Here is a 101,313-nt window from a genome sequence, read left to right as displayed (position 1 = left end):
GAAGCTCCGGCTCCGACTGATGCTGTTTTTGGTGGTACCGACTCTGATCCTATCATCATCAAGCCTAAAATGTGATTCATTTCGATTATCAATTTTAGTCTAAGAGCATTAATATGTAGTACAATTAACTTACCATGCTCTTAATATTTCTGTTTACTTTTTTTCTACCTCAACAAACTATCGATCCGTATGAATCGATATCTGATCAGGCTTATACTTACGTCCAAAATATAGAGTCTGACACCGAAAGTGAGTTGAGTTTTTGGGGATTGAATGAACTCTATAGCTCTAATTGTTCTATTAATAAAATCGTCAGCAGAATTATCTCACAATCAAGTTCTGTTAAACTTCGAAAGATATTTCTTGACAATGAATGTTCTTCAATAGAAAACAAAGATTCTTTGAAGATAGAGCGACTTAAGACTTATACTCTCGAAACAGGGTCTTTTGCTAATCTTATCAATTATCTTTCACTTTCTTTACCTCAAAAAGATCTTGATGATTTCCACACTAAATTTAACGATAGGTGGCTTCGGAATTTATCATCAAATGAGATTGATCTTCTGAATGCAGTGAAAAACAAAGAATCGATTTCAATTGATGAAATTGATTCCGGATACAGAGTTTTTGTTTTGTACTCTCTCTTGTTTAGTGAAAATGTATATTCTTATTTTGATTCAGAAGAATTTTCTTTGATTCTCACAGAATTAAACATCGAGAAGGATAGTAATTATTCTGAGCTCAAAAAATCTTTTTTGTACTTTAATCTACTCAAAGCAGCATATGATACTAACAGATATCAATTTATTACCGATATATTCGATAAAATAATTGATTCAAATCTATATCCCCACTCGGAAAAAAAGTAGGTGTTTTTAGTGGATTAGACTATGCACTAAGTGTTACAGGGAGTTATTCAGAATCACTTTATCTACAACGTAATATTTTAATACCGCTTGCCTCCCATTATAAACTAAAAGACAGAGTTGATTACACATTAGTACAACAAAGCGCTAATCTTTACAACATTGGGAAGTATAATGATGCTAAAGAAATTTTAGAAGGTTTATATAATGACCCTAATTCCAGCATTCCTAATTCACAATTGTACAATAACTTGTCACTTTGTTATAAACAATTGGGGCAAAAGAATAAATACACTTCTTTTTTACTGGAAGCGATTCAAGAGCTTGAAAAAAATCAAACTCAAAATTCTGCCTATTACACTTTAAAGCTAGGTCTATATAGAAACTTGTTTGTTTATTATAATTCGATAGGGGATTCTGCAAATGCAATTTCTTATATAAACTTAGCGAAAGATCTAGCTGAACAACAAGCTGATAAAAATGAGTTGTCAGCAATTTATATATATCTTGGAGACTATTATTGGAAAAACTTTAAAAATACTACAAAAACGCTGAGACAGTATTCCAAAGCCGAATCATTATTAGAGAATATTGATGATTATGAGAGAAAATTAGATCTTCTAAAGAATAAAAGTTCTCTGTTTGTTGAAATAGACTCTTTAGAAGCAGCTATGTCTTCTATCTTGCAAATCAGAACACTTGCTTCTCAATATTCAAATACTCCTTCTCCAGCTTACATCGAATCTCTAATCCTGGAAGGAGAAGTTGCAAACCTCCAAAATGATTTATTAAAACTTCAGTCTGTTTTAAGCGCTTTAAAAAATCATACTTTCGAACATCTTTCATTTGAAGTTCTGATAAGATATCACAACCTGCATGCTACGTTGATGCATAAGAAAAACCAAAATAGGGAAGCTTACACATACCTGAAACCAAATCTGGACCAAATAATTGAGCGTGCAAAAGGAAGTGTGGACACACAAACAGGCTTTTGGACCGTTGAAAAGGAATATTTAGATGCTTTTGAATTGATGATCTCAATTCTCAATGAACTTAACTATAAAGAAGAATCTGTTGCATACTTAGATAAACTTAAAACCATTAATGATGCATCGCTTTATAATAATCCTTTATTAAAAGCATCCAAACTTACTGAGAAAGAACTAGCAGAGGATAAAAAATTAACTGCACAGATTCAGTCGTTACGGAATGATTATCTAAGCGCAGATGAGAATATGAAATCTGCGTTGAAAACTGAAATCGACAAACTTTCAGCACAACAACAGTTACTTACTAATAAAGTTGCTTTCTCGCAAACAGAAGAAAGTATACCTATTTGGAAGGTTCAACAACAGATGAACAAGAATGAGATCATTCTTCACTATACAGAATTAAATGAAAAGCTTTATGTAAACTCGATATCAAAGAAAAGCATTGATCTCGCTGTATTAGAAATATCAGAGCAAGTTGGTGAATTACTTAATAGCACTGCTAATGAATTGGCTTCCGGGAATACATCTTTAAAAACACTTTATAATGTTTACCAAGTTTTAGGCTTGGATAAAATTCCCGATTTCATAGATCATATTACAGTTATTCCAGACAATGAGTTATACCGAATTCCTTTAGAAGTATTGCCGACCAAGAAGCCCAATACCTCTTACAGTTATGGGAGTTCTCATTATATGATTGAGGATTTCAATTTCAAATACTTTACTTCGCTTCAGGACTACTTGGAAAACAATAGAAATACAAGCGGTAGTCTAAGCACTGATTTTTCAGCTTTTGCTATTTCCTATTTCGATGATTTTCAGGAAAAATTACCCTCTTTACCCTTTGCTACTCAAGAAGCACGAGAAATACAACGGGTGCTCACTTCTTTTAAAGATAAACAGGTTTTCTCAGGAAATGGGGCTACTGAACAAGCCTTTCAAAATCAGCTTAATTCATCTAAAATTTTACATGTAGCAACACATAGTGAAGTTTCGGCCAGAGATCCTTTGTTTTCGACGATTTATCTGAAATCAGCACAGTCAAATGGTACAGAAGGTAATGCTCTTTATGCTTATGAATTATTTGATAATCAGCTGAGCAATGACCTTATTATGCTCAACTCATGTAGTTCAGGTACGGGTAATTATCTACAGGGTACCGGAATTATGGGTATAAGTCGTGCACTTCGTTATGCAGGTGCCAAAAGTCTTGCCTTGAATTTGTGGGAAGTCAATGATAAAATTGCATCAGAATTTGCCACTAGTTTCTATTCCCACTTAAATGAAGGTTTTTCTAAGAGTGAAGCAATGAGATTAGCAAAGATCGATCAAATTAAAACAGGTAGTGCTGACCCTCATTATTGGGGAGCTTATACATTGATTGGTAATTCTAATCCGGTTATAAAAAAACCAGCAAGCTCACAGTTTATATTACCTTTCTTAATAACTGTGGGCTTACTGGCAGGTTATAAAGTCAGAAAAAAGTCTTCTGTTTAAGTTTGGTTTTTTAAACCTAGTCGTCCATTGAGTTGAGAGCATTGATATAGCTCTTTGCGATACGGCTGTAATCACGATCTAAATCATAAGTGTATTGAAAAGCAGTTTTCGCTTCATCCAATTGATCTAACTGAAAATATGAATTCGCTAAAAGCCAATATCCTTTTTCAAGAATACTTTCAGAAATTCCTTCTTGCTCAGTAGCGATTTTAAAATTAGATGCTGCTTCTTCATACTCTCCTAAATTGTATTGAATTGAACCAAGAGTAATAGAAAACTCAGCTATCAAGGCCGGGTCTTCTTCTGTATCCAGTTCAGTAGTTAAAAGATCTTTTGCTTCCTGAGTACTTCCATCAGCAGCAAGTTGAACAGCTTTTTTAATAACCTCGTTAGACACACTCACAGAGACTCCGCCTCCGCTCCTTACAATATCCAACCCGATTTCATCAATTGGTGATATTGGGTCTGCATTATTGGCTGAGTAATTCATTACTCCAAGCACACCTACGAAAATCACAACTGCTGCTGCTGTAACATAACTAGCATACTTTCTGATTTGTTTTGCAACTCCAGGAGTTTTGCTTTCTCTCTTCTCTTCAATTATTGATTTCAGATTGGCAACACTTTTCATGTAGTCTAAGTAATAACCATCTTGAATTAGCTCTACCCATAAGTTGTCTATTTCTTCTTCGGATAGCCGTCCGTTGAGGTAAAGATCTATCTTTCTCTCTAGATCTTTGTTTAAATTATTTTGAATCATCGTTATTTACCTTTTAAATGCTTTCACAAACAGTTTGTATTCCAAAACCGATCATTTTAGCATGGTTTTGTACCATTTTTGGGAAAGATCTCTTTTTTTAAATCTTTCTGTTCGCTAACAAGAGCATCTAAACTGTTAATTGTTACACTCATTGCCTTAATAAAACATTAGAAAATATTAAGAAATAAAACGCTATTTAAATCCTTTTTCAAAAAATTGTTTTATCCTTACAGAACATAAGTTTAAAGCTGATAAAATCCCTACCATGATTTCAAACAAAATCTCTTTCTTTCTATTTATAACAGTAGTGTTACTAAGCTCCTGTTCAAAAGAGTCTGACACCATGTCTATTACCGGGACTATCGATTATACCGGAAACGCTCAGATCTCTATATCTGAGCAACCTTTGCATTACAAGTACTCCCCCAAAAAAATATATAGTATTTCCCCTGAACAGAATGGAGCCTTTGAAATCAATGTCCCGATACATACAACTAAGAATCTTATTCTTTCCATTGATGATAATTCCTTTTCATTAATTCCGGATGCTAGTGACGAGCTTAAGCTTTTGATATCTCGCTCTTCATTTCCTTTAGATATAGATATTGAGTCTAAATTTTTAAAAGACTATGAAGCTTATCAGACCTACTTGAATGAAATTGAGGGATTAGATAAGCGGATTGAGAAAGAGATGAATAATTTTAAAGCAGGATTAGAAAATTCTGCCTTAGAATTAAGCGCTCAAAAAATTCAGATTGCTGAGAAAAACCTTTCCGGAACTGCTTTTGAATATTTTATTAAAAAGGCTAAAGGTGAGTTAATAGTAAACAAGATCAAATCGGTAGAATACAGGCTTGGACAAAACGGTTTCGATGCCGGTTCGGAAAGAGCAGAAATTCTTGAACAAGCTAAAGCTGATAACTTTTTTACCTTTGAGTCATTACAAGCACAGCGCGCCGGAATTCGGGATGTGACTCATTATTATGCGCGCACTTTCGGAATTTATGATAGTGTAAATCAGGCATACGGAAAAGATCTCGCTGAATATGATATAAAAAGGCTTGCCTATGAAGAACTGAATGAAAAGCGCATGGAAGTAATCGATTACATAGAAGACCGAAAAGCCCAAGCATACGCAAAGATGTTTTTAGTAGCAGAGCGAATTGGAGAAATTGAGATTTCAAAAGCCGAATCTGGTTACCGATCTTATCTTGATGAGTACTCAGAATTTGAAGAATACACTAACTTTTTAACGTACTTCTATAACGAAATTAAATCCGTTTCTCCGGGCGAACCTGCAAAACTGTTTTCTCTTAAAGATGAACAGGGAAACACACATACTTTAGAAGATTATAAAGGTAAATATGTATTACTGGATTTTTGGGCGGGTTGGTGTCAGCCTTGCTTGGATGAATTTCCCGTGATGAGAGATATTTATAACGATTTCAGCAGAGAAGATTTTGAAATTATAGGTATTTCTACTGAAATTAATGAAGATGTATGGCGTTCAGATATTGAAAAATTCGAAAATCCCTGGCCTCAACTTTATGGCGGTAATGGTTTTGATCAGGAAACATTTAAAGCGTATAAAGGCGGTGGAATTCCATTCTATATTCTTATAGATCCAGACGGAAACATTGCCCGATATAATGATATCAGAGCAACATTCAATTTAAGAGAAGTATTAAACAACCTTATTGATGAATAAATCTATTTATAAATTTCAGTTCTTAGTATTAGTAGCAGCACTTTTTATCAACTCTTGTAGCTCTGAAGAACCTGCTGAAAAAAACCTTTCATTTACTGATAAACAACTCGGACAAATGTTGGTTGTAGGTTTTCGAGGAACAGAAATTAACTCTGAAAGCCCAATTGTTCGGGATATAAAAGAAAGAAATTTAGGAGGGGTCATTCTATATAGTTACGACTACCTAACAAAATCCTATAATAGAAATATTGAATCTCCTGATCAGCTCTTACAACTCAATAGTGCTTTGGTTGGGTATTCTATAAATCCACCCTTTATTTCTGTAGAACATGATGGAAGCGAACACTCAGCATTGCACAATTTATATCCTTCTATGGAAAACATTTTTGAGCAAAACTCTTTTTCAGATACGCTCAAAGTAATAAATAATTCCAGGCGATTTGCTCAGGAATTTATGGTTGTTGGAATAAATACAAACTTACATCCAAGATTGGATCTGAAAACTAAAGAATCATCTGATGCAGCATTGATTTCTTCCGACCCACAAAAAGTCACTGAAATCTCTAACTTGATTTTGGATGAATACGATACCGAAAAATTGTTAAGCGTTCCTAAATACTTCCCGGGCTATAGTATTGATTATAATCCAACTGATTCAACAGACAATATATCTTTATCCTGGTCTGAAGATTTTCTGACTCCGTACAAAAACCTGCTTGAACAACGAACCATCAGAGCAATCCAGATTTCTCATGCTACCAATGCAAATATCGATTCTGTCTGGCCCGGCACTTTCTCTCACTCAACTGTTTCAGGTTTACTACGTGATTCTCTTGGGTTTGAAGGAGTTGTTTTCTCTGATGACCTTCAAAAAACCATCATCACCTCAAATTATGATTTGGAAACCTCGATTCTACAATCAATTAATGCAGGGGTAGATGTTTTGGTATTTGGAAATAATTTTAAATACGATGAAGATATAGCAAAGAAAGCTATTGCCATCATTCAAAAATTATTAAAAGAAGGAAAGATCAAACCTGAAACCATAGAAGCTGCTCTGTCAAGAATTGACCAACTTAAACAAGATGTAATTGCAGAGCTCTGTACATGTCTGACTACATAGAAAGAACAGCACACTTTGTTCAAAACCAACTTGAGGGAGAAGGTTCAGGTCATGATTGGTGGCATATTTTAAGAGTGTGGAATATGTCAAAAAGGTTAGCTTCAGAAGCAACCGATCCTGTTTCAACTCTTGTAATTGAACTCGCCGCATTGTTGCATGACATAGCAGATCACAAGTTCCATGATGGGGACATAACTGTTGGGCCAAAAGTAGCTTCTGAATGGCTGTACTCCATTAAGGTTGATAAAGAAGTCATTGATCATGTATCTGATATCATCAAGGACCTTTCGTTTAAAGGAGCTGAAGTTGCTACTCCAATGAAATCTATGGAAGGCAAGATCGTTCAGGATGCCGATCGTTTGGATGCCATTGGAGCCATCGGAATTGCCCGGGCCTTTGCTTATGGCGGATATAAATCCCGTGAATTGTATAATCCGAATATAGAACCTGTTTCGCATATCAGTTTTGAAGCATACAGAAAAGACGATGGCCACACCATCAACCATTTCTATGAAAAGCTTTTTCTCCTGAAAGACCGAATGAATACCGAATCCGCCAAGAAAATAGCTGAAAAGCGACATACTTTTATGGAAGAATATGTAGATCGCTTCTTACAAGAATGGGATGGAGATCAATAAGATCTCTTTTGAAATTATCCCATCGAATTTATTTTATCAGTGTAAGTCTTTTGCTCGCTTTCTGTCCAAGTGCTTCCAGAGTATAGAAATATACACCTGATGAAAAGCCTGTTGCATTCCAGCTTACATTGAAATTGCCCGCTGAACTATTTTCATCAACAAGGATTGATACCAGCCTTCCGGTAATATCGTACACTTTGATCGAAACTCTTCCCGGTTTATCTAAGGCATAATTTATCGTTGTTACCGGATTAAAAGGATTTGGGTAATTCTGACTTAGAGAAATATTTTTGGGAAGTTCATCAAATAACTTTTCTTCATTGCTTACTGAAACATCCAAATTTGATTGTCCCGGTGTTCCATGTGAGCTTGAAGCAGCCCAATTTTCGCCTAATGAATTATCAAATCCGGGATTGGTTAAAGAAAGAGTTGCCCCCATCCCATCTGCTTCAACCGGCCAGGGAGCTTTATCATTGTACGTGAGTTCATCAACAATCGCTCCGTTTGAATCAAACAATCGAATTAACTCTCCATCACCGGATAAGCCAAAATCCATATCCCCAATTTTGTTTTGAACATCAGGAAAGAGTTCTCTGAACAGTGAATCATTTCTGGTAAGTACTAAATAACTATCTGCAGCAAGAATAGTCCCGGACGAAAAAGTAAATTTATGCTCATCATCAGAATCAGAAAAATACCATCCTGAAATATCAATACTTTGGTCTGAGTTGTTATAAAACTCCACCCAATCTTCCGGATCAAAATCATCTGCTGATCTGTAATTGATCTCATTTATCACAACACCTGTTGAGCTGATCTCATTTCTCCTGAAGTGAGCGGTCAGCGAAGTATTTGCTGTGATAGAAACAGCTTTCGACTTTTCCGAACTATTCAGGGCCCCACTCCATCCAATAAACGTATATCCCGGATTTGCTACAGCTTTCACATTAGCCGGAACAGAATTATAAATAAGCCCATATTCCAGTTCGTCGGATCGTATTCCTTCTATAAAAACCTGTCCTGCTTCGGCCGGCTCTACCAGAGTTTCCAAGCTGTTCAGTCTTGTCAGATCAAAGTGATCCATTAAATACATCTTTGCATAATCTTTTCTTTCACTGATGAACTCCTCTATCACACCAAGATGTTTTTCCCAATCCATATTACTACCGAGTCGGAATGATTTAGTCCATCTATCCATATGACGAGGAATCTCGGATTGGATTAAGTTTGCCGTACTGTCAATAAAAGTCATCATTCTTGATGACTCAAAAGTAGTATGAATATGCATACTATAGCGCTGGATGAACTTATTTTTGAACTCCTGATTTTTGAGTAAGTTTCTAAATAGAAAAGTAGCCCACGTAGGATTTTCATAATTAGTCCCAGACGTAGTTGTGAGTTTGTGCAACATATTGGTATCATAAGTACCTCTTGAGTGGCTTCCCATCGACATGTCCACATCATATAAAAGCCATTTCCATTTTCCATCAGGGGTCTGAGGTCTCCAGAAAATGATATTGTTTGCCGGCCAGTCTCCGTTTGCCCAATAGATCTGTGCAATTTGATAGTCAATGTACTGATCGATATCCATTTGCTCTGATACCCAATCATAATTTTCGGGTAGGCTGATGTCGTTGTTACCAATAAAATCGATCATTGTATCATAATGATCTGAACTGCCTTCTTTAACATTTGCACTCCCGGAAAGTATATCTAACTCGTTCTCATCAAAGCCATAATTGGATTCAATGAAATCTTCATTCTGCTTTTCTCTGAGCATATGAATTCCCCAATAATCGCCGTTTATGAATACAGCTACCGGCTTAAAAGCCTGATATCCCAGATCCATTCGATCTCTTACCATTGATTGGGTCGCTGCATTTCTAACCATAGCCCGGTACCAATCTTGTCCACCACTTCTGAGTGCAAGCCGATCGAAGGAAGTAATCGGCTTATCTTCGAAAACCTGATACTCGAGTTTGGAAGTTCCGTATTTGCTTCGGAAATAAATGTCCAGCGACTTTTGATCGTACAGCCTCGTACACCCACCACCGATCTTTATTCCTGCATTTACTGCAAATCCTTGCTCGCGATTTTTCTCAAAAAGCTCTAGTCTTGCAGGTCGTTCCCAATCCTGATTCCAGTTCCTTGGTGAGCTTCTGCAATATCCCGGAATACCATTGGTTCCCTCCACATAAATACCACGTTCGTCAGAAAACAAGTTATCAGGATCTGTAGTGACTGAGAATACAGGAAGCTCTGTTCCTTCGTCTAAAAAATAAGTCCGATACACTAGGTTGGTATCCAGAAAATCGGGTGAAAAAGTCGCAACTCTTAAGACCTTGGTTTCGTAAATCACCAGCGAATCCTGCCAAACAGGATCTGTGGTATCAGGGACCGAACCATCAAGCGTGTAATAAGCTTTTAAGGTATCAGGGAATGTCTGGATCGTTATTTTTAAAGAATCGTTATAGAATCCACTAGCCGGATCTATCGTAACAGTCTGAGCATTTATAATTTGAACATTGAAAAGAACTATAAGCCAAACAATAAGTTTGGTGAAGAGGTCAGTTTTATTTCTCATTGATGATTACCTTGCGAAGGTCCCTAATAATTTCTGCTGATCAGTTATTTATTCATTAAATATATAAAACAAATGTATACAAACGACTTCTATATACAAGGCTTTACATCTGCCAAGAAAACTATCCATGAATTAATAGACAGTATTGATGATCAAACTTTTAATACTCCGCCTGCTGAAGGTAAATGGTGTATTGGAGAAATTATCAGTCACCTCATCAAAACAAATACAGAATATCTGGCTGTACTTGAGAATAAAATTCTTGGTGATACTTCAGGACTTAAAAAAGGAAGTGGCCCATATAAACACCCGTTTCACTTGCGTTGGTTTATAAAAATTGTAAGTCCTGAATATAAAAAAGCAATGCCTACCATTCCCCCATTTGAACCTAAAGAAATAAAAGACCTGGATAAATCTGAGTTGCTTTCAGAGTTTGATGCTATTCAGGATAGATATTTAAAACTCCTTGATAAAGCGAGTAAAAACAACCTTCATCTTGGAAAGATCAAAGTGGGCAATCCTATTTATCCTATTATCAAAATGAGTTTGAGTGCCTGCTTTGCTGTAAATGAAGCTCATCAAAGAAGACACTTTCAGCAGATTGAAGAAATTTTAGCTCAATCCTAATTCAATTTTTTCCTTCTTTTAGTTAAATCTCTAGCATTATGATGTATCATCAAAATATGTATCATATTATTATTTATAATTTTATATATGATACGGTAATTGCCTTCAACTAATTCTCGAATATCTTCTCTCTCCAGCTCTCTTACCAATTTACCTGAGTTAATAAAATTAGGGTCTCTGAGTATTTTGGTTCTGCTTACAATTTTTTCTATTTGTAGCTGTGCATATCTCTTAGAATCTAATGCAATGTATTCAAATACTTCTTTAAGATCTTCCTTGGCATCTTTAAGCCATCTTATCTGAACCATTCCTTCATTTCTTGTTCTACTTCTTTTTCAGAAATAATATCTCCTGACTCAGATTTTTCAATCCTCTTTTCGAGTTTATCTATGAATACTAATCGATCAATCAATTCATCAATTGATAACTCATCCGGAAACTGATCTATATGTGCTTTAAGCTTTGCTTTTGTAATCATTTGTGAGAGTCCTGTTGTTACTCTTTACGATTAATATCTATAATCACCCATTCATTTCAAAAAGTTCTTTAACCTGACTTATTTCTCTTTTTCTCCGGATATTTGTCGTAGGGAAACAGAAAAAGTCCGTATGGCTCATGACCTTTTTTTCCTGCATCCTGATGGTGACGTTGATGAGCTCTACGCACTAATTTCATAAACCAGTTATCACTTTTAAAAGGCATAAACCTTTTATGTGTGAATAAGTCATGGATTATGAAATAAAGTAAACCATATAATGCAATCCCTGCCCCTATTCCAAAAGCGGGTGAAGTAAACATGGTATCCGCTCCTACTATTATCAGCCACATAGAAATCCCCGCAAAAACGAATGAGAAAATATCGTTCATCTCAAATAGCCCGTGATCAGGGGTATGATGAGATTCATGAATCCTCCAAAGTACGCCATGGAATAGCCACCGGTGCACACAATAGGAAACAATTTCCATTCCTGTAAAGCCCAATAAAATGTAAGCTATCAATATCATCTAAAGCATTTAAAGTTTCTTATCTCTAAGAAAGAGATTTTTGAAAAATATCATTCAAAAACTGAAAAATTTATCGGAAATAATTTTGGGTCGAATGTATTTATACATATAATGCACATATATTAAATATGTAAATAAATCCCTCAATGAGAAGCATAGAAGTACAAAAAGATACGGATACCCGCTCAAGAACAGGTCGACTTGAATTAGCCCGAAAAATGGAAACGGGATTCCCCTCTCCGGCTTCAGATCATCTGGAAAAAGCCTTGAATCTCGAGGAGCTTGTTGTGTTCAGACCGTCCGCCACTTTTTATGTTCGAGCTCAGGGAAATGCAATGCAACGCTCGGGAATACATGATAAAGATATACTGATCGTGGATCGGTCAATTACTCCCCGTCATGGAAATATCATTGTTACTTCCATTGATGAAGAACCCTCCATCCGGAGATTTGCTAAACAAGGCTCCCGCATATTTTTAGTTTCTGATGATACAAGCTTACAACCTATTCCTATCACCAAAGAAACAGCGTGGACTATTTGGGGAGTGGTTACACATGTAATCCATCGATTCAGATTGGAGGAAGGATAAAATAGATATGAATATCGATCCTTATAATTTACCTACTGCTTATGCAATGATAGATTGCAATAACTTTTATGCTTCTTGTGAGCGTGTGTTTGATCCAACTCTTAATGACAAACCCATTGCTATTCTATCAAACAATGATGGTTGTGTAATTGCTCGTTCAGAAGAAGCTAAAGAGGCCGGAGTTGAAATGGGAGCTCCGGAGTTTAAATCCAGAAAGTTATTCAAAGAAAAAGGAGTAGTTGTTCGTTCATCAAATTATGCTCTTTACGGAGATATGTCTGACAGAGTAATGGATGTTTTAGATCAACTTTCACATAATATTGAAGTGTATAGTATTGATGAAGCTTTTGCCAGAGTTTCTACCAATATTTTCGACGACCTTAACGAATACGGAGCTTATATAAAAGAAACCATACAACAATGGACCGGCTTACCGGTATCCGTAGGAATTGCACCAAGCAAAACATTAGCAAAAGTTGCAAACAGTATCGCTAAAAGAAATCCATTATTTGATGGCGTACTTGCTCTTTCCAATCAGGATGAAACGGATCAGCATCTAAAAGATCTGCCTGTCCAGAAAATTTGGGGCATTGGCAGTGGAATGACTATCCGCCTGCACCGTCACGGCATCGAAAATGCATTTCAATTAAAGAATACTGTACAGAACCGAAAGTGGGTGCGAAAAAATCTGCATGTAACCGGTCTACGAACCGTACTGGAATTAAATGGAATGCCATGTATAAAAATGGGTGAAGCTCTGGATAAGCGAAAGGGTATCTTGACTTCCAGGATGTTTGGAACTCCGATATATGAATTAGACCACTTGCAGGAAGCTATTTCAACATACGCATCCCGGGCAGCTGAAAAACTTCGTTCCCAAAATTCGGTAGCTTCTTTATTAAGAATTATGCTGATTGGAGATAAATATTCGAATCTAAAAGGACAGTATAAATATTCTGCAGGCACTTCTTTGAAAGTCCCCACTGCAAACACGCCTACATTGATCAGATTAGCAAAAGGATTGGTGAATCATGTGTACATGGAAAACACCAAGTATAAAAAAGCGGCAGTGATGTTAACCGGAATTGTGCCAAACAGTGAAGTCCAAATGGATCTTTTTGATCCTCATTTATATACCCAACAACAATTCAGGCTCATGGAATGTTTGGATGAGATCAACTCAAAATTTGGAAGAAATAAAGCTGCTTTTGCCTCAACCGGGTTGCATAAAGAGAAAGAACATCGCAACAAATGGTTGATGAATCAAAACTACCTCAGCAACAGATACACTACACGCTGGAGTGAACTAATGGTGGTAAAAGCAAAATAACAGATCACTTATTTCCAGTAAGATCTTTGAACAACGTCTCCCTGTGTTATTCTGTCAACCACACTCATTCCGTCGGTAACTTCTCCAAAAATGGTATAACGGCCATTTAAGTGCGGAGCCCAAACATGCATAAAGAAATATTGGCTTCCTTCTGTATCCGGACCTGAACTTGCAATCCCTGCTTTACCTCTGAAATAATGAGCGGCACTTGCTTCGGTTGGTACTGTATAATCCGGACCTCCAAAACCTAATCCGGTTTCAACGTCTCCTCCCTGAATAACAAAGTTTGGAACAACTCTATGAAATGCGACACCATTATAATGACCATTGGTAATCAAACTATCCATTCCGGAAATTGTAGCTGGTGCGGTTAACACATCAACAGTAATTTCTATATCTCCCTTTCTTGTTTCCAAGACCCAGACAGGGTTTGGTCCCAAATCGGCCAGTCGGTCCCAATCAGGCTTTCTGAATCTTACAGGAGCCAAAGAATCTTCTATGAAAGACCATTCCTGTGCTATTAAACTTTGCTTTAGGTCATGTCCCGCATTCTCATAAAACTGAGTGATCATGACTTCCGATTCTTCTTCAAATCTGTTTTTTAGTATCGAAGTAACTGATCGGAAAATATCTATATCATCAACTACAGATCTATCATTTAAAAGAGCTATTAACTTCTCAAAGTCTTCTTCAGTTACTACGTTTTCATCTGAATGCAAGGCTTGCATTGTAAATGCTCTCTCTCCTTTTTCCAATGCTGTAAACAAAATGTTATGTACTTGCTCTATCCTCTCTTCGGTTTTGATTTGTTCATCCAAATTTGCCCAAAGAGTATTCATTTCACTTAAAAGAAAACTGTAGAGTAATCCTTGTGAAGTATCTATATCGGCAACTAAATAGTCAAAAACTTCAGCTTCGCTCCAAACCTTTTTTAGTGCAGAATATCTAAGCCCCTGCAAGTATGGATCTTCAGTTCCAATAGGCAGTAGATCATCAATATATTTTTCAGGGTTTACTGAAGCATTGAAACCGGCAAGTCTTACATGAGGTTCAACAGCAACATTCAGCGCTGTAGCATTTAATAATGAGTTATTGATTTCTTTAGCAAACTCTTCTTTTGCGGCTATTACCCGCAGAGCCTGGATAACAACATTAGGATTTCTGTGTTGAACAAAAGCATTCAGAGCTACCGGAGCGTATGAATCATTTTCTTCATTTCTTCCAATACTCTGAATAATTTCAATAGCCAATTGAGCATCCATCAAAACATAATCCTTATCGATAAAATGATGAAACACTAAACCTGAGTGATCTTTCATTAACAGTGCTGCTATATAGCGGTCTGGACCTATTTCATCAGGATAATAATTCTCCCAAAGTTCTATCAATTTGTCTAATGCATTAGGAGTCAACCCCTGTTTTTCCTGATCATTTCTTGTTCTGTAAAATCCGTACAAATAAGCCTGAGCTGCTTTACTGTTAGTTGTGGACAGCGCTCTTTCTATGATCTGAATTTGCTGTTCTTCAGTTGCTTCTATATTTCCTGTTAAACGACCAATGGCGTAAGCAAGTTGAAATTCCATGTTCTGATTTGGTGGTACATCTTCTTCTAAAAGCAATTCTAGCGAGCGACTATTTCCCAACTCTCCTAAAGCCGAAACCAAACCTATGTTGGAAGCATTGCTTGCTATAAAAAGCTCGTTTAACCTCTCTTGTTGTTCTTCAGAAAGTTCCTTCAACCAAAGAGATGACCATGCTTCTTTGGTATTGGTTTTTGATGCCAGATCTATTAATGCATCAATATCACTAACCGGTGTATTTATCAATGCTTGCCAAGCTTGTACACGAACTCTTTCATCTTTATGTGAAGTGAATTCCATTAAAGCCTGACCATCTCGTGCGTAAACTGCTTCATAGAGATCCGGATATTCTTGAGTAAGCAGTCGACCGGCTTCTTTCTTAGCAGGGTCACAAGCAAACAGTAAAAAGGTTAATACAAAGACTGAAATAATTTTATACATGAATCACACACATTTTTTATTGACACTGATTAAAGAACTTCGTTTATTGCACATACTTTACACATTAAGTAATATCATGCTATGGATAATGCACATTTAACGAGAAAACAACAGGAATTTTTTAATTACATCGTGGAATATAAAAAAGAATACGATGTATGGCCGACCTACAGAGAAATTGCTGAGCATTTTGATTATCGATCGCCAAATAGTGTTACCCAAAACATTCAGGCTTTACTTAAAAAAGGATTTCTGATTAAGCGGAATGATGAAGAGTACGATCTTCCCAAAGAGAAGAAAAAGAATTTGCTGGAAGATTATGACGATCAGGATGGAATTCCAATTCGCGGTCTTATTGCCGCCGGTTATTTACAAGAAGCCGTTGAAGCAGATCTCGGAAAGATCACATTGTCATCCCTATTTCCGAACTTAGATCAACTATTTGCGCTCCGCGTTTCGGGGTTTAGTATGAAAGACGTTGATATTTATGATGGAGATCTGGTAGTGCTTATGGACACCGACGTTAAAAACGGTGATATCGGTGCAGTTCTCTATAACGGAGAAACCAGCTTAAAAAAGATCTATTGGGGTAGTAATGGACTGCGATTAGAAGCTGCAAATGAAAGTTATGACGATATTATCGTTGAGCCGGATGTTTTTGAAGAAGTCCGAATCATAGGTAAATATATCGGACATATTAATCGCCAAGGGTTTCAGAGAGCAACTTCAAAAGTAGCTTAAAAAATTACTTAAGCTACTTTTTTCTTCTGTAATGTCCATCAAATACCGTATTCCAGGTTTTTCCGTCGTCTGTGGACTGTTCCCAAAGTTGTCTTACATGATCATCAGTGAGATGAAAAAAAGTAAGTTTGTTTAACAGCGGGATTCCGCCCTGCCCAACTCCTTCACCGGAATACTCCAAAGCTTTTCTTTCTTTATTATAGGTACCTGAAAACTCTATCGGAATTCCATTAGCCCCAATCCATTTCTGATGCCACTTCTGATCTAAGATACTGTAATAGTTCAGGCTTTTACCTCCTAACCCTCTGGCGTTTGTCCAGTTTTCAAGCAACGCACAGTTATTCGAAGCCAGTTCTATCTTAGAACTTCCAACTACCTGATCATTGGGGTTTTTTACTTCCCATTCGCCAACCCAAAAATCAAATTGACGATGTTCCTCTGAAGAACAAGGAGCTTGTTGTGTTAAAGCTACTGATGAATAGAAACCTAAAAATAAAAGCAGAAATAATTTTCTCATTTGAATCCTCAACTAAGGTTTATGTCTACATATAATTTAGTAAACCGTAACCTGAGAAATAATTGGAAGCGAATAAATCCTATCGGATTTAAAAACTTTAAAGCGTATTTATTTAGAATCTTGAAACTTCTTTTGATACAGCGAAGGGGTTAAACCTGTATGCCTTTTAAAAGCCAGACTAAAAGTAGTTTTATTATTAAATCCTGACTCTTTTGCAATGCCATACATATTTAATTCATCAGTCTTGTTTAGAAGTAACGCTTGGGATTCCTTGATACGATATTCATTTACAAATGCAGAAAAAGTAGTTTCCAATTCATCATTAATAACCTGAGATACATGATGCTTTGATTCACCTACAGCATTTGCCAGATCTTTTAATTTTAAATTACTTTTAAGGAACAATTTATCGTTCTCCATTAGCTTGATAAGTTGTTCTTTAAGTTTTTCAGCTGTGGAATGTGTCAAACCCGAGTTTGAATATTTTCCCCTCTCAGTATGGGATTCAATATCACCTTCCAATACTTCCGGGGAGATGAATCCAAAGTATCCAATTGCATAAATGAATACACTCATTGCCACAGAAATTGCATAATCATAAGCTAAATTATAGCTGAATATATAAACCATGATGTAGTACGAGGCGAAACTAACTGTAAAACCAATAAAAGAGTATCTGAGTATGGTTAACCACCGACCTGCGCTCTCCTTTACATTGCTAAGATCCTTCTCAGATATCAGTTTGAAACCTAAAATCGTGTAAATCCCCAAATGTAACGTCATTACTATCGGCAGTACATTTGCTATATTAAGGAATACGGTTTGTACAAACTCATTGTCGAAAAGAAATATCTGCCGATTTAAAAGCATTTCGATTTTTGTACTCCCGTCTAATACATAATACGGGACTAGTATAATTAGATGGAAAACAAACGGAAGAGCATGAATCAGGCCTTTTCTATCAAGATCGCGGCTATTGATAAAAGATCTTATGTACAGATAAAAAAGTGGGCCGAAAAGAAAAGGAAAGGCAGAAGAAATTCTATTGACGTGTGGAAATTCAAACCTGAAATTAGTCCAGAAAGCAACATAATCTATCAGTGTAATCGAGAATAAGAGAACCAGAATATTCAGTAAGATCTCAGGTTGTGAATTTCTTTTGATAAAGAAAACCACGGACAAGAATATTCCTTGTGCCGAAGCCAGCATAAAAAAAATCGACCAGCTATCTAATGATATTTCCGGTACCACTAGTGTTTAAGAAGATTTTTTTACGGTCATAAATTTACCATTAGCATCTTTACGGGCCTCATGAAGTTGAGAATCTTTGATCCAAGCTCTCCCACCATCATGCTGTAATCTTTTGGTATTTTTATATTTGAAAGCCTGTTTGTGTAATGAAGGTAACTTGCTCATTGCCATAAAAGTTTTGTTTTAGAATCCGAATCAATTTAACAGTTCAAAATATAAAGAACAGTTAGTTTTTTGCTTTGTTTTATGAGAACAATCGCTTATCTTTGTAAGCTCTAAAATAATCCAAAAAAGAAATTAAATACCCATGTACGCTATAGTAGAAATCGGCGGGCATCAATACAAAGTAGCTGAGAACGATGTTCTTTTTGTTGACAAGCAAAATGTAGATTCAGATTCTGTTACTTTTGACAATGTTCTTTTACTAAAAGATGATAAAGGCGCTGTTAAAGTTGGGAAGCCTGTAGTTGATGGAGCTTCTGTAACAGCAACTATTCTTGACACCGTTAAATCTGATAAAGTTCTTGTTTTCAAGAAGAAAAGAAGAAAAGGTTATCAGAAATTGAACGGACACCGACAAGTAATGTCTCAAATTCAAATTGAGTCTATTTCTGCATCTGGAAGTACAAAAAAGACTGCTAAGAAAGCAGCTCCTAAAAAAGAAGAAACTAAAACTGAAGTAAAAGCTGAAAAAGCTACTTCAGATCTATCATCGCTAACCGTTGCTGAGCTTAAGAAAATGGCCTCTGAAAAGGGACTAACTGGATATTCCAGTATGAAGAAAGCTGAGCTTATCGAAGCGTTAAGTTAATTTTAATTCCTAATATCTAAGTACAATGGCACATAAGAAAGGTCAAGGTTCTACTAGAAACGGACGAGATTCAGAAAGTAAACGATTAGGCGTAAAGAAATTTGGTGGCGAATTTGTTCGCTCAGGAAATATCATTATGCGTCAAAGAGGAACCAAGTTTCACCCGGGCTTAAATGTTAAGCGTGGTGGAGATGATACTCTTTTTGCTGTAGCTGATGGTCACGTAAATTTCTCCATCAAATCAGGTGGCAGAAAGTTTATCAATGTTGAGCCTTTAAGCTGAACAAGCTGAGAAAAAATTTAAGCCTCGTACATATTTTGTGCGAGGCTTTTTTTATATCTTTGATTTATGAACGAGATTACAATTCCCGGAACTGAGTTAATACCAAAGTCAATCTACTGTATCGGTAGGAATTATATTGAACACGCTAAAGAGCTCAACAATCCGGTACCTTCTTCACCCTTGGTTTTTATAAAACCTCAAAGCGCTCTTTGTTTTGATGGTTCTGAAATTATAATTCCCGAACAAAGCTCTGATGTTCATCACGAAGTAGAAATTGTCGTAGCTATTTCAAAAAGAGGGAAAGACATCCCTGAAAATGATGCACACAACTTCATTGAAGGCATTGGTGTTGGCATTGATTTTACAGCCAGAGATATTCAACAGAGAGCTAAAGAATCAGGGCATCCATGGAGTGTAGCAAAGGGATTTGACACTTTTGCACCGGTAAGTCGTTTTATACATGCTACAGAATTTGAAGATCTTGGAAACATAAATCTTGATCTTTCAGTTAACGGAGTAAACAGACAATCCGGTAACTCTTCTCAGATGATCTTTTCCATAAACTATCTTATTTCTTATCTGTCTTCAATTTTTACGTTATATCCCGGAGACCTCATTTTTACAGGAACCCCTAGCGGTGTTTCCCGTGTAATTTCCGGAGATCAAATTTCAGCAACATTGGGAGAAAAATTAGTAACTCTTTCAGTTTCGGTTAAGTAGTTTTGAAATATTTATCTCTTCTTTTTTTTCTTTTTGCTTGTCCATTAAACCTGATTTCACAGGATTCCACTTATCTGTGGCCAACGAACTCAGGCAAATTTTTAAGCTCTACTTTTGGTGAAACACGATCTGCGCATTTCCATGCGGGACTAGATATAAAAACCTGGGGACGAGAAGGCTATAAAGTATTTGCATCGAAAGATGGCTTTCTAGATAAACTTCTTATTACTAATAAAGGGTACGGAAAGGCTATTTATATCAAGCACCATGATGGCAGCTATACTGTTTATGCACATCTTCAACGGTTCAACGAACAATTTCAAGGAATCGCTGATTCTATTCGGGTAAATGAACTCAATTACTCATATACGTTTGAACAATCATTTGAAGACCAAAGAATTAAAGTAAAGAAAGGAGATATTATCGGATATACAGGCTCAACCGGTATTGGGCCACCACACCTTCACTTTGAGATCAGAAATAATTTAAATCAGCCAATAAATCCCCTCTTATCAAATCTAGCCGTTAAGGATACTGTCACCCCTGTTTTCTCATCAATACTTATTGAACCGTTAACAGTAAAGAGTTCAGTATCAGGTTCCTTTTTTCCACAAGAAGTACATCCCATTAATATTATAAATGACACAACATACTTTGACACTGTTTTTGTAGATGGAGATTTCGGGCTTTCTGCAAACGTATATGATCAAGCAAATTCAGTAAATAATAAGTATGCAGTGTACGAGCTAATGCTGATACTTGAAGGCCGCACCCTTTATCATGAAAAGTTAGATCGTTTTGATTTTGCTAAAGCCTACAATATGTTTGTGAATAGAATTCCAGCAGTTAATAGTGGAAAAAGAGATTTCCAGAGACTTTTTGGACAACAAAAATTCGGGCATCCTTTCTTATTTGAAGAATCACAATTTTCAGCCACTGAGCAAGGTAGATTTGAAGTAGTTGCGAGAGATTATTACGGTAATCAAAGTGTTGCAGTAATTCCTGTTGTAAAAGAAACTCGTACTGATCTCAGATATTCCCACAAAAACTTTAACAAGCATTGGACTAATAATTGGATAATCCGGAATGACACTTTAAATCTGGATCTTAGAAAACCTGACCAATGGATAACTTGGGATTCCACTGCTTCCCAAAAGATTGTCACTCTTGAAGATCCTAATTTTACGATATCCAGATTAAGTTCAGATAAGCACTATTCATTGACTTCTCCGGATTATGAAATTAAGGTTGAGATAGATTCAAAGACATTCTTTGAGACTCTAAGCTTGCTTCAGGATGTACAGTATATAAATGATACCCTGTCCATACAAATCGGTGTACCCGAACTAGTTAACAGGAAAAACCTTTTTGTTCAGGTACAATTACCAACAATTATGCAGGGAATGGATCATTTAAACTTATATCAATTCAGAAAAGGTGAAGAGCCAAGCTTTATTGATTCCTGGGTATCCGGAACCACATTAAACGCCGAAATCCCATCATTGGGCAATTTCATTGTTTTAAATGACTCTCTCCCTCCTGTGATCAGGGAACCTGAATTAGTAACACTTGGTAATGGGATGCAAACCTATACCGTTAAAACAGATGATAATCTTTCCGGTATCGATTTCGAATCCGCTTTATTTAAAATAAATGGCATTCGGGGGATTCCTGAATATGATTATGAAAATAATTCTTTCACATTCTATCTTCCTGAGTTCTATTTAGAACCAGAGAATAAAATCTATCTGAAAGTATCAGACAAAGCAGGAAACTTTACCGATAAAAGCTTCCTGCATCATATCAAATAATGGCAATACAGCTTATCTCAACTAAAACACTTTTTGGAAGTGTTTGAACTGCCACCGTTTCTCTTGCAGGTGGATCATTTTTAAAATAGCTGCCATAAACTTCATTTACTTCTCCAAAATCGTTCATATCATCCAAAAAGATTGAACATTTTAATACTTTCGAGAAATCAGAACCGGCTTCTTCAAGAACAGCACTTAAGTTTTTCATGACTTGTTTTGCCTGATCTGCAGCATTGTCGCCAACTATTTGCATGCTTTCAGGATCCAGTGGTATTTGACCTGAACAATATAAAATCCCATTATGCTCAATAGCTTGACTATATGGACCTATTGCAGCCGGAGCTAAGGTTGTTGAAACTACTTTTTTCATAAGTATCCGTTGTTTGTTTTTTATAATTTAAATACGCCTTCTTTTTGCGGAAAGCGCTTTATATAGTTATTTTGTTAACTTATTAAACCATTTGAAATCAACCAACATCAATTTTACACTGATATGAAAAAGAATTTATTCAGACTTTTTTCTTTCGCAGTTTTGGCGATCATAATTATTAGCTGCGGCGGAGAGTCCAACCCATTGATTAAAGAGGCCAAAGATGGCATTAAAGCACAAAACTATGATGCGGCACTAGTATCATTGGAGCAAGCTTTAGTTCAAGATTCTGCAAATGCAGATGCCTACTACTACAAAGGTGTTGTATACTCTGAAATGGCTCAAAACAATCCAAATATTTCAGGCCGAAAGGATAGCTACTCAAAAATGAGAGAGAATTTGCTTACTGCTAAAAGTATGTATGAGACTCAGGGAATTCAAAGTGTAGAATCTGTTGAAACACAAATCCTGATTGACAGAAAATGGAGTGAAGAGCATAACTTAGGTGTTAAATATGCCACGGGTGATTCTACTTTAGCCCCTACTGATAATCCACTGGATACAGCTGAAGATCATCTTGAAAATGCTGTTGTTATTAACCCTGATAGCCTTCTTTCTTTCGAAGTACTTGCTGAGGTTTATAGACTAAACTCAAATACTGAAAAGGGTATTCAAATTTACGAAGACCTTATAACCATGAAAGATGAGCCTGAAGCATATGATTATGACAGATTAGGCGCTCTGTATCTTAGCTTGGAGCAATACAATAAAGCGAAGGAGATTTTAATTGACGGAGTAGATCTATTCCCCGATTCTGTTTCTTTAGTTCAGAAATTAGCTGATTCTTATATGAAACTAGGAGAAAATCAGGAATCGATTGAGGTGATAGAATCTTTGATTGAAAGAGATCCTAATAATCCTCAGTACCATTTAGTATTAGGAACTCAGGTTTATATTATGGCCAGTGAAATCACCGACGATATTTCCAGTAAGTACGATGAAATATTTAACTTGGAAAGAGAGCAACGCAACTTAAGTGGAAATGCAAAAAAAGCGAACCAGGATAAAGTTTCATCTCTTCGTGCTTCAATTGAAGATCAAAGCCAACGTGCTGACCAATTAATTGATCGTGCTGTTCAAGAATTACAGAAAGTAATAGAAGTAAAACCGGATAATTCAAATGCATATAATACTTTAGGTATTATCTACCAAAATAAAGCGGCTGCATTATTTGATAAAAGAAATGCTACTGCTGACAATGATGAAGCTGCCAAGATTGATAATCAAGCTAAAGAAAACTTAAGAGAGGCAATGAAGAATTATGAAAAGGCCACTGAAATTGAGCCTGATAACCAAAGCTATTGGAGATCTTTATTTCAGGTTTATACTTCTTTAGGGATGAATGAAAAAGCTGAAGCCGCTATGGAAAAAGCAGGAATGTAATTCCTTTTTTTAAAAATCATATTCTTATGAAAAATCTAATTATTACCCGATATGCAATTGTTTCAATTGCTATCGGGTTTTTTCTTTCTTGTAGCAGTTCAAAATTTTCGGCTGATAAGCTGATCGATGACGGAAACTACGAACAAGCCTTAGTTGAAATTTCTACTGAGATTGATAAAAATCCATCTCCTTATCTCTACTTTCAGAAAGGCAAAATACATGGCTTGATAGCTTCCGATGCTTCCGTTTCAGAAAGAGCTTACAGCTATGCAGAAATGAATAGTTCCTTTGATTCTATTTCAGTTTTTCAAACTTCTTCCGACCAAGATTGGCAAGCTGAAGCCGATAGTTTATCCAATCATTATTGGAATTTAGAGCATCAGAATGGATTAAAAGCCTACGAAGAAGATTCTCAAGAATCAGTATTAAAGGCAATCAATCATTTTAAAAACGCAGTGTCTATAGATCCAAATGCAATTGAAAGTTACAAATCGTTATCAATTGCACAATATAATAACGGAAACATTGATAACGCTTTAGAAAGTTTAAAAGCTGCTGAAATACTTCCTAATGCCACTCCTGATGTATTTGAAAGTTTAGGTTTTCTATATCTCGAAAAAGGAGATCCGGAACAGTCTATTATTTACTATAAAAAAGCGGATCAGGACCCTCTAAAAAATAAAAATATCGCTTTTGGATTGGTGAATGCATATATCAGTCAGGGAAAAACATATGAAGCTATTTCGTTTTTGGATCAACTTGTTAACGAGTTTCCCAATGACGCCAAGCTCCATAATGTTTATGGCACCCAGCTCTATGAACAAGTTTCCGACTTATTCTCAAATTTAAAGTCCGCTTACTCGGTTAACGATACTTCAACAACTGCAACGTTGAGTGTAGAAATTGAAGGAGTTTCGGAAAATGCTGAAAATGAACTCATTAAAGCATACCAAATGGCTAGCTCTAATCTTGAATTTGTAGAAAGTTTGGCTGTTTTCTATAATAATATGTCAGGAAATTATTTTTCAATATATCAGACTGCTTTCCAGGATGACAAAGTCGCTATAGAAGCCAAAGCGCTGTCTCTGACTGATTTTGCTATTACATACTATGAAAAATTACAAGAGTTAAATTCGAATAGTAATTATTCGGAAAAAATCGAAAATCTGAAAAAACTTAAAGAAAGTTGGACAAACCAATAATGCGTTTCAATACCAAAACAATTCATGCCGGACAACAGAATGAAGAAACTTCCGGAGCTGTTATGCCCCCGATTTTTCAAACTTCTACTTACGCACAATCAGCCCCAAATGTACATAAGGGTTATGATTATGCTCGAGTTGGAAACCCGACTAGAACTGCCTTAGAAAAAATGATCGCTGGTTTGGAAGGAACCGAGTCTTGTGCTTGTTTTGCAAGTGGTGTAGCTGCAATGGACGCTTTAATGAAAATGTTTCGTCCGGGAGATCATATAATTGCTTCCGATGACTTATATGGAGGCTCATACAGACTATTTACTTCGGTTTTCCAGCCTTATGGTATTGAATTTTCATTCATAGACATGACAGATCTGGATCTGGTTAAACAAACTGTCAAACCAAACACAAAGCTGTTTTGGATTGAAACTCCTACGAATCCACTTCTAAGGGTTGTAGACATTGAAAAACTATCTGCAATGGCTCATGAAAACAACGCTCTATCTGTTGTTGATAATACTTTTGCATCCCCTTATTTACAACGTCCTGCTGAACTTGGAGCAGATGCTGTACTTCATTCAGCAACCAAGTATTTGGGTGGGCATTCTGATGTTATACATGGAGCTGTTGCTACTTCAAATAAAGAGATTCTGGAAAACTTGTTGTTTCAGGTAAAATCTTCCGGTGCAGTGCCCGGACCGATGGATTGTTATTTAGTTTTAAGAGGCATTAAAACGTTGGCAGTACGTGTTGAGAGAGCTGTATCAAACGCAAAAAAAGTAGCCGATTTCTTAAACGATCATCCGGAAGTAAGTGAAGTTCATTATCCCGGATTAACTTCTCATCCACAACATGAACTTGCTAAGAAACAAATGGATGACTTTGGGGGAATGGTCTCATTTTCTCTGAAAGATGACTCTATTGAAGCTGCAACTAAGTTCATGGCCAGTACTAAGTTTTTTACGCTTGCTGAAAGTTTAGGAGGGGTTGAATCGTTGATCAGCCACCCTGCTTCTATGACACATGGTTCTATTCCAAAAGAACATCGCGAAAAAGCAGGTCTCAAGGATTCACTTATCAGATTATCTGTTGGTATTGAAGATGCTGAAGACTTAATTCAAGATTTAAAACAAGCTTTTTAAAAGAAATTTCTTTTCAATTTTTGTAACTTCTAAGTGCTGAAAAAGCGCTTACAGAATTTTTAATTTTTATAAAATATTTATCATGCGAGACGTAGTAATTGTTGAAGCAAAAAGAACTCCAATTGGATCTTTTGGAGGAAGTTTAGCCTCTTTCACAGCTCCCGAGCTAGGGAGTACTGCAATTCTGGAACTGCTTAAATCATCAGGGATTTCAGCTGATCAAGTTCAGGAAGTAGTAATGGGGAATGTACTTACTGCCGGTATTGGTCAGGCCCCTGCAAGACAAGCCGCATTAAAAGCAGGTCTTTCCCAAAAAACTCCGAGTACAACCGTAAATAAAGTTTGTGCTTCCGGAATGAAAGCTATTATGATCGCAGCTGACCAGATACGTCTAGGAGATGCTGATGTTGTTGTTGCCGGCGGTATGGAAAGCATGACGAACGTTCCTTACTACCTTCCTAAGCACCGGTATGGTTCTAAATATGGACATGTTCAGACTGAAGATGGAATTCTTAAAGACGGACTTTGGGATGTATATAACGACTTTGCGATGGGTAACGCAGCTGAAATTTGTGCTAAAGAGTGCAAGATCAGCAGAGAAGAGCAAGATGAATTTGCAATTGAATCGTATAAAAGAGCACAAGACGCTCAAGAAAAAGGTTATTTCGATAATGAATTAATCAAAGTTAAAGTTACTGACCGTAAAGGCAATGTAACTATTGTTGATAAAGATGAAGAAGTAGCCAGAGTAAATTTTGACAAGATTCCTAACCTTCGCCCTGTCTTTGATAAGGAAGGAACTGTAACGGCTGCAAATGCATCAAGTATAAATGATGGAGCTGCTGCAGTCCTTGTTATGAGTGCTGAGAAAGCAAAAGAATTAGGGATTAAACCAATTGCCAAAATATTAAGTCACGGAAGTGCTGCTAAAGCACCTGAGTGGTTCACTACTGCTCCATCTGATGCAATCCCTATCGCACTAAAAAAAGCTAACTTATCAATAGATAAGATCGATCTTTTTGAGATCAATGAAGCTTTTTCTGTAGTGTCTATTGCCAACAACCAAATTCTGGAATTAGATCCTGAAAAAGTAAACATCCACGGAGGAGCCGTAAGTATTGGCCATCCTATTGGATGCTCCGGAGCCAGAATAGTTGTTACACTTTTACATGCTCTGAAAAGAACCGGTGGAAAATACGGTTGTGCAGGTATTTGTAATGGTGGCGGTGGCGCTTCTGCCCTCGTTGTTGAAATGCTTTAATTAAAAAAGGAGTGAAAACTCCTTTTTTTGTTTGACATTATAATCCAACAAACATATTATTGTGTCAGATTTTAATTAAACCCAACAGATACCGTAATACAGCTACAACTTATTCAACCAGTAACGAATAATTATTACTATCAGGGCGACCTGCTTCCCATTAAAGTCTAAATTCTATTATTACTATTTCGAACAGCTACTATTTATTCGCCTCGTGCGTTAATTAATTTTATCAGACCTATTATATAGTAATTAATGAAGATCAAGCATCTGCTTTTTTATGGGCTGTTCGTTTTCATTTGCTCAGATTCTCTAATCGCTCAAAGAGTAAATGTGACTGTAGAAACAGACTCTTTTACAGACTATGAGTTGGTAAATGATTCGGACAGGATTTTTCCTCCTTATCAATTACTGGTCCCTGTAGTTAATGGAGAGCCTGCTTTTAAAATATTGGAGCAAAGCATTGTTGAAATTGACCGTTCGCTCTCCGAAAGTGAGATAAGCGCTGCGTTTATTTCATCAAATGAAGTTAATGTGATCGAAACAGCAGGGATCGGAATCTACAAAGGACACAAAAAGGCACAGATACTGTTTCATCGAGTTAGATACACACCCAAATCTCTACTGATCACAAAAAAACTTAAAGTAAGAGTGTATAAAAATGATGGAGACAGAGTTTTCTCTTCGAAGAAAAAAGTTCTTTCGGATTCTCCCCTGTCATCAGGAACCTGGTATAAGATCCCTGTCAGAGACAATAATATTTATAAACTCGATTTCAATTATCTCAGTGATCTTGGCATTAATGTTGGGAGTATAGATCCAAGGAATATCCAGATTTGGGGCACAAATGGTTTCCCTCTTCCCGAGCTTAGCGGTGCTTCCCGTCCTTCTTTAGCTCAAATTCCGATTATAGTTGAAGGAGAAAATGATGGCTCTTTCGATTCAAATGATCGGGTAATTTTTTATGGAAATAGTCCACATCAAGTTTTAAGAAACCAGGATAAATTTGTGCATAATCTGCACCCATATTCTGATGTTAAATATATTTTCCTAACTGTCACGAATGGTAACGGGTTAAGATTATCCCCCTCAAATAATGGTTTGAATCCTACTTCAACAGTAAATTCTTTTACAGATTTTCTATGGAAGGATGAGGAACTAACAAAACCGGAAGATAAATTTAAATCAGGTCGGTATTGGTTAGGTCAATCCATTCCATCAACTCAAAGTAATGTTCCAGTATCAATTTTCAGGGATACTCTAGTTGGAGTTTCAAGTCCTTTAAATATAAATGTTACAGCCAGATTATACGCTCGTTCTGAGGCGTTGATTACATTTGATACCGACCTGAATAATGTAGACGTAGCTCAGAATAATGTATTTAGTTTGTCCGCCACCAGTTCCTCAAGAGGATATAACGGAAGTGAAGGTCCTGCGGCTTCTCCGTATAATATCAATGAAGACATAACCATCTCTGTGAATGATGGAATTCTTGATCTAACAACTTCAGTTACTCACAGGCAACAAAATAGTATAGCCTTTGTTGATTGGGTTAGATTAACTTTTGAACGTTCTTTAACTGCTGAATCAAATCGTCTGTTATTCTATACAATTAACGATACACTACCACCGGAGCAAGTCACCTTTCGACTTAACGGATTTAGTACGTCCCCATATATATTGGATGTTACTGATCCTTCTGCCCCTTCCCTGCTTCAATATTCAACTTCCGGAAATAATATTGATGTAAACTATTTCCAAAATAGTGGTCGCACAATAATAGCTCAGTCAGTTTTCCCAACTCCCGGCCCGGGCGAAAGAATTGTAAATCAAAATCTCACAGGAATAATTAACTATCCCGATTATATAGTTGTTACTTCCGAGGACTTAAAAAACGAAGCACTTGAGCTCGCAAACTATAGAGATCAACAAGGATTAAGTCCCCTTCTTGTAACTCAATCAGAAATTTTCAACGAATTTTCAGGGGGAACCAAAGACCCAACGGCTATCAGAGATTATGTGAAATTTCTTTGGGAAAGAGCAATATCAGCCGGCGAGACAGAACCTCAATACTTGCTGCTTTTTGGAGATACCACATACGACACTAAAGATATCATCGAAAACGCACTCACGAATCATGTGCTTACATATCAAAGCCAACAATCAACGGTAAGAGCAACAGGAAGCGGAGGAGGCACCTTTGGTACTGATGATTTCTTTGGCTATCTGGATGACAATGAGGGTGATATAGGGAGCGGAAATACTGAGAATAGTTTTTTAATGGATATAGGGATTGGCAGAATAACTGCCCAAAGCTCTACCGAAGCATCAAACTTTATAGATAAGATCAAGAGATACGAAGCACAAACCAATGCAGGTGAATGGCAAAACCTATTCACTTTTGCGGCTGATGATGATTTCCCAGATCAAAATAGAAACAGAGATATACATACTATCAATGCAGATGTATCTGCTGAAATGATGGCTTTGAATGAGCCGGGTATACGCCTTAATAAGATCTATGAATTTTCATATCCGGCTGAGATTACTGGAGCCGGTCGACAAATACCTGAAGCCACTGAAGATTTTCTCAGAGCAGTAAACAATGGAACATTGGTGCTTAATTATTCCGGTCATGGAAACGAACAAACTCTTTCAGACGAAGAACTCTTCTTATCAGAATACATAACCGGTTTTACTAATACTGATAAGCTATGTGTTCTTGTAACCGCTACATGCCAGTTTGGAAGATATGATGATACTAGCGATCAGTCTGGTGCAGAACGCTTTGTAAGTGCAAATAATGGAGGTGGAATTGCTTCTTTCACAACTACCAGAGTTGTGTACACTAATTCTTCAGTCAGTTCCAATAACAATTTTGGTTTGAATCTGGCTCTTTCTCAAAGGATGTCAGAAAGAAAGCCTGATGGCACTCCTAAGAGACTGGGAGATATTATGAGAGAAACGAAAAATTCAATTGTTGGAAGTGGTACTTCCAGAGTTGGATCATCTACTAATAACAAGAAATTTGTATTACTTGGTGACCCTGCTACAATTTTCAAGTTGCCTTCACAAAAAGCAGTTGTTACTTCCATAAACGGCATTGATGTATTGAATCAAGATACTACCGTTACTCTTCGTGCTTTAGATCAGGTAACATTATCAGGAATAATACAAACAAGCAGTGGTCAAATAGACAACTCATATACCGGTGAATTGGTTTTATCCATCTTTGATGCTCGCAGAAAGGTCAGTTTACCTGAGCGTGAATGGAATTGTGTTCTTAATGGAGATTGCACATACAATGTTGAAACAGATTTACTGTTTAAAGGAAAAGTATCTGTTCAACACGGTGTCTTTGACCAAACATTTATTGTACCGAAGGACATAAGTACCTCTTCAGAAAACGGAAGAGTTGTTTTATATGCCAAAGGATCGAATCAATATGCCGGCGGAGCTTATACAGATCTTGCTTTCGAAGGCGTAAATCCTGAAGCAGTTAATGATGGTACAGGGCCATCTATGAATATATATTTGAACGACGAAAAGTTTGTCAATGGAAATTTAGTCAGCGATTCACCAAAACTAATCGTTGAGTTACAGGATAATTCAGGAATAAATACTACAGGAACAGGAGTTGGACATGAAATAATTGCTACTATCGATACAAAACCTACACAAACATTTATCCTCAATGAATTTTATGAGGGAAATTTAAATGATTTCAGTGGAGGACGTATCGAGTATCCTCTGGACCAATTACCTGAGGGTAGTTATACGCTGAAAGTTCGAGCTTGGGATGTACATAATAATCCAAATGAAAAAGAAATCTTTTTCGAGGTAGCTCCCAAAAACGAACTATCGATTCGGAATATCTACAATTATCCGAATCCGATGAATTCAAGAACACAATTTACATTCGAACATAATCAGCCGGGTAATCCGTTAGATGTATCTATTAAAATATATACGCTAAGCGGAAAACCTGTACATCATATCAAGCAAGAATCACTTATTACATCAAATTCTTATGCCAATATTTCATGGAATGGCCGTGACAGGGATAATGATCGCCTGGGCAACGGTACTTATATTTATGTGCTTCGGGTTGCAGCAGAAACCCCGGAAGGAAAACAATCAATCGAAAAAATCGAAAAGCTCGTAATCATTAGATAACGAGCATTAAAAATCATTTTAATACGTTATATTTATCAAAATTTAAGAGATATATGAACAGGACATTTTTATTACTTGCGGCTTTATTTTTAATGTTATCGCCGAAAGTTGATGCACAAGTTGGTATTACAGGCGTTCCCTTTTTGCAAATCGAAGCTGATTCCAGAGGTGCCGGGATGGGAAATACCGGAGTTGCACTTGCTGACAATGCAGCTGCTTTATTTTGGAATCCCGCCGGGCTTGCTTACCAAAGAGATAACCAAGCTAGTTTTACTCACTCAAATTGGCTTGCTAATTTTGGTGTGAGTGATCTATTCTATGACTACCTGGTTGTGAAACAATATGTAGAAGGGATTGGAACCATTGGGGGACATATCACTTTTCTTAATCTTGGAGAACAATTAAATACAACTGCCGGTGGTGAGGAAGGTGCCAGATTCAACAGTTATGAATTTGCGATTGGTTTATCCTACGGTACAGAACTAAGCAAAAACTTTGCCCTTGGTGGTGGTGCTAGACTAATATACTCCAGTTTGGCAAGTGGAATTGAAGTTGACGGCCAAAAGATCAATCCCGGATCAAGTGTTGGGGTAGATATTGCGGCTCTTTATAAATCAAATCCATTCGATTTTGGATCATCAGACGCAATTGCCAGTTTTGGAGTGAACCTAACCAATCTAGGCCCCGGAATTCAATATTCTGATAATGCTCAAAAAGATCCACTTCCAACTGTACTTCGTTTTGGACCGGCAATAAACTTTGGTTTGGATGAAGATCGCGTAAATGAATTAACTGTTGCTGTAGATATTACCAAGATCATGGCCAGACAAGAGGCATTTGAAGTTCAAAGTGGTGATTCAACTGTATTTGAGTTTCGTGCAGTAAATCCATTGAGAGCTCTTGTTGAGTCATGGAGTACCTATCGTCCTTTAGACCCGAATACCGGTACACGTACAAACGTAAGTCTGATCGAGCAGTTTATGATCGGGGCAGGATTAGAATACTGGTACAATAAACAATTTGCCATCCGCGGAGGCTACTATTATGAGTCTCCGGATAATGGTGACAGAGAATTTATTACTTTCGGAGCAGGATTGAGATACAATCAATTTGGTGTTGATTTCAGTTATATAAAAACACTTGAATCTCAAAGCCCTCTGGCAAACACATTACGCTTTAGTATCCTTCTGAACTATTAAAATACATGCCGGTTTCTAATTTTTTCCTTAAAAAGAGCGTGTTAATTGTAAGCATGCTCTTTTTGTTTTCTTTACAGGCCTCAGCCCAGAAAATAATCCCTCAAAAAAGCCATGCAATTTCTATGGTTGATGAGGTTGTCTATTCTGTACCCACAACCGGCACTCTTGATGTAGTTGCAATTATGGTTGAATTCCAGCCTGATGAAAATGAACTAACTTCTGGAACCGGCGTTTTTGATGGAGGACTTCCCTATCTGGAAAATGAACCTACAAATATTGATCCCCTTCCTCATAACAGATCTTATTTTGAAGCTCACCTCGAATTTGCTAAAAATTATTTTGAGCAATCTTCCGATGATCAACTTACTCTCAACTACAGAGTGCTTCCCGAAGTGTACCGCCTTGATAAGGAAATGAAAGACTATTCCCCTACGGGAAAAACCTTTACCAATGAAAAATTAGCACAGTTTATCGTTGATTCCTGGACTAAAGTTGAAGAAAATGGTGGTTTTGACGCTACCGGACTTGATCCTGATAACACTGCTTTTGTGATCTTCCATGCCGGAATTGGCAGAGATATAGAATTAGTTGGAACGAGTCTTGATATCACTCCTCAGGACATCCCATCTATAACGCTGAAAAAGAATGACCTGGCTAATCTTTTAGATCAACCATCTTTTGATGGCATTCCGGTAAACAACGGAGCTTTCAGAGTTACTAATTCTTTAATAATTCCAAGGACTGAATCCCGCCGAGGGTTAGATATTCAGGATAATGAATTTGTATTTCCACTTTCGATAAATGGTTTACTATGCGCTTCAATAGGTAGTCATCTGGGACTTCCTGATCTTTTTAACACAGAAACCGGTGATTCAGGCATTGGTCGTTTTGGCTTGATGGATGGAGCCAGTTTCTTTGCATATCAAGGGCTTTTTCCTCCGGAACCTTCGGCTTGGGAAAAAATATTTTTAGGCTGGACAACTCCCTTCGAAATCACAACCCAAACTGCAGGCGAGATTTCACTTACTGCATCCAGCTCAAACGACATAAATAACATTGCCAAGTTCAATCTCTCATCCTCTGAATATTTCCTTCTGGAAAACCGATACAGAGATATCGGAAATGACGGAGTTACTTTAACCATTCGAAAGAATGACGGGACTGAAGTTCAACAAACTTTCACCAATGATAATGACACATTTGTTTTTCAAGGTTCTGATTTTGATGATCTATTTGAGCAAGGCGTACTTATTGATGTAAGTGATTTTGATTGGGGCTTACCGGGAGGTTTAGATGTTGGACCTGACGACAATGAAGGAACCGCTGATGACCGTGAATTAAATGGTGGAATTTTAATCTGGCATATTGACGAATCTGTAATCAATAAAAAAATGTCTCAAAACTCAGGAGTAAACAGTAATCCTGATCGCAGAGGTATTGATCTTGAAGAAGCTGAAGGTTCACAAGATATAGGGAAACCGATTGATGGTGCTTTAGATAATAGTGCTGCATTTGGAATTCCATTCGATTTTTGGTGGAGTGGTAATAACTTCACCGTTATCAGCCAAGGCAACCAGATTTCCCTTTATGAAAATCAGTTTACACCGCAAACATTCCCGAATACAGACAGTAATTCCGGAGGGAAAACGTTTGTTCGGTTTTTTGAATTCTCAGATAACTTACCAACGGCTACCTTCAAAATTGAAAAATTCACCGATTCAGGCTTTGGATATTCAGAGGTTTTGTCAATTCCGGTAAATGAAGATAATTTTTATACCGAATCAAATTTATATCAGGACTTCTACCCTCTTTCGATCGGGTTGCACACTTCAGGAGCCGATAGTTTTATCGTAATTCCCAAAAAAGAAGATCTTTCTGCTGTACAGATCACCGATCCTTTTAATATTGTCCACACAATTAACTCGGCAAGTAATCAGCAACCTTTGCTAAACGATAATTTTATAACTGCTCTAAACCCAATTACGGCACCTGATTTTTCAATCACTGCGTTTGAATGGAATTCAGGAACAGAAACTTTTGATCAACTTTGGCAAGTAGATACTACTGCAAATAACGCTTTTATAAGTTCTCAAAATGGAGACTCCCTGTTTCTGGACTTTACTGAAATTGCTCTTAATCCTGTTGATGGAACTAATTTTCCGAAGCAATCTAATGCGGCGTTCCGATCAGAAATATTCAACAACAGCTTTGCATCAATTAATACACAAAATGTGAATTTTGAAGGAAGTAACATTCTTGACTTCCTTTCGGCTTCCACAAACCGATTATACTCCGGTGTTATCAAGGGAGAGTCTGAAAATGTGTATTACATTTTTGAGGATGATGCTTTTATTCTTGCAGATTCATCTAAAACCGATCCATTTCTAACAGTCTTTTCAGAATATGCTTCCGAGTGGCCCGCTATAAGCAAGGATTTTGAAATTATAAGAGTGGATAAAGCAAATAGCCTAATAACAGGTTATAATCGAAATGGTGCTATTCTGAATAATATGCCCATTGACTCACCGGAAAATGTACGATTTATCGGAACCCCTCTTTTAGCCGACATTACAGGCGATAATGTTCAGGATATCATAGTAGTAGCACAAGATGAGTATTCTCTCAATATTTTTGGCTATGAAAAAAACGGTACGCCTATTGAAGGATTTCCTCTTTTTGTTGGAGAAGTTAAAGATCAGAACTTCCAACCTATCCACCCTTCTTTTGTGGGAAATACTCTGTATGCAGTAAGTCATGTTGGAGATATAAAAGCCTGGAGATTTGATAATTTCACTACTTCAGAATGGCCTTCCCGATATGGTAAAAACCCTTTTAATAAAGTTTCTGCTGAAATTAATTCTGATGTCTCGGGGCCGAATGCCAACTCATTTTCAGTATTGAACAAAAATGAAACTTATAACTGGCCAAATCCTGCTGACGAAGAAACAAATTTAAGATTCCAGACTGAACAAGCCGGAGAAGTTGAAATCCATATCATTACTCAAAGTGGAAGATTGGTTTATAAAAATACATTTCAGGTAAATGGTGGAACGCCTGAAGAAGTCTCCATCAATACTTCGGCATGGGGAAGCGGGGCTTATTTTGCACTTGTGAAAGCGACAGTAAATGGTAAGTCAGAATCTAAACTCGTTAAAATAGCGGTGGCTCATTGATGAAAAAGGTTCTGTCTATATTGATCTTGTTCTTTTCTCTCGGGATTAACTCTGTTTATTCTCAAACCAGTCCACTTTATTACGATTATTCTCATAACCATTTGGAATGGTTTACTATTGAGGGAGAACATTTCCTTATTCATTTTCAGGAAGGAAATAGTCGCTCAGCAAAAGTCACAGCTCGTATTGCAGAGGAAATCTATAAGCCGATCACAGAACTCTACCAATACGAACCGGATCAAAAAGTGAGCATTGTACTTAAAGACAGAGATGATTATTCGAATGGTGCTGCCTATTTCTTTGACAATAAAATTGATATATGGTTACCCGCATTAGACACGCCTCTCCGTGGAACTCATAATTGGCTTCGAAACGTAATTACACATGAGTTTACTCACATTGTTCAAATACAAAAAGCTATAAAGGGGAAGAGAAAATATCCTATCTCTTACATCCAGTGGCTTAGTTATGAAGATGTACGCAGACCCGATGTTCTGTATGGTTTTCCTAATGGGATCGCCACTCTTCCATTCGCATCTATCAATGTTCCTGCTTGGTTAGCAGAAGGAACGGCACAATACCAACGTGAAGGACTATTCTATGAAACCTGGGATTCTCACCGAGATATGATCCTCAGAACCAGAATTCTGACGGATACTTATTTCAGCTTAGAAGAAATGGGGACCTTTTCATCAAAAACCAGTATTGAAAGAGAAACCGTCTATAATCAGGGCTTTGCTTTTGTAATCTACTTGGTTGACAGATTTGGAGAAGAAGTCGTAAGAGAAATATCAGCAGCATTAGCACAAAGAGGAGTTTATGATGTTGCTGAAGCTATTGAAATTGCAACCGGCAATCCCGGAAAGTCCGTATTTGAAGACTGGATTCAGGAACGAAAAGAATTCTACGGCAATGCAGTAAGTGAGATAAACGAAACCAAAAGTGAATATGTAGAAAAGGATGGTTTCTTCAATTTTTACCCAAAAATATCTCCGGATGGAAATTCGATCGCTTATCTCTCTAATAAAGGAAGAGATTTCGGTCTGGCTTCACTGTACTTAAAAGACAAAAATGGTACCAAGGAAATTGCTCAGGTTTCAAATCAACTTTTTGATGAGCACCAGCAACATACCTCTGCTACTGAGAAGCCTTTAATTACTTTTCTCGCCACATCTTATTCTTTTTCGCCAGATGGAAAAAACATAGCTTACTCTGTTAACAAAGCTACCAGATACGGTGAATCATATCGTGACATCTTCATCTATGATCTGGAAAAGGAGGAACACACCAAGCTTACCAACGGAGCCAGAATAGAATCTCCCTCGTGGAGTCCCGATGGCTCACGAATAGTAGCAATTAAGTACCATAAAGGAACTCAAAATCTGGTCATTTTAAATCCGGAAACTAAAGAAATTCAGGATTTAACCAACTACAAGAATGGAGAAACTCTATACACTCCCGTTTGGTCTCCTGATGGAAAAAACATCTATTTTGCATACGCAGATAGAGGTAATCGCTCCATTTTCGCTTATGATATCGCCTCTGAAACTATTGCACCGATCGTAGAAGATAATTTTGCTGATAGCCGTGACCCAATGATTTCTGATGACGGCAAGTATCTATTTTATTCCGGTGATGAAGATGGGATCTTTAATATTTACAGGCTCACTTTAAAAACAGGAAATAAAACACAACTAACTAATGTGTTGGGTGGAGCTTTTATGCCATTTGCAGATAGCAATGGTGATCTGTTTTATTCAGAATATGAGTCTGATGGTTACAAGATCAAAAAAATCAGCATAGATAGTAGTAACAAGGAATACGTTTCCTACAATCCTAGTTTTAAAGATCTGGATGCTGACACTTATTATGATTCGGACACATTCTCTCAGTTGAATAATTTTAATGATAACGACCTTTCAGAGTTTAACGCATCAGAAAATGCAATTGCAGATACCGGATCTTATGCTTTTGAAATAAACACTGTGGGAGGAGAAAACGACTACACTTACCGGGAATACGAAGACACTTTTACCGACTTCTCTTTCTTCCCTATAATCAGATTTGATAATTATACGAAGCTAAATGGAAGTAATGGCTCTCTCATTAAAAATGGAAAATTTGGTAAGCTTGGAGAGAACTTACTTCGGGATGTAAAACCCGGTGCCTATTTTGCCTCTCGTGATGTGCTAGACAAATTAAGTATTTTTGGTGGGGCAATGCTTGGTGTCGGCTCTCTTCCTGCCGAAAGCATCGGAGGATTTTTTAAACCAAACCGACTTTTTGAATTAGACAGAGATCTTTTTCTGATCGCCGAATACCGCGGGCTCCCTTTTATAAAAAGAAGTTGGTCCCCTACTGTTTCTCTTGAATTGTATAATCTTCGCCGAAACGTAAAAGATGGCTTACAAATTGAAGAATTTCCTTGTACATCATGTGCTCAGAAAGACACTGTAAATGTTGATATAGCTTATCAGATCTGGGAGGCAAATTTGTATTTCAGAAGTAAACTTAGCCGACGATCTTTGCTCGAACTTGGAATTGGTTACAGTCCTTATAGGGTTGAAACGGACAATTTTTATTCTAATGAATTACAATCCTTTATCACCGGATCTTCATCAGAATATTTCAAAGGAACTACTTTATCTGCTTCTTACACGGTCGACTATTACGAATTTACTACGGATGCTGATATCGCTCCTACCGGTCTGAAAGGTTACTTACGATACCAATATCAACCCGGAAAATTATTGGAAGAATATGATATTGAAGATGGTTCATTGATTCCAATATTCAAGACTTCAAAGAATCATTCTACTGAATTTCATGTGCGATATGGGTTCAAGCTTCCTTCCGGTCAGGCTCTTCAAGCCAGAGCTAGAGGTTTTGCTTATTTCAATAACCCGAATGATTCTTTTTACACCGATTACATCGGAGGGTTTCTTGGAATGAGAAGCTATCCTTATTTTGCTTTGGGTGGAGACAGAACCGCCTTTACAAGCCTTTCTTATTTTCTTCCAATTTTCAAAAAGATCACGAAACAAGCAGGCCCTTATACTTTTGATAAACTTTATGCCAGAGTGTTCTTTGAAGCTGGGAATGCATGGAATTCACCTTTTGGAACAAGTAATTCGCTCAAAACAGGTATTGGTACTGAACTCAGATTAGCAATGAACGGATATTACTTATTTCCCCTCAAGTTTTTTGTAAGTGCTTCATATGGATTCAATGAATTTCAACTGACACTCCCTGATGAATTTGTAACAGGAACAGGAAATAACTCCGTTACTTATGGACGTGAGCTCCTGTTCCATTTTGGATTAACTTTTGATTTTGAATTGCTATGAAAAATCTGGTTTTAATATTAGTTATTTCTGCCCTGTTCACCGGTGTTAACTTCGCACAGTTGAAATCTGATCTGGCGGGTAATATTATAAAAGTTGAAGATCTTCCTGCTGAAAGAGATTTGTCTATCAATGATTTTTCATTTCAGCAAAGTTCAAATGGATTTATAAATGCACAGCAGACAGTTCCCGGAGTTGCATTCTTATCTTCGGCAATCTTACCTGGTTCAGCTCAGGCTGCAAATGGAAAATGGGCACGTGCAGGAGTCTATCTTGCAGTTGAGGCTTTTAGCATTTTCTATTACATAAATCGAAATAATGTAGCCAAAGATCAAGAGCGAGCTTACGAAGCATTCACTCATCAAGAATGGAGTGTGGTTGCATATTCTCAATGGCTTATTGGCTACTATGACAACAACGGGTTATCGCATGACAAGTTGGATCAACTTCGAACGATGGTTGGTGGATTGGATCCGGACTTTTCAGATACACGAAACGACTGGAACAGAGTAAATATAAATCTCTTACAGGAAATTGAAAGAGAAACCGATCTGGTTTGCGGTACCTGTGGTAGTGGTGATTTTTCTCATGTTCTTCCGGCATATGGTTCTCAACAATACTATGAATTGATAAGCAAGTACTATCAATTTGAAGGTGGATGGTCTGATTTTTATGCTGAAAATGTAGCAGTGAATAACCCAAATTATAATTATCTGTACGATAATAAAGGCGATCTTGCATCTCCATTATTTTTACTCGGTGCAGAACGAGCCGACCGTTTTAACAATAATTATCGTCGCGCAGGGAACATTTTGAATCTATTAGTGATAAACCATGTAGTTTCAGCCTTTGACGCACTCTTTTCTGTAAAACTGAAAAACGCCCAAGTACAAGCTTCGGCAAATATGATGCGACCTGATTCATTTTCACTAACCTTACACTTTTAACATCGTCTGTAATGCCGTACTTTTCGAATATGCTCAAACGGATATTCACAAGTAAAAAATTCTATTTTTCCATTCTGGGACTCGTTCTATTCGGCTCACTTTTTCTTCTCCTTTTTGATAAAGTGGTTATGCCCGGCTATACAAACTACTATGAAGGGTTAACTGTACCGGATCTAACAAGGGTTACTCTTGAAGAAGCCGAAGAAGAATTAACAAGTATTGGTCTTAGATATGAAGTTGCAGATAGACGCGCTAATTCTGCTTTTCCTGCAAACTATGTAATTGACCAACAACCCGCTGCCAACACTATTGTTAAGCCAAACCGAAAAATTTATCTCACGGTTAATACAGAAGTAAAACCAGTAGTTGTAGTTCCGAATGTGGTAAGTCTTTCTATCAGAAACGCTCAAATTCAATTACAAAATTATGGTTTGGAAGTTGGCTCTACCAGTTATGAATCTTCAAGGTTCAAAAATGTGATCTTACGTCAATCGATCCCCCAAGGTGATACGGTTGCTAAAGGAACCACCATTGATCTTGTTGTAAGTGACGGTTTGGGTAATAAAATTGTTACTATTCCTGAAATTATTGGGTTAAGACTTCCTCAGGCACAATTAAAACTTAGGGAAGCAGGTCTCCGATTAGGTGAAATAAGATTTCGCCCGACAAAAGATGTGACTCCGAACACTGTTCTGGAATACACTCCAAACGTTGCTGAAATTATAGAAGGGGAAACTATAAATCTGGTTATCTCTGAACGTTTTGAAGCAATTGAACCTGATGAAGGTGGAGTAGTGAATATTGACTCAACCGGTACTCCGATCCCAAAACAACTTCCACAACCAAATAAAGACTAATGGATTTTCAACTTCCCATCCTGGCACCATCAATTCTGGCAGCAGATTTCACTCAACTTGGAAGTGATATTAAAGACTGTGTAGATGGCGGAGTAACTTGGATCCACTGTGATATCATGGATGGACATTTTGTACCAAATATCAGTTACGGACCAAGTATCGTGAAAGCGGCAAAAAAGTCTGCTCCTGAAGCTTTTATGGATGTTCATTTAATGATTGAAGATCCCGATAAATTCGTGGATGATTATGTGCAAGCCGGTGCTGATCTTATTTCGGTTCATTATGAAGCCTGCCCTCATTTACACCGATCCATTCAAAACATAAAGAAACATGGGATTATGGCAGGAGTGGTTGTAAATCCCGCCACCTCTTTATTCAATATCGAACCCATTCTGGAATATGTTGATCTTGTTTTGATCATGAGTGTAAACCCTGGCTTTGGTGGACAAAGTTTTATTGAATCCAGCTATGAAAAACTTCAGGAACTTGCTGATCTTCGAGATGCAGGTGGTCATGGTTTTTTAATTGAAATAGATGGTGGAGTCTCGCTCAAAAATATCGAAAAAGTAGCTGAAGCCGGAGCCGATGTGCTTGTGGCAGGCAGTAGTGTATTTAAAGCGGACGATATTACAGCCAGAGTTAATGAGTTGATGGGTAAGCTTGAAAGCTGATAGCGAGCTTAATTTTTCTTATCTTTACTGCTTAATTCTAACTCAATTCAAAGTTCCATCGAAGACGAACGTACCCTCTTAGAACAAGTCGTGGATATTTCCGGCTCCGACCCGGTTTCACTATTCGGATTACACGATAAAAATATTCAGATTCTGGATAGATCATTCCCGGAAGTGAAGATCAATGCCCGTGGTAATCGTGTTAAAGTAATTGGCTCCAGCGAGGAAGTTGATCTGGTAAAGAATATCATTGAAGGCATGATAGGTGTTGCTGATCGCAAAGGCTCTGTTTCTGAAAACGAGGTTAAAACACTGATCACTCTTAAATCAGGTGAAAGAAAAGCCAGAACTCCTCTTCCTAAAAATATCAAGGAAGGCGACTTGATTCTTTATACGTATGATGGGATTCCTGTTCATGCTAAAACTCCCGGACAGAAACGAATCGTTACCACATCAAACCAAAGTGATATTCTTTTTTCAATTGGTCCTGCCGGAACCGGAAAAACATACACTTCTGTTGCTCTTGCTGTAAAAGCGATGAAGGAACAACGAGTAAAAAAGATCATCCTTGCAAGACCTGCAGTGGAAGCCGGAGAAAGTTTAGGTTTCTTACCCGGCGACTTGAAAGAAAAGATCGATCCTTATCTTCGCCCACTTTATGATGCTTTGGAAGACATGATCGAGCCCGATAAACTCGATTATTATCTCACCAAGAATATGATCGAAATTGCCCCATTGGCATATATGAGAGGTAGAACCTTGAACAATGCATTTGTGATCTTGGATGAAGCTCAGAATGCTACCAATGCTCAAATGAAGATGTTCCTGACCAGAATCGGGTTCAATAGTCGTGCGATCATTACCGGAGATGTTACCCAAACCGATCTTCCCAGAAAACAAGAGTCAGGTTTGATTACAGTTCAGGATATTTTAAAAGATGTGGACGGAATTGATTTTGTGTACTTGAGTGAAGAAGATGTAGTACGTCATAAGTTGGTGAAGGATATTATCAACGCTTACGAAAAGTTTGAATCATAACTGTTGCAAAGTATCTTAGTGACACAGTAACAAAGTAAGTGATTATGATTAAAACATTTCGAGACTTAAAAATCTGGCAGCAATCCATGGAGTTGGTGACTGAGATATATCGCGCTACATCTTCTTTTCCTGAGGAAGAAAAATATGGGTTAACATCGCAGTTGAGAAGATCATCAGTTTCAATACCTTCGAATATATCTGAGGGCTTTGGAAGAAATTCTCAGGGAGACTTTAAACGATTTGTAAACATTTCAATGGGCTCGCTATTCGAATTACAAACTCAAATTGAAGTAGCTAAAAACTTAGAATTCATCTCCAAAGAAATTTTTGAAAACTTATACGATCGCTCACGGGAAATAGAGCGCATGATGAGTAGCTTTATCAGAACATTAAAATAGAAAACACTTTGAATTAAAGGTTGCTTTGCAACTCTGTCACTTCTTACACTATGTCACTTAAAAACACTTACGCAGCTGCACTTTATGAAGGTACTTTCTCGGTAGGATTAGATAAAAAATTCAATCGTATTTCCAGAGATGACAAACCCGCTAAAGGTGCTCTCAAAATTTCTTTGAATCCCTTTTTGATATCTACTCCGGATAGAAAATTTCTTTTTGATTGCGGAATCGGAGTATTCGGAGAAGATACCGGACCTCATGTTATTCGTGAAAACCTTGAAGCTCATGATCTGACCGAGTTTGATATCACAGATGTCGTTTGCAGCCACTTGCATTATGATCACATCGGTGGACTGGCACACAAAGAGAATGGATATTGGGAGCTCACTTTTCCTGAAGCCAAGATCTGGGTTTCAAAAAAAAGCTGGGAAAAGGTGATGAACAAAGAAGTGTATTACGATGAAGAAAAAACGGAATTCGTTTCTTTTATAGATGCTAAAGCTGATCTTCATTTTTTGGATGCAGAAGATGAAGCTTATCCGGAATTAAAAGTGGAAAAGATCGGCGGTCATACAGAATTCCATCAGGTTCTTCTTTTTAATGACGGAGAGAACAAGTTCATGCAAGCCGGTGATGTGATCGCAACCCGAAGTCAGGTGAACCGAAAATTTGCTGCGAAATACGATTTTGATCCTAAAACCAGTCAACAGCAACGCGAGCGATTGGCAAAACTGGCTTTTGATGAAGGTTATATTATTTTAGGCTACCATGACGACAGCACTCCAATTATTAAACTTACCGGTTACGACGATAAAACCGGTTACACTACTGAAGCAATAGATTCTTATGTCCCTGCCTGATCATATTTTTGAAATTAAAGACTTTCTTGTTGGAAAGGGGTTTCCCGATAAGATCGAAGCCGTAGTAATATTAGGATCCGGACTTGGTGATTTTGGGGATGAAATTCAGAATCAAACGGTTATTCCGTATTCAGAAATCCCAAACTTCCCACAATCGACCGTACAAGGACATTCCGGAGCTTTGATATTTGGCGAAGTAGAAGGAAAAACCACATTAGCATTTTCCGGACGATTCCATTTCTACGAAGGATATGGATTTGATAAAACGGTTATACCTGTTCATTTGGCTTATGCATTTAATGCTGATAAACTGCTGGTTTCCAACGCCGCCGGTGGAATTAATCTTGATTTCAGAGTTGGCGATCTGATGGTGATCGAAGATATCATCAAACAGAATATGGACTTGAAAGCAGCTCCTTCTTCTAAAAAGTGGTCACTTGATCTTTATTCGGTTGCAGACCGGGTTCAACAAATAGCTCATGATGTTGGGGTAGCTACCAAGCGAGGAACCTATCTTTACGTGAAAGGACCAAACTACGAAACCAAAGCAGAGATCAAAGCTTACCGAATGATTGGTGGAGATTCGGTTGGAATGAGTACCGCTCCAGAATTGATGGAAGCTGCCCGACTTGGAATAAAATCAGCTGCTGTTTCACTTATCACTAATGCGGCAGCCGGAGTTACCGATCAAAAATTAGATCATGCCGAAGTAAAAGAAGCCGCCGAAATGAAAAAAGGCGAGTTTGCTGAGTTGGTGAAAGGGTTGATAAAAGAGTTTTGATTAAAAATCAGCCCGCCTATCGACAGACAAATTCAGAATGACAACTGCTTAAGATAGATGATGCATCGTCATGCTGAATAGTCATCGCCTATCTCCGTAGAAAGCTTGAAGACAAACCTAAGATTCCTTGTTTGACGAAACATCGGCATATATCAGTTCGAAGTAACTAAATAAATTCCGATGTAAGGAGTTTGGAATCTTATTGACTTTTCGGACACTTTTGTGTCAAGACAAAAGTGTCACCCTAAATAGATATACTTAGCCAAACCTTAATCTTAACTATATCTCTCGGAAAGCCCAAAGAACTGTTTGGACTTTCATCTCCCCTCAAGGGGAGAATCTTGCGGTCATTAAGAATATTCAAAGTTTGATTCTAAAATCTTTCGGATTTAAATAACTCTTCCAGAGTTAACCTTTCTGAAATTTATTATCTGTCTCTATCCAACTCTGGAAGAGTTCGGACAAGAGCTACTTCAGTATTCATTATTCAAAAATCCTTCCACTCTCTCCCACGCTATTTCCTAATCCTTAAAAAAGCACCCCAAATATACTGTGGAAAACTTTTTTCACATTCATAAACAAATTTCTTGACACATATTATAAATTTAGGGTACATTGTGGGGTGATGTGGGAGATAGTGGGGACTACTCCTTAATCACATAATTTAGCAATCTTCAATACCTCTGAGGGAATCGTGCCTAGTTTTAAAGGACAATACGAGCATTCTATAGACGATAAAGGTCGTGTAGCCTTCCCTGCCAAACTACGCAAAAATCTCAGTCCGGACGCACAAGAAAAGTTCACAATTGTACGCGGTCAATCTGAAGAATGCCTCTATCTATACCCCGAAAATGAATGGCAAGCTGTGGAAAAGAAACTTTCTACCGTAAATTCCTTCAGCAAAAAAGGCCGTCTAGTTAAAAGATATTTACTACGTTTTGCAGAAGATCTATCCCTCGATAAGCAAAACCGTATCGCCCTCCCCTCCGATCATATCAATTATTCTGCTATAGACTCAAAAGTAGTTTTTATCGGAATGGGTGAACACATAGAAATTTGGTCCCCAGCTAAATTAGAAGAAGCCGACGAGAATGTAAGCGCTGAATCAATAGAAGAAATCTTTGAGCAAGTGCTCGGAGGAGATCTCGAAAATGATGGTGATTGAGATGACTACATACCACGAGCATATTCCGGTAATGCTGAACGAATGTATGGAAGGATTGATCACTGACGATAACGCTATATATATAGACGCTACTCTTGGTGGCGGTGGACATTCAAAAGAAATTCTCGCTCGTCTTGGTGAAAATGCAACGCTTTATGGCATCGATCAGGATGATGAAGCTATTGCTGCAGCCACGGCGCGTATCGGCGAAGATGAACGATTTAAAACGATAAAAGGCAATTTCGGCTATCTGTCAACACTTCTACCTCCCCCTGTAAAAGGACAGGTAGCCGGAATCCTACTTGATCTTGGAGTTTCAACACATCAGATCAAAGAAGCAGAACGTGGATTCAGTTTTCAGGAAGATGGTCCTCTTGATATGAGAATGGGGAATCTTTCAGGTGTTTCTGCTTATCAAGTGGTTAACAATTACGACTATGAAACACTTCGCGACGTGATCTTCCATTATGGTGAAGAGCGTGCAAGTCGTCAGATCGCCAAAGAAATTATCAATAACAGACCTATTGAAACTACCGGTGAACTTGCAGCTATTGTAAAGGAATTGGTTCCTGCTAAATTTGCTGTGAAATCGCTGGCAAGAGTATTTCAAGGAATACGAATTGAAGTAAACCGTGAATTAGACGTTTTAAAAGACGTTCTGACTCAATCTTTAGAGGTCTTGAAACCAGGCGGTCGTATTGTGGTGATGTCTTATCATTCACTGGAAGATCGTATTGTTAAAAAATTCTTTAAAGCCGGAAATCTGGACGGAAAGCTCGAAAAAGATTTCTACGGCAACATAATTTCCCCACTAAAAGCTGTCAATCGACAGATCATAACCCCTTCACCCGAAGAGGTTGCTAAAAACCCCGCTGCCCGGAGCGCTAAACTCCGGATAGCTGAGAAAAACAGCGGAGGTAGTCAATGATCGTGCAATCCCCACTTAAAAAGCGCGAAACCCGACCTAACCTCCGTAAAGTTCCTTTACCTGACATAGAATCCCCATCTTCATCCCCAAAAGGAAAAAGATCTTCAGGTAAAAAAGCAGGAAAGTCGGTAAGAAATACTATTCGGGATATTAAGCCCTGGAAAGTGATTCTTACAACTATTGCTATAGGTGTATTCGGATTTCTGTATCTGACACATGTTTTTGCTACTCAAAAGCTGTTAGAAGAAGTCCAAAAGCTTGAAAGCGAATACAATAAAGTGCGCACTCAACATGATGCCTTAAAATTACAGTACGACCGCATGGTTGGTCCGGCTGAAATCTACGAAAAAGCAGAAAAAGCCGGTTTTATAAACGGTGGTCCTGCTGATAAACTGATCGAGGTTAAAAAGTAGATGACAGAAAGAACTTCCATATTAAGCAGGATGTTTTTGGTGTTCGGGTTGTTGTTGCTTATACCTTGTGTATTGGCTTTTCAATTAGTTCGCATCAATTATCTGGAAGGAGAAGATTTGCGGTTACTTTGGAGTAAACAAGCGATCGATTCCATTCCTATCCCCGCACAGCGTGGAAATATCTACGATGCTAACGGAACACTGCTTGCTACTAATGCTGCTAATTATCTGATCGCATTGGATCCTAAAGTTAAAGATGTGAATGGAAAATCGGTTACACAGGAGCAGATCAACCAATTAGCAGTTACTTTAGCTAAGCAAACCAATCAGTCTCCATCTTACTTCAAAAAAAGAATTAGTGACGCTCCTTCACATTCTCAGTATATCATTCTTGCAAAGAACTTGTCTCCTGTTTCAAGAGATGCAGTTCGGGAATTAGATATTAAAGGAGTCATCATTGAGGAGAGCTTCAGTAGAAAATACACCTTTGGTTCTCTGGCTGCACATTCTTTAGGCTTTGTAAATCATAATATGGATGGCAAAACAGGTCTGGAAGCCTATTATGACACAGAGTTAAAAGGTGAAAATGGAGTTCAGCAAGTTCGTCGTGACCCAAGAAATCAAATTTCTGCTTATGTAGGAGCTCCAAAGAAACTTCCGGAGAATGGTCATTCCATCCACACCACTATTGACTCCTACATTCAGGCTATTCTGGAAGATGAGCTAAAGAAAGGTGTGGAAAAGCATCTTGCTGAATACGGAACGGGAATTATTATAGATCCTAAGACCGGAGCCATTAAAGCAATGGCTAACTATCCAACTTATGATCCGAATTACCCGGGTAGTAACGAAAATGAAAACCGAAGAAATTTTGCTATTTCTGATATGGTGGAACCGGGTTCAACCTTTAAGCTGGTGACTGCAATCGCTGCTGTGGAGCAAAATAAGGTAGATTTTAATGAAATTTTTGAAACTCCTGAATCCGGCGAAGTAGAAATTCATGGATTAACTCTCCGTGATCACGACCCTCTTGGAAATATGACCTTTCAGGAAGTCATTCAGAAATCTTCCAATGTGGCTACCGCTGAAATTGCCATGAGGTTAAAACCTGAAGTTTTTTATCAATATGCCAGAAATCTCGGGTTTGGTGCTGAAACGAATATTGATCTTTCCGGTGAAGTAGCCGGAATTCTGAACAAACCATATGACTGGAGTTTGGTAAGCCTTCCGTGGATGAGCCATGGATACGAAGTTTTAGCTACACCATTACAAGTAACTCAGGCTTATGCTGCTTTTGCTAATGAAGGAATGTTGATGCGTCCTTATCTGGTCGACAAAATTGAAGATCAAAATGGTAATGTTGTTTTGGATAACACTCCGGTAGAAATTCGTCGTGTTGCGAGAAAGAAAACACTTCAAAAAATACTTCCAATTTTTGAAAGCGTTGTAACAGATTCCGGAACCGGAGAATGGGCTCAGATCGATGGATTGAGAATTGCCGGAAAAACAGGTACAGCTAAAAAAGTATATCAAGGGCGCTATTCCAATAAATATCTCGCCTCTTTTGTAGGGTTTTTCCCAACCGAAGACCCAAAATATGTTTGCCTGATCATGTTGAATGAGCCAAAAACCAGTGGATATGGAGGCTTTACCGCAGGTCCTATTTTCAGAGAAACCGCAAAAAGAATTGCAGGTCTAGATAGTGATATACAACGAAGTATGTTACCACAAGATGAACCTGAATTTATCACAAAGGCTCCTTCACTCATCGGTATCGGAAAAGAAGAAAGCGAAGAGATCCTTAAGAAATTTGACATTCCTTATAGCATTGAAGGGAAATCAGGGTATGTAGTTTCACAAACTATTGAACCCGGCAGCCCTCTTCCCGGAAAAGACAAAATTATTCTCACTTTATCGGAAACCTATTTACCTGTTGACAGTTCGAAGGTTAAAGAAGGCTTTGCAGAAGTTCCCGAACTTCGAGGAATGAGTATGCGTCAGGCAACCACCATTTTAGCGGAACTTGGATTAGATGTTAAAACTTACCGTTCCGGCACTGTTGAACGACAGTTTCCAAAAGCAGGTGATATGATGAGACTTGGCAGTTCTGTTACCATTCGTGGCAAAGCAAAATCACTTGAACTTGTAGCCATGGAGGATCGAGATTGAATACACATGATCTCATAGAATTTATTAACCCATTAAACACTTCCCGTTTTAAACCGGAAGGTGAAGTTGGTCCGCTTGTTCAGGATTCGCGTCAGGTTACAGAAAGCTCTGTTTTCATAGCCATCCGAGGCACAGAAGTAGATGGACATATGTTTTTGGAAGATGCTATCCATCGCGGAGCAAAAGTAATTATCTGTGAAGAATCTTATTACACCGATGCTGAAGTATGCGTAATTGAAGTAGAAAATACGCGATCATTGATAGGTCCTTTAGCTCAAAAAATGGCCGGGAACCCGGGTGATAAACTAAAGATCATTGGAATCACCGGCACAAACGGTAAAACTACTACTGCTACTTTAGTCTATCAGGCACTTACCAAACTCGGCGAGAAAGTTTCTCTTTTAGGAACTGTGGAGAAAAAGATCCTAACGGAAGCATTAGATAGTAAATTAACTACGGCCGATCCAATAGAGCTTGCTGCCGATATGAAAAAGATGGTTGAAGCAGGCTCAGAATATTTGGTTATGGAAGTGTCTTCTCACGCTCTTCATCAGGCCCGGGTTGGTGGTTTTGATTTCAAAGTAGCTGCCTTCACTAATCTTTCGCAGGATCATCTCGATTATCATGAGACCATTGAAGAATATGCCGCTGCCAAGAAAATCCTTTTTGATGGATTGAAACCAGGATCATCTGCAGTAATCAATATGGATGATTCTTATGGGGTTTTTATGGCTGATGGAATCTCCGCTCAAATTTCAGAACTTTCATTCGGAAAAAATGCCCACGTCTTAAGTAATTCTGCACAAGGGCTAAAAATTTCAGTCGATGGATCTGAGATCTCTTCGTCATTGGTGGGACACTTCAATGCGTTTAATCTGGCTGAGGCTTTTATGATCTGTAACGAACTTGGTCATGACAAGCAAAGAATTGCTTCAGCACTTTCATCTGTACCGGGGGCTCCCGGAAGAATGGAATCTGTAAATTTAGATTTAGAAACAGATCTACCGAAAGTTATTGTTGATTATGCTCACACCCCTGACGCTCTTGAAAATGTTCTAAAAACACTATCAGAATCACGTACTCAAAATCAGTTTATTTATTGTGTTTTTGGTGCCGGCGGTGACAGAGATTCAGGCAAGAGACCGGAAATGGCAAAAGCAGCTTTAGAATTTGCTGATGAAATTATTGTAACCAGTGATAATCCAAGAACTGAAAATCCCGATCTGATCATCGCTGATATTTTGCAGGGATTTGAAAATACTGACAATGTTGTAACCATCACTTCCCGAAAAGAAGCCATTTTTAAAGCTATTGAGCTGGCTTCATCAAATGATATTATTCTTATTGCCGGAAAAGGACATGAAGATTATCAGGAAATTGACGGAAAACGATATCCTTTTGACGACCGATTAGTTGCAAAAGAAGCTCTCGAACTTAAAGCCAAAGGAGGATTCTGATGCTATACGAATTATTCTCCTGGCTTGATACTGCATTTGACTTCCCGGGCGCCGGAGCGTTTGAATATATCTCCACACGAACAGGTTTGGCTGCTGTGACTTCCGTGATCATAAGTCTGATCATCGGACGAAGAATTATCAAATGGCTGAGCAGCATGCAGCTTAAAGAAGTGATCCGAGACGACGTTGGTTTAGACCATCACCAAGCTAAAGCCGGAACTCCATCAATGGGCGGAGTCATTATTCTGCTGGCAGTGATCATACCTTCTATCCTGTTCATGAAAATGGATAGCGTATATGCCTGGCTTATTGTATTTGTGATAATTGCCCTAGGGCTTGTTGGTTTTGTGGATGATTACATCAAAGTTGTGAAGAAAGACAAAAGTGGTCTTGCCGGACGATTTAAGATAGTTGGTCAAGTCAGCGTTGGAATTGTTGTAGGAGCTGTATTGTATTTCCATCCTGATTTTGCTGATGTGAATACACTTTCAACAGTTCCTTTCCTCAAGAACGTGAATATTGATTACGCTTTCTTTGGAGAAGACCTTGGCTGGATGATATTTATCCCAGTTGCCGTATTTGTGATAACTGCGGTAAGCAATGCCACAAACTTAACAGATGGCTTGGATGGATTGGCTTCAGGTGTCTCTGCGATCTGCGGATTTGTATTCGCAATTTTTGCTTATGTCTCCGGAAGAACTGACTTATCTGGATATTTAGACATTATGTATTTACCGGGCGCCGGTGAACTCACTATTTTTTGTGCTGCACTGATTGGAGGCTGTATGGGATTTTTGTGGTATAACACCAACCCTGCATCTGTATTCATGGGCGACACCGGTTCTTTGGCACTTGGTGGTGCTTTTGGTGCTTTGGGATTGATGCTTCACAAAGAACTGCTTCTCCCCTTCATTTGCGGTGTATTTTTCTTTGAAACGCTTTCTGTGATCATTCAAACTACCTACTTCAAATATACTAAAAAGAAGTATGGTGTAGGAAAACGAGTGTTTTTAATGACTCCGATCCATCATCATTTTGAGAAAAAAGGATGGTCGGAACAAAAGATCGTAGTTCGATTCTGGATCATCACGGTGATGCTTGGAATTTTGAGCCTTCTAACATTGAAGATCAGATAATGGATGTAGCTAACAAACATATCGTTGTTATTGGTGCTGCCAGAAGTGGTATTGCTGCTGCTATTCTTCTTAAGAAAAAGGGAGCTGATGTTTTTGTGTCTGATTATGGAATCATTAAAGATGACTGGAAACAGAATCTTGTAGATGCTCAAATAGATTTTGAAGAAAACGGGCATTCGGATAAAGCAAAACAAGCTGATTTTGTTGTATTAAGTCCGGGCGTTCCTACGGAGTCTCCAATTATTCAATTCTATCTGAATACAGGGAAAAAAGTCTATTCTGAAATAGAAGCAGCGAGTTGGTTTACGGATCAAAGAATTATAGCTACAACCGGTAGTAATGGAAAAACTACCGTTACTAACTGGTTGGATCATGTTTGGAAAACGGCTAAAAGAGATCATTCCGTTTCAGGAAATATAGGAGTAGCATTTTCGGATGTTGTTGATGGCTCAGGTGGCGACTTCATACTTGAGATCAGCAGCTTTCAATTAGATCACATTGACACATTCAAGCCAACAATAAGTTTGTTGCTGAATATTACACCAGATCATTTAAACAGATACGGAGACAGCTTTGAGGCTTATGCCGCTTCAAAATTCAGAATTACAGAAAATCAGACGGAAGAGGATTGGTTCATATTCAATTATGATGATCCGATCATAAAAAGCCACGTGGAATCGCTTCAGAAAAAAGAAGACGCTCCAAAATTATGGGCTTTTTCATACAACAATGAAGTGCCGGAAGGTGCTTTTGTACGCGACGAACATATCATCTTCAAATTCAACAACAAGGAAGAAACGCTTATGCCGGTTTATGAAGTAGGCCTTAGTGGAAATCACAACCTGAACAATGGATTAGCAACGGCTTTAGCTGCTCGTGCGGCTGAAATTAAAAACGAAGCTATTCGTGAAAGTCTGCAATCTTTCATGGGCGTTGAACATCGCCTTGAGAAAGTTCGTGATGTAGACGGAGTTAAATATATAAACGATAGCAAAGCTACTAACGTAAATGCTGTTTGGTTTGCTTTAGACAGTTTTCAGGTTCCAATGACATTGATTCTCGGCGGTCGCGATAAAGGAAATGATTACAGCGAAATCGTTGATCAGATCAAAGAAAAGGTTCATACGATCATCGCCATTGGAGAATCAAAGGATCGGGTTGAAGATCAACTTGGTGAAGTGGTTCCTAATTTTGTAAAAGCTGAAAGTATGATGAAAGCCGTTCGTGCAGCTCAAAAAGTAGCGAAACGAGGTGAAGTTGTTTTGCTGAGTCCTGCATGTGCTTCATTCGATATGTTCGACGATTACGAACACAGAGGAAAAGTATTTAAAGAAGAAGTTTATAAGCTATGAATAAAGAAGTGACAAAGAATCAAAGTTACACAGTTTTCCAGCCTCAAAAAGGCTGCTCTGTAACTTTACCACTTTGTTACTCTAAAACTACAACTAAGTGATATACACGAGTCCACATAGCAACTTATCTAATATCATAGGCACCAGCCCTGAAGATATTGACAACCGTAAGCAAGGCAGCGATCGCTTTTTGCTGATGGCCGTTGTTGCGCTTATGATGTTTGGTGTACTTGCCGTGTATTCTTCTATCGCTTACTTCGCTGAATCTAAGTCTACAACGGCTTTTACCTTGATCACAGGACATATCATAAAACTTGGAATTGCTTTTGTTGTAATGCTGATCGTTTCGAAGATCAATTATCACACTCTGGCAAAATTCAGTCGTATTGGTATGGTAATAAGCTGGGTGCTTCTTGTAGCCGTTCTTATGTTTGGAACGGAACAATTTGGTGCCAAAAGATGGCTAAACCTTGGTGGTTTTACATTCCAGCCGTCCACAGTAGCAACGGTAGCTCTTCTGCTCCATATCTGTGTACTTCTCTCTGAGAAACAGGATTACGTCAAAGACTTCAAAAGAAGCTTTATTCCTATTATGGTTTGGGTAAGTATTACCTGTGCATTGATTGGCGTTCAGGATTTCAGCAGTGCCGGAATTCTATTCGGAATTTGTCTGATCGTAATGTTTATAGGTCGAGCCAGTACTTTGCAATTGGGAACTCTTGTATTGATTGGCGTTTTTGGCGGAATGTTACTCCTGAATCAATCTGAGAATCGTCAAAGTAGGATTGATAATTACATCACACAGGTTAAGGATATTGAAAGTACTAAGATCCTTCAGGGGGCAGGTTATCAGGCACAGCAAGCGCATATTGCTATCGCCAAAGGAGAATTTTTTGGAGTGGGAATTGGTAAAAGTTCACAACGTGACTTCCTCCCTGCTCCTTACAACGATTTCATTTTCGCAATTATAGCCGAAGAATATGGAATTTTCGGAGCTATGAGTTTGATACTCATTTTCACTCTTATTTTATTCCGTGGAGTGGTTTTCATTTCCAAAAATGCGGAAGATACTCTTGGTTCTCTTCTGGCAATTGGCTGTACACTCACAATCGTTTTATATGGATTTGTAAATGCCGCTGTAGCAAGTGGATTGCTGCCGGTAACCGGGCTTCCTATGCCCTTTGTAAGTTATGGCGGTACCAGTATGCTTTTTGCAGGATTGATGGTTGGAATCTTATTGAATATTTCGAAACATCATAAAGATCGGAGGACTATGTATTATGGATAATCCGAGAATCTTAATTGCTGCAGGCGGAACCGGTGGACATGTATATCCGGCCATTGCTATTGCTGATGCTATTAAAAACGAAAATGCTGACTCTGAGATCTTATTTGTAGGAACCAAAGATCATATGGAATGGAAAGTTGTTCCAAAAGCAGGCTATAAGATCAAAAGTGTTTGGATCAGTGGGTTTCATCGAAGACTTACTTTGAAGAACATGCTGTTCCCATTAAAACTTGTGACAAGTATAATTCAGAGTTTTGGAATAGTGAGCTCTTTCAAACCTCAGGTTATGGTTTCTTGTGGCGGATATGCCGCAGGACCGGTTGGCTGGGTTGCAGGAAAGCGTGGAGTAAAAGTGGTGATTCAGGAGCAAAACAGTTTCCCGGGAGTTACTAACCGAATGCTTGCTAAGTTCGCATCCAGAATATTTACAGCTTTCAAGGAAGCAGCGAAATATCTGCCTTCTGATAAAATCGTGGAATCAGGAAATCCGACCAGAAACACTTTGGATAAGGTCGAAAAGAAGGTTGGACTCAATTCCTTCAACTTTGATGACTCCAAACCAGTATTGATGGTTCTTGGAGGAAGTGGTGGAGCAAGATCGATCAATGAAGCAGTTAAAGAAAACCTTGATAAGCTGTCTGATCTGCAAGTGATCTGGCAGTGCGGAAGCCGATACATCGATGCTTTGATGAAGGAAGTTGACTTAGAAAACAACAAGAATATTCGTTTAACCGCTTTCATAGACAACATGCCGGAAGCGTATGCTGCTGCAGACTTAATTGTGAGCAGGGCCGGAGCTAGTTCATGTTCTGAATTTATGATGACAGGAAAACCCAGTGTATTGATTCCTTCTCCCAATGTAGCCGGAGACCATCAAACACAAAACGCACAAAGCATGGTTGATGCCGGAGCTTCTGAATTATTGAAAGATGCCGATGCAGTAAATGCTTTACCTGAACTGGTTCATTCATTGATCAAGAATCAGGAAAAATTGAAGGAAATGAACAAAGCTGCACTAAAGCTGGCAAAACCGGATGCAGCAAAGATGATCGCAAAAGAAATTTTAGAACTCGCTAAATCGAAGAACAGTTGATGGAAAACAGAATTCAAACACAACCCGTATTTGGACGAACCAAACATATTCATATGGTTGGAATCGGTGGAATTGGTATGAGCGGGATGGCTGAGATCTTGATACAACGAGGCTATAAAGTAACCGGTTCTGATGGTGCGTCGAATGAAACTACAGATCGCCTGAAAGAACTTGGTGCTACTATTTACCAAGGACACGCTCCTAAAAACATTGAAGGCGCCGATGTTGTGGTTTATACCAGTGCAGTTAAAGCAACTGAAAACGAAGAAACCAAAGCTGCTTTAGAAAATCGTATTCCTACCATCAAAAGAGCGGAAATGCTCGCTGAGTTGATGAAGATGAAGTTTGGAATCGGTGTAGCCGGAACACATGGTAAAACCACTACGACGACTATGATCGGTCACGTGACGCAGGATGGAAATTACGACCCTACTATCATGGTTGGCGGGAAAGTGCACAGTTTTGATAAAACCAATGCTGTTGTAGGTAAAGGTGATGTGATCGTTGTGGAAGCAGATGAGTTTGACCGAACATTCCTTCGCCTCACCCCTTCTATTGCTATTATTACCAATATTGAAGCGGAACACTTAGACATCTACGATGATCTGGAAGATGTAAAAGGTGCGTTCATCGATTATGCTAACAAAGTTCCTTTTTACGGAGCTGTAATCGTTTGTCTGGATGACCCGAATGTGCGAAGTATCCTTCCTGATCTGGAAAGACGAATTATTTCATACGGATTAAGCCCTCAAGCTCAGGTTCGTGCGGTTGATATTAAAATGAATCAATTTACCAGCACTTTTACGGTGATGAATGATGATCAGAAACTTGGAGTGATCACTTTAAAAGCTCCCGGAGATCATAATGTAAAAAATGCACTGGCTGCGGTTGCTACCGGAATTGAGTTAAATATTGATTTTAAACTGATCAAGAAAGGACTAGAACGCTATCAGGGTGTATTCAGAAGATTTCAGAAAAAAGTTGAAGAGCAAGGCGTGATGGTTATTGATGATTATGCTCATCATCCAACAGAAGTTGCTGCAACATTGAACGCTGCTCGCAAAGGGTGGCCTGACAGACGAGTTGTAGCTGTGTTCCAGCCTCACTTGTATTCCAGAACTCAGGATCTGTATAAGGAATTTGGTCTTTCATTTTCTGATGCAGAGGTTTTGGTGATTACAGATGTATATCCATCCAGAGAAAAACCAATTGAAGGCGTAACAGGAAAATTGATCTCTGACACTGCTGAACAATACGGTCACAAGAATGTGATCTATGTTGAGGACAAAGCAGATGTAACGGAAACTCTTAAAGAGATTTCAAAAGCCGGAGACATCATCATAACCATGGGTGCCGGTGATATCTATAAATATGGTGAAGAATTTGCAAACGAATTGGAAAGCGGAAATTATAAAACAGGAGCTCAATAGTTAATGTCGGTCAACAGCACAAATAGCGACGTGAAGAAGAGTAAGCTTCTCCCTTGGGCAACAGCGATCATGCTGGTTGTTGGAGTTGCTGTGCTTGCGGCTGTCTATTGGAACAGAAATGTGACTGTTGATGAATTGTCATTTTCCGGAAATGTAATTACAGAGATCGAAGTGCTGACAGAAGCTGCAAATGTAGAATTTGGTGTTCATCCCGACAGTCTGGATCTGAGTGCGATTGTTCAACGCATTGAAAAAGTAGATTACGTAAAAAGTGCTACTCCTTATATAGAACCAAACGGCGATCTGAATATTGAAATAAAAGAACGTACTCCAGTTGCATTACTTATTAAAGATGAAAAAAGAGCTTATGTAGATGCTGAAGGAGTAAAACTTCCGATCTTTGAAAATAAAACATTCAATCTGCCTTTGGTTTATGGATTTGATGCTTCCTCACATTCTGACACACTTAAAAGTGAAGCATTCAAGCAAATAAGTACTTTTTTAACGGAAGCAAAGCAAAACAAATTCGGATGGTTGACCATCAGTGAAGTGGCTTATAACAAAGAAGAAGGCGTTGTAGCACTTAGTCAGGAAAACGGAGTAAAGCTTTTATTCGGAAGTAATGACTTCAGGATCAAGCTTGAAAACTGGGAAGCTTTTTACACGGAGGTGATTCGGGTGAAAGGAATCCAAACCATGCAACAGGTAGATCTCAGATTTAACAATCAAGTGGTAACAAGGGAAGGTTAAGATATGAACAACAATCAATTTCATATAAAACACACCCCTGTTTCCCCTCTCAAGAGGGGACTATTCACCTTTTCGCAATTCATTTTGCGAAGACTTAATGAATTTAAAGAGCTTCCCCTCCCACGGAGGGGATTGAGGGGTGGGTCAAAATTTGTCTCGATTTACTCTAAAAAATCTGCAATCAATTTTAGCAATCAACAAACAAAGCGGTATCAATAATGTCTGAACAAGAAAACATCATGGTCGGTCTCGATATTGGGACTACAAAAATTTGCGCAATCGTTGCTTCCATCGAGCACGAAAGAATCAACATCCTTGGAGTTGGTAAAGCTCCCAGCGATGGCTTAAATCGTGGCGTGGTTGTTAACATTGATAAGACCGTAAACGCAATCAAGGACGCCATTGCACAGGCTGAACTTGCTTCCGGAATTCAGGTGAATTCTGTGAATGTGGGTATTGCAGGCGATCACATCAGAAGCATGAGAAGTAAAGGTGTGATCACCATCAACAATAAAGACAATGAGATCACCGCACATGATGTTGAACGTCTTTTGGAAGACTGTCAGCGCATTATGTTGCCTACTGATCAACAAATCCTTCATGTAATTCCTCAGGAGTTTGTGGTTGATGGTCAGGATGGAATCAGCGACCCGGTTGGAATGAGCGGAATGCGCATGGAAGCAGAAGTTCACATTATCACAGGTTTGGTTTCTGCAGCTAAAAACATGTATCGCTGTGTGGAACGCGCCGGTTATCAGGTGGCAGATCTGATTTTAGAACCTTTAGCTTCTTCTTATTCAGTATTGGATGAGGAAGAAAAAGAAGCCGGAGTTGTGTTGGTGGATATCGGTGGTGGTACTACAGATGTAGCCATTTTCCAGGATAATACCATCCGACATACAGCAGTTGTTGCCATTGCCGGACAGAAAGTAACGGACGATATACGTCTTGGTTTAAGTGTTCTTGACGATCAGGCCGAAATGCTGAAAAGAAAGCACGGCGAAAGCTATGCTGATATGATCGAAGAAGACGAAGTGATCACCGTTCCGGGAATTGCCGGACGTCCACCAAAAGAAATTACAAAAAGCATTCTTTCCAAAATTATACAGGCGAGAATGGAAGAAATCATGGAAATAGTTGGGATCGAGATCAAACGCAGTGGCTACTCAGAAGCACTAAGTGCAGGAGTAGTTCTTACAGGCGGTGGATCTTTGATCAAGAATATTTGTCCACTGGCTAACGAGATCTTAGGAATAGATGCCAAGATCGGGATTCCGTTAGGAATCACAGGCGGTTTAGTGGAAGAAGTAAACAGTCCAATTTACGCTACAGGTGTTGGTCTTGTGGTTCATGCTTTAAAAACAGGCATGGGCAACAATCAAACGATGATGCCATCATCACAAAAAGGCGGAAAAAATATGGAACAGGTGATGAACAAGATCGCCGACCGTATGAAAAGTTGGTTCAAAGAACTTTAGCAAACAGCAATCATCTACAAAAAACAATCCAGTAAATAAATACAAAAACAAGGAGTAATCATGGCTAACCATAATACTCGATTCTTTTTCGACGAACAAAGCCAGGAAAACGCAAAGATCAAAGTGGTCGGCGTTGGCGGCGGCGGCGGAAACGCAATCAACAATATGATAAATATGGGCCTCGACAGTGTGGAATACATCGCACTTAACACCGACGCCCAAGCACTGAAAAACAGCCAGGCTGATGTAAAAATTCAGGTTGGAACCTCACTTACTAACGGTTTAGGAGCAGGAGCTCGTCCGGAAGTTGGTAGAGAAGCGGTTGAAGAAAACCGACACGAAATTGAAGAAGCCATCGAAACTGCGGATATGATATTCGTGACTGCAGGAATGGGTGGCGGTACCGGAACCGGAGGCGCACCTGTAGTTGCAGGAATGGCCAAACGTAAAGGAATTCTTACAGTAGGAATTATTACCACTCCATTCGATTGCGAGGGTAAGATCCGTAAGAAATTTGCACTGGAAGGAATCACAGAACTAAAAAAGAACTGTGACACCGTTATCGTTATTCCTAACGAACGACTTCTGGACATCGCGGACGAAAACACCACATTGATGGATGCTTTCGCACTGGCAAATGAAGTTTTATATAACGCAACGCGTGGTATCAGCGACTTAATTCTAATGCCCGGCCTGATCAATCTTGATTTCGCGGATGTTAGAACTACAATGACCGACGGTGGTGCAGCGATCATGGGATCAGCAACAGCTGAAGGCCCTGACAGAGCTGAAATCGCCGCTCGTTCTGCTATTAACTCTCCGTTATTGGATGGAGTTAGTATTCGCGGAGCAAGAAGCGTTCTTGTTAACATCAGCGCCGGTTCGGCTTTGGGTATGCGTGAAACCACTACTGCTACAAGTATTGTTCAGCAGGAAGCCGGTGACAATGCAGAGATCATCTTAGGTACTGTTCTTGACGAAACATTTACTGATGAGATCAGAGTTACCGTAATTGCTACCGGTTTTGACTTAGCTGAAGACAGAACTACAGCGAAAGTAGCACCAAATGCTTCTGCAGGTTTAAATAAAGCAGCGGAAAATGCTTTGAATAATCAGGAAATAAAACCTCAGGGAGTTCCAAGCAGAATTGCCCGCACTCCTAGTGATTATTACAAGGGAGAAGGGAATCTGAAAAAATTAGATACGCCTTCTTACCTGCGTCGTGATCTTTCTGTTCGACAAAAAGAACAGGAAAATGATGAGGAAGAAGAAAGTTACCGCGCTGAAGAACCAAAGCAGGAAACTAGAAGCAGAGATAATATAGCTCCGTTCCAAAGCAGAACCGAGCGTATTCAAAAAGACGATTCTGATCAGCCCGCATTCTTGCGCAAGATCATGGATTGATCTGTTTTTGTTTTACTGATTTTTGAACCGCCTTGGGAAAGGTGTCTCATGAATCATGATTTTACTGGATTATAGTTGCTGCTCACTCTTTGTGAGACGGCTATAGATTGCTAACAACAAGAGAAGCCTCTGGATAAGGGGCTTCTTTTTTGATCACTGATTTCGCTGATTTAGAAACAATGATTCCGCTGATTTTCTTCGTTTCGGACTGTCGTCCTCACTTGCCTATACTGAAGCTTTACGATGGCAGGCTTGTTTACTTTATTAACATTTATTGGATTTCATTTTATAACTTGTCATTTCGAGATGAGCGAAGGCGTAGCCTGAGTGACCGAGAAATCTAAACATCTACGAAACCTACTCCACTATTTGTAGATTTCTCACATCTGTTCATAATGACAGAGACGTTACCTGCTCCCCAACCCTGAAGGGTCTCCTTGTTTAAGGTTTAAATCAATTGTGAAATTACAACAAAAAACTAAGTTAGCTGCTACCACACCTATTACTTATTCCCTTATCCACCAATAACTAATCCACTTTGTCACTCAGTCACTTTCCCCACTCTGTCACTCAGTCACTTTCCCCACTCTGTCACTCAGTCACTTTCCCCACTCTGTCACTCAGTCACTTTCCCCACTTTGTCACTTCTTAACCCCGATCCAAGCATTTCTTCTCTCCATCTCTTTTCTACCTGCATTTTCATCAAGAGTAGTTTGTAATCGCTTAGAACCTTCCAGTGTAACATCAAAGGTTTTTTCTTGTCCCCATCTTTCGATGACTACTTTAATAACATCGCCCGGTTTATGATTTGCTAAGATCTCATCTACGTTTTCTACGGAATTCAGGTCCGTTCCTGCAATGGAAATAAACACATCTTCTGATTCAATTCCTGCCTTGTAGATCGGACTTCCAACCGTTGCATTTGAAGTCATCTTCCATTCGTCATTTCGCTTTCGGATGGTTTCGCCTAAACTCGCTTTGTTCGGTTCCGCTAATTCTAGCTTCACTCCTACTTTCGTAAACAGAGATTTGTAATGAGGAAGTTTGCTATCAAAGATGTAATTCTCAAAATAGTTGTCAGCAAATTCTTTGCCCGCATATTCTGCTAAAGCAACCTGAAGATCTTTAACGGTATACGGAACTTCTGTCTTGCCGTATTTCATCCAAACTAGCTTGAAATAATCATCGAGATTTAAGCCTTTATCCATTGTTCTAAGTGAAAGATCTAATCCTAATCCAAGCACACTTCCGTATGTATAGTATGACACAAACGTATTCGAGCGATTCACAGGATCTACTGATCGCGCCGCATCTACAAACGGAGCCTGATAGCTCATTTCGATCGGATTAAAGTAATTCCTTCCCGGAGAATTGACCACGTAATTCAGTCCACCGTCCAATCCTTCTACATATTGCTGATCTGTTCTGATGTCAGCTCTGGCAAGTGTCAAGCCTGTATAATAGCTCGTAAATCCTTCGGCAAACCAAAGTTCACCGCTCATATTCGCTTCTTCAAAATCGAATGGTTCCAGACTTGCCGGACGAATTCGTTCTACGTTCCAAGCATGGAAAAATTCATGAGAAATGGTTCCAATGCTGGTTTCTCCCAAAGGTCGGTCTAATGGTTTTGAACTTACCACATAGGTAGAATTTCGGTGCTCCATTCCATCTCCGCTGGCGTTGGGCATGTAGCAAGTCAAAAATGTGTACTCACCGTAATCGAACGTTGGCATTTCACCATAAATATCTCTCTGCGCTTTTACGATCGCCATTACCTTCCCGAAATATTCGTCCACTTCTTTATCTGAAGCCGGAGTGTGTAAAGCCAATCGAATATTCTGTCCGTCTACTTTTTCTTCTCGAAAATGCATATCTGCAATTTCGGTCGGACTGTCTAAAAAGTACTGAAGATCTTCCGCGTAATAGGTATTTCCTTCCACATGCTTTAGCTGTGTAGCTATTTCCCAGTTCAGGTCGTCTCTTTTGTTGAAGGTGATCTCGATCGGACGGTATTCGTAGTTTCGTGCCCACGCAAAAGTCGCCGGCATGTTCATATGTGCATGCGTTTCGTCAATTCCGGTGTACGTCCCTCCTCCTCTGTTCGCGTATAAAGTGTAGCTGAACTTCACGGTTCCGTCATGACCGCTTACATTCCATTGATGTGGATTTGGTCGTGTTATTTCCAATTCATTTCCGTTTCCGTCTACCGCGGTTACATTATAAACGTTCTTGGCAAATTCATGAAGTGCATATCGTCCCGGAGATGTCCTGCTCATTCTCACTTCCAGCACTTTGTTTTCTACATTTGGAAAGGTGACTGAGATCTCTGCTTCGTGATGAACCGCATTTTCGAATGAAATTTCGTACTGATTATGGGTTTGGGCCGTCGCTTCGCTGAATAGTGAAATTAGGAATACAGGAATTAGGAATAGGGAATACTTCTTCATGGATGTAATTTTTTGAATTGAACGATGGAAGATGAGAAAAGAACATTGAACATCCAATATGAATGCCGAATGTTGACTTTTTTTATAATCTCATTTCCCATTTGCGAAGGATTACGCGAAGCAAATCCTGAAGCAATCTCCTTATTCCAGCTTTTTTATGGGGGATTGCTTCGTCGATTACTTTTTAACCTAGAGATACGATCAGTCCTCCTCGCAAATGGAAGTCACCCTCAGCATCATCAGTTTTGTCATTTCGAAGGAGCCTGACGACTGAGAAATCTAAAGATCGCCTTTAATACTGATTCTTAGATTTCTCTCCCGAATTGTCGGGATCGAAATGACAGCCTCGAGGACATTCCGGACTTGATTTGGAATCGGTATAACACAAAGATTCAAATTATTTTTTGTAACCTATAATTTTATCAATTACATTCGTCTATTATTTGGCACGGTAAAATGCTTAACAAAATAAGACACCCTTATATGAATAATCATTGCTATATGCTGTCTGTAATTTGAGTAAAAAAGAAAATTGAAGAAAATTGATTTCCATATTCATACAGTTAAATCCATTAGCGATAGTCCCTTTGATTTTCATATAGGATCATTGAAAGAATATGTTGATTTACTTGAAATTGACTGTATTGCAATAACTAACCATAATTTATTTGATAAAGCTCAGTATGTACAAATATCAAATGAATTAGATGTTAAGGTTTTCCCAGGGATAGAAATTGACTTAGAAGGCGGTCATTTATTGTTGATATCTGAAATTGAAAATCTTGATGATTTTGCTACCAAATCTCAAAAAGTAAGTGACTTAATTAAATCGCCCAATGATGACATTAGCTATGATGAATTGATCGAAATCTATGGTGATCTAAATAATTACTTGTTGATACCTCATTATGACAAAAAACCAAAATTACAACCTGATACACTAGCAAAATTTGGAGATAGTATTTTTGCTGGAGAAGTAGCTAGCTTGAGAAAGTTTAAAGCATGTATCAAAGAACAAGATAAATTAACACCTGTTATTTTTAGTGATGAAAGGTTCGTTGAGAATATGACGTCCTATCCAACTAGACAAACATACCTTGACGTTGAAGAAACCTCTTTAAATGCTATAAAAGGTTGTTTGTTTGACAAAACGAAAGTTTTCCTTTCAAAAGAAGAAGGAAACGATTTCTTTCAAGCTACTGATGATGGAATTATGTTGTCGACCAGTCTCAATGTCATTGTCGGTGGTCGTTCATCTGGAAAGACTTATACTCTAGATAAAATTTGTGACAATTTTGATAATGTAAAATATTTAAAACAGTTTTCTTTATTACAAAATGACAAAGAAAACTTCAAAAAACTGGTAACAACTAGACACAGCCTTATAACAGAAAATTATCTTAAAGAATTTAAAGATGTAGTATATGATGTAAATGATATTGACTTAAAAGCTAATGAAATTTCGATTGAAAAATATCTAACCTCCTTAAAGAAATTTGCCTCAGAAAGCGATAGTCTGGACACTTTCTCAAAATGTGCTTTGTATAATGAAAATAAGTTTACACTTGATAATTTAGAGAATTTAAAAAAGCTTATTAATGCAACTAAGACATTGGTTGAAGCTAATGAGTACAAAGATATAGTGGATAAGCACATCTCAGGTGTAAATCTTAAAAGCCTGATTTCTGAATTAATTCAAAAGCACAATGAAATTCACGAAAATAATCTAAAAAAAGAATGGACTAATAATCTTATTGAATCGATTAAGGATAGCTTGAAATTTCGTTCAACTACTACAACAGTTGAAGACATAGATTTTACCAAGATACAACTTGAAAAAATTAAGGTGCAGAAATTCAAACAGCTTGTTAAGTCTATTCAACACGAAAAAGTAATCGATAGTAAAGAAATTAGAGGCTTTAAGGTCTTGGCTAAAACAAAAAAATATACTGGCGCTATCCAGTTAAAAAATAAAAGTAAAAGTAAACTTAGTTTTAGTGAAGCATTCAATAACTATGAAGACCCATATAAATTTTTGATAGCCTTGCAAAATGTTGGAATTGAAGAAACTGAGTATTACAAATACTTTGTTGATATTGACTACAGAACACTAAATAAACACGGTTATGAAGTTTCTGGGGGAGAACGTTCTGAGTTTAATTTGCTACACGAAATAAGTGATGCCTTGAAGTATGACCTCTTGTTAATTGATGAACCTGAATCATCTTTCGACAATATTTTCCTCAAAAATGAAGTGAATGAATTAATTAAAGAAATAGCAAAAGAAATTCCTGTTATTGTAGTTACACATAATAGCACTATCGGGGCTTCAATAAATCCAAATCATGTTGTATTTACTCAAAAAATTGTGAAGCCTGACGATGTTGAGTATAAAGTGTTTTTCGGTCACCCAACTAGTAAAATATTAAAGAGCGCAAATGGTGAAAGTATAAAAAATCTGGATGTACTTTTAAATTGTTTAGAAGCGGGTGAAGATGCATATAACGAACGTCATAAAAAGAGCTATGAAATACTTAAAGATTGAAGATAATAAAGCATTTTTTATTAAAGACAAGGCTCAACCTGAAGATTGGACTGAAATTGATAAAATTGAAAAAGAGGATTTATTAAAACTCTTAAATTTCGCGACTGAAGTGGATTTTGAGATGGACGATTATGACGAAATAACTTTAGGTCATAAAGCACATCAAATTATTTACAAAAGCCTGCACGAAAAACTAAGTACTTTTCTAAGCAATAAAGACAGATTTAAGGACCAAACTGAAAGCCTATACAAAGAAGAATTAGAGAAATATCAATAAGATAATATCCAAAAATAATTAACAGCGATTTTGCTCTTAAATTAAAAGTTAAAGATCAATACATAACGGAAAAACTAGATCTTAAAATCCGTTTTTTTTTTCAAATATTAAACTTTCACTTCCCCTCCAACCAAGAATACGGATAACTCGGATCGTCTAATCGCATTGCTTCTTCGGTGACGTACATCGGCTTAAAGGTATCGATCATCACGGCATATTCATCCGTTTCTTCAGCGCCGATGCTGGCTTCTGCTTTTCCGGGGTGCGGACCGTGTGGAATTCCCCCTGGATGTAGCGTGATACTCGCATAATCCATTCCTTTTCTGCTCATAAAATCGCCTTCCACGTAATACAGCATTTCATCTGAATCTACATTGGAACCTAATCAAAACTTATACCCAACACTAAGACCTGGAAAAGGAAGGACTCTTTTCGGATCACAAGAATCTCGGTGGCCACACCCTTCTGAATTAATGTCTGTTTGTATATATAGCCCATTAATAGATGGTTTAAGAAATATATTTTCCCTCTGAAATGAATATGATATACTGCTAGTTGGAATATATTCCATTTTGAAGATATTGGTGTGAGTGATACCGATTCCTATTTCTAATTTTCTATAGAATAGTGATACATTTAGAGGAATAACATATTGATTTTTTTCTTCTCTGTAACCGATATTGAATGGGTTTAAACCTGCTCCCAAACTGAAAAGCACACCTGTATCTTCCTCTTTATGAAATGGAATCCTATATGCAACATTCAAAGTAAAGCCAGAAAAACTAGTCCCAAAGGATTCTATATATATTGCTTTATTTTTAGCTTTTGTTTGCCCCAAAACATTATTTGTAAATAGAAAAATTAATCCACAACAAATCAAAGTTGAAGCAAAAATTTTTAATATTGATTCTACTTGCTTTCACTTCCCCTCCAACCACGAATACGGATAACTCGGATCGTCTAGTCGCATTGCTTCTTCAGTCACGTACATGGGTTTGAAGGTATCGATCATAACTGCGTATTCGTCCGTTTCTTCAGCGCCGATGCTGGCTTCTGCTTTTCCGGGATGTGGACCGTGCGGAATTCCTCCGGGGTGAAGCGTGATACTCGCATAATCCATTCCTTTTCTGCTCATGAAATCGCCCTCCACGTAGTACAGCATTTCGTCTGAATCTACATTGGAGTGATTATATGGCGCCGGAATGGCATCCGGATGATAATCGAATTTCCTTGGACAGAAACTACATACTACATAGTTATGTCCACGGAAAGTTTGATGTACGGGTGGTGGTTGGTGAACTCGTCCGGTGATCGGCTCAAAATCCTTGATGTTGAAGATCCACGGATACAAATATCCATCCCAGCCAACTACATCTAACGGATGATGATCAAAAGTATAATGATGCATTCTTCCACCTTTCTTGATACGAACTTCAAACTCTCCTTCTTCCTCAAAGAACAATTGCTCTTGTGGTAAACGGAAATCACGTTCACAAAACGGTGAGTTTTCCATGAATTGCCCCATTTCAGATAAATAGCGCTTCGGAAAATCAATGGGTCCGGTAGAATCTACAGTAAGTACACGGTTCTTGTCCGTATCAAAATTCATTTGGTAGGTTGTTCCACGCGGGATGTAAATGTAATCTCCGTATCCGAAATCTAGTCGACCAAAATTGGTTTGCAGATGTCCGGTCCCCTCGTGAATGAACAACAATTCGTCATGTTCGCCATTGCGATAAAAGTAATTCATGGCATCGGTTGGTCGCATGATTCCAATCTGAAGATCATTATTGAACATCAAAACCTTTCGCCCGGTAATGGCATCTCCGCCTGTTGGAATATCTTTGGTCTTCAAATGACGATGACGAAGTGTTTGATCGTCTGCCGCTTTTACTTCGATCTTTGCTCCTTGCTCGATCTTGGTCACTCGCGTCGGCATATGGTAATGGTACAGCAACGAACTGTTTCCGTGAAAGCCTTCAGCTCCGAATAATTCTTCCGTAAACAATTCTCCGTCCGGTCGGCGAAATACCGTATGACGTTTATGTGGGATGGTTCCTAATGCGTGATAATACATGGCTTAATTTTGAATGTTTAATTATGAATTTTGAATTAGCTGCCATTCAAAATTCATAATCCATAATTAATAATTCGTTTAGAGGTTTCCTCTCAGCTCTTGTTCGCGTTCGATGGCTTCGAAAAGTGCTTTGAAATTTCCTTTTCCGAATCCTCGAGCACCTTTTCGCTGAATGATTTCATAAAAAAGCGTTGGTCTATCAACTACCGGCTTCGTAAAGATCTGAAGCAAATATCCTTCATCATCTCGATCTACTAAAATTCCAAGATCAGCGAGTACATCAATGGGTTCATCGATCTTACCTACACGATCTTCCAGTTCTTCGTAATAAGTTGTCGGCACTTTAAGAAAGTCCACGCCTCTGTCACGAAGTTTGGTCACCGTATCAATAATATCAGCTGTTAGTAAAGCCACATGCTGAACTCCAGGTCCTTCAAAGAAATCCAGATATTCTTCAATTTGCGATTTCTTCACACCATCAGCCGGCTCATTGATCGGAAACTTGATCATTCCCCTACCGCCTGCCATCACTTTACTCATCAAAGCGGTGTATTCGGTTGAGATATCTTTATCATCAAAACTGATGTATTGCGTGAAACCAAGAACATCTCTGTAAAAAGCTACCCAGGTGTCCATTTCTCCGAGTTCCACATTGCCCACACAATGATCCACAAACTGAACACCAACAGGTTCGGTGCTGATCAAATTTTCCTTGGCAACAAATTTCGGAAAGAAAATCCCATCATATTCCGTTCTGTTAATGAAAGAGTGAATTACATCACCGTAGGTTCTGATGGCTGCTTTTCTGATCGTTCCGTCGCCATCAGTAATGGAATGTGGTTCTTCAACAACTTCCGCTCCTCTTTTAACGCTTTCCTTGAAAGCCCGATCTACATCTTCCACATGCATTGCAATATCTTTGATTCCATCACCATGCTTATGCACAAACTCCGAAATGGGTGACTTACTGCTTAGCGGAGCTGTAATTACAAACCGAATATTTCCCTGTTCTAAGTAGTAGGAAGATCTATCCCGAACTCCGGTTTCCAAACCTGAGTAAGCTTTTAGTTGAAATCCGAAAGTGGTTATGTAGTAGTGAGCGGTCTGTTTAGCATTACTTACATAGTGCTCCACATAATCCACATCCTGTAATCCCAAATGGTCATCAAATTCTTCTTCTATTTCTCTTTCCAATACGTTGTCTTGATCTTTCATCGTAATATTTTTACAAACTGTTCAGGTTGGCATTCAACAGTACTGCAAAATATTGAGTTGCTGTAGCTCTTGAATGAAATTTCGGTCTACCCAACTACTACTTTTATCCGATTTTGAAAATAAATGACTGCTTTGCCTTTTACTAGATAATTATACTTCATTGAGTAGAACTATAAATGTTGCTAAGCACGTCATTTTTGATCCATTTTATCTCCGGATATTTAAATTTGGAATGATCTTTAATAATAACTGTATAAAATGTATGAAAGGAAATGAATAAACAAAAATCAATAGTCTGCTTTTATTATATTCAAGGAATATAATTCTTTTAAAGGATGTTATGCCACTGAACTAAAAAAGCGCTTACACCATATGGAAACACAACAGCAATTAGACGACTTTCAAGCCCGAATTGATGCCGGCGAAAAGATAGAACCCAAAGACTGGATGCCTGAACGCTATCGCGAACAGATCATTCGCATGGGTAGCCAGCACGCACATTCTGAGATCGTAGGTATGCTTCCTGAAGGAAATTGGATCTCCAGAGCTCCATCACTAAAAAGAAAATTAGTGCTTCTTGCTAAAGTTCAGGATGAAGCCGGGCACGGATTATATTTATACAGCGCTATCGAAACTTTAGGTGTGAGACGTAGCGAACTCATCGATCAGTATTTGTACGGAAACGCTAAATATTCCAGTATTTTCAATTATCCGACCTTAAGCTATGCAGATGTTTGCATTATCGGTTGGTTGGTTGATGGTGCGGCTATTGTAAATCAAACTAAATTGGCGCACTCCAGTTACGGTCCTTATGCAAGAGCGAACCTTAGAATTTGCAAGGAAGAAAGTTTCCATAAAAAGCAGGGTTACGAAATGGTAGCCAAGCTTGCTGAAGGAACTCCTGCTCAACGCAAAATGGTGCAAAGTGCTGTTGATCGTTTTTGGTGGCCAACTTTAATGATGTTTGGACCAAACGATTCTAACTCTCCTAACAGTGCTGAATTACTGAAATGGCAAGTGAAATTGAATACCAACGATGAGCTTCGTCAGCATTTTGTTGACAGAGTGGTTATGGAAGCTGAAGCAGTTGGGTTAACACTTCCGGATCCGGATCTGAAGTTTAATGACGAAACCGGACACTGGGAATTTGGTGAAATTCCGTGGGATGAATTTTGGGACGTAGTAAAAGGAAATGGTGTTATGAACCGCGAGCGAATGAAATCGCGCAGAAAAGCACATGAAGATGGCGCTTGGGTTCGTGAAGCAGCACAAGCGTATGCCAGAAAGAAAAATTTAAGCCGCGAAAAGGCTTCTTAAACGGACATCCCCCGATCCGATAGTCATCGGATCACCCCCTTCAAAGGGGGATTTTGTTAACATTAACAAAGTCCCCTCTTGAGAGGGGATTCAGGGGTGTGTAAAACTAATTTTTATTTAATGAGCGAAAACAACGAAAAAGATTGGCCTCTGTGGGAGGTTTTTTATCAACCTAAAAATGGTAAACCGTACGAGCATGCCGGAAGCTTACATGCTTCTGATGCTGAAAATGCTTTGCAAAATGCCCGTGATGTGTATGCACGAAGAAATGAAGGAATCGGAATCTGGGTAGTTCCGTCGGATCAGATCACCGCTTCCACACCGGAAGATATGGGATCATTTTTTGATCCGGCATCTGACAAGCCGTACAGACATCCACAATTTTACAGTGTACCAAGAGCCGTTAAAAAAAGAAGCTAATTCGTTAATTGTTATTAGTGTGTTTGTGAAACCAAATAACTAATAACCAATAACTATCAAATGAATACAACGAAAGAATTTTCAGTTAAAGAATCTAAAATAACTTACCTGCTCAGGTTGGCCGATGATAGATTAATACTAGGTCAGCGAATGTCAGAGTGGTGCGGTCATGGTCCGGTTTTGGAAGAAGATCTTGCTTTGGCAAACATGGCTTTAGATCTGATCGGACATGCTTCTTCACTATACGCCTATGCTGCAGAAGTTGAAGATGAAGGTCGTGATGAAGATCACTTTGCTTATTTCCGAGATGACTACGAATTTACGAATCTCCAGCTATGTGAACTCCCGAAAGGCGATTTTGCTTTCACCATTGCCCGACAGTTTTTGTTCAGTTCTTTCAGCTATTTTCAATATCAGCAACTTAAAGAAGCTAAAGACGAACAGTTTGCAGGAATGATCGACAAGCATTTTAAAGAGGTCAAATATCATTTAAGACACTCCAGAGACTGGGTACTCAAACTTGGCGATGGAACAGAAGAAAGCAAAAAAAGAATGCAAGAGGCTTTCGATGAACTTTGGATGTACACCGGAGAATTATTTTACATAGATGGCGTTGATGAAATGATGTTGGCAGATGGAAACGGAGCTGATCTGTTAAAATTCAAAGATGAGTGGAAGAAATTGGTGGAAGACACTTTAACTGAAGCCACATTAAGCGTTCCCGATTGGGATCAGTTTATGATGACAGGAAGTCGAACGGGAATGCATACGGAGCATTTAGGCCATATGCTTGCTCAGATGCAGTTTTTAAGACGCTCGCATTCTGATGCTGATTGGAAGTAGGAACAGTACTTAGTATTGAGACGTTAGATTTTAGCGTCGCTTAAATTAATCTCAATACTAAGTACTAATATCTCAATACTATAATGTCAACCAAAACCCTACATACCGAAGAGCAAATCTGGGATTATATCCGCGAGGTAACAGATCCGGAGATTCCTGTTCTCAATATTATCGAAATGGGTATCGCGCGTAGTGTTGATGTAGATAGTTCAGGAAAAGTGACCGTTAAAATTACTCCGACTTATTCCGGTTGTCCGGCTATGAATGCCATCGAAAAAATGGTGAAGGAAAAACTGGAAGAAAAAGACATCGAAGATTTTGAAATAAAGCTGGATTTTTCTGAAGCATGGACTACTGACTGGATGACGGATGAAGCCAAAGTTAAGCTTAAAGATTATGGTATCGCCCCTCCTGAAAAATCTGTGACCGATGATGATTTTTTGAAGAGTTTATCAGGAACTAAGATTGTCCCCTGCCCTTTTTGTGATTCTTTTGAAACTGAACTTCAAAGTCAGTTTGGATCCACGGCTTGTAAATCTCAATATTTTTGCAATTCTTGTCATCAACCCTTTGAACATTTTAAATGCATATGAAACGAAAAATTTTCGTCCTGACATTATTTCTTTGTTTAATCAGTCTTTCAGCAAGTGCTCAGGTTCTTGAACAAAAGAATAATCGTACTGATGATGCAAAGATCTCATTTAATTTTATTCCTGACCATAATCATCGGTTTCAGATAAAGCCTCTTCAAGTTAAATCGAGTAAAGTTTTGGTCGGAACGGGCTTTTTACTTCAGGGATTAAAATTCAGTTCACTTATCGATCAGTTTAATGCCGTTGCTCCATTCGATATCAGGGCTTACGAACCGCTGAATTTCAGTTCTTTTTCACAGACTATCCAATCAAATTATTTACTTCAAAATTCTATACAGCCTATAAAATGAGTCTACAGTTTATTGAAACCAATTTAGAAGAAGGCGTTTTAACCATAACATTAAATCGTCCTGATGTATTGAACAGTTTCAACTACGGAATGGCTGAAGAAGTCCAGAATGCATTTAAAGAAGCCGAATCCAATGATGAGATCCGTTGTGTTTTACTCACCGCAAACGGCAAAGGATTTTGCGCCGGTCAGGATCTGAAAGAAGTAACCGAAATTGCCAAAGATCCCGATCGCGAACTGGGTGAAGTTGTTCATCATACTTACAACCCGATCATCAAAGCCATTCGGACTTTAGAAAAACCTGTTATCTGTGCGGTGAACGGAACCGCTGCCGGAGCAGGAGCTAATATTGCACTAGCTTGTGATATGGTTTTCGCAACTGAAGAAGCCAAGTTTATTCAATCGTTTTCAAATATTGGATTGATTCCTGACAGCGGAGGAACGTACATTCTGCCCAGACTAATCGGACTTGCCAGAGCAACCGAACTCACTTTTACCGGTCGACCTGTTAAATCACCTGAAGCTGTTGAAATGGGAATGATCTACAAGTCAGTTCCTGCCGATGAATTAATGAATGAAGCGATGGCTCTTTGTAGGAAATTCGCAAAAATGCCCACTCGCGGCTACGGACTTACCAAAAAAGGATTTAATGAAGGGTTTAATAATGACCTGGAAACCCAACTAAAACTGGAAGCTGACCTGCAAGCGGAAGCAGGCAGCACGGAAGATTATCATGAAGGAGTTGCTGCTTTTCTTGAGAAGAGAAAACCTGAGTTTAAGGGGAAGTGAAAATTTAATTTATAGTGGATTTTCTACATAGTCTTTAAAAACAGTAGTAGATAATCCGTTTACCAGTCTGTTATCAGAGGTATATAATTTTCCTTCTTTCTTGATCGCTAATGCTAAATAATTGGCATCATAAATTGTAATTGGAAGAGAAATTGAAATATCGAATGCTAATTTTAAAATTGCCTTTTCTGAAAATACTTGGAAATTCAAATCTTCCAGCTCTTTTCTTTTCTCTAAGGCTTCGCTAATACTTAACTCCCTTTTCCTAACTTTTTTACTAATTATCGAACTCATTTCTATAAGAAATAGGTACGGCACTAGCATCCGATCTATTTTCTTTAAAAAAATTTCTGCTTGATCAGAGTCCTTTTCATAGAAAATCCATTTTGCTGCTATTGAAGCATCAATTATGTAGTTCTTCATCGATTTCTATCTTCTCTGATGTCTTTGGTACTATCTGAAAAGATTCTTCCTTCAGCTCTATATTTTTCTAAGATTTCACTGACCATATTTCTTGCTTCGTCCATATCCGTTCCGGCGTATTCTTCAAGCATTTTTTTAAGTTCTGATTGAAGCGAACGATTATTCTTTTCTGCTCTCTTTTTTAAGGTATTCAGTGTTTTCTCATCGATATTTCTAATAAGTACATCAGGCATAATCACTGGGATTGTTATATGATATCATAATGATAGCAAATTGTAATGATGTTTACAATGCTATACTCAAATTCCCCTTAAGATTTGTTATCTTGGAAATGGTCTAACTGACCGTTTAAATTAATTTGTGATAAATGAAATACGTTCTTAAATCAGAGCAACTGGTTCTGTTCTTTCTTACTGTGATTTTCTTCCCTTTTGCTACAAACCTGCCTTGGTACTTTTATGCAGGTTTGTTTTTTGCTCCAGACTTAGCTTTTATAGGATATTCCGTAAACTCAAAAATTGGCGCTATTCTCTATAATATATTACACCATCAGGGAATCTGGATGATAGTTGCTTTGATAGGGTTCTCGACAGGCACTGAATGGCTGTTGGGGCTAGGAATTACATTTGTCGGGCACTCTGCTTTTGACAGAATTTTTGGATATGGATTAAAGTATTTCGATAGTTTTCACAATACGCATCTTGGAATAATTGGTAATAACAAAAAATGACTTTAGATAAAGAAACAGTAGTTGGAATCATAGGCGCAGGTACAATGGGCGCCGGAATCGCACAAATAGCATCCACAAACGGACATGAAGTTTATCTGTATGATGCTTACGCCGAACAGCTTCCAAAAGCTAAATCAGGGTTAGAAAAGATCCTGAACCGTCAGGTTGAAAAAGGGAGAATGTCACAAGAAGAAGTGGATGGAATTCTTTCCCGAATCCATTTTGTAGAAGACATTACAGAATTTGGAAAGTGCGGTTTTGTGATTGAAGCGATCGTGGAAAATATAGATATCAAAAAAGATGCTTTTCAACGTTTAGAGGGAATTGTTTCTAAAGAATGTATTCTTGCTTCCAATACCTCTTCCCTTTCCATTGCTTCGATCTCATCGGCATTAAAAAAGCCGGAACGGTTCTTGGGTGTCCATTTTTTCAATCCTGCTCCGCTAATGAAATTGGTGGAGATCATCCCAAGTGTAGCCACTGATTCTGATCTGGCACAATCAACCAAAGAGTTTATTTCCGGATGGGGAAAGATCACTGTACTGGCAAAAGATACTCCCGGATTTATCGTGAACCGCGTGGCACGACCTTTTTATTCTGAAGCACTCAGGATTTTAGAGGAAGGTGTCGCTGATGTTCCAACCATCGATTGGGCAATGAAAGAGATCGGCGGTTTCAGAATGGGACCTTTCAAACTAATGGATCTTATCGGTCATGATGTAAATTATGAAGTGACATCAAGCGTATTCAAAGAATTTTACTACGACCCAAGGTTCAAACCATCCTTTACTCAAAAACGACTGGTTGAAGCCGGTTGGTTAGGCAGAAAATCAGGTAAAGGATTTTATAATTACGGAGAAGGCGCTAAAAATCCTGATCCAAACACTGACAAAGAATTAGGCGAAGAAATCCTTCATAGAATACTCGTAATGTTGATCAACGAAGCTTTCGATGCCGTATTTATGAATATCGGTTCAGCGGAGGATGTTGATCTTGCAATGCAAAACGGAGTGAATTACCCAAAAGGCTTACTTGCATGGGCGGAAGAGATCGGATTAGAAAATGTACTCGGTAGAATGAATGCGCTTTATGAGGAATATCAGGAAGATCGCTACAGACCTAATCCACTTTTGAAAAGAATGGTAAGAGAAAAGCAGTAATCAGAATTCAGGAGTTCAGAATATGAGTAGAACTCTGCTGAATTCTGAACTCCTGATTACTGACAGCTAACAACAATATGAGCAAAGACTACAAAAATATTATTCAATCCATGATGGAAAAAGATGCCTTTTCACGGTGGATGGAAATTGAGATATTGGAATCAGAACCTGGATATGTGAAATTATCCATGGAGATCCGCCAGGAAATGTGCAATGGATTTGGGATTTGTCATGGCGGAATTACATTCTCTTTAGCTGACAGCGCTCTAGCTTTTGCATCCAACTCCAGAGGATCTGTATCTGTCGCCCTGGAAAATAATATCAACTACACTAAAAAAGTAGAAGTAGGTGATACACTAATTGCCGAAACAGAAGAAATTCAAAACGGAAGAACCATCGGTGTATATAAGATCAAAGTTGTGAATCAGAATGATGATCTTGTGGCCGATTTTAGAGGCACGGTTTATAGGACTGGCAGACATTAGATGTTAGTATTCAGTAGTTAGATTTTAAGTATCGAAAGTAAGAGTATTTTTATGCATCAGTTTAAAGAATTAAAAGTTTGGCAAAAATCTGTAGAATTGGCTACTGAAGTTTATAATTCTACCAAGAATTTTCCACCTGAAGAGAAATTTGGAATAACTTCTCAAATTAGAAGAAGCGTTGTTTCTATAGGCTCAAATATTGCAGAAGGAGCTGGAAGAAAATCAAAAAAAGAATTCAAACTATTTCTAAACTATGCATATGGGTCATGTTCTGAACTCGAAACTCAACTTATCATCTCAAAAAATTTAGGATTTTTAAATCCAGACTCATTGCCTGTTTTATCTGAATCAATTAATGAAATTCAAAAAATGATCTACTCTCTGTCTAACAGTTTGAACTAGGTGATGAAAACTAATTTCTAAATACTCAATACTACCATCTCATGTCCAAAAGCGAAGCTTTTATTATCGACGGAATCAGAACTCCAATTGGAAAGTTGAAAGGCTCTCTCTCTTCTATCAGAGCGGATGATCTTGCAGCGATCCCTATTAAAGAACTTTTGAAGAGAAATCCCGAATTAGATCCGGCTTCAATTGAAGATGTAATCCTGGGTTGTGCAAACCAAGCCGGAGAGGACAACAGAAATGTTGCCCGAATGGCTGCTTTACTTGCAGGACTTCCGGTATCAGTTCCGGGCGAAACCGTGAATCGTTTATGCGCATCAGGAATGAGTGCAACAATTCGTGCTTTTCATGCAATAAAAGCCGGTGAAGGTGATGTTTTCATCACCGGAGGTGTAGAACATATGACTCGTGGACCGATTGTCCTCGGAAAAGGAAGTTCTCCATATTCAGGAACAACTGAAATGCATGATTCTACTTTCGGATGGAGATTTGTAAATCCAAAAATGCATGAAATGCATGGAACAGACGGCATGGGAATGACTGCTGAAAATGTAGTTGAAATGCATAAGATATCCCGGGAAGATCAGGATAAATTTGCGGCATGGAGTCAGCAAAAGGCAGGAACCGCAAGAGATTCAGGTCGTTTGGCTAAAGAAATTGTAAAAGTCGAAATCCCACAAAGAAAAGGCGACCCGATCGTTTTTGAACATGATGAGTTTATGCGTCCGGATACAACTGCTGAAATTCTTGGAAAGCTTAAACCTGCATTTAGAAAAGATGGATCAGTAACTGCAGGAAATGCTTCGGGCTTGAATGATGGAGCCGGAGCTTTATTGATCGCTTCTGGATCTGCTGTTGAGAAATATGGATTTAAACCAAAAGCCAGAATTGTTGCTTCTGCCGTTTCCGGAATAGAACCGAGAATTATGGGACTAGGGCCAGTGGAAGCTTCTCAAAAAGCTTTGAAACGCGCCGGACTTTCCTTAGACGATATGGATATCATTGAGCTGAATGAAGCTTTCGCCGGACAATCTCTTGGAGTAACCAGAAAACTTGGACTGGAAGACAATGATTCAAGACTAAATCCCAACGGTGGCGCAATTGCAATTGGACATCCATTAGGAATGACCGGACAAAGATTACTTCAAACGGCTACCATCGAACTACATGAAAATTCTGATAACAAATACGCACTTTGTACTTTGTGTGTAGGAGTTGGACAGGGATTTGCTGTTGTTTTGGAGAAGGCAAGTTAATTAAGAGATTATGCTATTGAGTTATTGAGTTTCTACCATGTATAAACTATCTGAATTAGAATCTTGGAAATCAGCACGGCAATTACGAATTGCTATTTCTGAATTAGTAAAATCATTTCCAGCTGATGAAAAATTTAGATTGAAGGATCAGATTGTCAGATCTTCAAGATCAATTCCCGCTAATATAGCGGAAGGGTTTGGTCGTTTTCATTATCAAGAAAACATTCAGTTTTGTAGAATAGCGCGCGGCTCACTATATGAAACTCTTGAACATCTAATGTGCGCTAAAGATGAAGGCTATATTACCGCTGAGCAATTTCAAGATTTGAATGATCAAGTTCTTGAATGCCTAAAAATATTAAATGGATATGTTCAGTATCTTAAAAAAGCAAAGAAATCCACTTAATCACTCAATAACTTAATCTCTTAAACACCAAGCCGAATGGCGATCTACGAATACAAAAACTATAAACCTGTAATTCACGAAAGTGCTTACATCCACCCTCTTGCTGCGGTGACAGGAAATGTGATCATCGGCAAGAATGTGTATATCGGTCCCGGGGCAGCAATTCGAGGTGATTGGGGAAAGATCGTAATTAAAGATGGCTGCAATGTTCAAGAAAATTGTACCATTCATATGTTTCCGGGAGTTACAGTTACTCTGGAAGAAGGCTCACATGTTGGGCACGGGGCAATAATTCATGGTTCGCATCTTGGTAAGAACTGTTTGATCGGAATGAATGCTGTAATCATGGATAATGTGAAAATTGGTTCCGGCTGTATTGTAGGTGCTTTGACATTTATCAAAGAAGGAATGGATATTCCGAATCGTAAAGTGGTAGTTGGGAATCCTGCTAAAATAGTGAAAGATGTTTCTGATGAAATGCTGAAATGGAAAACAGAGGGAACCGGTTGGTATCAAAGATTACCAAAGGAGCTACATGAAACTTTGAATGAATGTGAGCCGTTAAGAGAAGTTCCTGAGAATAGAAAAGATCAGGACTCTGACTATGAGACTTGGGGCAAATCGAAAGGCGGTTAATAGTGATTCGTTATTTGGAGAGTCGTTGCTTTACGTTATTTTCTACTCTGTCCATAAAACCAATAACTAATCACCATCAGCAGAACACATGGGATTTTTTAAAAGAAGTAAGAAAAACTTACCCCCTCATAAACTTCATCCTGATGTTTTGCACTGGAGAGAAGGTGATGAGTTAGTATACATGAATGTTGTTCTAAACGGTCCTTTTGAAATTGATATTGATACATACGAAGATAAAAATAAGAAGCACGGTTTTTATAAGAGCCTGTCTTCCGAAGGTTATATTATTATTGAAGAAAAAGAATCAGGAAATCTGAATAAGTATGAGTTCCGAAAGTTTATAAAAACTGCTAAAAATATAAGTTTCCAGAATCGTATAATTTCATTAGAGATTAAAGAATCTAATAATTACATGGAATTAATTGAGTCGTTTCAAAAAGCATATACCGAACTTCAGGAATCAGACAACCCAAAATTATTAGAATAAATGGGATTTTTTAAAAACGAGAAAAAAGGAAAGCCTCCGCATATCTGGTATCCTGATATTTTACATTGGAGAGAAGGCGATTCTATTTATTGCTGGAATGTGATGTCTGCACTTGGTAACAATAAACAATCTTGGGCTGTGGTTCACCGGTATACTCCTGAAGGGGGTGGTTTTGCTAAAGCTCACTTTACATTTGTTGGAGTGAATTCTGAAGGGAAAATTTTTGTGAAAGATGAAAAAGAGAATTTGCTCGAATTCGAATTCTATCGATTTATAAAAAAATCAAAAAATGAGAGCTTGGCTAACAGAATGGTTCAGGATCGCCTAAAAGGAACTGAAAATTATATGGAATTGATGAAAAATTTTCAGAATGCATACGATGAACTTTCCCAATCGGATAAAGCTAAAAAACTGTTGGACTAATGGGATTTTTTAAGAACGATAAAAAAAATAAACCTCCTCACACATGGTATCCTGCGATTTTGCACTGGCAAGAAGGTGATACAATTTACTGCAGAAATATCTCGAGAGCTTTTGGTTATAAAAATGCGAAAACAGAGGATATTCTTAAATATATGAAACCAAATGAGGTGATCGGCAAAGTACGGTTTATATATAAATCAATTAATAAGGACGGGAGTATCTACTTAACTGATCCTGATGATCATCTTGTACAATTTGAATTTTGGAGATTTATTAAAGTATCAACCAATGAAACTCTTAAAAGCAGATTGGTTGAACAAAAACAACAAGACTCAGAAGGTTACATGGAGCTAATGAAAAATTTCCAAAATGCATATAATGAGTTGGAAGAATCTGACAATCCTAAACGTTTGAAATAATGAGTTTTTTCAAGAACGACAAAAAAGGGAAACCACCTCATACTTGGTATCCTGAAATATTACACTGGCGAGAGGGTGATAAGATCTTTTGCTGGAATATTGCAAAGGCATTGGGTTATCTGAATGCCAAATCGAAAGATTTGTACAAGTATATGTCTGCTACTGAACAAATGAGCGGTGGTTTTGGCAAAGCTAATTTTTTCTATAAATCAGTTGATGAAACAGGCAATATCTATCTGGAATATGAAGGTGAAACAGTGCAATTTGAGTTTTGGAGGTTTATTAAGTCGTCTGAAAATGAAAGCTTGAAGTCTCGAAATTTGCAAGATGACGTAAAGAATTCAAAAAAATACATGGAATTGATGTCGACCTTTCAACATGCATTCGATGAACTGCAGGAAGCGGATGATCACCCAAAAAGACTCGGCCAAAAAAACTCGTAACTGGTTACTCGTTTCTTTTAACTTAGAAATATAATAATGAGCTACCGTAATTCAGAGATCTGGCAACTTGCAAAGGAGCAATCAAATAAAATTCATTTTATGAGTTTAAAACTTCCAAGATTTGAGCTTTATGAAACCGGAAGTCAAATAAGAAGATCTTCAAAATCGATGCGCTCGAATATTGTTGAAGGATATGGTAGAAGAAGTTATAAAAGGGAATATATTCGATTCTTAATTTTTGCTCTCGCGTCTAACGATGAGACTAGAGATCATCTTGACTCGCTATATGAAACTCAATCATTAAAGAGCAAAGAACTTTATCTTGAACTGATAGAATTAAATGATAAACTTGGGAAAAAATTGAACCTCTTCATCCAATCGGTAGAAAGAACACAATAATAATTATGGAAACTGATAACCAGAATCAAGAAACGAGTAGCGAGCTAAAAGTACAAAGTTATATTCAAGGAAAGTGGCTATCAAAAGGATCAGAAACTGATCTTATCAGTGCTATTAACGAAAAACCGGTTGCTCAATTAGTCGAAGCTGATATCGATTATCAATCTGCACTGGAATATGGACGAAATGTTGGTGGACCTGCCCTTCGCAAACTCACCATCCACGAGCGTGCCTTTAAAATTAAGTTTCTTGCTGCTTATTTGATGGAAAGGAAGGAAAAACATTACAAACTTTCTTCTCATACCGGAGCTACCCGTAAAGATTCCTGGATAGATATTGAAGGCGGATATGGATCTATGTTTGTACTTTCTAGCAAAGCAAGACGTGAACTTTCCGACCTTCCCTTCCACGTTGAAGGAGGAACTGAACGTCTTTCCAGAGGCGGAACGTTTGTTGGGCAACATATTTGCGTTCCAAAGCATGGAATCGCCATTCATATCAATGCATTCAATTTCCCGGTTTGGGGAATGGTTGAAAAATTAGCGCCGGCAATTATGGCGGGGCAACCTTGTATCATAAAACCTTCACCGGTTGGATCATACTTGGCTTATGAAGTCTTTAAAGATATTATTGAGTCTGAAATCCTTCCTGAAGGAAGTGTACAGTTCATAGCTGCAGATAAACCCGGAGATCTTCTGGATCACCTGAACAGTCAGGATTCTGTTTCTTTTACCGGATCGGCTACTACGGGTAAGAAGTTAAAATCGCATCCCAATATTGTAGCTAATTCTATTCAGTTTAATATGGAAGCCGATTCATTGAACGCTTCTATTCTTGGTCCTGATGTTACTCCTGATATGGAAGAATTCAATCTTTTCATTAAGGAAGTCGGCATGGAAATGACTGTGAAAACAGGTCAAAAATGTACCGCCATTCGTCGGACTATTGTTCCAAGAGAACGACTTGAAGATGTATCCGAAGCATTAAAGAATTTTCTTTCAAAAACAACCATAGGCGATCCTACAGATAAGGATACCAGAATGGGACCTTTGGCTTCCAGTCTTCAATCTCAGAGATTTGATGAACAACTTGCAGTGCTTGAAGACGTGACAGATTCTATTTTTTCTAACGGAACTCATGAAGGTGCTTTCACTAGCCCGAAAATTTTGGTTTGTCATCAACCGATGAAAGTTGATAAAGTACATGAAGTTGAAGCTTTCGGACCAATGACAACCATTATGCCTTATGATTCTACCGAAGAAGCTATTCAGCTTGCCAATAAATCTGATGGTTCTTTAGTGGCTTCTCTTTTTACTGCGGATGATGATATTGCAGCAAAAATAACTTTAGGATGCGCTCCTTATCACGGTCGTTTTATGGTCATCAACAAAGATTCTGCAGGCGAGTCAACGGGACATGGTTCCCCGATGCCACATATGGTTCATGGTGGTCCCGGAAGAGCGGGAGGTGGAGAAGAACTTGGTGGAGCCAGAGCTGTGCTTCACAACATGCAGAGAATAGCTCTACAAGGTTCACCTACTACATTAATGAACATAGTTAAGCAACACATTAAAGGAGCGGAAACAAAGGAAGCGCCTAAGCATCCATTCCAAATGTACTTCGAGGAATTGGAAGTGGGACAGTCTTTGCTTTCTGATGTTCGAAAGGTTAAAGATCAGGATGTTGAGGATTTTGCGAATCTTTCCGGTGATCATTTCTATGCACATACAGATCCTGATGCTGCTTCCCGATCTTTGTTTGGTAAAATTGTTGCTCATGGATATTTTGTGCTTTCCGCAGCAGCCGGACAGTTTGTTCATCCTGATGAAGGGCCTGTATTACTTAATTATGGATTAGAAAATCTGGCTTTTCTGGCTCCTGTTGCTCCCGGAGATACCATCCAAACAAAACTCATTGTAAAGCGAAAAACAGTTCGCCAACAACGGGAAATGGACCTATTCCCTTTTGGAGTAGTGTATTGGGATGTAGAAGTAAAAAATCAGGAAGACGTTTTAGTTGCCGAATATACCATACTAACTTTAGTGAAAAGAAAGAATAAATTAGATATCGATCTTATTTAAAATTTTGAATTTTTAATTCTTAATTTTGAATTGTAAGGTCTAAAATTAAACGAGTCGACAGAAAATTATGTCAAAAGACGGAAACGTAGAACTAGCGATCTCAAACAATATCGGAACCATCGAATTTTCTCATCCAAAAGGGAATTCATTGCCGGGAGCTATACTCAGAAAACTAGCTTCTACAATTGATGAAGCGGGAAAAGATAACGACATAAAAGTCATCGTAATTAAAAGTTCAGGTGAAGGAGCATTTTGTGCCGGGGCTTCTTTTGATGAGTTAATTGCCATTGAAGACTTCGAAACAGGTAAACAATTTTTTATGGGATTTGCCTTGGTCTTAAATGCCATGCGCCAATCACCGAAACTGATCATTGTACGGGTTCATGGAAAAACAGTAGGTGGTGGAGTTGGAATTGCATCGGCCGGAGATTATACCTTTGCCAAAAAAGGAGCGTCTGTAAAACTTAGTGAGTTGGCTTTAGGAATTGGTCCCTTTGTTGTAGGGCCGGCTGTAGAAAGAGCAGTAGGAACTTCCGCATTCTCAACAATGGCCGTGGATGCTACCACTTGGTATGATTCAACATGGGCAACCCAAAAAGGGTTATTTAACAAAGAGTTTGAAACTACTGAACAATTGGATGAAGCTGTTTCAAATTTAGCTGAACAACTTGCTAAAAGTAGCCCGGAAGCGATGAAGGAATTAAAGCAGGTACTTTGGAAGGGCACTGAGAAGTGGGAAGAACTTTTAGACCAAAGAGCGGAAGTAAGCGGACGATTAGTTTTATCGGATTACACTAAAAACTTCATCAAAAAATTTAAATCTAAAAATTAATTAATCAGTTATTGATCGGGATCTTAAAATCAAATACAGCACCTTTGTCATTGGTGATTCTAAATTCAGCTTCCAGTTGAACCACTAACGATTCTATTAAGGTAATGCCCAAAGACGAATTGCTTTTCTTTACGATATCTTCGTCTATCCCCTTTCCGTTGTCACGTACTTGTAAGTACAAAAACTCTTCTTTCGCTTCAAAGCAAATTTCAATTTTGCCTTCATTAACATCCTCAAAAGCATGTTTGAATGCGTTTGTCAAAAGTTCATTTATTATTAAACCACAGGGAATAGCTTGGTCTAACCTGATCATATTTGATCTAACTTTAAGATCAATATCAATAACCTTTCCGCTCACTTGCATTGTTGCAGCAACCCCACTTTTCAACTCATTTAGAAAAACCCCAAAATCGATCTTTCCGAGATTTTTATTTTGATATAGGTTTTCATGAATCTTAGCAATTGCTAAAACCCTGAGTTTGGATTCGTTAAGTGCTTTTTTAGCTTCTTTATTTTTTAACGTCCAACTTTGCATTTCCAACAACCCTGAAATTACGGCCAGGTTATTTTTAACCCGGTGATGTATTTCTTTTATAAGGACTTCCTTTTCTTCCAGCGCTCCTTGAAGTTCCAAAGTTTGCTCATCAACCAATATCTTTAGTTTATTCTTTTCAAGATATGCGACCCTGAATTTTACGATCAAATAAAGAGCTGTTATTAACAATATTAATGATAGAATAATAAACCACCATTGCATCCAATAAGGCTGTTTGATAACAAACTCAAAACTCAGAGGTTTTTTATTCCAGTCCGAAACCGGAGACCTTGCATAAACCTGAAATGTATAATGACCCGGTTCTAAGTTTGTATACAACTTTGTATTATCATCTCCATCCGACATAAATTCTCTATCAAACCCATCTAGTTTATGCTTAAGAGTCACTCTCTGAGGATCTTTAAAGTTTAGTACTCCAAAATCTATTTCAATATTATTTTCATCAAAATTTAACTCAACAGGTCCTTGGTTTGAATTGCTTAGATCAAGCATTTCCCCGTTCACATAAATATCATTGAAAAACAGTTTTGGAGCTTCTTCCTGCTTTAATATCCCTGTAGTTTTGGGAACATTATATTTGACCACTCCATTTTCTGCTGTTCCGAACCATAAATCTCCCTCATCATCGATTAAGCTGGATGATCCATTAAACTCTATTCCTCTTCCATAGCCTTGCAGTGAAAAGTGAATGCTCTTTGTTTTCCCGGAATCATTCCAATCATGTAAATTATAGTAATTCAATCCTGCATTCGTACCTTGCCATAATCCCTCAAGAGAATCAAACTGGATAAATATAGTTTCAGTGAGGTAATTTTTATCTGTTTCAAAAGTTCTGACCAAATATGGATTTTCAGGATTCTTTAATTTGGTAAAAGCTGTAATTCCTTTATTTGTACCAAACCAGATATTTCCCAACTCATCTTCTTTGATCTCATAAACACTAGCTCCTTCTACCCCCTGTTTTTTATTGTAGCGGGTCTGTTTACCATTTTTATATTCCACAACTCCATTTTCAGTACCTAACCAGTATACACCTTCTTTATCTTTGTGAACAACATTCACATATCTATCCCAGTACCCCTTTCCTATTGTAACTAGTGTGTCTACTTTGTCTCCCCAAATAAATAAAAGTCCTTCTTCCCCCGAAAGAACTAACGTGCCGTCTTCTTCTATTAAGATATCAGTGTTATAATGGGGTGTTTCTTCAATCTGAAATTTATAATCTGAATAATTGACCCCATCAAATGTAAACAAACTGCTTTCGTATGAAAGTAAAACAAGCGTACCGCTTTCTAATTCTTCGATTTCCCAGATTTCCTCATTTTTATATTTCTCTGGAAATTCAAAAAAATTAAACATGCCATTCTTAAAGCTCGTTAAGCCTTTATTATTAGCGAACCAAAGTGTTCCATCATTTGCTTTGTGAGTACCGAAAACTTCATTCGCACCATATTCGGAATTAGAATCGAATATTTGAAAGTGCATATCCTTAAAAATAGTAACACCATCTCCATCAGTTGCTACCCAAACTGACCCGTGTTCATCTTTAGCAAAGCGATACACATAATTGCTGCTCAACCCATTTTTTTTGGTAATATGTCTGGATTCCTCTTCTGTATACCAAAATACTCCATTCCTCTCTGTTCCGATCCAAACATGGTCATGTTCATCTTCTATAATATTATATACATAGTTTAATTTCGCACCGGCTAATTCTGAAATATTTTCTGTGGTGAAATCAGGCTTTACAATGGTAACTCCGTTTGTTGAGGCGATCCATTTATTACCGTCACTGGTTTCATAGGTTTGATAAGCTGCAAATCCGTTCAACCCATTTTCTTCCGTGTAGATCATTCTTTGATTCAATTCACTATCTAAAATTGCCAGACCTGCCTGTGTTGAAATCCACAAAAGTCCTGAATCATCAAAATATATATCCCAAACAGTATCTGATGGAAGCGAGGAATTTGAACTATTAAGAGAATCTATTTTATTACTTTCCCTTTCCCAGGAATAAACTCCGGAGTTATTGGTTCCAAACCATAATTTTCCCAGAGGTGACTCTGTAATATAGTTTACATCCTTATCATTCAGGAATGACAAGTCTTCTAAATATACTACAGTGTCTTCCTTAATTAATCCTACTCCCTGTTCTACTGAAGCTACCCAAAAATTACCGAGACTGTCTATGAAAAGATCGGATGTTGTTTCCTCTTTTAGGCCTTGTTCTTCTCCTATGGTGATAAAATTTATACCGTCAGTCCGTACTACACCATAAGCGGTAGCCAGCCATGCAAAACCGATTTCATCAAATTGAATATCATAAATCTGACTTGAAGGCATACCCTCATTTACGGAGTATCGCTTTACATCATACCTCTGTGCTAAACCAACGCTTGTAAATCCCCAAAAAGCTATAATGAATAAATAGTATTTCAATATTCTATATCATTAAATAAAACCGGTCCAATATGCGCATATTTTTTGAGCTTATTAATTAATAATGATTAAGCTAAACTTATACTTTTGTAAAATTGCTTCAATCACTAAAATTTTAAGTATATATACACTATTATCGCTGTAACTATAAATTATTGAAGCTCTATGAACTACTTTTATACGCTACTTTTAGCTCTGCTTTTTTTTACATCAACTATGGCTCAGGATAAATGGGAGGTTTCCAATCCAGATCTGGGTGAATCAACCAATCATACGTTTACAACTTCGGAAGGTACATGGATGAATCTGGATGTAAGCCCTGACGGAAAACATATTGTTTTCGATCTTTTGGGAGATATTTACCTAATGCCTGTTAAAGGAGGCGAAGCAACTCTGCTGAGAGGAGGACATGCCTTTGAAGTCCAGCCAAGATTCAGTCCCAATGGAAAGCATATTTCGTTTACAAGTGATGCTGGTGGTGGAGATAACATTTGGATTATGGATAGAAATGGAGAAAACGCTACTCAGGTAACCAAAGAAAATTTCCGTTTACTTAACAACTCAACATGGATGCCGGATGGAGAGTACATTATTGCTAAAAAACACTTTTCGTCCTCTCGTTCTTTGGGTGCCGGTGAAATCTGGATGTATCATAAATCGGGTGGATCAGGAATTCAATTAGTAGAAAAGAAAAATGAGCAACAGGACATCGGAGAGCCTTCTGTTTCTCCGGATGGAAGATATATTTACTATAGCGAAGACAATTATCCGGGGGGATTTTTCCAATATAATAAAGACCCCAACAGCCAGATCTATGTGATCAGACGGTATGATACTAAAGAAGGTGATATCGAAACGGTAACAGGAGGAAATGGAGGAGCAGCCAGACCACAAATATCTCCCGATGGAAAGCATTTAGCTTTCGTTAGAAGAGTGAGAACTAAAAGTGTTTTATTTTTACGAGATTTAGATACAGGAAGAGAATGGCCTTTATATGAAAGTCTGAGTAAAGACCAACAAGAAGCCTGGGCTATTTTTGGTGTGTATACTAATTTTAACTGGATGCCAAATGGCAAAGAGATCATCATTTGGGCTAATGGAAAGATCAATAAGATAAATGTAGAAACCAGAGAAGCTTCTGTAATACCGTTTGAAGTAGAGTCCAGCCATACTATTTATAATGCAGCCAGATTTAAACAGGAAGTTGCTCCTGATAAATTTACTGTAAAAGCTATCAGAAATGCGGTTACTTCTCCCGATGGAAAAACTCTGGCCTTTAGCGCTGCAGGATATTTATGGACCAAAGCATTGCCAAATGGTACACCAAAACGTCTTACCAGAGCAACTGATTTCGAGTTTGAACCTGCTTTTTCTCCAGATGGAAAGTTACTCGCTTATGTAAGTTGGAGTGACGAAAATATGGGTGCTTTGAATGTTGTTAATCTGCTCACAAAAGATCTCTACAAAAGACCAACTGTACTTACAAAAGATAAAGGAATTTACAGAGAACCTTCTTTCTCTCCGGATGGAAAAACTATTGTATTCAGAAGAGAAAGTGGAAATGGTCAACAAGGGTTTGTTCATACTTTGAATCCCGGAATTTATACCATTTCAACTTCAGGAGGAGATCCAAAAAAGCTTGATGTAAATGGCTCTTTTCCAAGATTCAATTCGACTGGAGAAAGGATCATGTACCAATCCGGAGGATATATTTTCGGAGCAATAAACAAGTCTTACAACAGTGTAGATTTGGATGGAGAAGATCAAAAAACATTATTCACTTCCAGCTATGGCCATGAATTTGTTCCAAGCCCTGATGGAAAATGGATGGCATTTTCAAACTTGTATAAGGTCTATATCGCTCCGATGACCAGTCCGGGAAAAACAATTGAGCTTTCACCAAATACTAAATCCATTCCGGTTTCATTAGTTGCTTCGGAAGGCGGTTACCATATGCATTGGTCTGCAGATAGCAAGAAACTGATGTGGACTTTAGGCGAAGAATATTTCAACGTTGATCTGAAAGACAGTTTCAAATTTGTTGAAGGTGCACCTGATAGTTTGCCCGAGCCACCTAAAACAGGATTGAATATCGGTTTGGAACTAGATACCTATGTTCCCGAAGGAACCATAGCATTTACCAATGCCAGAATTATCACCATGAATGGCGACCAGGTTATTGAAAACGGAACCATTGTTGTTGAAGGAAATAAGATCATAGCTATCGGAGCAGACGTTTCTGTTCCAAATGGTGCAAAAGTAATTGATGCTTCCGGTAAAACTATAATGCCGGGAATTGTTGATGCACATGCTCATTTGGGCAACTTCAGATTAGGATTAAGTCCTCAACAGCAGTGGGAATACTTTGCAAATCTTGCATACGGAGTAACTACTGCTCACGATCCTTCTTCGAATTCTGAAATGGTATTTTCACATTCCGAAGCTATTAAAGCAGGAAATATGATCGGGCCAAGAGTCTTTTCGACCGGTGTAATTCTTTATGGTGCTGACGGGGCCTTTAAAGCCACTGTCAATAATTATGACGACGCACTTTTTGCCTTAAAACGAACCAAGGCTTTTGGCGCTTTTTCTGTTAAGAGTTACAATCAGCCACGAAGAGAACAACGCCAACAGATCATGAAAGCTGCAAAAGAATTGGAAATGATGGTTGTTCCTGAAGGCGGCTCTTTCTTTTTTCATAACATGAGTATGATACTAGATGGACATACCGGGATTGAGCACAACATTCCTGTAGTTCCTCTCTATAAAGACGTAAGGGAATTATGGAGTAACAGTGCTACAGGTTACACGCCAACACACATTGTAAACTACGGAAGTATGAGCGGTGAATATTACTTCTACCAAAAAGACAATGTTTGGGAAAACGAAAAACTGCTCACTTTTACACCAAGAAGCGTTATCGACCCTCGTTCTCGTCACAGAACTATGATTCCGGACGAGGAGTATGAGCATGGTCACATTAAGACTGCGGAATCTTCTAAATTATTAACTGACGCCGGAGTTAAAGTTAATCTTGGAGCACACGGACAACTTCAGGGACTCGGTGCTCACTGGGAACTGTGGATGATGTCTCAAGGTGGAATGACAAATATGGAAGCGCTGAGAGTAGCCACTTTGAACGGAGCACATTACCTCGGACTTGATGATGATATTGGTTCTTTAGAAGTTGGGAAACTGGCTGATCTTATTGTTTTGGAGAAAAATCCTTTAGAGGATATTCGAAACACCAATTCTGTTCAATTCACGATGGTAAATGGTCGTTTATTTGATGCTTCGACTATGAATGAGGTTGGAAACCAAACCAAAGACCGACTACCATTTTGGTGGGAGCGCAATGATTATGGTGATGAATTCGATTGGCATGCCATTTCTCTGGAAGCAGCAGGATTGCAGTGTACTTGTTTTGGAGAACAGTAATTATTTTTTTCATCCTAATTTTAAAAGGCCTCTTTTTTAAGAGGTCTTTTTTTTATTACTTCTCCTATGATAGTGTGTAATAATTGCAGAACTGAATTCGAAGGTAATTTTTGTCCTAACTGTGGCCAAAAACCAAATAGTGGTCGCATTATATTTCGAGAATCTGTTCGGGATGTTTTAGAGCATTACTTCGATTTTGATACACCACTTATCAGAACAATTAGAGGATTAATAACAAATCCCGGTAAACTTATAAGAGAATACATTGCCGGAAGGAGAAAATCTTACTCTCACCCTTTCCGTTACTTCATTTTTGTATTGGCTATTTATCTGATACTTAAGAGTTTTATGGATTTTGATCCAATCCAAATGGTCTCTGATCTAAGAGGTGTGGAACAGATTCCTAGCCCTGATACAACCATAGCAAAAGCATCGAATTATTTTTCGAATCATATCAATGCCTTCTTATTAATCTTTGCTCTGACAATTGCTTTATTCAGCAAGTTATTCAATCTCAAATCTAAGGTTTACTTCGTAGAATATTTAACACTGGGATTTTTCATTATTGGCGAGTACATGTTTTTTTCCATCTTTATCCTTATTGCAAGTACCATCTCTGCTAAATTTTTTCTACTTAACTATTTGGTAGTATTTTTATATCCCGTTTATGTATTAGCGAGTTTTCATTCAGGAAACTTGTTTCTCCGCATTTTAAAATCCCTTCTTATATCTGTTTTAGCCTGGACTACCTATGCGTTTTTAGGATTTACAATTTCCATTTTCATTGTAAAAATATTTGGCTTATGACTTTCAGAGATGCTCTTAAAAGTCTAGCTGTACTCTTTAGAAAATGAAAGTTGAAAAATAGTACCTGAAGTATCTTTTCTGTTATTAAATGAGTAGGAACCTTCAAGCTGCATTGTTAAAGTCTTGATCAAGGTAAAACCGAGTGAATTTGTTTTAGACTTTTCTTTCTCTAATTCTCTCAATCCTTCTCCGTTATCACTCACTTCAATATTTATTTCCCCGTCTTTATCAGTCATCGAAATTAATATCTCCCCTTGCTCGCGCTTGTTAAAAGCATGTTTATATGCATTAACCAAAACTTCGTTGATCAGCAAAGAACAAGGTATTGCTTGATTAACATTTAAAGATACATCTGTGATGCTTGTCCTGACTTTGATCTTTTTGCTACTAAGATTGTAAGTGTTACTAATGGTTTCAACTAAATCCTTGGTGTATTTATCGTAGTCGATGTAGGCTAAGGAATCACTACTGTACAACTTTTCGTGAATCAGAGCAATGGATTTAACTCTAAGCTGACTTTCGGTAAGCATTTTAATTACTTCTTCGCTTTGTGTTTGCATCACCTGTAGTTGAAGCAATCCCGAAACCACCGCTAGATTATTTTTAACCCTGTGATGAATTTCTGCCAACATCACATTCTTTTCGTCTAAGGATTTTTTTATCTGATTTTCAGCATTTTTTAGCTCCGAAATATCACGAACTACGACCACACTTCCCTTCTTTTCACCATCTTCAAATAAACCGGATTCCGAAAACAAAACCGGAACTTTGTTGTCTCTTATTGTCTGCAGTTGATACTCTTGTGCCCTTTTATCTGATGAGGTTTCTTCAGGCACTATTAGCTTAAAAAATGTAGAAATTGGTTTTCCTATCAACTCGCTTTTATCTAATTCCAACATTTCGGCAGCAGCTTCATTGAGGCGTATTACATTTCCTTCATTATTGATCACAAAAATACCTTCATTGATAGATTCCATCACATTATCTAAATAGGTACTTGAAATAGTTTGTTTCTGAAGGTTTTCTGCCATGGTGTTGAAGGCGCTGGCCACTTCTCCAAACTCATCCCTGGTTTTTATTTCTACTCGTTCATCCAGATCTCCTTCACCTACTTTTTTTACGGAAACAGAAAGTGCTTGGAGTGGGTTGATAATTGATCGATATAAATACAGAGCAATTCCGATTCCAATTATCAGAATTATAAAAGTAGCGGAATAATTAATAATTCTTCCTCTACTCAACTTAGTATCCAGATCATTGATCATCATGTCTTGACGGGCAATAGCTAATGATCGTATCTCTTCAAATTTAGGAATGATATTATTTAAAAAATAAGGCGCTATAGATGATAAAAAAAGCACATTTGACTGAGCCCTGGAGTCTTCATCCATATCAAGCCAATCTTTCGATAAGTTTTCATACAATAGTACTCGCCGCTGTAGTTCATACATTTCCTCCAGAAGCATCGGTTTATCTGCAATAATTTTTTCCAGATCTTCTCGTGAGGTGTGGAAAGCTGTTAATCCTTTTTCGAATCCTGCCTTTGCTTGCGATGGTAATGGTAAATCCCGGATATCTTTTATGTTCTCTCTTGATGTTCTGGATTCATGAATCAGGTTCAAATAGATCAGAGTCTGATGCAAACCTACTTCCATCTGATTTGTAAAATCAACAATTGAAGTAGCATCCTTACTCTCTAAAAACTGCTTGTTATTGATCTCTGTATAGTAGAATTCCCATACGAATCCTATCCCAATGAGCAAAACTGCCAACAGTAAAAAACTTGATATTATCTTACGCTCTAAATTCAAGATATAACTTTAACCCGATTTTCCATTTTTGGAATTTATCTAAAGACATGAGCAATAACCATTTCTGAAGGTTATAAAATCCTCATGTAACATTTGGGCTAGTAGTTACTCAAGTACTCTAGTCTTTGTTTAATTTTATCTACGGTAGGTAGCACTGATTCCATCAATCCTACATTATAAGGAACTGGTATATCCGGCATTGTTATTCTTTCAACCGGAGCGTCTAACATATCAAAACCTTCTTTTGAAAGTACAGCAGAAATTTCTGCACCAAAACCGGCTGTCTTATTATCTTCATGTACAATAAGGCATTTATTTGTTTTGGCAAGAGATTTTAAACAAGCTTCTTTATCCCAGGGCATCAAAGTTCTGAGATCCAATACATCTGCAGAAATACCGGTTTCTTCCACAGCTTGCTCACTTCTTTCACACATGGCGCCCCAGGTTATTATGGTTACGTCACTTCCTTCTTTTAAAAGCTTAGCCTTTCCAAAAGGAACGACGAACTCATTTCCGGGATAGGGTTTACGTGCGTATTTTGCGTCTAAGAGGTTTCTGTGCTCAAAGAACATAGTTGGGTTATTTGAGCGCATTGCGCTTCTTAGAAGTCCTACAGCGTCCTGTGCATTACTTGGCATGGCTACTTGCCATCCAATCGCGTGAGTAAAGAAAACTTCGTTACTCATACTGTGCCAAGGATCACCACATTTTGCAAAGCCTCCGGGCATTCTAACCACAATAGGAGCTGCGAAGCGGTTAGCGGTTCTCCATCTGGTAGTTCCGCAATTGTTCAACTGTTCAGTAGCAGGATCTGCATATTTTCTGAACTGAATTTCCGCAACAGGCATCAATCCTGCATATGCCATACCAACCGAACGACCTATAATTCCTTCTTCTGATAAACTGGTATCGAAAACACGATCTTCACCAAATTTTGACTGAAGATCCATCGTTGCAGCATGAACTCCACCTTTCAATCCAACATCTTCACCAAAAACCAGAAGTTTTTTGTTTGTTTCCAGTTCGTAGGCTAATGTTCTACGAATGGCTTCCACAATATTGATCCGCTGCTTTTCGGGAGTCGGCGTTTCGGTTTCTTCCGGGAATTTATGTCCTTCAACTGCTAAACCTCCGATGGTTTGCAGTTCTTCAGCAAATGCGTGTTTTTCTGTAGTTGACGTATCCGGCTCAGGACGAGCTAGTGCTGCTTCAGCTGTTTCTTCAATAGTTTCTTTAGCTTTTTTCTCCAGATTATTCCAAACTCTTTCCGTTAAAGTATCAGGAACCAGGTATTTTTTCAGAGTATCTAACGGATCGTTCTGCTTTTCCTTCTCAACTAATTCTTCGGGCTTATATGCCTGATTATCCTGATAAGAATGACCATTTAATCTTGGAACTTTTAATCGGATCATGGTTGGTCCCTTTCGATCCCTGACTGATTTCACTGCTTCTTCCATAAGTTCAGCAGCTTCTTCAGGGTCTGTTCCATCTCCTTCTATAATTCTGAGGTTTTTGAAAGATTGGAGGTTATCAGTAATAACTCCACCCGGTGTTTGAAATTCACTGGTCACAGAAATTCCATACCCATTATCCTCAATATAAAATAACACCGGAAGATTCTGAGTTGTAGCAATTGTTAAAGCGGACCAAAAACCATTAGTGGCGACCGAACCATCTCCACCCAGAATTACGGCAATAGCTCCTTCATATTTCTTCTCTTTTAAAACTTTCCTTCTATACTCAATTGCCTGAGCCCAACCAATTGCCGGAGTATATTGGGAACCTACATCGCCTGCCATCGGTAATACTTTTACGGAATCTTCATCCGGTTTATTACACACCACTCCAATATCTCTTCCATCACTATAACTACCGGATTTACCCATTGGCGCAGCCATTGCATCCTCAAGATCTAATCCTAAAGAAAGCAACAATGGACGGGATCGATAGTAAGCGCTCGCGGCGTCATTGTTATTGGTTAATAGCTTGCCCAGAAGAATTTGTCCAAGTTCATGACCACGAGCCGAGAATTGGTATAGTACTTTTTTATTAGGCACCAGATCCGTTTCTTCTTTCTCATCCATTGCCCTTGATGTAAGCATTAAACGAGCAACATCACGCCAATCTACTTTAGAATTACCTTTGCCTTTTTTCTTTTTAGTAGCCATGTAACTTTTTAAATTCTTAACTATTAGTCATTACTTTTTTGAAACACTCTTCAAAGTGATCCATTTCTTCTTCAATTCCAATGGTGATTCTTACACAAGCCGGTAAACCGAATGCATTTATTCTCCTGAGGATCACTCCTAGTTCAAGCATTTTCTGAGTAAAACTTATCGCTTCTTCTTCTGTAGGCAGAATCATCATTACAGAATTAGAGATCGACTTTTTGTAACTCACATTATGTTCATCAAAAAATCTATATAACCTTTCTTTACCATCATTTACAACTTTAATACTCTTATTTAAGAACTCATCATCCTTATATGCCGCTAATGCTGCCGCCTGCGCAAGAGTAGTTGGTTCAAATGTAAGTTTTGTTTTCAACAAGTTATTGATGATCTCTTCTTTGGCAATACCATAACCAACTCTGAATCCGGCAAGTCCGTAAGCTTTCGAAAAAGTTCTTAATACGATCACGTTATCGTTATCATATTCTAAAGCTTTAGGATAATCTTCCACACTTTCAGCAAATTCATAGTAAGCTTCATCCGCTACTATCAAAATATGCTCCGGAACTTGCTCCAGCAACCATTCATATTCCTTCTTGTTGATATATGTACCGGTTGGATTATTCGGATTGGCTAAATAGATCATTTTTGTTTGATCATCAATAGCGTTTACCATTGCCTTTACATCAAAACGATAGTCATCCGTTAACGGAATTTTCTTTAAATGAATACCTCTTACTCCGGCTTGGACAAAAAATCCTACAAAGGTAGCATTTGCTGTTATCGCATTTTGCTTGTTCAGAAAGAACGTTCTGCATAACATAGATAGCAGACTTTCTGAGCCTGATGTCAAAATAACTTCTGACTCTTTAACCCCATTTTTCTGAGCAATTGCAGCTCGTAATTTTCTGGCAATTGGATCAGGGTAATCCTGAATTTCTTTGAATGCTTCTAAAATCGCTGATTCTACTTTGGGACTACATCCCAATCTGTTTTCATTGGAAGCAAGCTTAGCTATTTTAGCAGGATTATATGCTTCTTTTACTTCAGCGATAGTTTTTCCCGCTATATACCTGTTTAACTGTTCAATATTTTTTGGTACCAGCGGATGCGATGTATTCTCGCTCATGAAGTCTTTTTAATTCGAATTATAAGGGTCTCAAAGATATTGAGAAAAAGCGCTTTTTCTAAACCCTTTTAACATAAAAAAGTAAATGTTTTGTATGCAAACAGCATTCCTTAACTTTAAGAAATAAAAAAATCATACATGAAAACGATCGTACTTACCGGTGCCAGTAAAGGTATTGGATATCAAACAGCATTAAAGCTTCTTGAATCAGAATGTCAAGTAATTGCCGTTGCCCGGTCTACAGAAAAACTCCAAGAACTCGAGTTAGAGACTTCTTCATCTCTATTAAAAATTATATCTGCAGACTTAACTAAAAGTGATGATATACAGAAAATACTGGAGTGCGTGTCTGACACAAATGGAATTGACGGTCTGGTAAATAATGCCGGAGCACTTGTAAACAAACCTTTTTCAGAAACTACGGCAGATGAGTGGGAGTATATTTTCGATGTTAATTTATTTGCTCCTGTAAACCTCATTCAATCCCTGAAACCCTATCTGAATAAAGGATCTCACATAGTAAATATTGGGAGTATGGGTGGATTTCAGGGAAGTGATAAATTTCCCGGTTTAGCTGCCTATTCATCAGCAAAAGGAGCTTTAGGTATCTTATCTGAATGTTTAAGTACCGAATTTTCATCTGATGAAATCTCGGTTAATTGTTTATGTTTAGGAGCAGTGCAAACCAGTATGCTCGAAGAAGCCTTCCCCGGTTATCAAGCCCCTGTTCAGGCAAATGAAATGGGCTCATATATTTCCGACTTTGTATTACATGGACATAAATTCATGAATGGAAAAATTATACCGGTTGCATTAAATAATCCTGAATAGCTTTGGAATAGCATCTCAAGAATCATTAAATTTGCTCAACTAAATATCTACAGAATGAAAAAGCCCTTTATATTTTTTGCAGCAATTCTCTTGTGTCTTTGTACCGGAATCACATCCTCTAAAGCTCAAACTGTAGAACTGTTGGCAGGTAACACATTAAATGGTGCGGTTCAAGGAACATTACTTGGTGGTGCAACAATGGCTCTTACAAATTCCGACGATTTTGCTAATCTCAGAGTTGGAGTAGGACTTGGAACACTTTATGGAATTGGGATGGGAGGTTTTGACATCACAAAAGGTGAGGGACAAGAAGTATTGGTTTCCGGTCTTTTTAATGATGGAAATAACAGCAGTATTATTGTTTTACTGGATACTTTTTATGGTGCTGCGCTCGGATCAATAGTTGTGGTAGCTGTAACTCTTGTCGCAAATGAACCCATTGTTTCCGGCTTGCAATATGGAGCAGGTATTGGGGCTTGGGCAGGTTTTGGCTTTGGAATATTTGATACGTTCGTTTTAGCTGAACGTACATATGCTCCACTTGCTGCAGCAAACGTAAACCAAAATGCCAGTGGATTAATCGGAATGAATTTCGAAGATAAATCGAGCTTTGGTTTCTTAAATCCAACCCTTATTCAAACAACTCAATTAACAAGAACGGATATAAGCTCTTCCATTAAACCCGCTGTTGAAGTTGTGAATTTCAGACTGAATTTTTAGTCGGTTGACACATTGGATTCTGACAGTTTTTTAATAACCAGCCGAGCAGTGTTCATGTGTCCGGTAAGTGAGTGATGCAAACCATCAGCAACATAGTTCCAGGCTTCAGGTCCTTCTTTTCCCATTCGGCTTCCTAAAGAGTCAATAATTACTCCGTCTTTACCGGCAACCAATTGCCTTACTTGCTGCAGATCCTCTTCTTCAATTGTGTATTGATATAAAGGGTTTTCTGAAAGTAATTCTAAAATTACTGGTGTTGGCGTAATCCAAATAACCGGATTGGAAACATATTCGCCCACAATATTTTGAATGGACTCCAGATTTTCCCAGGTTACGGATAATGGGGTTATAGTTCGGTCCGGAACAATATTCAATCTTTGGGCATCATAAGTTCCTAAAGCAACAAATACCCAATCCGGCTCATTGATAAGAACATCTCTGTCCAACCTTTTTAAAGCCTCTGAAGATGTTTCTTCTCCGATGGCAGCATTGATAAAAGTAAAGTCTGCTTTTTCAACAGATAGTTCTAAAACTTGTTTTAAGATTTCGAACCAACCCTGCCCATCTTCAGTTATTGAGTCACCTAAAACGGCGATTGTTTCAGAGCCATCAAGAGGTAAGGAATCAAGACAATCGATGATTTCATCTTCTTTTAGCAACTCAAGTGCCGCTTGCTTTGCATTCTGAGTTATATTTTCTCTATAGCTTTTTAATTCTTCTTCTGAAATGCCTAACAATAAAGCTTCAGCCTTTTTATCTGCTTTTCCCGGAAGTAAGGGAAATCTCTTTTCAAGATGAAAAAATGGAATAGTAAACTGCTCTAGTATTGCTTTAATTTCTTCTGAGGTCTTAGCCATGATCTTTCTCTAATTCTGTAATTAATTTTTCTATTCCTGAAGTAGCGGGTTCTTTTATATGTCTCCATCCATCAAATGAATAGAGTTCAGGAGCTGATGGATCTATAATATATTTCTTACAATAGTCAGGAGCATAATCAATTAAACTCGCTGCCGGATATACGACCAATGATGTTCCTATCACAACCAAAATATCAGCTTCTTCAACTATAAGTGCTGCTTTTTCAAGCATAGGAACCATTTCTCCAAACCAAACAACATGAGGTCTTAATTGCTTTCCATCAGATCCAACATCTCCTAAGTGAATTGGGTTTGTTCCAATTTCAACAATCAAGTTTTCGTTATCTACACTTCTGGCTTTGGTTAACTCACCATGCAAATGAAGAATCTTACTTGATCCTGCTCTCTCATGTAAGTCATCTACATTTTGTGTAATAATTTCTACATCAAATAAAGACTCTAAGCCAACAAGTTTTAGGTGTGCCTTATTTGGCAGTGCTTTACCAGTTTGCTCTCTTCTCAGATTATAAAAGTCTAAAACCTGTTCCGGGTTTCTGTACCAACCTTCAGGTGTAGCTACTTCATTTATGTTGTAACCTTCCCATAAACCACCTGAATCTCTGAAAGTTGACAACCCACTTTCAGCACTTATACCCGAACCGGATAGAACAATTAGTTTCTTTTTATTCGGCATGTACCGTTTGGAGGTTAAACCAAGAACTTTCGATTTGATAGTCTTCAACAACAGAAGCCTCTCCCCCATGTTTGAATAAACACATGATCGAATTCACTTCATCTTGTAAGGTCTTTACAGCATTATCAACTAATTCCTTGTTGAAACCTTGCTCACCTAAATTGATTGTGAACTCCATAGAAATAATTCTTCCGAGTGCTTTACCAAGATCAACCAATTTACGCTGAGGCATTTTGGTATCTATTTCAAAATTTAGAGCATCCTTAAAATAGTCAGAAGATTTTATCGTAAGATCGAACTCACTTAGAAAATCATATAGATTAGAACTTTTAACTCTTCTCATCATCTTCATTACAGACTCTGATATCTGTTGATATAAAATATCATTTGAGCCTTCAAAAATTTGAAATGGCCGACTGTCAACAACAGACCTTCCTGCGATATGATCAAGTCTGTAACCTTTAGCTCCTGTTAACTGAAGAAGTGATTGCGAAGCTCTTTGCATAAAATCTGTCACAACAGACTTTATAGAATTTGCCTCCAGGTCCATTTTAGACGTATTTCTTTCTAAAGGGACTGTGCTGCCTGTAAAATTACACATAGCAGAACACACCGTAAAATAAGCTTGTAACTCAGACAACCTGCTTTTTACCTGATCGTAATTAAACAAGCTTTGACCACCAACAAAACGTTCCTTACAATGATCTATGGCTTCATCAAGCATTCTTCTCAAAAAGCCCATTCCCATTCCCGGAAATTGAAGTCTGCTTCTGTGAAGAAGATCTAACATCATCGTAATACCGGTACTTGATGGCTCTAGTTTGTGAGATTCATCAACCTGAATGTTGATTTTGTTCTTCCCATAAGGAAGCATATACAATCCTAAATTGTTATAATACTCTTGTACTTCGATACCGCCATTTCTTGTATCATGAATAAAGAAAGAGATATCTCTGGTTAAATTACCATTCTTATCTTTGCCTCTGGCAGTCATGAGCCAGTAATCAGCCATGCCTGTTAAACCTGCCCAGTGCTTCAATCCTTCAATCTTATACTTTCCATCAACCTTTGTGAATGAAGTTTGCATTTTGAGAGCATCTGAACCGTAATCCGGTTCTGTGATCATTAAACCTCCCATTCTTCTGTCATGCATAACACGGTCGTAGATACCGGTTTTCGCTTCCTCTGAACCATAGTTTGCAACCGGTTGAAGAAAAAGAGCACCATTAATTCCCATCATTAAAGAAAGAGGTAGAGATTCATAAGAACTCGCTTCAAGCATAGAAAGAGCTTCTGATGTGTGTCCACCGAACCCGTCATATTTAGAAGGAATAAACGCCCCTAGTGGAGCTAATTCCATAATTTGATTAAAAGTAGCAGGCTTTATACCCCGAACCAAACTATCTTCATGCTTCTCTTCTTCCGTTGAAAAAACATCTGCCAATCTCTGTTTGTATTCTTTTATAAATTCTTGAAAATTGAAATTCATTCTATCAGTTTTATCATTTCTACAAAATAGTAGCTATTAAATATACGATTATTTAACGGGTTTTACTGCCTCTTTAACATAAAAAAAACCCGATTCTTATTAAGAATCGGGTTTTAGTAA

90 protein-coding genes and 1 pseudogene are annotated in these 101,313 nt (G+C 38.1%); 67 read left to right on the top strand and 24 right to left on the bottom strand.

Annotated elements, in window-relative coordinates:
- The first annotated feature begins 134 nt into the window (after positions 1-134).
- Both A8B79_RS03960 and A8B79_RS03955 read left to right on the top strand, forming a co-directional pair.
- Complete coding sequence (locus A8B79_RS03960) at positions 135-869, top strand: hypothetical protein (protein ID WP_066218235.1); 735 nt, start codon at positions 135-137, stop codon at positions 867-869.
- A gap of 248 nt (positions 870-1,117) precedes the next feature.
- Positions 1,118-3,355, top strand: a complete 2,238-nt coding sequence (locus A8B79_RS03955; protein ID WP_153038344.1) for a CHAT domain-containing protein — start codon at positions 1,118-1,120, stop codon at positions 3,353-3,355.
- A gap of 16 nt (positions 3,356-3,371) precedes the next feature.
- Here the strand turns inward: A8B79_RS03955 and A8B79_RS03950 are convergent, their stop codons facing one another.
- The gene (locus A8B79_RS03950; protein ID WP_066218228.1) at positions 3,372-4,115 is read right to left on the bottom strand and encodes a tetratricopeptide repeat protein; all 744 of its coding nucleotides are present in this window, start codon (positions 4,113-4,115) and stop codon (positions 3,372-3,374) included.
- Positions 4,116-4,458: 343 nt separating this feature from the next.
- Here A8B79_RS03950 and A8B79_RS03945 point away from each other — a divergent pair, with 343 nt between their 5' ends.
- Genes A8B79_RS03945 through A8B79_RS03935 form a run of 3 tightly spaced genes read left to right on the top strand, consistent with a single transcriptional unit; the run spans position 4,459 to position 7,584 of the window.
- Complete coding sequence (locus tag A8B79_RS03945) at positions 4,459-5,823, top strand: peroxiredoxin family protein (protein ID WP_066218225.1); 1,365 nt, start codon at positions 4,459-4,461, stop codon at positions 5,821-5,823.
- A complete protein-coding gene (locus A8B79_RS03940; RefSeq protein ID WP_066218222.1) occupies positions 5,816-6,946 on the top strand; it encodes a glycoside hydrolase family 3 N-terminal domain-containing protein in 1,131 nt (376 codons plus the stop codon). The genes A8B79_RS03945 and A8B79_RS03940 overlap by 8 nt, the downstream gene beginning before the upstream one ends.
- Positions 6,931-7,584 (top strand): HD domain-containing protein, encoded by a 654-nt coding sequence (locus A8B79_RS03935; RefSeq protein ID WP_066218219.1) that lies wholly within the window; start codon positions 6,931-6,933, stop codon positions 7,582-7,584. Before A8B79_RS03940 ends, A8B79_RS03935 begins: the two co-directional genes overlap by 16 nt.
- Positions 7,585-7,612: 28 nt before the next feature.
- Here A8B79_RS03935 and A8B79_RS03930 read toward each other — a convergent pair whose 3' ends face one another.
- Positions 7,613-10,168, bottom strand: a complete 2,556-nt coding sequence (locus A8B79_RS03930) for a CotH kinase family protein (RefSeq protein WP_066218216.1) — start codon at positions 10,166-10,168, stop codon at positions 7,613-7,615.
- A 72-nt stretch (positions 10,169-10,240) separates the two neighbouring features.
- Here A8B79_RS03930 and A8B79_RS03925 point away from each other — a divergent pair, with 72 nt between their 5' ends.
- The gene (locus A8B79_RS03925; RefSeq protein ID WP_066218213.1) at positions 10,241-10,795 is read left to right on the top strand and encodes a DinB family protein; all 555 of its coding nucleotides are present in this window, start codon (positions 10,241-10,243) and stop codon (positions 10,793-10,795) included.
- Here the strand turns inward: A8B79_RS03925 and A8B79_RS03920 are convergent.
- The 3 genes from A8B79_RS03920 to A8B79_RS03910 form a co-directional block, all read right to left on the bottom strand.
- Entirely contained in the window at positions 10,792-11,103 is a 312-nt protein-coding gene (locus tag A8B79_RS03920) for a type II toxin-antitoxin system RelE/ParE family toxin (RefSeq protein ID WP_066218210.1), read from the bottom strand. The genes A8B79_RS03925 and A8B79_RS03920 overlap by 4 nt on opposite strands.
- Entirely contained in the window at positions 11,091-11,273 is a 183-nt protein-coding gene (locus tag A8B79_RS03915; RefSeq protein WP_066218207.1) for a hypothetical protein, read from the bottom strand. Before A8B79_RS03915 ends, A8B79_RS03920 begins: the two co-directional genes overlap by 13 nt.
- A gap of 68 nt (positions 11,274-11,341) precedes the next feature.
- Positions 11,342-11,800: a sterol desaturase family protein gene (locus A8B79_RS03910; RefSeq protein ID WP_066218204.1), complete on the bottom strand. Its 459-nt coding sequence runs from the start codon at positions 11,798-11,800 to the stop codon at positions 11,342-11,344.
- Positions 11,801-11,946: 146 nt separating this feature from the next.
- Here A8B79_RS03910 and A8B79_RS03905 point away from each other — a divergent pair, with 146 nt between their 5' ends.
- Together A8B79_RS03905 and A8B79_RS03900 are read left to right on the top strand one after the other, a co-directional pair.
- Positions 11,947-12,390 (top strand): LexA family protein, encoded by a 444-nt coding sequence (locus A8B79_RS03905; RefSeq protein WP_066218197.1) that lies wholly within the window; start codon positions 11,947-11,949, stop codon positions 12,388-12,390.
- Positions 12,391-12,397: 7 nt separating this feature from the next.
- Positions 12,398-13,720 (top strand): Y-family DNA polymerase, encoded by a 1,323-nt coding sequence (locus A8B79_RS03900; protein ID WP_066218193.1) that lies wholly within the window; start codon positions 12,398-12,400, stop codon positions 13,718-13,720.
- 8 nt (positions 13,721-13,728) lie between these two features.
- Here A8B79_RS03900 and A8B79_RS16205 read toward each other — a convergent pair whose 3' ends face one another.
- Entirely contained in the window at positions 13,729-15,741 is a 2,013-nt protein-coding gene (locus A8B79_RS16205) for a peptidylprolyl isomerase (RefSeq protein WP_201118450.1), read from the bottom strand.
- Between the two features lie 81 nt (positions 15,742-15,822).
- Here A8B79_RS16205 and A8B79_RS03890 point away from each other — a divergent pair, with 81 nt between their 5' ends.
- Positions 15,823-16,482, top strand: coding sequence for a LexA family protein (locus tag A8B79_RS03890; RefSeq protein WP_066218188.1), 660 nt, complete (start codon positions 15,823-15,825; stop codon positions 16,480-16,482).
- Between the two features lie 13 nt (positions 16,483-16,495).
- Here A8B79_RS03890 and A8B79_RS03885 read toward each other — a convergent pair whose 3' ends face one another.
- From A8B79_RS03885 to A8B79_RS16115, 3 genes are all read right to left on the bottom strand, one after another.
- Positions 16,496-16,999 carry a hypothetical protein gene (locus tag A8B79_RS03885; protein WP_066218186.1) on the bottom strand — a complete coding sequence of 168 codons (504 nt, stop codon included), beginning with the start codon at positions 16,997-16,999 and terminating at the stop codon, positions 16,496-16,498.
- 108 nt (positions 17,000-17,107) lie between these two features.
- Positions 17,108-18,250 (bottom strand): helix-turn-helix domain-containing protein, encoded by a 1,143-nt coding sequence (locus A8B79_RS03880; RefSeq protein WP_153038343.1) that lies wholly within the window; start codon positions 18,248-18,250, stop codon positions 17,108-17,110.
- Positions 18,251-18,256: 6 nt separating this feature from the next.
- On the bottom strand, positions 18,257-18,415 hold the full coding sequence (locus A8B79_RS16115; protein WP_161485133.1) for a hypothetical protein: 159 nt from the start codon (positions 18,413-18,415) through the stop codon (positions 18,257-18,259).
- A 142-nt stretch (positions 18,416-18,557) separates the two neighbouring features.
- Between A8B79_RS16115 and rplU the strand changes: the two genes are divergently transcribed.
- The 4 genes from rplU to A8B79_RS16350 all read left to right on the top strand — a co-directional run bounded on the left by rplU (position 18,558) and on the right by A8B79_RS16350 (position 21,875).
- Positions 18,558-19,061, top strand: a complete 504-nt coding sequence (rplU, locus tag A8B79_RS03875) for a 50S ribosomal protein L21 (protein ID WP_066218180.1) — start codon at positions 18,558-18,560, stop codon at positions 19,059-19,061.
- A 25-nt stretch (positions 19,062-19,086) separates the two neighbouring features.
- The gene (gene rpmA / locus A8B79_RS03870) at positions 19,087-19,344 is read left to right on the top strand and encodes a 50S ribosomal protein L27 (RefSeq protein WP_066218178.1); all 258 of its coding nucleotides are present in this window, start codon (positions 19,087-19,089) and stop codon (positions 19,342-19,344) included.
- Positions 19,345-19,410: 66 nt separating this feature from the next.
- Complete coding sequence (locus A8B79_RS03865) at positions 19,411-20,064, top strand: fumarylacetoacetate hydrolase family protein (protein ID WP_066218176.1); 654 nt, start codon at positions 19,411-19,413, stop codon at positions 20,062-20,064.
- A gap of 2 nt (positions 20,065-20,066) precedes the next feature.
- Positions 20,067-21,875, top strand: coding sequence for a M23 family metallopeptidase (locus tag A8B79_RS16350; protein WP_066218173.1), 1,809 nt, complete (start codon positions 20,067-20,069; stop codon positions 21,873-21,875).
- On the opposite strand, the gene A8B79_RS03855 is transcribed toward A8B79_RS16350, so the two are convergent.
- Positions 21,868-22,245: a RidA family protein gene (locus A8B79_RS03855; RefSeq protein ID WP_066218170.1), complete on the bottom strand. Its 378-nt coding sequence runs from the start codon at positions 22,243-22,245 to the stop codon at positions 21,868-21,870. The two genes, A8B79_RS16350 and A8B79_RS03855, sit on opposite strands and share 8 nt — an antisense overlap.
- 123 nt (positions 22,246-22,368) lie before the next feature.
- On the opposite strand from A8B79_RS03855, the gene A8B79_RS03850 reads away from it, so the two are divergent.
- The 28 genes from A8B79_RS03850 (at position 22,369) to ftsZ (ending at position 60,794) form a co-directional block, all read left to right on the top strand.
- A complete protein-coding gene (locus tag A8B79_RS03850) occupies positions 22,369-23,688 on the top strand; it encodes a tetratricopeptide repeat protein (protein WP_066218167.1) in 1,320 nt (439 codons plus the stop codon).
- Positions 23,689-23,714: 26 nt separating this feature from the next.
- On the top strand, positions 23,715-24,890 hold the full coding sequence (locus tag A8B79_RS03845) for a tetratricopeptide repeat protein (protein ID WP_066218164.1): 1,176 nt from the start codon (positions 23,715-23,717) through the stop codon (positions 24,888-24,890).
- Positions 24,890-26,026 carry a cystathionine gamma-synthase gene (locus A8B79_RS03840; RefSeq protein ID WP_066218161.1) on the top strand — a complete coding sequence of 379 codons (1,137 nt, stop codon included), beginning with the start codon at positions 24,890-24,892 and terminating at the stop codon, positions 26,024-26,026. The genes A8B79_RS03845 and A8B79_RS03840 overlap by 1 nt, the downstream gene beginning before the upstream one ends.
- Positions 26,027-26,108: 82 nt before the next feature.
- Positions 26,109-27,287, top strand: coding sequence for an acetyl-CoA C-acyltransferase (locus tag A8B79_RS03835; RefSeq protein ID WP_066218158.1), 1,179 nt, complete (start codon positions 26,109-26,111; stop codon positions 27,285-27,287).
- 255 nt (positions 27,288-27,542) lie between these two features.
- Positions 27,543-31,463, top strand: coding sequence for a type IX secretion system sortase PorU (gene porU, locus A8B79_RS03830; protein WP_066218154.1), 3,921 nt, complete (start codon positions 27,543-27,545; stop codon positions 31,461-31,463).
- Between the two features lie 53 nt (positions 31,464-31,516).
- The gene (gene porV / locus A8B79_RS03825) at positions 31,517-32,662 is read left to right on the top strand and encodes a type IX secretion system outer membrane channel protein PorV (RefSeq protein WP_066218150.1); all 1,146 of its coding nucleotides are present in this window, start codon (positions 31,517-31,519) and stop codon (positions 32,660-32,662) included.
- Positions 32,663-32,784: 122 nt separating this feature from the next.
- Positions 32,785-35,835 (top strand): T9SS type A sorting domain-containing protein, encoded by a 3,051-nt coding sequence (locus A8B79_RS03820; protein ID WP_235603548.1) that lies wholly within the window; start codon positions 32,785-32,787, stop codon positions 35,833-35,835.
- Positions 35,835-39,182: a PD40 domain-containing protein gene (locus A8B79_RS03815; protein ID WP_153038342.1), complete on the top strand. Its 3,348-nt coding sequence runs from the start codon at positions 35,835-35,837 to the stop codon at positions 39,180-39,182. The genes A8B79_RS03820 and A8B79_RS03815 overlap by 1 nt, the downstream gene beginning before the upstream one ends.
- A complete protein-coding gene (locus tag A8B79_RS03810) occupies positions 39,179-40,126 on the top strand; it encodes a hypothetical protein (protein WP_066218145.1) in 948 nt (315 codons plus the stop codon). Before A8B79_RS03815 ends, A8B79_RS03810 begins: the two co-directional genes overlap by 4 nt.
- A gap of 29 nt (positions 40,127-40,155) precedes the next feature.
- Positions 40,156-40,983: a PASTA domain-containing protein gene (locus tag A8B79_RS03805; protein ID WP_066218142.1), complete on the top strand. Its 828-nt coding sequence runs from the start codon at positions 40,156-40,158 to the stop codon at positions 40,981-40,983.
- On the top strand, positions 40,983-41,654 hold the full coding sequence (gene rpe / locus A8B79_RS03800; protein ID WP_066218140.1) for a ribulose-phosphate 3-epimerase: 672 nt from the start codon (positions 40,983-40,985) through the stop codon (positions 41,652-41,654). Before A8B79_RS03805 ends, rpe begins: the two co-directional genes overlap by 1 nt.
- Before the next feature lie 96 nt (positions 41,655-41,750).
- Complete coding sequence (locus A8B79_RS03795) at positions 41,751-42,692, top strand: PhoH family protein (protein ID WP_082894056.1); 942 nt, start codon at positions 41,751-41,753, stop codon at positions 42,690-42,692.
- 44 nt (positions 42,693-42,736) lie between these two features.
- The gene (locus A8B79_RS03790) at positions 42,737-43,090 is read left to right on the top strand and encodes a four helix bundle protein (protein ID WP_066218135.1); all 354 of its coding nucleotides are present in this window, start codon (positions 42,737-42,739) and stop codon (positions 43,088-43,090) included.
- Between the two features lie 50 nt (positions 43,091-43,140).
- On the top strand, positions 43,141-43,950 hold the full coding sequence (locus A8B79_RS03785) for an MBL fold metallo-hydrolase (protein ID WP_066218132.1): 810 nt from the start codon (positions 43,141-43,143) through the stop codon (positions 43,948-43,950).
- Positions 43,937-44,731 (top strand): purine-nucleoside phosphorylase, encoded by a 795-nt coding sequence (locus tag A8B79_RS03780; protein ID WP_066218129.1) that lies wholly within the window; start codon positions 43,937-43,939, stop codon positions 44,729-44,731. The genes A8B79_RS03785 and A8B79_RS03780 overlap by 14 nt, the downstream gene beginning before the upstream one ends.
- Before the next feature lie 694 nt (positions 44,732-45,425).
- On the top strand, positions 45,426-45,896 hold the full coding sequence (gene mraZ / locus A8B79_RS03775; protein ID WP_066218126.1) for a division/cell wall cluster transcriptional repressor MraZ: 471 nt from the start codon (positions 45,426-45,428) through the stop codon (positions 45,894-45,896).
- 1 nt (position 45,897) lies between these two features.
- The gene (gene rsmH / locus A8B79_RS03770) at positions 45,898-46,824 is read left to right on the top strand and encodes a 16S rRNA (cytosine(1402)-N(4))-methyltransferase RsmH (RefSeq protein WP_201118448.1); all 927 of its coding nucleotides are present in this window, start codon (positions 45,898-45,900) and stop codon (positions 46,822-46,824) included.
- Entirely contained in the window at positions 46,821-47,237 is a 417-nt protein-coding gene (locus A8B79_RS03765; protein WP_066218123.1) for a hypothetical protein, read from the top strand. The genes rsmH and A8B79_RS03765 overlap by 4 nt, the downstream gene beginning before the upstream one ends.
- Positions 47,238-49,406, top strand: coding sequence for a peptidoglycan D,D-transpeptidase FtsI family protein (locus tag A8B79_RS03760; RefSeq protein ID WP_066218120.1), 2,169 nt, complete (start codon positions 47,238-47,240; stop codon positions 49,404-49,406).
- Positions 49,403-50,863, top strand: a complete 1,461-nt coding sequence (locus tag A8B79_RS03755; protein ID WP_066218116.1) for a UDP-N-acetylmuramoyl-L-alanyl-D-glutamate--2,6-diaminopimelate ligase — start codon at positions 49,403-49,405, stop codon at positions 50,861-50,863. The genes A8B79_RS03760 and A8B79_RS03755 overlap by 4 nt, the downstream gene beginning before the upstream one ends.
- Complete coding sequence (mraY, locus tag A8B79_RS03750) at positions 50,863-51,999, top strand: phospho-N-acetylmuramoyl-pentapeptide-transferase (RefSeq protein WP_066218114.1); 1,137 nt, start codon at positions 50,863-50,865, stop codon at positions 51,997-51,999. Before A8B79_RS03755 ends, mraY begins: the two co-directional genes overlap by 1 nt.
- Positions 51,912-53,351, top strand: coding sequence for a UDP-N-acetylmuramoyl-L-alanine--D-glutamate ligase (murD, locus tag A8B79_RS03745; RefSeq protein WP_235603543.1), 1,440 nt, complete (start codon positions 51,912-51,914; stop codon positions 53,349-53,351). The genes mraY and murD overlap by 88 nt, the downstream gene beginning before the upstream one ends.
- A 97-nt stretch (positions 53,352-53,448) precedes the next feature.
- The gene (locus tag A8B79_RS03740) at positions 53,449-54,639 is read left to right on the top strand and encodes an FtsW/RodA/SpoVE family cell cycle protein (RefSeq protein ID WP_082894054.1); all 1,191 of its coding nucleotides are present in this window, start codon (positions 53,449-53,451) and stop codon (positions 54,637-54,639) included.
- The gene (murG, locus tag A8B79_RS03735; protein ID WP_066218111.1) at positions 54,632-55,732 is read left to right on the top strand and encodes an undecaprenyldiphospho-muramoylpentapeptide beta-N-acetylglucosaminyltransferase; all 1,101 of its coding nucleotides are present in this window, start codon (positions 54,632-54,634) and stop codon (positions 55,730-55,732) included. The genes A8B79_RS03740 and murG overlap by 8 nt, the downstream gene beginning before the upstream one ends.
- Positions 55,732-57,162, top strand: coding sequence for a UDP-N-acetylmuramate--L-alanine ligase (gene murC, locus A8B79_RS03730; RefSeq protein ID WP_066218108.1), 1,431 nt, complete (start codon positions 55,732-55,734; stop codon positions 57,160-57,162). The genes murG and murC overlap by 1 nt, the downstream gene beginning before the upstream one ends.
- A 30-nt stretch (positions 57,163-57,192) precedes the next feature.
- A complete protein-coding gene (locus tag A8B79_RS03725; RefSeq protein WP_235603541.1) occupies positions 57,193-57,912 on the top strand; it encodes a cell division protein FtsQ/DivIB in 720 nt (239 codons plus the stop codon).
- Between the two features lie 218 nt (positions 57,913-58,130).
- Entirely contained in the window at positions 58,131-59,390 is a 1,260-nt protein-coding gene (ftsA, locus tag A8B79_RS03720) for a cell division protein FtsA (RefSeq protein ID WP_082894053.1), read from the top strand.
- Positions 59,391-59,450: 60 nt separating this feature from the next.
- Positions 59,451-60,794, top strand: coding sequence for a cell division protein FtsZ (gene ftsZ, locus A8B79_RS03715; RefSeq protein ID WP_066218102.1), 1,344 nt, complete (start codon positions 59,451-59,453; stop codon positions 60,792-60,794).
- Positions 60,795-61,435: 641 nt separating this feature from the next.
- Here ftsZ and A8B79_RS03710 read toward each other — a convergent pair.
- Entirely contained in the window at positions 61,436-63,241 is a 1,806-nt protein-coding gene (locus A8B79_RS03710; RefSeq protein WP_066218099.1) for a M61 family metallopeptidase, read from the bottom strand.
- Positions 63,242-63,773: 532 nt separating this feature from the next.
- Here A8B79_RS03710 and A8B79_RS03705 point away from each other — a divergent pair.
- Positions 63,774-65,786, top strand: coding sequence for a histidinol-phosphatase (locus A8B79_RS03705; RefSeq protein ID WP_066218096.1), 2,013 nt, complete (start codon positions 63,774-63,776; stop codon positions 65,784-65,786).
- Complete coding sequence (locus tag A8B79_RS03700; protein ID WP_066218091.1) at positions 65,767-66,063, top strand: hypothetical protein; 297 nt, start codon at positions 65,767-65,769, stop codon at positions 66,061-66,063. The genes A8B79_RS03705 and A8B79_RS03700 overlap by 20 nt, the downstream gene beginning before the upstream one ends.
- Before the next feature lie 115 nt (positions 66,064-66,178).
- On the opposite strand, the pseudogene A8B79_RS03695 reads toward A8B79_RS03700, so the two are convergent.
- The 4 genes and pseudogenes from A8B79_RS03695 to hppD form a co-directional block, all read right to left on the bottom strand.
- Positions 66,179-66,442: pseudogene (locus tag A8B79_RS03695) on the bottom strand (homogentisate 1,2-dioxygenase); the annotation flags it as partial.
- A gap of 6 nt (positions 66,443-66,448) precedes the next feature.
- Positions 66,449-66,901, bottom strand: coding sequence for a hypothetical protein (locus A8B79_RS03690; RefSeq protein ID WP_153038340.1), 453 nt, complete (start codon positions 66,899-66,901; stop codon positions 66,449-66,451).
- A gap of 81 nt (positions 66,902-66,982) precedes the next feature.
- Positions 66,983-68,140 (bottom strand): homogentisate 1,2-dioxygenase, encoded by a 1,158-nt coding sequence (locus A8B79_RS03685; RefSeq protein WP_066218080.1) that lies wholly within the window; start codon positions 68,138-68,140, stop codon positions 66,983-66,985.
- A gap of 78 nt (positions 68,141-68,218) precedes the next feature.
- Positions 68,219-69,355, bottom strand: a complete 1,137-nt coding sequence (hppD, locus tag A8B79_RS03680) for a 4-hydroxyphenylpyruvate dioxygenase (protein WP_082894052.1) — start codon at positions 69,353-69,355, stop codon at positions 68,219-68,221.
- Positions 69,356-69,727: 372 nt separating this feature from the next.
- On the opposite strand from hppD, the gene paaA reads away from it, so the two are divergent.
- The 6 genes from paaA to A8B79_RS03650 all read left to right on the top strand — a co-directional run bounded on the left by paaA (position 69,728) and on the right by A8B79_RS03650 (position 73,666).
- Complete coding sequence (paaA, locus tag A8B79_RS03675; RefSeq protein WP_066218078.1) at positions 69,728-70,672, top strand: 1,2-phenylacetyl-CoA epoxidase subunit PaaA; 945 nt, start codon at positions 69,728-69,730, stop codon at positions 70,670-70,672.
- A gap of 120 nt (positions 70,673-70,792) precedes the next feature.
- Positions 70,793-71,092, top strand: coding sequence for a 1,2-phenylacetyl-CoA epoxidase subunit PaaB (gene paaB, locus A8B79_RS03670; RefSeq protein ID WP_066218076.1), 300 nt, complete (start codon positions 70,793-70,795; stop codon positions 71,090-71,092).
- 60 nt (positions 71,093-71,152) lie between these two features.
- Positions 71,153-71,935: a 1,2-phenylacetyl-CoA epoxidase subunit PaaC gene (gene paaC / locus A8B79_RS03665; RefSeq protein ID WP_066218074.1), complete on the top strand. Its 783-nt coding sequence runs from the start codon at positions 71,153-71,155 to the stop codon at positions 71,933-71,935.
- An 83-nt stretch (positions 71,936-72,018) separates the two neighbouring features.
- The gene (paaD, locus tag A8B79_RS03660) at positions 72,019-72,528 is read left to right on the top strand and encodes a 1,2-phenylacetyl-CoA epoxidase subunit PaaD (RefSeq protein WP_066218071.1); all 510 of its coding nucleotides are present in this window, start codon (positions 72,019-72,021) and stop codon (positions 72,526-72,528) included.
- Positions 72,525-72,878, top strand: coding sequence for a hypothetical protein (locus A8B79_RS03655; protein WP_066218069.1), 354 nt, complete (start codon positions 72,525-72,527; stop codon positions 72,876-72,878). The genes paaD and A8B79_RS03655 overlap by 4 nt, the downstream gene beginning before the upstream one ends.
- Positions 72,875-73,666, top strand: coding sequence for an enoyl-CoA hydratase-related protein (locus tag A8B79_RS03650; RefSeq protein ID WP_066218068.1), 792 nt, complete (start codon positions 72,875-72,877; stop codon positions 73,664-73,666). The genes A8B79_RS03655 and A8B79_RS03650 overlap by 4 nt, the downstream gene beginning before the upstream one ends.
- 9 nt (positions 73,667-73,675) lie before the next feature.
- On the opposite strand, the gene A8B79_RS03645 is transcribed toward A8B79_RS03650, so the two are convergent.
- Both A8B79_RS03645 and A8B79_RS03640 read right to left on the bottom strand, forming a co-directional pair.
- The gene (locus A8B79_RS03645; protein ID WP_066218065.1) at positions 73,676-74,089 is read right to left on the bottom strand and encodes a type II toxin-antitoxin system VapC family toxin; all 414 of its coding nucleotides are present in this window, start codon (positions 74,087-74,089) and stop codon (positions 73,676-73,678) included.
- Positions 74,086-74,322 carry a FitA-like ribbon-helix-helix domain-containing protein gene (locus tag A8B79_RS03640; RefSeq protein WP_066218064.1) on the bottom strand — a complete coding sequence of 79 codons (237 nt, stop codon included), beginning with the start codon at positions 74,320-74,322 and terminating at the stop codon, positions 74,086-74,088. The genes A8B79_RS03645 and A8B79_RS03640 overlap by 4 nt, the downstream gene beginning before the upstream one ends.
- Before the next feature lie 134 nt (positions 74,323-74,456).
- Here A8B79_RS03640 and A8B79_RS03635 point away from each other — a divergent pair, with 134 nt between their 5' ends.
- From A8B79_RS03635 to A8B79_RS03570, 14 genes are all read left to right on the top strand, one after another.
- Positions 74,457-74,819, top strand: coding sequence for a DUF4260 domain-containing protein (locus tag A8B79_RS03635; RefSeq protein WP_066218062.1), 363 nt, complete (start codon positions 74,457-74,459; stop codon positions 74,817-74,819).
- Complete coding sequence (locus A8B79_RS03630) at positions 74,816-75,979, top strand: 3-hydroxyacyl-CoA dehydrogenase NAD-binding domain-containing protein (protein ID WP_066218060.1); 1,164 nt, start codon at positions 74,816-74,818, stop codon at positions 75,977-75,979. The genes A8B79_RS03635 and A8B79_RS03630 overlap by 4 nt, the downstream gene beginning before the upstream one ends.
- A gap of 77 nt (positions 75,980-76,056) precedes the next feature.
- A complete protein-coding gene (paaI, locus tag A8B79_RS03625; protein ID WP_066218058.1) occupies positions 76,057-76,464 on the top strand; it encodes a hydroxyphenylacetyl-CoA thioesterase PaaI in 408 nt (135 codons plus the stop codon).
- Between the two features lie 51 nt (positions 76,465-76,515).
- Positions 76,516-76,866: a four helix bundle protein gene (locus A8B79_RS03620; RefSeq protein ID WP_066218057.1), complete on the top strand. Its 351-nt coding sequence runs from the start codon at positions 76,516-76,518 to the stop codon at positions 76,864-76,866.
- 41 nt (positions 76,867-76,907) lie between these two features.
- Entirely contained in the window at positions 76,908-78,125 is a 1,218-nt protein-coding gene (gene pcaF, locus A8B79_RS03615; protein WP_066218056.1) for a 3-oxoadipyl-CoA thiolase, read from the top strand.
- Between the two features lie 37 nt (positions 78,126-78,162).
- Positions 78,163-78,531, top strand: coding sequence for a four helix bundle protein (locus A8B79_RS03610; RefSeq protein WP_066218054.1), 369 nt, complete (start codon positions 78,163-78,165; stop codon positions 78,529-78,531).
- A gap of 36 nt (positions 78,532-78,567) precedes the next feature.
- Entirely contained in the window at positions 78,568-79,167 is a 600-nt protein-coding gene (locus A8B79_RS03605) for an acyltransferase (protein WP_066218052.1), read from the top strand.
- A gap of 88 nt (positions 79,168-79,255) precedes the next feature.
- Positions 79,256-79,654 (top strand): hypothetical protein, encoded by a 399-nt coding sequence (locus A8B79_RS03600; RefSeq protein WP_066218051.1) that lies wholly within the window; start codon positions 79,256-79,258, stop codon positions 79,652-79,654.
- Positions 79,655-80,077, top strand: coding sequence for a hypothetical protein (locus tag A8B79_RS03595; protein ID WP_066218048.1), 423 nt, complete (start codon positions 79,655-79,657; stop codon positions 80,075-80,077).
- Positions 80,077-80,496, top strand: coding sequence for a hypothetical protein (locus A8B79_RS03590; RefSeq protein ID WP_066218046.1), 420 nt, complete (start codon positions 80,077-80,079; stop codon positions 80,494-80,496). Before A8B79_RS03595 ends, A8B79_RS03590 begins: the two co-directional genes overlap by 1 nt.
- Positions 80,496-80,939: a hypothetical protein gene (locus tag A8B79_RS03585; RefSeq protein ID WP_066218043.1), complete on the top strand. Its 444-nt coding sequence runs from the start codon at positions 80,496-80,498 to the stop codon at positions 80,937-80,939. Before A8B79_RS03590 ends, A8B79_RS03585 begins: the two co-directional genes overlap by 1 nt.
- A 36-nt stretch (positions 80,940-80,975) precedes the next feature.
- The gene (locus tag A8B79_RS03580; protein WP_076782526.1) at positions 80,976-81,338 is read left to right on the top strand and encodes a four helix bundle protein; all 363 of its coding nucleotides are present in this window, start codon (positions 80,976-80,978) and stop codon (positions 81,336-81,338) included.
- A 5-nt stretch (positions 81,339-81,343) separates the two neighbouring features.
- On the top strand, positions 81,344-83,419 hold the full coding sequence (paaZ, locus tag A8B79_RS03575) for a phenylacetic acid degradation bifunctional protein PaaZ (RefSeq protein ID WP_066218040.1): 2,076 nt from the start codon (positions 81,344-81,346) through the stop codon (positions 83,417-83,419).
- Between the two features lie 67 nt (positions 83,420-83,486).
- Positions 83,487-84,251 (top strand): enoyl-CoA hydratase/isomerase family protein, encoded by a 765-nt coding sequence (locus A8B79_RS03570; RefSeq protein ID WP_066218038.1) that lies wholly within the window; start codon positions 83,487-83,489, stop codon positions 84,249-84,251.
- 4 nt (positions 84,252-84,255) lie between these two features.
- Here the strand turns inward: A8B79_RS03570 and A8B79_RS03565 are convergent, their stop codons facing one another.
- The gene (locus A8B79_RS03565; RefSeq protein ID WP_066218037.1) at positions 84,256-87,246 is read right to left on the bottom strand and encodes a two-component regulator propeller domain-containing protein; all 2,991 of its coding nucleotides are present in this window, start codon (positions 87,244-87,246) and stop codon (positions 84,256-84,258) included.
- 165 nt (positions 87,247-87,411) lie between these two features.
- On the opposite strand from A8B79_RS03565, the gene A8B79_RS03560 reads away from it, so the two are divergent.
- Both A8B79_RS03560 and A8B79_RS03555 read left to right on the top strand, forming a co-directional pair.
- On the top strand, positions 87,412-90,684 hold the full coding sequence (locus A8B79_RS03560; protein WP_066218035.1) for an amidohydrolase family protein: 3,273 nt from the start codon (positions 87,412-87,414) through the stop codon (positions 90,682-90,684).
- Positions 90,685-90,750: 66 nt separating this feature from the next.
- Positions 90,751-91,491 carry a DUF3667 domain-containing protein gene (locus A8B79_RS03555; RefSeq protein WP_066218033.1) on the top strand — a complete coding sequence of 247 codons (741 nt, stop codon included), beginning with the start codon at positions 90,751-90,753 and terminating at the stop codon, positions 91,489-91,491.
- Positions 91,492-91,514: 23 nt separating this feature from the next.
- Here the strand turns inward: A8B79_RS03555 and A8B79_RS03550 are convergent, their stop codons facing one another.
- From A8B79_RS03550 to hisC, 3 genes are all read right to left on the bottom strand, one after another.
- Positions 91,515-93,263 carry a sensor histidine kinase gene (locus A8B79_RS03550; protein WP_066218031.1) on the bottom strand — a complete coding sequence of 583 codons (1,749 nt, stop codon included), beginning with the start codon at positions 93,261-93,263 and terminating at the stop codon, positions 91,515-91,517.
- 137 nt (positions 93,264-93,400) lie between these two features.
- A complete protein-coding gene (locus A8B79_RS03545) occupies positions 93,401-95,470 on the bottom strand; it encodes an alpha-ketoacid dehydrogenase subunit alpha/beta (protein ID WP_066218029.1) in 2,070 nt (689 codons plus the stop codon).
- Between the two features lie 16 nt (positions 95,471-95,486).
- Positions 95,487-96,602 (bottom strand): histidinol-phosphate transaminase, encoded by a 1,116-nt coding sequence (hisC, locus tag A8B79_RS03540; RefSeq protein WP_082894051.1) that lies wholly within the window; start codon positions 96,600-96,602, stop codon positions 95,487-95,489.
- A gap of 138 nt (positions 96,603-96,740) precedes the next feature.
- Between hisC and A8B79_RS03535 the strand changes: the two genes are divergently transcribed.
- On the top strand, positions 96,741-97,433 hold the full coding sequence (locus tag A8B79_RS03535) for an SDR family NAD(P)-dependent oxidoreductase (RefSeq protein WP_066218027.1): 693 nt from the start codon (positions 96,741-96,743) through the stop codon (positions 97,431-97,433).
- Positions 97,434-97,487: 54 nt separating this feature from the next.
- On the top strand, positions 97,488-98,153 hold the full coding sequence (locus tag A8B79_RS03530) for a hypothetical protein (RefSeq protein WP_066218025.1): 666 nt from the start codon (positions 97,488-97,490) through the stop codon (positions 98,151-98,153).
- On the opposite strand, the gene A8B79_RS03525 is transcribed toward A8B79_RS03530, so the two are convergent.
- Genes A8B79_RS03525 through A8B79_RS03515 form a run of 3 tightly spaced genes read right to left on the bottom strand, consistent with a single transcriptional unit; the run spans position 98,150 to position 101,193 of the window.
- On the bottom strand, positions 98,150-99,010 hold the full coding sequence (locus tag A8B79_RS03525) for an SGNH/GDSL hydrolase family protein (RefSeq protein WP_066218023.1): 861 nt from the start codon (positions 99,008-99,010) through the stop codon (positions 98,150-98,152). The two genes, A8B79_RS03530 and A8B79_RS03525, sit on opposite strands and share 4 nt — an antisense overlap.
- On the bottom strand, positions 99,003-99,704 hold the full coding sequence (locus A8B79_RS03520; RefSeq protein ID WP_066218021.1) for a Sir2 family NAD-dependent protein deacetylase: 702 nt from the start codon (positions 99,702-99,704) through the stop codon (positions 99,003-99,005). Before A8B79_RS03520 ends, A8B79_RS03525 begins: the two co-directional genes overlap by 8 nt.
- Positions 99,694-101,193 carry an acyl-CoA dehydrogenase family protein gene (locus A8B79_RS03515; protein WP_066218017.1) on the bottom strand — a complete coding sequence of 500 codons (1,500 nt, stop codon included), beginning with the start codon at positions 101,191-101,193 and terminating at the stop codon, positions 99,694-99,696. The genes A8B79_RS03520 and A8B79_RS03515 overlap by 11 nt, the downstream gene beginning before the upstream one ends.
- Positions 101,194-101,313: the final 120 nt, after the last annotated feature.

It is taken from the genome of Balneola sp. EhC07 (assembly GCF_001650905.1).
GTDB lineage: Bacteria > Bacteroidota > Rhodothermia > Balneolales > Balneolaceae > Balneola.
Note: the sequence above shows the minus strand (reverse complement) of the source record. Positions and strands in the feature narration are given on the sequence as shown.

Excerpts from the sequence above, each read along its gene's own strand:
- A8B79_RS03960 (WP_066218235.1), top strand. The coding sequence starts at position 135 with ATGCTCTTAATATTTCTGTTTACTTTTTTTCTACCTCAACAAACTATC.
- A8B79_RS03950 (WP_066218228.1), bottom strand. The coding sequence starts at position 4,115 with ATGATTCAAAATAATTTAAACAAAGATCTAGAGAGAAAGATAGATCTT.
- A8B79_RS03945 (WP_066218225.1), top strand. The coding sequence starts at position 4,459 with ATGTCTATTACCGGGACTATCGATTATACCGGAAACGCTCAGATCTCT.
- A8B79_RS03940 (WP_066218222.1), top strand. The coding sequence starts at position 5,816 with ATGAATAAATCTATTTATAAATTTCAGTTCTTAGTATTAGTAGCAGCA.
- A8B79_RS03935 (WP_066218219.1), top strand. The coding sequence starts at position 6,931 with ATGTCTGACTACATAGAAAGAACAGCACACTTTGTTCAAAACCAACTT.
- A8B79_RS03930 (WP_066218216.1), bottom strand. The coding sequence starts at position 10,168 with ATGAGAAATAAAACTGACCTCTTCACCAAACTTATTGTTTGGCTTATA.
- A8B79_RS03925 (WP_066218213.1), top strand. The coding sequence starts at position 10,241 with ATGTATACAAACGACTTCTATATACAAGGCTTTACATCTGCCAAGAAA.
- A8B79_RS03920 (WP_066218210.1), bottom strand. The coding sequence starts at position 11,103 with ATGGTTCAGATAAGATGGCTTAAAGATGCCAAGGAAGATCTTAAAGAA.
- A8B79_RS03915 (WP_066218207.1), bottom strand. The coding sequence starts at position 11,273 with ATGATTACAAAAGCAAAGCTTAAAGCACATATAGATCAGTTTCCGGAT.
- A8B79_RS03910 (WP_066218204.1), bottom strand. The coding sequence starts at position 11,800 with ATGATATTGATAGCTTACATTTTATTGGGCTTTACAGGAATGGAAATT.
- A8B79_RS03905 (WP_066218197.1), top strand. The coding sequence starts at position 11,947 with ATGAGAAGCATAGAAGTACAAAAAGATACGGATACCCGCTCAAGAACA.
- A8B79_RS03900 (WP_066218193.1), top strand. The coding sequence starts at position 12,398 with ATGAATATCGATCCTTATAATTTACCTACTGCTTATGCAATGATAGAT.
- A8B79_RS16205 (WP_201118450.1), bottom strand. The coding sequence starts at position 15,741 with ATGTATAAAATTATTTCAGTCTTTGTATTAACCTTTTTACTGTTTGCT.
- A8B79_RS03890 (WP_066218188.1), top strand. The coding sequence starts at position 15,823 with ATGGATAATGCACATTTAACGAGAAAACAACAGGAATTTTTTAATTAC.
- A8B79_RS03885 (WP_066218186.1), bottom strand. The coding sequence starts at position 16,999 with ATGAGAAAATTATTTCTGCTTTTATTTTTAGGTTTCTATTCATCAGTA.
- A8B79_RS16115 (WP_161485133.1), bottom strand. The coding sequence starts at position 18,415 with ATGAGCAAGTTACCTTCATTACACAAACAGGCTTTCAAATATAAAAAT.
- rplU (WP_066218180.1), top strand. The coding sequence starts at position 18,558 with ATGTACGCTATAGTAGAAATCGGCGGGCATCAATACAAAGTAGCTGAG.
- rpmA (WP_066218178.1), top strand. The coding sequence starts at position 19,087 with ATGGCACATAAGAAAGGTCAAGGTTCTACTAGAAACGGACGAGATTCA.
- A8B79_RS03865 (WP_066218176.1), top strand. The coding sequence starts at position 19,411 with ATGAACGAGATTACAATTCCCGGAACTGAGTTAATACCAAAGTCAATC.
- A8B79_RS03855 (WP_066218170.1), bottom strand. The coding sequence starts at position 22,245 with ATGAAAAAAGTAGTTTCAACAACCTTAGCTCCGGCTGCAATAGGTCCA.
- A8B79_RS03850 (WP_066218167.1), top strand. The coding sequence starts at position 22,369 with ATGAAAAAGAATTTATTCAGACTTTTTTCTTTCGCAGTTTTGGCGATC.
- A8B79_RS03845 (WP_066218164.1), top strand. The coding sequence starts at position 23,715 with ATGAAAAATCTAATTATTACCCGATATGCAATTGTTTCAATTGCTATC.
- A8B79_RS03840 (WP_066218161.1), top strand. The coding sequence starts at position 24,890 with ATGCGTTTCAATACCAAAACAATTCATGCCGGACAACAGAATGAAGAA.
- A8B79_RS03835 (WP_066218158.1), top strand. The coding sequence starts at position 26,109 with ATGCGAGACGTAGTAATTGTTGAAGCAAAAAGAACTCCAATTGGATCT.
- porU (WP_066218154.1), top strand. The coding sequence starts at position 27,543 with ATGAAGATCAAGCATCTGCTTTTTTATGGGCTGTTCGTTTTCATTTGC.
- porV (WP_066218150.1), top strand. The coding sequence starts at position 31,517 with ATGAACAGGACATTTTTATTACTTGCGGCTTTATTTTTAATGTTATCG.
- A8B79_RS03820 (WP_235603548.1), top strand. The coding sequence starts at position 32,785 with ATGGTTGATGAGGTTGTCTATTCTGTACCCACAACCGGCACTCTTGAT.
- A8B79_RS03815 (WP_153038342.1), top strand. The coding sequence starts at position 35,835 with ATGAAAAAGGTTCTGTCTATATTGATCTTGTTCTTTTCTCTCGGGATT.
- A8B79_RS03810 (WP_066218145.1), top strand. The coding sequence starts at position 39,179 with ATGAAAAATCTGGTTTTAATATTAGTTATTTCTGCCCTGTTCACCGGT.
- A8B79_RS03805 (WP_066218142.1), top strand. The coding sequence starts at position 40,156 with ATGCTCAAACGGATATTCACAAGTAAAAAATTCTATTTTTCCATTCTG.
- rpe (WP_066218140.1), top strand. The coding sequence starts at position 40,983 with ATGGATTTTCAACTTCCCATCCTGGCACCATCAATTCTGGCAGCAGAT.
- A8B79_RS03790 (WP_066218135.1), top strand. The coding sequence starts at position 42,737 with ATGATTAAAACATTTCGAGACTTAAAAATCTGGCAGCAATCCATGGAG.
- A8B79_RS03785 (WP_066218132.1), top strand. The coding sequence starts at position 43,141 with ATGTCACTTAAAAACACTTACGCAGCTGCACTTTATGAAGGTACTTTC.
- A8B79_RS03780 (WP_066218129.1), top strand. The coding sequence starts at position 43,937 with ATGTCCCTGCCTGATCATATTTTTGAAATTAAAGACTTTCTTGTTGGA.
- rsmH (WP_201118448.1), top strand. The coding sequence starts at position 45,898 with ATGACTACATACCACGAGCATATTCCGGTAATGCTGAACGAATGTATG.
- A8B79_RS03765 (WP_066218123.1), top strand. The coding sequence starts at position 46,821 with ATGATCGTGCAATCCCCACTTAAAAAGCGCGAAACCCGACCTAACCTC.
- A8B79_RS03760 (WP_066218120.1), top strand. The coding sequence starts at position 47,238 with ATGACAGAAAGAACTTCCATATTAAGCAGGATGTTTTTGGTGTTCGGG.
- mraY (WP_066218114.1), top strand. The coding sequence starts at position 50,863 with ATGCTATACGAATTATTCTCCTGGCTTGATACTGCATTTGACTTCCCG.
- murD (WP_235603543.1), top strand. The coding sequence starts at position 51,912 with ATGGTCGGAACAAAAGATCGTAGTTCGATTCTGGATCATCACGGTGAT.
- murG (WP_066218111.1), top strand. The coding sequence starts at position 54,632 with ATGGATAATCCGAGAATCTTAATTGCTGCAGGCGGAACCGGTGGACAT.
- murC (WP_066218108.1), top strand. The coding sequence starts at position 55,732 with ATGGAAAACAGAATTCAAACACAACCCGTATTTGGACGAACCAAACAT.
- ftsA (WP_082894053.1), top strand. The coding sequence starts at position 58,131 with ATGTCTGAACAAGAAAACATCATGGTCGGTCTCGATATTGGGACTACA.
- ftsZ (WP_066218102.1), top strand. The coding sequence starts at position 59,451 with ATGGCTAACCATAATACTCGATTCTTTTTCGACGAACAAAGCCAGGAA.
- A8B79_RS03710 (WP_066218099.1), bottom strand. The coding sequence starts at position 63,241 with ATGAAGAAGTATTCCCTATTCCTAATTCCTGTATTCCTAATTTCACTA.
- A8B79_RS03700 (WP_066218091.1), top strand. The coding sequence starts at position 65,767 with ATGAAATACTTAAAGATTGAAGATAATAAAGCATTTTTTATTAAAGAC.
- A8B79_RS03685 (WP_066218080.1), bottom strand. The coding sequence starts at position 68,140 with ATGTATTATCACGCATTAGGAACCATCCCACATAAACGTCATACGGTA.
- hppD (WP_082894052.1), bottom strand. The coding sequence starts at position 69,355 with ATGAAAGATCAAGACAACGTATTGGAAAGAGAAATAGAAGAAGAATTT.
- paaA (WP_066218078.1), top strand. The coding sequence starts at position 69,728 with ATGGAAACACAACAGCAATTAGACGACTTTCAAGCCCGAATTGATGCC.
- paaB (WP_066218076.1), top strand. The coding sequence starts at position 70,793 with ATGAGCGAAAACAACGAAAAAGATTGGCCTCTGTGGGAGGTTTTTTAT.
- paaC (WP_066218074.1), top strand. The coding sequence starts at position 71,153 with ATGAATACAACGAAAGAATTTTCAGTTAAAGAATCTAAAATAACTTAC.
- paaD (WP_066218071.1), top strand. The coding sequence starts at position 72,019 with ATGTCAACCAAAACCCTACATACCGAAGAGCAAATCTGGGATTATATC.
- A8B79_RS03655 (WP_066218069.1), top strand. The coding sequence starts at position 72,525 with ATGAAACGAAAAATTTTCGTCCTGACATTATTTCTTTGTTTAATCAGT.
- A8B79_RS03650 (WP_066218068.1), top strand. The coding sequence starts at position 72,875 with ATGAGTCTACAGTTTATTGAAACCAATTTAGAAGAAGGCGTTTTAACC.
- A8B79_RS03645 (WP_066218065.1), bottom strand. The coding sequence starts at position 74,089 with ATGAAGAACTACATAATTGATGCTTCAATAGCAGCAAAATGGATTTTC.
- A8B79_RS03640 (WP_066218064.1), bottom strand. The coding sequence starts at position 74,322 with ATGCCTGATGTACTTATTAGAAATATCGATGAGAAAACACTGAATACC.
- A8B79_RS03635 (WP_066218062.1), top strand. The coding sequence starts at position 74,457 with ATGAAATACGTTCTTAAATCAGAGCAACTGGTTCTGTTCTTTCTTACT.
- A8B79_RS03630 (WP_066218060.1), top strand. The coding sequence starts at position 74,816 with ATGACTTTAGATAAAGAAACAGTAGTTGGAATCATAGGCGCAGGTACA.
- paaI (WP_066218058.1), top strand. The coding sequence starts at position 76,057 with ATGAGCAAAGACTACAAAAATATTATTCAATCCATGATGGAAAAAGAT.
- A8B79_RS03620 (WP_066218057.1), top strand. The coding sequence starts at position 76,516 with ATGCATCAGTTTAAAGAATTAAAAGTTTGGCAAAAATCTGTAGAATTG.
- pcaF (WP_066218056.1), top strand. The coding sequence starts at position 76,908 with ATGTCCAAAAGCGAAGCTTTTATTATCGACGGAATCAGAACTCCAATT.
- A8B79_RS03610 (WP_066218054.1), top strand. The coding sequence starts at position 78,163 with ATGTATAAACTATCTGAATTAGAATCTTGGAAATCAGCACGGCAATTA.
- A8B79_RS03605 (WP_066218052.1), top strand. The coding sequence starts at position 78,568 with ATGGCGATCTACGAATACAAAAACTATAAACCTGTAATTCACGAAAGT.
- A8B79_RS03600 (WP_066218051.1), top strand. The coding sequence starts at position 79,256 with ATGGGATTTTTTAAAAGAAGTAAGAAAAACTTACCCCCTCATAAACTT.
- A8B79_RS03595 (WP_066218048.1), top strand. The coding sequence starts at position 79,655 with ATGGGATTTTTTAAAAACGAGAAAAAAGGAAAGCCTCCGCATATCTGG.
- A8B79_RS03590 (WP_066218046.1), top strand. The coding sequence starts at position 80,077 with ATGGGATTTTTTAAGAACGATAAAAAAAATAAACCTCCTCACACATGG.
- A8B79_RS03585 (WP_066218043.1), top strand. The coding sequence starts at position 80,496 with ATGAGTTTTTTCAAGAACGACAAAAAAGGGAAACCACCTCATACTTGG.
- A8B79_RS03580 (WP_076782526.1), top strand. The coding sequence starts at position 80,976 with ATGAGCTACCGTAATTCAGAGATCTGGCAACTTGCAAAGGAGCAATCA.
- paaZ (WP_066218040.1), top strand. The coding sequence starts at position 81,344 with ATGGAAACTGATAACCAGAATCAAGAAACGAGTAGCGAGCTAAAAGTA.
- A8B79_RS03570 (WP_066218038.1), top strand. The coding sequence starts at position 83,487 with ATGTCAAAAGACGGAAACGTAGAACTAGCGATCTCAAACAATATCGGA.
- A8B79_RS03560 (WP_066218035.1), top strand. The coding sequence starts at position 87,412 with ATGAACTACTTTTATACGCTACTTTTAGCTCTGCTTTTTTTTACATCA.
- A8B79_RS03555 (WP_066218033.1), top strand. The coding sequence starts at position 90,751 with ATGATAGTGTGTAATAATTGCAGAACTGAATTCGAAGGTAATTTTTGT.
- A8B79_RS03545 (WP_066218029.1), bottom strand. The coding sequence starts at position 95,470 with ATGGCTACTAAAAAGAAAAAAGGCAAAGGTAATTCTAAAGTAGATTGG.
- hisC (WP_082894051.1), bottom strand. The coding sequence starts at position 96,602 with ATGAGCGAGAATACATCGCATCCGCTGGTACCAAAAAATATTGAACAG.
- A8B79_RS03535 (WP_066218027.1), top strand. The coding sequence starts at position 96,741 with ATGAAAACGATCGTACTTACCGGTGCCAGTAAAGGTATTGGATATCAA.
- A8B79_RS03530 (WP_066218025.1), top strand. The coding sequence starts at position 97,488 with ATGAAAAAGCCCTTTATATTTTTTGCAGCAATTCTCTTGTGTCTTTGT.
- A8B79_RS03525 (WP_066218023.1), bottom strand. The coding sequence starts at position 99,010 with ATGGCTAAGACCTCAGAAGAAATTAAAGCAATACTAGAGCAGTTTACT.
- A8B79_RS03520 (WP_066218021.1), bottom strand. The coding sequence starts at position 99,704 with ATGCCGAATAAAAAGAAACTAATTGTTCTATCCGGTTCGGGTATAAGT.
- A8B79_RS03515 (WP_066218017.1), bottom strand. The coding sequence starts at position 101,193 with ATGAATTTCAATTTTCAAGAATTTATAAAAGAATACAAACAGAGATTG.